Consider the following 115,343-nt stretch of genomic DNA (forward strand, 5'->3'; position numbering starts at 1 on the left):
ATCTACCAACGGATGTTCGTAAAAGGATACCCTTATTCATCTGTTTTCGCCTTCTCTTGGTTTTTGAGCTATTAGCCACTAAAATTTTTTGAGATTGAAAAAGGCCACGATTCTTCTGAAGAACCCCTTCTTCAGAGGACGTGGCCTTTTTCTCGTAGATCAGTCTGGAAGATGGGAATGAGAATTTCTATTTCTATACCTTTGAGAACTCGACCAAATTTATTGAACCTAGGAAAAAGTCCGGCGTGTAAAAACATAGCTATCTAACAATCTTTACAAATTGGTTCTCCCTTGAAGAAGTCATGTCTAAACTAGGCGCTACCCCAGATTTTATCGGATTTCAAAAAGTTTTAATCGGCTTGACACAAATTCTATGTGGGGAGATGCAATTAGCTCAGATATGACAAAAAGAGCTTGCCAAACCTAATTTGAGATTGGTCTTTTGATGGATATGTAACTAACGAAGAAGGGAATCTTTAGAATGGACCGGGCCAAGATGAGAATAGCAGACAAGGCCGCTCTTTAATTACGAACAATACGGATTAGACCCTAAGCTCATGACCGCAAGGGAAGGGGCAACTCCTTCGGTGCTGGTTTCTCTTCCGGCTTTCTGACGAGATCGGGCCGGGCCTTCAGTATCCATGAAACGGCCTGCTCGTTATAGCTTCTCAGCTGGCCGTAAACTATCCATCGCATGCTGTGAACCGTATCAATATAATCATTAAAACGATCCTGCGTGATTTCATTTGGGGCCACTTTCAGTAATGTTGGCAGCAGGCAGCTTTCACAACCGGAAGCTTGCTCCTGAAATGACGGGTACACAAAGTGTTTCGCCAAATCAAGCCGGTGACACAAGATACGGGCCAGTTGGTTGTAATTTCGTTCTTTGTTTTCCTTTCCTGTAATCCCGAGGATCTCTTCTCCATACAGGTAGATTTTTTCCCATGTGATAGCGTATGGCGCTTTTTCTAAGAGCCTGTCGAGTAAATGGCTAGTGCCCCCCAACAGTTGCTCATCAAACGCCGACGTCACGACATGCTTAGCCATTTCCGGACGTTCGCATAAGATATCTGTCATCCAGACAAAACACCTTTCCTGGGTGCTTCGATCAAGATAATCGATAATGGATTCGATCAGCTTAATCTCTTCTCTGGTAACGAGCGATCGATCCCGGAGAATGATGTCTTTGGCTCTGCGGACGCGACTCCTGACAAGTTCAATTTTTGACCCGCCATTCAGCATATACCCGTTATCGTAATCAGCCCGTTTTTCTTCGTGACTGAGCACGGCATAGGCTTCGTTGATTCTGATCATCCTTTCCTTGGCGGCCTGTCGTTCTGATTGTGGGACGACGTCCTCATGATTTTCTTTGACAAACTTCCGCCATGCGCTCTGAACTTCCTTCAGGAGTGCATCTTCAGGAATACCCAGAATTTGGTAATAGTTCAATCCGTCAATCATGTTGTTGTTCTAAGGGTTCATCCTCGATACGGACCATAGTCGCGTAAAAATATACGCGAAGGACAGGGTTCCACACCAGAGATTCTGTTGTCAGATATAGGAAATCAGCCAAAAATTTTCCAAATACTGCAGATGTCATGCTGTTGCGAGCCAGGAGAATTGGTTACCACTTACCTCCTACATCAACCATACATGTTATTTGGTATTCCTCAATCTCATGTCCCAAAGCCTTTAAAAAAATATTTATCCCCAGAATTCACATCGTAAATTCCCTTTTCGCAAAGGGCATTGTGAATTCACAGCAAAATTATCCACCACCGTTCACACCTTTTCCACAAATTGTGACATTGACAGAGATATTTCCCCTCTATATAAGAGGTCGCATTCATAAAAATTTAACTCCCTTACATTCTCTTTACTCTACCCCCATGAATGCACTGCTGGTGATTTTCTCTGGCTTTCCTTCAGTTAGAGTGATTGGTGTATTTCCCTGCCAGTCTTGTTCATCTCAGTGTTTCGTCCTCAATAGAAGTCAAGGCCAATTTTCGACGCTCATCAGCTTATTCATTGGATTTTTTTTATAAGGTTTTTTATTTTTTAAGAGGCCTATCATGGAAAGCCGTCCCATCATCGACCGCGCAATCGTTGCAAAAAATTGGCATGCTCGCGGATTTTCCTGTGGGGTGTGGATTGATCATGCCGGACGTGAATGGAGAGCCGCCACCCAGGATTTGGAAGAAATATTTATGGCAATGTCAGGAGAATTGGAATTAGAAATAGCAGGAGAGCGGATTCAGACATCTGTGGGAAAAGAAGTTCTGATTCCCAGTCGTGCGCCTTACACTATTCGTAATATTGGGGGCACAACCGCTCGTTGGCTCTATGGGCAAAAACGGTCGCCTTCCGCTCCACCCCAACCGGTCGAGTCAAATCGCGATCTCATCCATACCCCACTATAGAGTTTGACCGGATTTGGCCACTTTTACGAGTAGCCTCACCGTCACTTCGCATCTTTGGCACAACGGAATCCTGTGGTCAGGTCCTGAAAATCAACTTCCCCTTTGGAGCGGGCGGTCACCCGCAAGTTTACCGGCTGGTCTTCCCACGATCCCCCGCGCAATACTTTATAATCGCCTTCCGCCGGCCCTTGAGGATTCTTTTTCGGGCTTTCTTCATAATAAAAACGTTCGTACCAATCATTGACCCATTCAGCCGCGTTTCCGGCCATATGGTACAAGCCATAGGCACTTTTTCCACCCTGCTTCAACCCGTGACGAATACTCATGCCCCTGGTCCCACTGGTGACCGGGGAAAGCGTCAATTTATAGCTGACCCACCCAGTCGTCCCCTGATTATAGTTGGCGATATCCACAAATGGCTGCATGTGCCCCCATGGATACCTTCGCCCATCTGTACCCCGAGCGGCTTTCTCCCATTCGGCCTCCGTGGGCAGGCGTTTTTCCACCCACTGACAATACCGATTGGCATCGTTCCAGGAAATACCCACAGCCGGTCGAATCCCTAATTCTCCAGAAGCAACACTGTCATCCCACAGCGGTGGCGGTTCAATGCTGTAATCGGCATCTAATAATTTCTGATATTCCGCCATGGTCACTTCGTACCGATCAATAGAATAGGCATCCAGCCAAACGGTATGTTCCGGTCGTTCGTTTCGAGGGCCGTCATTATCTCCCATGAGAAATTCTCCTTCAGGAATCAGCACCATTGAACCCGGCGGTCCATCATCTTGCACCGGAGCATCCAGCCAGGAATTTCCTGCATTGGATTCTTGAGCCAAAGTCGTCCCGCTCAAACCATTGAAAATGGAGAATACAGCCAGTATGACCATTAACCATATGTGCGTCATAACACCTCGCCAGAAATTTGAATAATTAAATGCTTGTCTGCCATACGCGTCACATTCCACCGCCAAATACCCACTGGAATCGGAATTAATCATCAAACACACTTAGGTATCGGCAATATCTCCGCCCGTCAAATACCATTTGACCGGATTCAATGACGACTCTTGGATGATGCGCATTTACAACAATTATATGACAACCAAAAGAAATGCCTCCCTCAAACAGTAGAGTAAGATTCGACAGGCCGCAAAAAAGTACGCTTGTTATGTTTACCATATCGAACTTAACCGAACGAGTGAAGAGGCCTTAGTCGATTTCCTTTAAAGACCTACTACCTTCTCTGTAATCAATCACAAGTAATGATTAAAAATTAAAAAAAAAGCCGTTGAAGAAACCTTCAACGGCTTAAGCTATGGCGTCCCCAACGGGATTCGAACCCGTGTTGCCGGCTTGAAAGGCCGGCGTCCTAGGCCAGGCTAGACGATGGGGACGCAGTAAATCAGGATGTGTATTAGGCCTTTGTATGATAAACACGGAAGCGATGGACCCGGCATTCTATCAATGGAGAAAACACGAGTCAAACCATGAAGTTATTCTCAACTCTCTGAATACTATCCGCTCACAACGCAGGACGTGGCTCCGACTGTAGCTTTGCCTCCCATTTGTGGGATCTCCCGGAGAACGCCTCGACACCCCGTGAGGAGACCCCCCATAATTGCGGGCATACACAAATCAGTAAAGATGGTGAAGGAGTGGGCCTGTAAGCCGGATTCTGTACTAGATGAAACAAATTTCATCCAGTGGTGACCATTTCTCTGGAACCTAGATTACCCTAGGCTTCAAGCAACCTACCCGAGAACCTCGACCGGGCCGGTCTCTCTCCCAGTTCGGGAAGAAATCGCTTCCTTCGACAAACCGGGGATCGTTCCCCTATTTGGTTTTGCTCCAGGTGACGCTTACCCTGCCACCTGTGTCACCACAGGCGCGGTGGGCTCTTACCCCACCATTTCACCCTTACCTGGCAAAAACAAAGGAATTTGCCATTGGCGGTATATTTTCTGTGGCGCTGGTGTCGGATTGCTCCGCCTGGGCGTTACCCAGCACCTTACCCTTTGGAGTCCGGACTTTCCTCTCACGAAAATTTCCGTGAGCGGCCACCCGGCCCACTCGCACCATCAGTAACTATCGTAGGTTGAGATAATAATGAAAGCAAGAGGCCCGTCACATCGAGAAAAAGCTATTCGGTCGTTTCCTCTTCAAGATGCTGAGCCATATAAAGAATGCGGTGGCAATAGGAACAATCCAATAGTTCGTCACCGCGTTTCACCTCCGCAACCACTTGAGGAGGAAGCTGAAGCTGACATCCCCCACAGGCCCCGTCACGAAGCTGGGCGACGGCATATCCTTTTCTCAAGGTCTTTAAGCGGTTGTATCGAACCAGGAGTGGCTTATCCACCAGGAGAGAAAGTGTTGTTTGCTGACGGTCCAAATCGGCTAATTCATTCGCTAAAGTGGCAAAATGATTCTCCAATCTCGCCTTTTCGCTATCAAAAACTTTTTGGGCTTCCGTGGATTGCTCTTCAAGCTCCTTAAGGGCCTGCTCGTTCTGTTCCACCCGCTCCATGATTTCCAGCACATTCTCCTCGATAGAATCTTTTTTCTTTCGAGCTAACTCTATTTCAAACAGATGCGCCTGGTATTCTTTGTTCGTTTTTAATTCAGAAAGCCGATTTCTGATTTTCTGGAGTTGTTCTTCTTGAGTAGCGAGTTCCCGTTCGGAGCTTCGCCGTTGCTTCACGAGGGATTCACCGGTATTTTTAAGGACTTGCAGCTTGGCCAGAATATCTTGAAGCGGGGTTTCAGCAGACTTGAGAAGCTCTGGAGCTTTTCGCAACTGGTCTTGAATCTGAAAAATTCGAAGATCAAATTTTTGAAGATTAATCAGGTATTGCAACTGCAAATTCACAAAATCCTCAATATCCTATGACATGTTTGCTCACCGGTTACTCAAGTCCGGCCCTGTCTCATGGTGGGCCCACCAGGACTTGAACCTGGGACCAACTGATTATGAGTCAGTCGCTCTAACCAACTGAGCTATGGGCCCGAGATCATAAAGGCGCACACACCCTTTTACCATAAACGGCGCTCAGGAAAAACTCCCCCCCCTGCGAATTTTATTCCTTCGAAGGGGGGAAACTCAGGTGGAAGCCGTTAATAAGGCCTTTTTCTGACGAAGCACATTGGACTCCGCGACCAAAGCATCGACCAGGTCCTGGCGCCCTTCCCGTTGTGCAACCTTAAGTTGCCTAATCACCTCGTCCATGAGGCGTTGGATCTGGTTTTTCTTTAAAACACGGAGACATCCGGCGACATGAATAGATATTTCGTCACAATTGTATTCCCCCACGCTCAACCGGGAAATAACCGGTTCATAAGCCGGATCCTGACTGAATTCCGCATGCAGGGCATCGAGGTTCACATGCCCATCTGCATCCGTATGCTGAAAAGCCTTGCCAAGAATATGGCGATACAGTGGGACAGTAAAGGTACCTTCATCGAGTTGACGAATCTGATTCGGTTCCAGGCGACCTTGGAGTAATAACACAATAAGATCCCGTTCCTCTGGCTTGCCTTGAGGAATAACCAGGTTCGTGGCACCTTGCTCCTTACCCTTTCCCGACGGAGTGACATGCATCGGCCGGGAAATAGTCGGGAGACGTTTACGGAGTAATTCCGGTCGAATACCCAATCGTTCTGAGACCACTTTCAGATATTCTTCTTTTTCTATGGGATTTTTAGTCTTATGAAGAATCGCAAGAATGTCATCCGCCCGCTTGACTCGATCTTGAATAGAATCATTTTTGGCCTTATTCAACACAGACATGATGGCAAAATCCAGTAGCGTGGCGGCTTTCCCCTCCAACTCACGAAACGCCGGCACCCCGTTTTTCCGAATAAATGTGTCAGGATCTTCACCGGCCGGGAGCAGCAGCACTCGGACTTCAATGCCGGAATTCATAAATAAATCAAGCGTCCGTAAGGCCGCGCTGATCCCTGCGGCATCTCCATCAAAGACGAGCATCACCGACGGGGCCAATCGGCGGAGAATCTGGACATGATCGGAGGTTAAGGCCGTTCCCAATGGTGCCACGGCATTTTCAATTCCATTTTGATGGAGAGCAATGACATCAAAATACCCTTCTACCAAATAAAACTTCCCGGAAGAGGTGGCTGACTGCCTGGCCTTGTCCATTCCATAGAGAGACCTTCCCTTAAAGAACAAGTCGGTTTCCGGTGAATTGAGATACTTGGGAGAGGCCCCATCTTTCAGGATCCGACCCCCAAACCCCACCACCTGACCACGTGGGTCGGTAATAGGAAACATCACCCGGTCGCGAAAGCGATCATACGTGGATATTCTGGCGCCATCCTCAGACTCTTTCCGCACGACCAATCCAGCCTGTATAAGTTCTTCCGGCTTGACGGATTGCTGTTCCAGCCATTTGGAAAGGCCATTCCATCCATCCGGAACGAATCCCAACTGGAATGTGTTCCAGGACTTTCTGGTAATTCCCCGCTGATCCAAATAATCCCGGGCAACTTGAGCTTCAGGAATTTCCAGAAGATTGCGGTGATACCAGGATGCGGCCAATTGATACAAATGAAAATACCGTTCACGAGATAATCCTGATGAAGTCTTCCCCGTTGCTTCCCGACGTTCAGGCAGGGGCACCCCTGTCCGTTGGCTTAACTCACGCAGAGCCTCCATGAAATCCATACCTTCTTGTTTCATCAAAAAGGTAAAGGCATCTCCTCCGACACTGCAGCCGAAACAGTAAAACATTTGTCGAACGGGGTTGACCGAAAATGAGGGAGTTTTTTCTGAATGGAAGGGACACAGCCCTTTAAAGTTTTGACCCGCTTTGGAAAGACTCACGTATGTGGAAATGAGATCAATAATATCAATGCGATCTCGAATTTGTTGAAGAATCTCGGGAGGAACCCCTCGTTTTTCGCCTGTCATCTCACTTCTCACCACGGACTGCGTTAGGGACACATCACGAATGCCGTTCCCTTCGGATACCAAATACTCTCGGGACTCTTTATCCCCGGCAAACCGGCTTTACCCTGGAGGCCACGCAAATGTTCGTCCGCCCATAACGTGAAAATGCAAATGAAAGACACTCTGCCCGGCTCCCGGTCCGGTATTCGCCACGACCCGATATCCGCCATCGGCAATTTCCCGCTGCCGGGCCATCTTGGCACAGACGACCATCAGGTGACCCAACAAGGCGGCATCTGTCTCTTTCGTGTCATCCAAAGACACCACGTGCCGCTTGGGAATTACCAACATATGCACCTTCGCCTGGGGATTGATATCATTAAACACGAACGCGTGTTCATCCTCATACAATGTGTCCGCGGGAATAGCTCCCTTGACGATTTGACAAAAAAGACAATCACCCATGAGTCGAGCCTCCTTCGGCCTGTCGAATTCCTGATTTGCCAAATCGCTTGCCAAGCTCTTGATAGACGTCTTCAGGAGGAATGGAAAAATGCCCGAGCATGATGAGGGTATGAAACCACAAATCTGCCATTTCATAAATAATTTCTTCCCGATCGCCATTTTTCCCAGCGAGAAGGACTTCGCCGGCCTCTTCCGCCACCTTTTTCAACATACGATCGAGGCCTCCCTCCATTAATTTGGACACATAGGAATCAGGGCTCGGGTGGGCCTTCCGATCGCCAACCATTTCATATAGGCGCCGGGAAATACCTCCCCAGGCCGTACCGGAGAAGAGAGCGGCTGGCTCTTCAGAAGTCGAAGAAGGTAGAGGAGAAAAAAAACATGAGCGGGTTCCGGTATGACACGTCGGCCCAATGGGCTGGGCTTTCACCAAAATCGTATCCCGATCACAATCCACAAACATTTCCTTCACAAGCAATTCATGCCCGGACGTCTCGCCTTTTTTCCATAACCGTTTTCGAGATCGACTCCAGAAATGAACCCGTTGGGAATCGCACGTCATCTCCCATGCCTGTTGGTTCATGAACCCCACCATCAAGACGGTCCCGTCCAACCAATCCTGCACAACACAGGGGAGCAATCCTTGTTCATCAAACTGCAATGTGGTTATCGAAGAGACTTCGCTCATTGGCCGTTATGCAATTGAGACTGGGACGGTTCCAGGGCGCACAGGGATACCTTGTTGAGCCAAATACGATTTGGCCTGTCCGATGGAATACGTTTGATAATGGAAAATAGATGCCGCCAGCACCGCATCTGCCTTTCCTACATGGAACGCCTCATACAGATGCTGAAGCGTGCCCGCGCCTCCGGAGGCAATGACGGGAATAGAGACGGACCCGGAAATGGCCGCCGTTAAGGCCAAATCATAGCCGTCCTGCTTTCCGTCCTGATCCATACTGGTCAAAAGAATCTCTCCGGCACCATAGTCCTTCATCCGTTTCGCCCACTCCACGGCATCAAGCCCGGTCAGGTTCCGCCCTCCATGGGTAAAGACTTCCCATCCGGCTTCACCCCCTTCACATGTGGGCACCCGTTTCGCATCAATAGCCACGACGATACATTGCGAGCCGAAACGATTGGCTGCGGCTTTTACGAAGTCCGGATGTTCCACAGCAGCGGTATTAATGCTGACCTTGTCCGCTCCAGCCTCTAATAACCGCCGGATATCCTCAATGGTCCGGATCCCTCCACCAACCGTGAGCGGCATAAACACCTGCTCCGCCGTCCGAATCACCACATCTAAAATCGTATCCCGTTTTTCATGTGAAGCGGTAATATCCAAAAAACACAGCTCGTCCGCACCTTCACGATCATACACCTGCGCAATGTGAACCGGATCTCCCGCATCGCGCAAATTCACAAATGAAACCCCTTTCACTACTCGCCCGTCTTTAACATCCAGGCAAGGGATGATTCTCTTCGTCAGCATGATGTTTGAGAGGCTTCTGCCAAGGCCACCATTTCAAGAGCCGCTTTCAAGTCCAAGGTGCCTTCATACAAGGCCTTTCCTATAATAATTCCGGAAATCCTGCTTCCGATGGCCTGAATAGTCTGCACATCCTTCAGGACCGTCACCCCACCAGAAGCAATAACGGGAAACGGCGAGATGTCCACAGCTTCTCGTAGAGATGAAATATTTGGTCCTGCCAACATGCCGTCCCGGGAAATGTCGGTAAAGACCATGCCGCCCAAGGGTAAGTCTTTTACTGATTCAAAGACCTGCCGTGGCGTCAGACTGGACACGGTCTTCCATCCATGCACCGCGACTAACCCCTGCTTGACATCAATTCCGATTAAAATTTTATTCGGAAACTCTGTCGCGGCAGCCGCCAAAAAATGAGCATCCTGTAGGGCCGCTGTCCCAATCACTACCCGGTCCACTCCACAGGACAAGTAGGCGCGAATGGTTGACGTGTTTCGTATGCCCCCACCCACCTGCACGGGAATGGCTAACCGTTTGGTAATGGCTTCAATGTGTGATAGATGCTGAGGTGTTCCGGTCACGGCCCCGTCTAAATCCACCACATGAAGGTAGCGGGCCCCAAGACTTTGCCAGTGTTCCGCCATCGCCGCAGGGTCATCGGAATACCTGGTGACCTGATCCATCTCGCCCTGTCGCAAGCGGACACATTTCCCGTCCTTCAAATCAATTGCAGGAATCAGTAGCATCGGTTAGGGATTCTCCTTCGGGGATGGAGCAGGAAGCGGAGGCCCCTGTTCGCCCAAGCCGACGGGGAAGGCCTTCATCACCTTGTTGACACCCAATTCGGCAAGTGTAGCGGCAGTCACAAACCCTCCACCCTTTTCAAAAAATCCTACCACATCCTGGTTAAGCGGTTTTTGTTCCTCAAAAAACTCCCCGGTCCACAAGACCATTCCATCAGACGGTCTGATGAGGTACACTTCAAACCCTACTGCGGCCGGCTTGGCTCCAAGCTTGCTCCCTTCACGCTCACGATATGTCCGGACGAGTCCCGCTACAACTCCATCCACCTTTAAGTGAGCTCCGACCTTTTGGGCCATGACGGGCAAGGCCATTTCTTTTTCGGAGCTTTCCTCGCCCACCACGGAAAAAGACTCCTCTGGACCAATCACCCGCAAGGAAGGCCGGCCGGACAACACAGAAGCCACTTGCTTCGTAATTCGATGTGCGGCCGTTTCAGGCACCACATAACGAACTTTTTTGAATTCTGTCCCATCCGCCTGATCAGTCCCCGGCAACCGAAATTGTGTACGAATTTCTTCAGGATCCCTTACGCCTCCACGTGAGCTACTCGCCAATTGAGGGGTTTTAATGGTCTGAAAAGGAAGGACAGCGAGACTGGATATACGGGAGGGATCAAATTGCGGAGCGGCCTCAATTTGAACTTTAGGGGGAACACATCCCACTCCGAGACACCACCACCCGATAAGGCTCAAGACCAGGAACCGGGAAGGCAAGGGTCTCGACCGCCCATTGATCGCAAGACACCTTCTCCTCATTGCCAATCACCAAAATTCTTTAAAAGCTGCAACCCGACGGCCTGACTTTTTTCGGGATGCCATTGAGTAGCAAACACATTGTCTTTCCAGACACTACTCGCAAAAGAAATTCCGTAGTCGGTTTGGGTACTGACGAGAGCACCGTCCGTCGGTTCCACATAGTAGGAATGCACGAAATACACATAGGAGTCGGAGGCAATGCCACGTAAAGGCGGAGCAACCGTGTTGATCTGAATCGTATTCCACCCCATATGAGGAATTTTATACGAGGTCCCTGCATCATCAGACGGACGGGGAATCGCTTTCACCTTCCCGGACAGAATCCCTAACCCTTGATGATAGCCAAATTCTTCGCTTTCCGAAAACAGCAATTGATACCCTAAACAAATGCCGAGAAAAGGTTTTCCCGAAGCGATGGAACCGTATATGACATCCATCAACTCAAAGCGAGCCAGATTGTCCATGCAATCCCCAAACGCCCCCACACCCGGCAACACGACATGACTGGCCTGGTCAATCACGAGAGGGGCTCGAGTCACGACCGCTTCATGGCCCACACATTCAAACCCTTTTTGCACGCTCCGAAGATTTCCCATCCCATAATCAATAATGGCAATCATGTCCTGGCTGTTTCCCTCTCTCCTTCCACTGATTCTCACCTTTTAGAGCGACCCCTTGGTGGAGAGCACTCCCTTAATTCGTTCTTCCCGCCTGACCGCTTGGTCCAAGGCCTTCGCAAACGCCTTAAAAATCGCTTCCATGATGTGATGAGGGTTTCTTCCATACAGCACATTCACATGAAGGTTTAACCCTCCCTGGCTCACGAATGCCTGAAAAAAGTCTTCAAACAATCCCAAATCAAACGACTTAATATAGCGTGTGGGTAACACGACATTGTATACGAGGTATGGACGGCCACTCAGATCCACGGTCACCTGGGCCAAGGTTTCATCCAACGGCACCGCCGCCCACCCGAACCGGGTGAGGCCCTCTTTGGTCCCGAGAGCCTGGGTTAAGACCTGTCCCATGACAATCCCCACGTCTTCGATCGTGTGATGGTCATCAATCTCGATATCCCCTTTTGCTTCAACCGTCAGATCAAAAAATCCATGCTTACCGAACAAATTCAACATGTGATCTAAAAACGGGATCGAGGTCTTAATCTGATTATTGCCGCATCCGTCGAGACCCCATTCTACTCGAACGGCCGTTTCCGCGGTTTTCCGTTCTTGGGAAGCCGTTCTGGGAACAAGATGTTGGTTCATGTCCATCGACTCTCCATTGATCGCCCATGTGCATCCAGGCCTTCCAGCTTAGACAGCCGCATCACCGGAGCATGGGCTTTGCGCAATGCGGCCTTTGAATAGGCCACCACATTGCTGGTTTTCATGTACTCATCCACACCCAAACACGAAAAAAATCTGGCACTCCCACCAGTTGGTAACACATGATTGGGCCCTGCCACATAATCCACCACTGCGGGAGGGGTATAGCGTCCAAGAAAAATGGCACCGGCATGACGTATACGTGACACATAATCTCCCGCGCGATCCATATTCAATGATAAATGCTCAGGCGCAATCTGATTGGCTAATTCAAACGCCTCATCAAAGGATCGCACAACAAACGCCATGGCATGATTTTGAATGGATCGGGACGCAATTGCCTGGCGTCCCAACTGTGCGAGTTGGCGGGTCACTTCAGTCACGACCCGTCTGGCAAGAGTCAGAGAAGTCGTCACCAGATACACACAGGCTTCCTCATCATGCTCGGCTTCACAAAGAAGATCAGCTGCCACATGCCGTGGGTTACTGGCGGAGTCGGCAATGACCAGTAACTCACTCGGACCCGCAATCATATCAATGTCGACCCGGCCGTAGACCAGGCGTTTGGCCGAGGCCACATACATATTCCCGGGACCGACAATTTTATCTACGGGCCGGATTGTCGAGGTGCCAAACGCCAAGGCCCCAATGGCTTGGGCTCCACCGACCCGATAGATTTCATCCACTCCAGCGACATCCGACGCCACCAACAACGCGGGGTGGATAATGCCGTTCGGCGTCGGCGTACACATGACGACTCGCTTTACTCCAGCCACTTTCGCGGGGATGGCATTCATGAGCACCGATGACGGATACAGGGCTTTTCCGCCTGGAACATACACACCGACGGCATCTAACGGCGTGATCCGTTGGCCTAATTGAATCCCCTGTTGACGATAGACCCAGGGCTTCCTTCGTTGTCGACGATGAAAGATCCGAATGCGATTCGCCGCATATTTCAGCGCTTGAATATCCGAGGACGGTAGTTCGGCGTATGCACGCTCGACGTCTTTTGCTGTCACACGAAGGCTGTCCGGACTGATCCGGACACGATCGAATTTCCAGGTCAATCGCTGGAGTGCCTGATCGCCCTCTTGCCGAACAGCATCCAATATTGTCTTGACGGCTTTTTCAACCTTGTCGTTCTGGTGAACGGCCCGCTGACAAACACGATCCACCGCTTGCGAAAACTCTTGGTCCTTGTGGGAAACAATTTTCATGCATGAACCTTTTTGGAGCGGGAACGAGAAAGAATTTTTTTCACCCGAGCAATCAGTTCGGTAATCACAGCATGTTTCATTTTTAAGCTTGCCCGATTCACAATCAATCGGGCAGATGACCAGGCGATCACTTCATCCTCGACCAGATTATTGGCTTTCAGAGTGTTTCCTGTCTCCACCAGATCGACAATCCGATCGGCCAATCCGACCAATGGAGCCAACTCGATCGACCCGTAGAGCTTAATCAATTCCACAGGCAACCCCTGCTGGTTAAAATACCGTTCGGTGATCGTGGGATATTTGGTTGCCACCCGAAGCTTGGAAGACATCCGTTGCACAAGCTGTGGCCCGTTCGGCCTGGCGACGACCAGCCGACAGACCCCCAAGTTCAGGTCAACCGGTTCATAGACATCCGGGCTCTGTTCCAACAAGACATCTTTCCCAACCACCCCTAAATCGGCAGCGCCATATTCAACATAGGCCGGCACATCACTTGGGCGTACAATTAAGACCCGATGCCCATGCTCCGGGAATTCCAAAATTAATCGACGGTCGTCCGCTCGAACATGATATCCCGTATAGCCGGCCTGGCGGAACAATTCAAGAGTCGGATCAAGAAGTTTACCCTTGGAAAAGGCAATGGTAATCCTTTCGCTCATGACACCTCGCGAACGCGGACAATCCTCGCACCCAGGTCCTGAAATTTTTCTTCCAGCCGTTCATAGCCGCGGTCTAAATGATAAACTCGGGACACAATCGTTTCGCCATCAGCCGCCAACCCGGCCAATACCAAGCCTGCACTGGCGCGTAAGTCCGAAGCCATGACGGGGGCACCGGTGAGCAAGGGCACACCTTTGACCACGGCATGCGGGCCATCAATCTCAATCGACGCTCCCATCCGGTGAAGTTCCGGGACGTGCAGGAATCGCCCTTCAAAAATGGTTTCGGAAATCACGCTCACGCCTTCTGCCACCGACATCAATGCCATCATTTGGGCTTGGAGATCGGTCGGGAAGCCGGGATAGGGGAGCGTCTTAATTTCCACCGCTTTGAGGGGACCGGAACGGCGGATTCGCACACCGTCATGGCTTTCGGTTAACTCAGCACCCATTTCCTGAACTTTTTTCAGGACGCTGCCCAAATGATCTGTTACGCACCCCTTTACCATCACATCCCCACCGGTAATGGCTCCGGCCATCAAATAGGTGCCGGCTTCAACTCGATCGGGGATCACCCAATGCCCTGCCCCATGAAGCTCCTTCACCCCTTCAATTGTAATGGTGTCCGTTCCCACTCCATGGATTTTTGCACCTCGCTTGGTCAGGAAGGCACACAGGTCTGTGATTTCCGGTTCCCGTGCAACATTATGCAAACTCGTGGTCCCTTGCGCCAGGCAAGCCGCCATGATCAGGTTTTCCGTGCCCGTGACTGTCGGGAAATCCAAGTCAATCCTTGCCCCTTTAAGACGACCCGCTTTCGCATGGATATATCCATGCTCCACTTGAACTTCCGCCCCCATCATCTCCAATCCTTTAAGGTGAAGGTTCACCGGTCTGGTGCCGATCGCACATCCACCCGGCAGAGAAACCTTGGCCTCTCCCAGCCGAGCGAGTAAAGGCCCGAGGGCTAAAATAGACGCTCGCATCGTCTTGACTAAATCATACGGCGCTTCAATCGATTGCACCTGAGCCGCATCCAGCCTGATTCTGGCACCTTCCTCCTGAACCGTCACTCCCAATAAGGCCAGTAATTTCCCCATGGTCATGACATCACGCACGTGTGGAACATGGTCAATGACGCATTCCCCACCCCCTAACAACGTCGCTGCCAAAATCGGCAAGGCGGCATTCTTGGCTCCGCCGATTTCCACGGACCCCTTTAAGGGCAATCCACCTGTGATTCGAATTTGATCCACTGACAATATTCCTTGTCTACACAGGACGCCGTTGCACGCATACTACTCGTGGAATGCCTTGGGAATCCGGCAGGACCTTTACCATTTTAAAGGCATTCGTCAGGGAAGGCTCCCGGCACAGAAGGTCTGCCTGACCAACTCCCACTTCCATCAGGACATATCCTTCAGAGGAAATAACTGGCGGCGATTCATCCAATAACCGCCGGTACACATCGAGTCCATCCGGCCCTCCATCCAACGCCAGTCGTGGTTCAAAGTCTTTGACATCTGGAGAAAGGTGTTCCCATTCCGCATGGGAGATATACGGCAGGTTAGCAATAATGGCGGTCACTTTACCTGCTAAATTTCTGGATAACAAGTGGGAAAGCAGGTCACCAGCCACCCACAGAATTCGTTGCGCAACTCCATGGCGCATGGCATTGACCTGCGCAAGTTGTAGCGCGGAGACCGACTTATCTGATGCGATAATCACCGCTGCAGGAAGGTTGACCGCTAGACTGATCGCCAGACATCCAGAACCCGTCCCGACATCCAGGATCACCGGACGCACGTCAGCCCCTAGAAGCCCAATCGCCTCTTCCACCAGCAATTCGGTCTCAGGTCTTGGAATGAGCACCCCAGGTTGGACGAGAAAATCCAAACCAAAAAATTCTTGATTCCCTAATACATATTGCAGTGGTTCATGTAAGGCACGGCGGTGAAATAAGGCCACAGCCCGCCGACAGACTTCCGCATCAACGGGAGTATCCGGATTCGCATGCAATTGCAATCGCGTAATACCAAGGGCACCCTCAAGAATCCACAGCGCTTCATGGCGGGCATTGGCAATCCCCGCCTGAATCAGCGTCTCAACCGCACCACGATATAACTGTGCATAGGAAGTGAAGGGGGGCATCTGAGCCTCAAAAAGCACGCACACCTTGAACCGTTGCAAGAGAAGGACTGGCGTTACAAGAAAGACATCATTGGGCTTTGAGGGCCGCGATTAACCCGTCAAGGTCGCCTTCCATCACTCGATCCAATTTATGCAACGTCAGCCCGATTCGATGGTCGGTCACGCGATTTTGTGGAAAATTATACGTGCGGATTTTCTCACTCCGTTCCCCTGTCCCGACTTGGGAACGGCGTTGTTGGGCAATAGAGGCTTCCTGTTTTTCGCGCTCGGCATCACCAATTCGTGTTCGAAGAGTTCGCATGGCCTTCGTTCGATTTTTTAGTTGGGACCGCTCGTCCTGACATGTCACGACCACTCCTGTCGGAATATGAGTAATCCGGATCGCAGAATAAGTCGTATTCACACTTTGTCCACCAGCCCCTGATGAACAATAGGTGTCAATCCGTAAATCTTTCGGATCAATGTGGACCTCTACCTCTTCCACCTCAGGCATCACCGCGACCGTAGCCGTGGATGTATGAATTCGTCCATTAGCCTCTGTCGTCGGAACCCGCTGCACCCGGTGAACCCCACTTTCATACTTAAAATTTCCAAAGGCTCCCTTGCCTTCAACCAGCAAAACCGCCTCTTTGACCCCACCAAGACCGGTTTCCTGAAATTCCATTAATTCGACCCGTAATCCCTTAGCCTCGGCAAACTTCGTATACATCCGCAGGAGGTCGCCGGCAAAGAGTGCGGCCTCACTTCCACCCGTCCCCGCACGAATTTCAATGAACGAATTTTTATTATCTCCTTCATCAGCCGGGCAGAGCAATTCAATGACCTGGGCCTCCAGGGCCTCACGTTGACTTTCCAGGCTTTGCAACTCTTCACCGGCCAACCGGCGCATGTCGGGATCTAATTGCAGATCTTCCGTCATCAGGCGAGTCTGGGCAATCTCTTCAACTACCCGTCGGTACCCGCCAAACAACTGCGCAATGGGCTCTATCTCTGATCGTTCTTTCGTGAGGGCAACCAGAAGGGTCGGTTGAGACAAGACGGCAGGATCTGATAACTGATCGTTGAGCGTGTCATATTTATTGGCAATGGCCTCCCATTTGCTGAATAAACCGCCCTCTTTAAGCTCTGTCTTAGTAATTGGTGGCATAGATTCAGTTTAACAGGAAATTAAATGACACAACATATACCCTTATCCCAGCAACAAGCCCACGAGCCTCATACGAAAAGTTTCATAGAAGATGGGATTGACCGGAAGGGGACCGAGACAACACTCAGAGTAGCCGCTGCTGGGAAACCCAGTCTTTTTGACCGCAACTCAAGAAAAGCCACAGCCAGGACTGCTTCACCACCATACACAGATCATCCCCTGGAGGATTGTTTAGGCAGGACAATGGAGAAGAAAGAGAAACAAGTCTTAAGCTTTGGCTTTGGGCTTCGCCGTTTTGGCGTATTTTTTATTGAAACGTTCCACCCGTCCTTCGGCATCCACAATTTTCTGGGTACCCGTGAAAAACGGATGGCAACTGGAACAGATGTCGACCTTTAAGTCTCCCACGGTCGTCCGGGTTTGATAAGTCATTCCGCACGCACAACTCACATTTGCAAATTCATAAGCCGGATGAATGCCCTTTTTCATACTTCCTCCTTCAACGCCATCTCTCGGTTCAGCATCTAAATATGAAAAGCCCCTAACACAAAGCCCCTATTGTGAATTATCGATTCATAGATTGCAAGAACTCATTATTACTCTTGGTTCCGCCAATTTTATCCATGAGAAATTCCATCGCCTCCATGGTCCCGAGAGGGCTGAGCACCTTTCGGAGAATCCACATTTTGTTCAGACGGTCGCGATCAACCAGCAACTCTTCTTTCCTCGTACCGGATTGACTGATATCGATGGCCGGGAAGAGCCGTTTATCCGCCAACCGACGATCCAGGTGCACCTCCATGTTTCCCGTGCCCTTAAACTCTTCAAAAATAACATCGTCCATTCGACTTCCAGTATCCACCAATGCTGTGGCCAGAATCGTCAAACTTCCACCAAATTCGATATTTCTGGCGGCACCAAAAAACCGTTTAGGTCGTTGCAGGGCATTGGAATCCAAACCGCCGGATAACACCTTTCCACTGGGAGGGGAAATCGTATTATAGGCACGCGCCAATCGAGTTACACTGTCTAACAAAATCACCACATCCCGTTTATGTTCGACCAAACGCTTGGCTTTTTCCATGACAATCTCCGCCACTTGGGCATGACGCTGAGGCGGCTCATCAAATGTGGAGCTAATGACTTCGGCGGCTTTGACCTGGCGCTGCCAGTCGGTAACTTCTTCAGGTCGTTCATCAATCAGGAGGACAATCAAGACAATTTCCGGATGATTCGCAATAATGGCCCGCGCCACAGCCTGCAAGAGCATGGTCTTTCCCGTTCTGGGAGCCGCCACGATCAATCCCCGTTGCCCCTTGCCAATGGGCGTCGTGAGTTCCATCACTCTCGTGCAATACTCTTCAGGATCAAATTCAAGGTTGATCCGCTCTTCAGGATACAGCGGAGTGAGGTTATCGAACAGAATTTTATCCCGCTGCACCTCAGGCTCATCATAATTAATTTTTTCGACTTTCAAGAGCGCAAAATACCGCTCTCCGTCCTTCGGCGGACGAATCTGCCCTGACACAATATCACCGGTTCGCAAATTAAATCGTCGAATTTGAGACGGAGAAATATAAATATCATCGGGTCCTGGCAGGTAGTTGGAATCCGGGGCCCGGAGAAATCCAAATCCATCTGACAGAGTCTCCAGGACTCCCTCTCCGAAAATGACTCCGTTCTTGTCGCTCTGCCCTTGAAGAATAGAGAAAATCAGCTCTTGCTTTCGTAAATTTGGCGCGCCATCAATTTTTAGATCACGCGCGATTTCATTTAATTCTCCAATGGACTTTTGCTTCAATTCGGCAAGATACATTAGGTTACTCCATTCATTGGCCGGAAGGGTTTTCTCGTGGGCTTAGCCTGATACGAGGGGTGGAAAGGATACGAACATTTTCATCTGGGTTATGCGCTGAGAATTTCGGCGATCCTCGAAAAAGGAACCGCACCAGACTTTGATAAAGTTAAAAATTTTAGACCGGTATTGTGTGTTTTAGGAAGAATGTTTAGAGAAACTGAAGAACCACACTTGTCAAAACCACCGTGTTGTCCTATCTACGATTTGAAATAATACGTGAAGTCCGAGAAGTTAATTGGCGGAAATGGATTTTGCTATCAAATGGGCAGGTCTTAATTAATTATTTATCTCACTATTGAACAACTTGTCAATAGGCTCCTTTCGGAAGTTGCGACAAGAAACTCAAGTTTTTTCCCCCGACCACTCATCGAAGAGTCACCCCACTCTCTCATGGTTGGCACCCTCAATCGTATTATGTTAAACCATCATGATGGTAATTGAAAGTCAACAAGGAAGGGTTTTCTCCCATGTCTGATTCAGGTTTTCCCTTTTCCAGTGAACGGATTTTCACCCTCTCCGAAGCCAACGGATTAATTCCCGAGCTGGAACAATTTTGGGACAATATTAGGGCAGGACGCCAAATACTTATGGACACCAGGGAAGAAGTCAAAAAAGCCAGCGCCCAAGCCTCATCTGGAGGAGGAACGGTCATGGGCGTCCAATATATCAAAGGGTTACAAGACATCAATGGCAGCCTGCATGCCATTCAAGAACTCGGCGTGGTGATCAAAGATGTTGAAATTGGATTATGTGATTTCCCATTTTTGCTTGATGACCGCCTGGTATTTTTATGTTGGAAATCCGGAGAAAAACAGGTTCGCTGGTGGCACGATATTGACAGCGGATATGCGAACAGACAACCCTTAGAAGACCCGAATCCATAGACCTGCCGCATACTCGCCTATTCATTTTCCAACACACTTTTCAGACAACAGGGGCTCCCAACCAACATGTCCATACGACGGCCTTCTGATATGTTGGAGGAGCCATGTCCATGGCAGAAGAGAGACCATTGATGCAGCCTGGTAAAAGGAACGAGGAAATAGAATGAAATTCGTAATTTTAGGAAAAGATGGTCCTGAAGGCGCACAAAAACGCCCCCTCTATCGGGAAGCCCACCTCAAACGGCTAGAGGCGTGGGCCCAACAAGGCAAAGTTATTTTGGCTGGGCCTCTGACCGATAAAATAGGGAGCTTAATCGTGGTCGAAGCAGAATCACTCGAAGAAGTCCAAGCATTTGCCAACGATGATCCCTATACCCTTCATGGGGTTTTTCAAGAAGTCACTATCCACCCGTTTCTACAGGTGTTTCCCAAAGCGAAGCTTTCACTTTAACCAGGAAGAAATTGGAAAAAGCCTGCCCCCAACGCTTGTGAAAACCCTGATATCCTACTTTGGGGCGGACGAATGCTCTGTATTGTTTTGAACAACATCCAACACCCGTTGCCATTCCTCCGGACGCACTGGTTGAATCGAGAGCCGGGAACCTTTACGAAGCAGTTCCATTTTTTCTAATCCCTTAACGGTCCTCAACTGATCCAAAGGCAAGGGCTGAGAAAACTTTTTAACGAATTGGACATCCACAAGGAACCAACGTGGCGAATCCGGCGAACTACGCGGATCAAAATACCGGCTACTTGAATCGAATGCAAAGGCGTCAGGATAAGCGGCCTTAACTACTTTAACAATTCCAACTATGGCTGGCGGGTCGGTATTACTATGGTAAAAAAATCCCAAATCCCCAACATTCATGGATTTCAGGAAATTTCGAGCCTGGTAATTTCGCACGCCTTCCCAACATGTGGTCTTACGGGGAGAGGCAACCAGATCATCAATGGAAAATGTTGTCGGCTCTGATTTGAACAACCAATACTGCACCATCATGCCTCACTCATTTATTGCCTTTAAAAACCACAAACTCCATTGAGCAATTATAAGGTGTCTATTTTTCGGAGTACAATTGAACCATAGCCTAATGCATCGACCCCATGATTGCATAAAATTTTTGAGGCATCATGACCAACCATGATTGATCAATTAATTCAGTTTGCCGAATCCTGGGTTCCCAGAGAAATCTGGTTCGGCATGATCACCCTTTCCCTGATTGCATTTGTCGGAACCCTTATTGCGATCCCTGCTCTGTTAATTCGCCTGCCACCTGATTACTTCAACAATCACGGCCACCGCAGGTGGTTTGCCAACCATCACCCAATCATTCGCGCCATTGGGTTGATGGTGAAAAACGGCCTGGGACTCATTTTTCTGTTAGCCGGAATTGCCATGCTGGTCTTACCAGGACAAGGAATTCTCACAATGGTTCTGGGAATCTTGTTTCTGGATTTTCCGGGAAAACACCGTGTCGAACAAAAACTCATTCGGCAACCCCAGATTCTCAACGCCATCAACGCCATGCGAGAAAAAGCAGGCAAACTGCCGTTTGTGTTTCACGAAAACACCCCGACCTAAACTCATGTCGGCCTGAACCTTCCTCAGTTAACACCCGTTTACACCCTTTTCTCCCATTGATAGGATGGCCCGCATGTCTGTATGGAACAAGATCGGATGGCTAGGACTCGCCGGACTCTGTGCCGTGGCCTTCGGCCATGTCGTAGGCCTAGTCAATCCTCACGAAAAAGTGAACGGACTCTGGCTCGTGATCGCCGCCGCCTGCTTCTACGTGTTGGCCTACCGGTTCTATGGCCGGTTTTTGGCACAGCGGGTCATGAATCTGGACGATCGACGTCGCACTCCCGCCCACCGGCTGGAGGACGGCACCAATTTCTATCCCGCCAACAAATACATTCTCTTCGGCCATCATTTTGCGGCTATCGCCGGAGCCGGCCCATTACTCGGTCCGATATTGGCGGCACAATTTGGCTTCCTTCCGGGGTTTTTATGGATTGTCATTGGCGCGGTTCTGGCAGGCGCAGTTCAGGATTTTATTATCCTTGTCGCCTCCATGAGGCGAAATGGCCGCTCACTTCCGGAGATCGCCCACGCTGAATTAGGTCCCATCACCGGGATGGCCACAGCGATTGCCGTACTCTTCATCGTGGTGGTGGCACTAGCCGGATTAGGCCTGGCGGTGGTAAATGCGCTTTATCATAATGCCTGGGGCACCTTTACCATCGTCATGACCATTCCCATCGCCTTGCTCATGGGGTTATACCTTCAAAAAATTCGCCAGGGACAAGTCGGAGAAATGACGCTGATCGGCTTAGGACTCCTGATAGGAGCCATTCTCGTCGGCCGGACCGTGGCACAATCAGAATGGGCTGAATGGTTTTTATGGGATCGAACCACGCTCACATGGAGCCTTGCGGCATATGGTTTTCTTGCCTCAGTTCTCCCCGTCTGGATGTTGTTAGTGCCCCGGGATTATCTCTCAACATTTATGAAATTAGGCGTGATCGCCCTTCTGGCCGTGGGCGTCATAGTACTCGCGCCCACCATTGAAATGCCTCGCACCACCATATTTACAGAGGGCAATGGACCGATCATTCCAGGAACGTTGTTTCCGTTTCTTTTTATCACCATTGCCTGTGGGGCCATTTCCGGCTTTCATTCCCTGGTCTCATCAGGAACGACGCCCAAGTTGATTAGTCGGGAATCTCAGGCCATCGTCGGCTACGGTGCCATGCTTCTGGAAAGCTTTGTCGGAGTGGTGGCACTCATCGCCGCCTGCCTTCTCGTTCCCGGCGACTATTTTGCCATCAACACGAGCCTGTCCGCAGACACCCTGCAAACTATGGGATTTCCAACCGCCCGCATTACAGAACTCTCCACGCTTGTTGAGGTAGATGTATCGAGTCGTCCGGGAGGTGCGGTATCCCTGGCCGTTGGCATGGCCTCGATTTTTTCAAGCTTGCCGGGGATGTCCGGGCTCATGGCCTACTGGTATCAATTTGCGCTCTTGTTCGAAGCCCTGTTCATTTTGACCACAATTGATGCCGGGACGCGGGTCGCCCGGTATCTGGTTCAGGAATTAGGGGGACGATTCTATACCCCGCTCAAACAAATTAATTGGTGGCCCGGAGTATTAGGCGCCAGTCTGTTCGTAGTGGGAGGCTGGGGGTATCTCATTGGCACAGGATCCATTGCGACCATCTGGCCGATGTTTGGAGCAGCCAATCAATTACTCGGTATGCTGGCTCTCTGTATTGCCACGACCGTGCTCATCAAGATGAACAAGAAAGCCTATCTGTGGGTGACGGTGATCCCGATGGTATTTGTGGGCGTGATTACCCTGGCGGGATGCTATGAACTCCTGGTGATCTTTATCAATCGGGCTCTCTCAACAGAAGGGTCGCAAAGCCTGACCATGGCTATCAATGCCTCACTCGTCGGCCTGGTGGCCATGCTCGCACTCATTGTCCTCACAGACAGCGCCAGAAAATGGTACGGCTATCTCATACACAAACAGCCACTGAACAGCACCGAAGTGATCGAAGGGGAAGGCATTCAACTTCCCGCAGGACGGTGCTGCTAATCCAGGGGCCTGTCACAACAACTTGAAAGGAGGCTTATGGCAGACAACTATTCCTTCGACGTCATTTCTCGCATCGACATGCAGGAAATGAAAAATGTGGTGGATCAAACCGAAAAAGAAGTCGGACAACGCTTTGATTTCAAAGGATCCAAAACCGAATTGACGCTAAAAGAAAAGGACAAACAATTAGTGGTAATTTCGGATGACGACTACAAACTCAACGCTGTCTTGGATATCCTTAAGGCCAAATGCGTCAAACGAAATGTGTCGTTGAAAGGCCTAACGTATGGCAAAGTAGAAGAGGCCTTAGGCGGCACGGTACGCCAAACCATTACCATTCAGAGCGGGCTTCCGGAAGACAAGGCGAAAGCCATCACGAAATCGATTAAAGAGGCCAAATTCAAGGCCCAGGGACAAATTCAAGGGGAACAAGTCAGGGTGCAAAGCAAAAGCAAAGACGAACTGCAAGCCGTCATGAAACATCTCAAAGGGCAAGACTTCGGACTCGATCTCCAATTTGAAAATTATCGGTAATTTCACCCCGCAGGGTAACAATCGGCCCCGACGTGTTCCAGTGCCTTGTCCAGAGCCTGTTGACCGGTTCTGGCTCTTAATATGTCCCGAGCCTCCATCACGGAAGGGCGATTTTTTCCAATTGGAACATCCAGTTGTTCTAAACTCTCAGATCCCCACCCCTGCGTCCAATAGACCATTTGAAAATCCGATAGACGAAGAATACCTATCTCAGCTATTGCTGAATTTTCAATGACAATTCCGCCCATTTGATTCATCATCGTCGCTTCTCCAATTTTTATGGGGCCGGTATTCTCACGACTTGAGAACACCACAACAATTTCATAAGGGAGGTGGAGGAGTTGGCCTTGGATTTTCAATTCCTGGGAAAAGCTAACGGGATGAGACAACCGTGGAATCGTCACAATGCTCTGAAAGGAACAACGCTGCCGGAGAAACTCTTTGGTGCGCCGAGTAAGCGTTTCAAGATATTCGTTAATGATCACCGGGGCAGCATTCTGCGCCGTGTCATCTGCGTGCACGACCAGACCAATGGTTGGTACCCGAGGCCACTCACCATTCTTGTCAGATAACTCCTGCGATTCAAAGGCCTCTTTTCCGACAAGGTCAATCATCCGGGGTGTGGAGCCTGCCCCACACCCCATAAATATAGCCGTCATAAGACAGGTACACCATATTTTGATAAGGATCATCGGATCAGGAAGTCGCCTGATTCTTCCGCCATAATATTTCAAAATGCATCACCGCCTGGGCAATGGCATCCTGCCCGGAAACCCATCGAAGCGTCTCATACTCCTCACCCTCTGAATTGGGATAAATGGGAGGTTGGGTCTGAGCCCGTCGGACTACGGGATAGACATTAGATTCAATCGGGACAACCAGCCGTTCAAGGGTCGCCCAGGCTTGACCATCCGTGGAGACCATTGGTTGACCTGTCCGGACATCCAGCAACGCGAGTTCCAGACGCGCATAATTTTCCGCACGATACCCTGGCATTCCCCCACCCCGCATACCCGTCGGCTGCTGCAACCCGCCCATTGGAAAACGATCAAAGACCTCATACTCCGTACTGGATAATACCGCCAACAAAAGATAGGGCACGTGCTGCTCCTTCCCCAATTGGATGAATGGGTCCACGGAGCCCTTGGGTTTCAAATTATCCGGATACACGACGGAATGAATTTGAATCGGTAATTGTTTTTGAAGTTCCGTCTTCAGATGTTCCCCCAGATTCTCCAACGTCCCTCGGCGAAGTTCAGGAGCTGATTTTTCAAAATCCGAATCGTTCAGAACGACCAAGACGGCGGTCACTTCTTGGGCTGGAAGCGTTATTGTTGCAACGTTTCCGCCTGACAGACCGGTAGGCTGGGGCAGGTAAGCCGGCAACCGTTTGGGAGTGTTATCCAACGAACAGCCAAGGAATGAAAAAGCAGAGAGGAACCCGACAATCAACCAGATGTGACGCCACATAATGAAGCCTCCATTGGTTAAGGGAAAAAATGGCCGTCTGTATGTTAAATTCTCTTCCCTTTAATCAAGGATCGTCAAGAACCGGAACAATGGTGAAGGTGATATCCGTCAAAAGCTGACAAGCTGAAGGCCGGGATTCATGGTCATTCTCAGGATCATCCATACTACTGCTGGCCAGAACCTTCCTCCCTGGCTCCTCATGGTTTCCAGTATCTTTTCTTCAAAGACTTTTTATTGATGATCCTGGGAACCGAAAATTCGCCTAAGATTCGAAACTGCCGAAGCAAGAGAAAAGTCTCTGGAAAAACACGTGATCCAGTTGCCATCTTTCAGGATCTTGGGGTAGGGTAAGCCGGTGTGCCCACTGCTAAAAAATTTTTTCCATTATGTCATACTTGTGGTTGTCGTTTCCGTTTTTTCCGCCTGCGACAAAATCTCCGTCCCCCGCCTGGCATTCGATGATAAACACGAACCAAGAATCCCTGTCACGATCACTTACGCCTTTGCATCCAATCTTCTGACCTATACTCAGACCGTGGGCGGGTGTGGGTTACCTTATACCATTCCGGTAGGCGAGATCATATCCAAAACATTTCTCCAGGTCGGCCAGGAACGATTCATGGGTGTAAGAGCCGAACCTCCCGTCGGAGAGGCGCAAGGGGTCTCTCCCGATGGCTATCGAATCGTCCTGAGTCTCGAGCAATTTGGATTCGATCCAGTAACCCGGTCGGGGCAAGAAGATCGGTACGACGTCTTTGTGGATCTGAAACTCCATGCCCTTTACGAAGATGCGAACGGGACCTCTCTTGCCCAGAGTCCCCTGACCTACCACCAGAAAGTCAGGCTATGGGTGCCGGAACTCACCAGTCAATCCGTTTCATGCCACACCGATCAAATTGACGGAACGGTAGCAGACGCCGCTGAAACTCTGGCTAAACAGATGACAGGAGTTCTCCCCCAATTGGTTCAACTCAATACCGGTCAGCAACCTGTCGCCCCGCAACCAGGTTCCCCTCCACCAGCGCTGCAAAGTCCGGCTGCAGGCGTGCCGACCACGGCCCCACCCGTTGCAAGCCCATCGGTTCAATTTAGAACCAAATTAATTGATGCCAACCGCAATTTGGTGTTGGAGGGCGGAGAGGCCATTATCCTTTTAATTGAAACGACCAATGCCAGCGAAACAGCCATTCCATCGGCCTATGTGGAGTTACGGGGGACCCCTACCTTGGTTGAGGCTTTTAAACGGGTAGCCCCTCTTCCCGTCCCATTAGGATCTTTTAAGCCGGGGGAAAAGCGGACCGCAGAAATACGGGGACGATTGGGTCAGGTGACCGAACATCTCCAAGGAGAGTTGATCATCGGAATCATCCTCTCTGAAGGCCTGCCGCCTGGAACCCATACCATCCGTGCTGAAATTCAACCAGGACCCAGAAAACCATCTTCCAGGTAGCCAACAATCATTCACCAGAATTTTTTTGAATCCCACATGGTTACCCGTTTGAGGGATACAACCTTTATGCATGGGTGTTGGTAGAACTCATTTTAATCCTGTCCAATCATCAAATGAAAGAAAGACAGGATTGAATTTCCATATGGATGATCAAGAAACATTCCTTGGTCGCTTGTGAGTGCTTCAATCCCCAATACCCCGAAGAGCCCTAAGCAGTTTATTCTTTGAAGTCCCCTGAGACTGCTCTTCCCCCTGATCCTGTATTTCCCTGGCCGTTTTGAACTCGGAATGAAAGGCGATAGGACCAAACAGATTGGCAGCTTTCGAACCCGTCTGAACAGAATCAACCACTAAGGACATACCCTCTAAAATGAGGGGTTCCTCTCCAAAAATGCTGCGATAATCAGCAAGTACATTCCGCTCTTCTGTACCTACCTTCTTATCCGGGAAGGCCCGCTGCGCACGACCACATCATGCACTGACGGATCTTTTGGGCGCACAAAGATTGTCCCCACAGGACGAGCATTGTCTCAAATATATTCAAGAATGGTTTGCCTGCTTGGCGCCTCTCTGGATGAAAACCTCAAGTAAAAAGCGGTACAGTGATCGCCTTGTGAGGATTGTCTGATCGCTTCGGCGGTAGGCAGCGTGAGCACGCTCCACTCCCAGGAGAGGAAAGGATTTGCTGGACTATTTGCCGTCAGCGAACGGGACCAACTCATACATCTCCGCTCAATTTCAAGACGCAAGACTCTACGATGGTCTTCTTGTACCACCTGAACCTGTCCGTTCCCTTCTCCCACTTTCATAGACCACCCATGAGGCAAACTCTCGAAAACGGGAAAATGATGTCCGTTCATACAAAAAGGGGAATTGGTGTAGTGGCGCCGAAAGTCGTCGGTACCAACTCAAAAATAGCACAGCACAAAAAACCCGCTCCTCACAGAAAGAAGATCAAGGAAATTTTATTAGTTGGTATTGCCTTACGAACCTTTCCGAAAAAATCGTGGCGAGAGGTGCTTTTTCACATGCCTAATCAATTCACGCCTAATGCCAGCGAGAAAGAACACTCTATACCCTGGAAATTTTGAAATACTTATAGGGTCTGTTGAAAAAAGCCGCCAGCGGCGTTCTCGCCATTTTTCCGTGCTCACGTACTCAGCGTACGCTCCGCGCGAAAAAACGGCTGCGGCCTTGCTGGACGGACTTTTTTGAACCGACCCGGAGCCGTTGATGAGTAATCTAATCCTGGGCAAATTTGTCCTTGTTAATCTTAATTATTCAACACTCCCTTATAGAAATCAGAGAACCATTCCTCCACGCGATACCGAGATCTTGTGACACAGTAATACCGTTCCACGGATCTGGTGGAGAAACAGAATTTGAGATGAAACAGGCCGTTCAACACACAGGAAGATAAGACCGCCCGGATTTTGACTGCGTGAAGAACGCATTCTTCAAAATGGAATCAAGCCCTTGGAACGTTACTACGCCACATCAAAACCTGGCGGCCCAGAGTGCCGTGATGGTTCATGGATTCATAAAAATAAGAGGCCGTGCGGCCATCCAAATCCTTTCCCGTGTATTGGTAATCCGCATTGGCCGTGCCCCATTAATACCCCACACGCCAACACCAGGCTGATATTTGTGAGCACACTGATCGACGCCGAAACGATCGGGAGGAAATGATGCCTGTGTCGAGCCAAAGCAAAGACCTCAACGGGTCTAGACTTGAAAACTGTCCCCATCCACCTGCAAATCGGCGAACTAGATCCACATTCAAACCAAATGGCAAACTCGGGCTGAGCCTCTCAAGTGAGCATTGCCTGCGTCAGCACGAATAAATGTGGCCGATCTGGGTGACAATGATTTTGGCTCTCTTCCCGAGAGAAAAAGACCCCAACTGCCTTGCCAAAACAAGGCCCTGCCTGGCACCAAGCGAGGGCTAAGAAAAAAAAACGCCCCGGCTGGGAATACCAACCGGGGCGCTCAGGATAACGGGGAGGGTTAAATCCCCTTGTTAACAATGACTCTTAGAAGTTGATCCAAAGTTGGGTGTAGCCCCAGTTTTGATCAGCCGTACCAAACCCGTTCTTCTTCAAGTAATCCCCGGTGAAGAAGTGGCCGTAGCCCACTTGCCATCCCACCTTATTGTTTTGGAAGAACAAAGTATACACCACGTCAATTTCACCACCAAGAGACTTTTCGTTATTGCCTGCAGGAGTGCTAAAGAAGGTGGCTTGAGAAGCCGTGTACCAGTTGTCCCTCTTGTTCGCCAATCGCATGATATGTCCGGCAATTTCGAAATGGCTTTCTGGCGTCGGACGCAGTTGCAAGTTTCCGCCATACGTCAACATATTCTGCCAGGACATCAAGTCCATGTACCCGAAATGAATGTGGTTCGTCGGGTACAATTGGCTGAAGGTATGGCCACCATCCTTATTGCTGCTACCCGTGGCGTAGTTGATTTCCGCACCGATACGGGGCTGCATGGGAACCGGCAAGGTCACACCACCGTCCAGATGTCCAGCCAACGCATTGATACGAGTCTGACTCGCTCCCCCTACAGGACCCAATTCACCAAACTGCCAATAGCCTTCTCCCGTAAGATCGAACATTCCCTCTTTGAACGCGACACGGGCACCGACGGTGCTTCGTTCTTGATTAGATTGCTGTCCACCGGCACCTTGAGCCGGGGCACCGGCTCCCGTGGTTGCACCACCGTCTTCATAGATATAGGTAGGTTCGACTGCGACAGACCCGAACTTCATCGGGAGACGTAAGAACAGAATGTCGCCGTCACCTTTACTGGCTTTCCCTGTTGTGCATCCCCCTGCATTTTGTACACAGTTTCCTTCTGCCACGCGCAACCAGCCCAATTCCACCGGCACGGTAGCATGGTTATATCGCATCGTAATACCATCGAAAGAGAAACCGACGTTGTTCCAGTCAAAGTGACCGAAGATCCGGTGATTTCCCCATACCATAAGTTGTCGACCAGCTTTCAAGGTCAAATTCGGCATTAAGAAATTTCTGACCAACATGAACCCTTGACGTAGGAACAGGTGCGCATCGGTGCTATTGGGATTCCCTGCCCCACTCACATTATTGGGGTTAGGCATCGCACCAAAGTTATTCGAAACCTGAGGTTGGAGAAAAAACACAACATCCGGGGAAAGGTCGTAATTAAATCCCAACCGGATGAGTTGCTGCGTGAAAAAGGAATTGGAATCCCCGTTGTTGCTAAAGTTCCCATTCGTCCGGAACTCTGGCCGAACACGCATGTCGCCGGAAATCGTCAACTTGCTGGGATCAAAGACCCCTTTGGGTGGGTCAAACTGGCCATAGGGCACCAAATCGGGAATAGCCCGTGGCACCGCCGGCACGTTGGTGTTTTTGTCGGTCGCCGGAGTGGTCTTGGCGGCCAACCCTGGTGCTGCAGACATGGCGACAATCAAAGCCGCTGCTGTCAACCTGGTAAAGGATCGGTAAAAAGTCCTCATTGCACTCCTCCTGTTGGTGAATAGCCCTGTGGATTCAAGATCCAACGCCCTGTACCCCATTTACTACCATCCAGAGCTGGTGGTTTCTTTCATCCGCTTCCTTCTTGACTGCGTAATTTTTGCCGTCTCAAGCACTACCATGTTTTCCATAAACCAATGAATCTTTGTTTTACGACTCTTCCGATCTGTTATTGTTTGCCATTTAGATGCCAAGTCACATTCTTTGTCGTAAATCATTAAAAGTAATGTCTTTTTCCTGACTTTCTCGATGATTCTGGTTCATAGCCCTATCGCCTGAATGCTACGATAGTGGCAAAAACCACACGACAGAAGATAACCGTAGACCCGCCCGCAGTGCGCACGATGAACAGTCTGATGACCGTCCGGAAGGATTTCGTGATGACAGATAAATTTTAAAAATCGAAATAAAGCTTGGGTGTCAACGAAACGATCCAGCAGTCAACATCCTCACGGAGTCGCACCTCCCCTAGCTACCCCATTTTGGATCCACCGGACTCGGTGGCTTGTTCTGTCGCCCCTTTGATCTCTGCTTCGGCTTCTTTGATTGATGATTCCAAATCTTGCTCGACCGATTTGAATTCCTGCGTAATCATATTGATTTCCGGCTCAACTGATTGCCGAAGATCTTCCGTTGTTTCTTTAAACCCTTTGACCGCTCTCCCGACCTGCTTGCCGATTTCAGGTAATTCCTTAGGACCAAAGAGCAGGAACGCGATGACGAGGATGATCAAAATTTCCATCGCTCCTAAGCCGAACATCTTCGCACTCCTCTATAGTCTGCCCGCTAAACAGATACCTTGAGCGTTGATCAGGCTTAGGTCCATGCTGCCTGTCCATTCGGTGGGCGGTCTTCACCGTGTCAATCTCACCCGCGAATTATCCCTGTTTGGATTGCGTGGATTCCGTGGGCTGCGACACCCCTTGCGGCGGTGGCGGAGGAGGAACCTCTGCTGTCTGGTGTTGGCTCGCCAATTGTTCCGGTTGGGTCGGTTGGGCCTGGTCGCCTGCGCCTGGCTCATTAGGCGTCACATCCAGCGCATCCGCTTCGGCAACAGACTTTTTAAAGCCCTTTATCGCTTTGCCTAAGCCCTCACCAAGCTGCGGGATTTTCCCTGCACCGAAAATGATGAGCACAATGATGAGGATGAGCATAAGCTCCATCCATCCAAACGATCCAAACACAGCTACCTCGTTTTATTGTGAATGAGTGTTGACGTTCTTTACATTCTTGGAAAAATCCGCCGCAGTATACACAACCCTTTTCAAAAAATCTACCTGATTGCCAATTTCTTGCATTCGGTAAGGACTTTTTTTAGATTGCGGTTTTGCCATTACAGGATCCACTCCTCCGGCGAGAGACTTCCAATGACACAACCATTAATGACCGCGCTCCGCCCTAATCAATGGCACACGACAAAACCCATCACCCAACCGTTAGAATGATTATGAATCCTTCACGGCAAAAAACATGTGAATGTAATCCACCGGCTGCAGGGGAAGCTCCAACATGCCTTTGATGCCTTCTGAATCGTATCCCAATTTTTCCAAATCGGGCATAGCCTTCCAAATTTCCGATTCCGTGAGATAGGCGATGGTATCCGGCACACCCTGTGGCGGTAACGATTGCACCAGATTTTCTAGTCCGGTGCGTTCGTGAGCAGGAGTACTTTCGGAAAGCGGAAATTCGATATGACGTTGGTAGGGACTCCGGTACGTGCGGTTCAATGCCTCCAGGGTTCGAAGGATCAACGCGTCCAATTGCCAGGCCTGGCCTTCCGGCGGCGAAGGATGTGATGCCAGCAGATCCATGAGAGTGATCACATTGGTTGACAAACTCCGTCCCACAAAATCCCGTTGCGATTCAATCACACCCGTGTGAATATTCAAATGCTTGGCTACGTTTTGCATCAACTGAAAGTTCACCATAAAGCTGAATTGGCCACCCTGGACCGTATAACAGGGCTTTTCCGGGTCATTCAGCACCTGCGGATCCACCGTCCCTGCGTCAAAACCGCTAAATCCGATCGCGTTCGGGGCCAATAATCGCTTGGCCTCCTTGAGGCTCTGACACGCGCCCACGTTGTAGGGCACGAGAACTTCTTCGTCGATCTGCTTGAGAAACTCGGCGACCGTGCGGCGAAACGGAAAGTCCTTGGTCTCGATCGGGCGATATTCCCGCTCCCAGACGAGATCTTCGAGAAACGATGGCAACGCGGCGAGAGATTCGATGTCCTGCTGGCCAAAGGCCTCTATAAACTTTGGCCAATCCGGGAAATCCGCCAACCGCTTTTCGTTCAGATTGGGGCGAAGCTGTTCCTCATGAATTTCACCCCCTTTTCGCAGAATGAGCTTGGTTGGCAACTCGCTCCAGAGTTCATTGCAGAAAATCCGATCAATACTCCCATCCGGAAAGTCCGAGAGATCCTCGATAGACACAAGGTCAAACGTAACCCGCTCACGATGCTTAGCCAGATCCGTGTTGGCTTTGGCTTGCTCCAACAAGACCGGCTCGCGCTCTATACAACGATAGGTGACTCTTGGAAATATCCGTTTTTCTTGATCCAACTCCTGAAGACGATCCAAGAAACAAGCCGCGAGATTCCCATTCCCGGCGCCCCATTCCATCACGGTCAATGGTGTGGTCCCTTGATCAGCACCTTGAGTTTTCGCCCGTTGTCCACACCGACGCCAATAGTCCTCCGCCAAGGCAAAGCCTAACCGGAAATCGGCCGCGGCCACCGTTTGGTAATAATCTCGAACACGACTTCCCCTCAATCCGTAAAATAGGCGATTAATGTGGGCTTGCCACATATCGACCGGTTGAAAATCTCCTACGAGTTGCGGCAATGCATCGGGATCCATACTTGGTGAAGCACCCATAGTTCTAACCTATATTCCTTAGAAAGAATGAATGAAAATGCCAGTGGCAACAAAGTAGATGAAAATGCGTAGAACCGGCCGGAATCTTAACAAACACCTCATGGTGCTGCAAGGCAAGGTCGAAAGTCCTTGACTCAATGGCGCCATTGAAGGTAGAGAACGTGGATTCTTAAAAAGAACGGAAAGATTTTTGGAAAAACCGATTTCCGAGTCACCACAACTCTACACAAAAATCTGTATGAACCATCCTTTGCCCGTCATGCCGCGCAACCTCCTGTTTGGCATCTTGATCTGTATCATGCTCTTTACGATGCTCGGCACCGCTTGGGGCGGTGATTCTCCCGTTCAGGCCGACTCCCCTTCCGTATTTCAACCGAAAGACACACAACACGGGTTTTCGCAATATGATACTCCGCCCGATCATTTTTCTGATGTTCCATCCCTCTATGATAGTTACTCGCAATCTCCTCTGATCCCCTCATTGGATAAAAGACCCGGGGGAGTATTTTTGGATTTAGATTTTGCAGAAAGCTTCGAGGTCAAACCGACCACCAGGGGCGGCCATACCCACATACCCGTCAGGCCAACTGAGACATTCCTGCCCAACGTCACATCTGTGTATTTGGTGTTTACCGTCCATGAACATTTATCGTCCTATCAAATCATTGGCCGTCTGTTCTCTGAATCAGAAACCGGAATGAATGCTTCTCAATGGCTCGACGAAGATATCGTTGATCTGGCTACGGAAGACGAGAGTGGGTTTCTGAAATTTTTCCCACCGGACGGAACCTGGCAGCCTGGCCAATACCGCGTCGAAATCTTCGTGGGGTATATCGCCAATGACGTCAATAAATTGGGCACCATGCGATTTACCATTGCTCCGCACCCTGTCGCACCCGCTTTACCCTAAAACACTCTCTTGGGGCTACAGACCCTTTCCGCCGGGTGATTTCTTGACTCAATTCAATGTTTCTTGTAAGGTATTCAGCAGTTTACCCTAAGCATATTTTTGGGCCATTCCAGCCGTCATTTCGTGCAAACTTCTCATACATTCCAGAGATCGCGTACACGCAATTCCCTGATCTCCAACAATGCGCCGGGAGGCAACGGGTGTTAAAAAAGAGTGGAAGCTACTTACTCTTATTTATTTTTATTGGCGGACTGTTAGGCAGTATTTTAGGGGAAATTCTTCAGGTCGTGGCTCCTCAGGGCACCGTGCAAAATATTTTTGTTCAGGCATTAAACTTAGGCTTAGACCCGCCCGTGACCGTCAATTTGGTCTTGATAAAATTCACACTCGGGTTCCTCTTGAAAATGAACCTCCTCACCGTTTTGGGGATGTTCCTCGGTGCCTACGTTTATAAACACATATAGACAAACCCAAACGCTCGGACCGTACCTCTCGAAACACTCTCCTGCCGGCGTGGTCATGCCAGCCAGTCTGTATTGCGAATCTGTGGTGGGTTCGTTGCGGATAGATCACCACTTACTACCATGGGTCTGTTGAAAAAAGCCGCCAGCGGCGTTCTCGCCATTTTTCCGTGCTCACGTACTACGCGCACGCTCCGCGCGTAAAAACGGCTGCGGCCTTGCTGGACGGACTTTTTTGAACCGACCCGGAGCCTTTAATGAGTCATCTCATTCTGGGCAAATTTGCCCTTGAACATCTTTATTATTCAACACTCCCTACCATAGGGAATAACGGAAAGAGGAAAGGAAGCGGGTCACTATCCCGGATCTCAATAAGAGAAAATGAAAGAAGGCGGTGATTCTGATTTAAATTCCAACCTGGATCTGCTTTTGGCGAAGAACACGAATGGTATCGCGCAACTGGGCGGCTCGCTCAAATTCCAAGGCCTTGGCTGCCGCCTTCATCTCTTTTTCCAATGCGGCGATATTCTGTTCTAAATTCTTTTCGCCCCCGTATGCCGCAACCGTTTCTGCCGCCAGAGAAACATCCGCATAATCGGCTTCCGCCAATTGGTACTCCAAATCGTGGATGCGTTTTTTGATCGTCTCCGGCGTGATCCCATGCTCGGCATTGTATGCCAATTGGATGGTTCGTCTGCGGCCGGTTTCGTCCAACGCCCTCCGCATCGAATCCGTAACCACATCGCCATACAAAATCACGGTGCCTTCACGATGACGGGCCGCGCGCCCGGCTGTCTGTACCAGGGCACGATATCCCCGGAGAAACCCTTCCTTATCCGCATCCAGCACCGCCACTAAACTGACTTCCGGCAAATCCAATCCTTCACGCAATAAATTAATGCCGACCAGCACATCAAACACCCCCTTACGCAGATCCCTGATGATGTCCGCGCGCTCGAGCGTTTTAATATCCGAGTGCAAATAGCGCACCTGTAACCCCTGATCGTGATAATACTCGGTAAGATCTTCCGCCATGCGCTTGGTCAGTGTCGTCACCAGCACCCGCTGCCCTTTGGCCACTCGCAGCCGGATTTCCCCGAGCAACTGTTCGACCTGGCCCTTCGCCGGTTTCACATCCATCACCGGATCAATCAGGCCTGTGGGGCGAATGATTTGCTCAACCAGCGCCTTGCCGGCATGCTTCAGTTCATATGGTCCCGGAGTCGCGGAAACATACACCACCTGGTTCATGCACCTTTCAAATTCGGGAAATTTCAGGGGCCGGTTATCCATCGCCGAGGGCAAGCGAAACCCGTACTCGACCAAGGTATTTTTGCGTGAACGGTCTCCTTCGTACATCCCGCCAAACTGCGGCACGGTGGCATGCGATTCATCCACAATCAGCAAAAATTCTGTGGGGAAATAATCCAACAGGGTCGGTGGCGGCTCGCCCGGCGCCCGTCCGCTCAAGTGACGGGAATAGTTCTCGATCCCATGGCAATACCCCATCGTTCGAATCATCTCCAGGTCGAATCTCGTCCGTTGCTCAATACGTTGCGCTTCAAGCAATTGATTGGTCCGGCGAAAGTAGGCAATGCGTTCTTCCAGCTCTGATTCAATGCCGGCAATGGCCTGTTCATAGCGATCGGGCGCAATCACATAGTGGCTCTTGGGATAGATCGCAATTTTCGGCAGCTTTCGCAATGACTGGCCGGTCAACGGATCGATTTCATACAGGGCTTCCACTTCGTCGCCGAACAATTCCACTCGAATCGTATTCGAATCGGACGAAGCGGGATAGATCTCGATGACATCCCCGCGTGCCCGAAACATCCCACGCTGCAACTCGAGATCATTCCGCGAATATTGAATGTCCACCAACTTGGCCAGAATGCGCTCCCGGCGAATCTCCATGCCCGGCTCCAGATACAACAACATGTCGTGATAGACCTCAGGCGATCCCAGGCCATAGATACATGACACGGATGCCACGATAATAATGTCATTGCGTTGCAGGAGCGCCGTGGTGGCCGCATGCCGCATCTGGTCGATGGTGTCGTTGATGGCGGAGTCTTTAGCGATATAGGTATCCGTAGTCGGAATATAGGCTTCCGGCTGATAGTAGTCGTAATAGCTCACAAAATATTCGACCGCATTATCTGGAAAAAATGATTTAAACTCCTGATACAACTGAGCCGCCAACGTCTTATTGTGGACCACAACCAGTGTAGGTTTTTGCACATTGACAATCACATTGGCCATGGTGAACGTCTTCCCAGAACCCGTGACCCCCAACAACACTTGATGCTTAAGCCCCTGCTCTATGCCATCAGTCAACGCGGCAATCGCATTACCTTGATCACCTTTGGGTGTGTAATCAGACTTAAGCGAAAAGCTATTGGTTGCGTGCATCATCCCAATGTATCACAAGGCAAACAGGAGGGGCAGGTATGGATTACACGACGTGATTCAAAAAACTCTCAACTCCCACATTTCGGGCAAGTAAATTGGGGTGAACTCAATTCCCAAAGGAAGGACGGCGAACCAGCGAGAGAAGCTCTTCGTAGACATTTCGACGCTGTCCAATAAAAATCACATCAACAGTCCGCTCGTCGTCATTGAGTCGATAAATTATTCGGTAGGACCGCACACGGTATGATCGATAGCCGAAGAGTTCTTGCTGGAGAGAATGCCCTGTTAAGGGTGCATCCTGCAATGTTCGAATGGCATCCCGGATTTCTTGTTTAACCTCAGGATGCAGTTTGCGGATGCGGCCCCCGGCCTCTGGGGTATACCGAACACGATAGGGCGTCATTCACTCTCGTCGGCAAAGATGGATTCATGTGTTTCCCAACGACCGGATCGAACCTGCCTGAGGGACTTCCGAAGCGGGCGCACGGTCTTCGGATCACTTAGAATGTCCAGGGTTTCCATCAATCCTTCGAAATGCTCCATGCTGAGAAGCACAGCCGTAGGCACTCCGTCCCGTGTAATGCCTACCGTATCCTGACGCTTTTGTAGTTGACGGATCAGTTCAAGGAGTTGCGTCTTCGCTTGCGTCACTGACACATATTGATCCACATGCGGCATCAGAAATCCTCCCCTCCAAATAGTTCGATATCCAACCATTATACTGGTCATCCAAAAACCAGACAAGATGATACGATCCGAAGACAATCGAGCAGTGGAATCCGCTCTTCAGAAAGCAAACATGGTATAAGTTATGAAGGCTTGCGCCGCGATCGAAGAGTAAAACCCTGGATCCTCTTGACGCTCTTATGCCCGCCGGTCCAGGATCATCCCAAAAGGGTCTGTTGAAAAAAGCCGCCAGCGGCGTTCTCGCCATTTTTCGGTGCTCACGTATTAAGCATACGCTCCGCGCGTAAAAACGGCTGCGGCCTTGCTGGACGGACTTTTTTGAACCGACCCGGAGCCTGTGTTGAGTAATCTAATCCTGGGCAAATTTGTCCTTAAAAATCTTAATTATTCAACACTTCCAAAAACACCCGGGACACCCAGCCTATAGGCAAGGAGAACGTATGGGCACAACCACCATTGCAGAGTTTATGGGACAGGATCATGACCGCCTGGATGAAATATTCAACCGATTTCAAGCATTCAAGAAGCAGGATTCTCAAAAAGCCCGATTACTGTTTCAAGAATTGACCACCGGACTGCATCGGCATATCAGGTGGGAAGAGGAGATTCTTTTTCCGGTCTTTGAGGCCCAAGCGGAAATGGTCAGGGACCATGGGCCGACCGGAGTCATGCGACATGAACATCGGCAGATCAAGAACTTTCTGGAACAGATTCAGGCAAAAGTCGCAGAAGGAGACCTTACTACTGAAGAAGCGGAAGAAGGGTTGCTCCAGGTTTTAACGGCTCACAATGTGAAGGAAGAAAAAATCCTCTATCCGTGGATTGACAATTGCGTCAGCGACGAAGAGCGGGCCTCCCTGCTCGCCCGGATGGGAAACTGATCCCCCCGACCGGCTTACCCCCTGGCGCAATGCACCGTCACGTGCGTCTTTCTAAAACAACCCCACAATATTCCCTTTTGCGTCGATGCCGATCGATTGAGCCGCCGGGACGCGCGGAAGTCCGGGCATCGTCATCATATCCCCGGTAATGACCACCACAAACCCTGCGCCCATCGCGAGACGTACCTCTCGCACCGGAAGCGTAAATCCGGTCGGGGCTCCCTTCTGGGCCGGGTCGGTGGAAAAGCTGTATTGCGTCTTCGCCATACAAATGGGGAAATGCCCGAACCCGTTTGTTTCGAGTTCAGCGAAACGGGCATGGACAGCCGGTGGAATCTCCACATCCTCTGCCCGGTAAATCTCCCTGGCGATAATTCGCACTTTTTCTGCCAGCGGCATCGTATCAGGATACAGCACGCGAAAGTCGGCGGGCTCCTTCTCGATGACCTCACAAACGGTTTCGGCCAAACACACGGCACCCGCGCCGCCTTCAGCCCAATGATTCGCCAGAGCCATTTTGACCCCATGATCCGCGCAGGCCTGCTCCACCAGTGCCAGCTCCCGCTTGGTATCACTCGTAAATTGGTTGATGGCCACGACAGTGGGCACCCCGAATTTTTTCACATTCTCCAAATGGCGTAATAAATTCGGCAACCCTTGGCGGAGTGCGTCCAGATTTTCTTGCTCAAGGTCTTTTTCCTTGGCCCCACCATGCAGTTTTAACGCCTTGATCGTCCCCACCACCACGGCGCATGCCGGCGCGAGACCGGATCTTCGACATTTAATGTTAAAAAACTTCTCGGCCCCGAGATCGGCACCAAACCCTCCTTCTGTCACCACATAGTCCGCAAGGGTGAGTGCCGCCCTGGTCGCCACGACGGAACTACAACCATGGGCAATGTTCCCGAACGGACCGCCATGAACCAGGGCCGGATTATGCTCCAGGGTCTGCACAAGATTGGGATTGAGCGCCTCCTTGAGTAACACAATCATGGCTCCCTCCGCCTGGATATCTTTCGCAAAGACCATTTCCTTGTTGACCGTTCTCCCCACTTTGATATGACCTAGACGTTGCTGAAGATCCTGAAGGTCGGTCGCCAGACACAGAATGGCCATGACCTCCGAGGCGGCGGTGATGTCAAACCGGGCTTCTCTGGTAAACCCGTTGGATTTTCCCCCAAGTCCCGTGACCACGGATCGCAGTGAGCGATCATTCACATCCAGCACCCGACCCCACGTCACCCGACGGGGATCAATCTGGGGTTTGTGCCCCCAATACAAATGATTGTCTACCAGGGCCGCCAACATATTGTGCGCAGAGGTGATCGCATGAAAATCTCCCGTGAAATGCAAATTGATGTCGGTCATAGGGACGACCTGGGCATACCCTCCCCCACATCCGCCACCCTTCATTCCGAAACAGGGCCCCAGGCTTGGCTCTCGAACGGCCGCAATTGCCCGTTTCCCGATCTTATTCAATCCATCTACCAGACCGATGAGCGTCGTGGTTTTGCCTTCCCCAGCGGTCGTGGGACTCATGGCGGTCACCAAAATAAGCTTGCTCTCCGGCTTGCTCGGAAATGGCGGGAGGGATGCTAAGGGAATTTTGGCCTTATACCGCCCATACAGTTCGATTTGACTCGCATCCAATTGAAGTTTTTCCCAGGCCACTTCGGCGATAGGTTGCAAGGGGATTCGGTTGGCGATGTCGAGATTAATGGAAGAATGGCTCATCAGGCTGACTCCTCAAAAACGTGTATGGGGTTACGGTCTGGATGTTATATTCATTATCGCATACTCGAAGCGGACGGCGGGCCCTTTCTCCCACCCCGTGGCCTGCCGGCCTGAAGCAACAACCTCATTTCGAGATTCAATCACGCCAATCCAGTGAGATGCAGCAGGGGCTCCAGGACAAAGAAGAACAGCAACAGGTCGATGCCCGATGACCATCATGAGATTTGCCCAACAGACAACAAGAAGGTCGGTAGGTCTCACGGCCTCTTTCCGCATAACAGATACCCCGGGTCCCGCTTGGTATTCGATCCCAAGTTTTGGTAAGTAGAGGACATGCATATACTTTTCTCTACATTCGTCTTTGTCTTCTGCTTCACCATGTGTGGCTGGAGCATCACCTTCGCCCAAAATTTTGAGGTTGGGCAATCGGTGATCCTTGAGGCCACGAAGCCAATCGGAGTACCTCTTCATCGCAACCCCGCCCCGAGCTACCTGAAGCATGTCCCAACCGGCACTTCCGCTACGATTGAGGAGACTGCACAGCATGGACAATGGCTTTTCCTCCGCCTGCCCGATGGGAAAACGGCCTGGGTCCATAAAAAATATCTCAAAGCCGGTTCACTGGATCCGAAACCAACTGCTAAACCCGACCGCCATCTGACCGCTGAGGGAGGGGAGCACGAAGTATGGGCCAGCCGGGATCAGTGCGAGACCGCCGTCAAGCAAGGCAGCCGTATGGCCGCACAATCTTCTTCCAAGATCCGGCTGGCCACATGGAATATCCGATGGTTTCCCATCGGTCAGCCCAAGGACCAACGCGAGGATCATGCCGATCCGACCGACATCGACTGGTTGATCTGTTCGATCCGTTGGATGCAAATTGATATTCTCGCGATCCAGGAAAGTCTGGCGACCCCCGAGGCCACCAAAGCCTGGGACAGGATTATCGCTTCTCTGAATCAACAGACGGGAGACACATGGCAGTGGTATCGCCAACCGTGCGGCCGGTCCGAGGACCATCACGTCGGTTTGTTGTGGAACGACACCCGCGTGTCCTTGTCGCAATTTGAAAGCTTGTGGCAATTTAATACGAAGGCAAAATCGGCCAATAACGCCTGTACCTTCGGATTACGCCCGGGACTCTATGCCTGGGTACAGGCCAGGGAACCCCATGGCGTTGATTTTCATCTGATCGGACTGCATTTAAAATCCGGTCCCACGGTGTTTGCCGTAGAGGACCGGCATCACGCATTAAACCGGATTGATGAAGCGGTAGATCCACTTCTCGCTCGCGATCGGGATGTGATCCTCCTCGGCGACTTTAATACGATGGGCGCCGGCGATTGGCAATCACGAGACGCCGAGCTGAAAAACTTGCGTAGAAAAGTTGCAAAAGAAAAACCCGGGTTTGTTGATCTGACCTTACACCCGCAATGTTCTCACTATTTTCGCGGACGCGGTGGCTGGCTGGATCATGTGCTGGTTCCACAAGAGATGCAAGAAGTGACCGTCACCACAGTCCAGGTCACCGGCTATTGCGCCGTGGCAGGCTGTGAACGTATTCGAGGGAACTATCCCCTCGCGTACCGGCAACTCTCCGATCATTGTCCGGTAGTGTTGGAAATCGAGAACACCGATCAGGATTAAGCATCCTTCCACCCAACCCTCTCTCATTGCTCTCGATTGCCTCGCAATAATATGTTGGAACTCAAACTGATGGAAATTTAACTATTCAACAATTCCATTCTCTATTTCCGACGAAATCTTACCGCTTGCGGGGCTTCGATTTCTTGGGGAGGCTTGCCTCGCCCCAACAGGAGAGAAAAGCCGTGAGAAATTCATGCTCGCTTGAAGCCTCTACGGCCAGCGGGGCCAAGGCTAACCCCACCGCCAGAGCAATATGATAACCGACCGACCGTGTCGCCACCGCCCGTTGATAGGCAGGATGGGCGCGATTCACCCACACCGTTGATTCCACCAATCGCCCGATTTCTTGATCATCTTCCCGGTCTTCAAATTGAATACCGAGCCCAAACCGGGCTGGAGCCCTCCGGCTGCCTCGGTCCGGCAGCAGAAAGTCCGACACCACCGAGGCATCTTCTCCCGGCTCGCGAGGCTCACCTGGGGTCTCTCCACCTGGAAGTTCATTGCCGGGAGGTTGAACGACGAGTTCTGGTTCCGTTTCCTGATCCTGCGAGGCATCTCCGGGAACCATCACCGCGCGCATAGCCTCGTAGGGGCCCGGCGTTCCCAACGGTAACCGTTTTTGCCCACCCTTCCGATGTTCGACCAACGAGCCCAGGAGCGGAAAGAGATCGGAGAGATCTTCCAACACACGCTCAAGATCCCGTTCCAGCGGTCTGATTTGGCGAGGTGGCGTTTCCTCGACCGGACTATCCACCACTCCCCATTCTGAAAGTTGACGCTGAACGGCTTCCTGGATGGCTTTCCGATAGGCCAAATAAGTCGCGCCTCGCGCTCCCACACGAATGAAATCACCCTTATTCAATGTGAGGCTGGCCGCCAGACCAGGCACCTCGATCAGTCCGGAAATGTGTTCCCGTGCCTGCGGGGTAATCCCCAACCAATCCCACCCGGCCTTGATGACTTTGCCAAAGGTGCTAATGGCCAATCCTTGGAGATCGTCGGGCAAAGGATTTCCCGTTCGCACCAGATATCCCACCGCAGAGGGTTTCCGTTTGCGCGCCAAGCGAATTTCCAAAGGCGCATGCAGCGGCGCCTCAAAGCGTTGAGGCGGCAGATCCACCCCATTGATTTCAAACGTCACCCCGTGGGGATAGTGTGCATTCAGGATGGTGGAAAACGTGGGATCCAGCAACGGTTGGAAATGTCTGGAGATGGCCGCCTCAATAAATGCCTGATCCAGGAGTGGAGAGAGAACATTGTGGAGTTTCAGACGGACAGCAGTGCCTTGTTGAATCACCATGCCGATCGGGGGGACCCATTTCCAGGGAGCCCGATGCCGTGACGACAAATGCCACGTGGTAGACACATGCGTGTGTCCTCGCTTGGTTTCCGTCAGGACTTCCTGGCACACCAACAAACCCAGCTTAATACCCACACCGGCAAAGCCAATCCCCTGTCCCCGTCGTTTGGTGCTGGAGGCAATGTCTTGATAGCGGGCTAAGTCTTTCCGTTGCATGCCCGACCCGTTATCTCTCACCATCAACGTGCCCGCGGACGGATTCACTTCCATCACAATCCGACTGGCTCCTGAATCCAGAGCGTTCGCAATGATTTCGGTAAGAATGGTGTCTTCGAGCGCGCCCGGATAGGCATCCCGCAAATCTTCAAGCAGATGAAGCAAATCAACCCGGGTTTCACCCATCGCGATCGTCTATCCCTTTTCTTAGGCCTTAAGCATCCCTTTGGACCTCATCAACGCAAAGACCGTGATGCATTATTCCGGAATTTTGAGGACCCGCCGGGCTTCGGCTTCCACAAAAACCCGTTTCACGAGGGGATGCTTGGCCTTGATGTCCTTATCCAGGGCGGCCACACCCCGCTCGACCTCCTCCGAAGTCACGCCATCCCGAAAATCCACGCTCAGATTCACCAAAATAAAATTCGGTCCCATGTGCATGGTTAACACTTCATTCACATGCTCCACCCCGGAAAGCTGATTGGCCATGTCGCGAATACTCTGGACCACTTCCTTATTGGCGCTTTCGCCAATCAACAATCCCTTGGTTTCGTACGCGAGCCACATGGCGATCCCCGCCAAAATCAATCCGATGATACAGGTTGCAATGCCGTCAATATAGACAATCCCGGTCACCTGTCCCAACCAGATGCCAATAAAGGCCACGGCCAAGCCCAGCACCGCCGCCGAATCCTCAAAGAGGACCATAAAAATGGTCGGATCCTTTCCCCGTTGAACCGCTTGCAAATACGACCACTGTCCCTTGGCACGGGAAAACTCACGGAAAGCCATGTACCAGGCGCCACCCTCAAAGATGAGGGAGAGACTCAAGACGATATAGTTGACCATGGGGTTGATAATTGGCTCAGGATGAAGGATATGCAACACGCCCTCATAGAGGGAAATTCCGGCGCCTAAGGCGAAGACCAGAATGGCCACAGCAAAACTCCAAAAATAGATTTCCTTCCCATACCCGAATGGATACCGGTCATCAGCCGGTCGTTTGGCACGGTGGAGTCCATAGAGCAGCAGACCTTGATTGCCGGTATCCACCAGGGAGTGGATGCCCTCGGCTAACATCACTGAACTGCCGGTGATCGCCGAAGCGGCAAATTTGGTGACCGCAATAAGACTATTGCCGATCAACGCTGCGTAGATAACTTTTTTAGAAGATGACGCCATTAGACCTGAAATTATACGAAACACATTCCCGGCGAGAGAACGCGCAATGTTACCTGATATCCCGGATAAAAGTCCGGTCTCTGATGTCTCACCGGGGACCCATCCCACCCCTCTTTCTGATGACGCGTACGCACAACAACCACACTCCAACAGGTATCCCAATCCACACCAGTTCACTGAGCAACACGCCCATGCCCGCCTGGGATAAAAAGGCGGAGAGCCCAATCGGCGAAACGGCTATCGGCCTCAAGGGAAAGAAATATCTGGTCGAGTCGAACGGCGCAATAAAGGCAATGCCGAGTCCTCCATCGGTCAGGGCATCCAGAAATCCATGGGACAGGGTGACGAGAAAAAAATACACAGCAAACACCCAATACGGTCTGGTCCCCAACGCAAGAGTGGGAATGGCCCACCGGGGCACTACCAAACCCACCAGCATGGCAAACACAATGGAATGCGTGAGTCCACGATGCCCCAACATATGTTCATATGGAATCCCGAGCGCCAATCCCAGCACATCCACATCCGGCAAGAGACAACAGGCCATCGTGAACCACCAAAATCTTGCGGTATGAAATGGAATACTCAGGCTTTTGCCCATGGCATACGCCACCACCACATGTCCAAACGCCGAGGCCATCACCTTCTCCTTCTCTTCACGCTCTTGTTATCATGAAGTTATTATGAATGTCGCAAGAACCTTTTTTCCATTTTGTCGAATGACATCTTCTGATTTAGGAGGATATTCCGGATCATACAGATAAGAGGGCTCCTCGCTCTTTCATGGGAGTCCAGGAAAGACCGTTTCCCATGGTCCGACGCCTGCCGTCTGGTCCAAAGGAGGGACGCTCTCATCCCCTGGCGGGCCTTGTTTGAGCCTTACGAGTTGGGCCGCCCTCCTAGTTGGCATCCCTCCTCTCAAATAAGGCCAAACGGGGCGTCCATGGTTTTGCCTACTTTTGCCAAAACAAAAGTAGGTCGTCTGCCGTGGCGAAACCCGGCCACACAAAACATCACATTAGACACAGGAGTTAGGGACACAAGTGCGATGCGTTCAACAGCAATCGTTTTTTCCGGCAGTTACAAAGTCGATAAATTCCCGATTAACACGGTAATGCTGTAAAACCAAGACCCGTTCACTCCATATGTTCAGACAAATCAATCTCCGTTTCCGACCTGCCAACCGTTTCTCCCATCTCCCTATGCCGAAGCGTTTCTGTGTATGGGCTTTCCTCATGCTTTGGCTGGCCCTCCCTCTTTTCGGAGGTTGTGCGCCCAATAATGTTGAGCATTCTGACCCGGTGGCAGCCAGTCCACCGTCTTCAGCTCGCAGCCCTGGAGAGCAAGACGGCAGGACATTTCACCGTACCTCGCAGTATCTCACGATGCGGGACGGGGTCAAGATTGCGGTGGATGTCTATCTCCCCGCCGGCCTGAAGCCAGGCCACACCATTCCTACCCTCTTACACCAAACCCGGTATTGGCGGGCAATCGACTATCGATGGCTGGTCTCCGCCTTCAAAGATGACGGTCCACGGGGGCTTATCGGGTCTTATGCCAAACGATTCCTTCAACAGGACTATGCGTGGGTCGATGTAGATGTGCGTGGGTCCGGGGCGTCATTCGGGAACAGACCGATCGCCTATTCCCCTGAGGAAATCAAAGACGGCGCAGAAATTGTGGACTGGATCATCGCCCAACCCTGGTCGAACGGAAAGGTCGGGGCCATGGGTATTTCCTACAGTGGCGGGACCGCTGAAATGTTACTCATCAATCAACATCCGGCCGTTAAAGCGATTGCCCCGATGTATTCAGGCTTCGATCTCTACTCCGAAATAATCTTTCCAGGTGGCATCCACCTCAACTGGTTTACCGAAACATGGAGTGCGATTACTCATCGTCTTGACCACAATCGCCTACCCCACGGTGGCGTCATCGCGAATCTCTTTGTTCGTGGCGTACGACCGGTGGATGGCGATAAAAACCTTGACCTCCTATCACTCGCCCTGCGGGACCACGAGACCAATTGGAGCCCATACCGGGAAGCCTCGGACATTGTCTTTCGGGATGACCCTCCACCATCGGGACAGGCCGCCAACATCGACGCGCTCAGCACGCAAACCTATGCCGACGACATTGCCAAATCAGGCGCAGCCATCTACAGCTACAGCGGGTGGTTCGACGGGGGATATCAACTGGCCGCTATCAAACGGTATCTCCACCACCAACAGCCGTCACATCGGCTCATAATCGGGCCATGGGACCACGGAGGCAAACGCCGGATCAGTCCCTACGCGCTTGGACCCGCGCAGTTTGACCATGCGGCGGAATTGCTCAAATTTTTCGATGTCCATCTGAAGGGCGTGACCACCGGCCACCCGCATGATCCACCGATCCGCTACTACACCATGGGCGAAGAACAATGGAAAACATCGACAAGCTGGCCACCTGAATCCACTCCCACTCCCATGTATTTCCAACAAGAAGGCGGGCTCTCCATGAATGCCCCTCCAGCACAAGACCAGCCCGATCGATACCAGGTGGATCTCACCACCGGAACCGGCAAGCATTCCCGGTGGAACACGCTAGTGGGTATTTCTCTGAACGATCCCTACCCCGATCGGAAAGAACGAGACCAAGATTTGTTGGTCTATACGTCTGAACCGCTTTTAGAGGCGCTCGAAGTCACAGGGCATCCCATAGCCACCGTCTACCTCTCTGCCACCACCCAAGACACAAACCTCTTTGTCTATCTGGAAGATGTCACACCGGAAGGGGACGTGCACTACGTCACCGAAGGCGAATTGCGGGCCATCCATCGACGATGGCAACCAAGCGACACCATCTTCACCTCCACAGGTCCACTCCCCGTTCACACGTTTCGCCGTGCCGATGTCGCTCCACTCATTCCAGGTGAAGTAGCGCCACTGCTGGTCGAGTTACTTCCCACGTCCTATCAATTCAACAAAGGGCATCGCATCAGGATTGCTCTGGCGGGAGCCGACAAGGATCATTTTCAACACCTGGATGGCCCGGCACCCATATGGGACGTCTGGCACACCCCCGATCGTCCCTCCCACATTGAACTGCCGGTGATTCGTTGAGAGTTACCAACCCTAACAAGTTGCTGGAAAAGCATATCCGGAAAAAGTTGTCATCTTGAGTGAAACGAAAGATCTGAGCCCAGCCAAACTCGCACTCTCCCCGAAACGGAAGATGCCCGACCCTTTTCCTCATTCCCTTACATGCCTCACCTATCCCTTGTCCCATTGTAGCTTATAAACTACAATAAAGCCTGTGGAAGCCAAACCCAAAGAACTTCGCATTTTTGTTACTGAGGAAGGTCGAGAACCATTCAATGAATGGCTTGCCTCCCTCAATGACCGTAAAGTTCGCGCAAAGATCCGAGTGCGCCTGGATCGAGTCAGCTTGGGAAACTTTGGTGACTGCCACGGAGTGGGCGAAGGGGTGCAGGAACTGCGTATGGATTACGGCTCGGGATATCGCATATATCTGGGGCAAGACGGTTCGACGATCGTGTTGCTGCTCTGTGGAGGTGACAAAAGCACGCAAACCAAAGATATCGAAACCGCCAAACGATATTGGAACGAATACAGGAGGAGGCCATGAAAAGAAGCAAAGCTTATCAACCAGACCTGATTGAAAGTCTGCGTGATGCCGGTGAGGCGGAAGAATACCTGAACGCGGCGTTGGAGGAGGGCGATTCCGAATTGTTCCTGCTGGCATTAAGGAATGTGGCCGAAGCTCAGGGCGGGGTGGCCCAACTCGCCGAAAAGGCCAAGCTCAACCGCGAAAGCTTGTACAAAATACTCTCCGAACGGGGTAATCCTGAACTCAAAAGCCTCGATGCACTTCTTCACGCGTTGGGATTCCGCCTCGCCGTCACGGCAAACCGGTAGGCCTGACGCATAAGAAACGAGAAGGAATCCCATCACCAACGACTAAATTTCTTGATGTGAGGTTGTGAGGCTTGACCCTAAGACGTATACAAATACCATATTAAAAAAAAACCTTCTCAGATAAATGGTCAATTTGGAGGGATTCCAAGGGGGTATGGGTAGCAAATGTACAATGCAGAGTGCGGGCGGATTATTCCAGCAAAAACTTTCACCATCTTATTCATTATTCGCCAAGCTTCACTTGAGTCCCTCACGCTTGGATCGCTTTCATTCATTAATTTGATTAAGAGGCTCTTTATTGGCCTTCGCCTTCACCAGCAACTCACGCAAAGGTAGGTCGGCCACGTCCCCATAACGAGCTACTACTTCTTCGAAGGCCTCGAGGGCCTCCACATGCCGGTTGAGCCTGCCTAGAGCCACCCCTTTGCCATACAGCGCCCGTGCCACTTGCTCCCGCACCGCCGTTCGGCCGCGTCCCCATAACGAGCTACTACTTCTTCATAGGCCCCGAGGGCCTCCGCATGCCGGTTGAGCACACCCAGGGCCACCCCTTTGTTATACAGCGCCCATGCCACTTGCTCCCGCACGCCCGGTTCGGCCGCATCGTTCCACCCGGAAATCACCTGACCAAAGACGGCAATAGCCTCCTCTTGACGGTTAAGCTTTTCAAGTGTGACGCCTTTGCGTACCAGAGATTTAGTAGCATAATTTTTGGTTTTAACCATGTTCCTTCCACTCTTCTCTGTATGAGAATTTTCCAATTTAACTAACAAATCATAACCCAATAACTTCTCAGGAACCTCATCCTCCAGCTCTTCACAAGCCGTCCAGATCGCATCCATCAATTCCCGAATTTCGGAACCTTCCAGATTGGCGTAATCAATTTTCAGCCCTTGTAAAATAGCGTCGCGATATCTGGACTTTCGCATCGCAATTCGTATTTCCTCTAATGGTGACTCTCGTAGTTCTCCAGTTGTTTCTTTTTGTTTAGCTGCTTCAACCCGCTCGATGACGCTGCGGAGAAAGTAAATATCTGTCTCGTCCGCCGGAGCAGGGCCATCCTCAAACAACAAAGAATTTTTCAACAATTTCGCAAAGAAGCCCAAGGGATCGCGGGTCAATTCAGGTGTTTCAAGGGAAAATATCGTATTGAATTTATCGAAAACTTGTTGAGCTGAGAGGACAGGGATACGCATTTCGTCTCCGGCACTAACCAGTAATTCTTCAAGCAAAAGCTGGTTTCCCAACCCCTCCCTAATACCACCAACTCTGTCTTTTTTTAAGAAAGCCTCATTCATTTGACTCTCTTCTTTCGGCGGCGTTACGAGAAATACTTGCATATTAGACTTCAACCACTCCGGCATCAGTTCTGCATCATTTTTTGTATGGCAAAACCAATATAAGTTGTAAGGAAGCGGGCTCTTTAATCGACGTTTTAGAGCCGTCATGAGCACATCTCCTTCCCAACCTCCATAACCAATAATTAAGGGAGAGCGCCGAGAAAGAATCCTGTCCAGAAGCGAAGCCATCCTGGCGCTCGTTTGCGTCGAGACTTCAGAACGGCGCTCAATTTCACTACTCAGGTTACAACAATCGTAAAACCAATATGATCCATGAACATGGACAATCTGAATATCATTAAGTTCAGGATCGATTCGCTCCACGGTAAGTGGGTGATCGCAGACGATATGAGGCACACCAAATAGGGTTAAAGCTCGGGAAATAAAATCATCAAAATTGGTTGTTACCACGAGGCTTGAAATAGTTTTTGAAAGAAGTAAATGGGCAAGTCTAAAATTTGCCGGAGAAATGGGTTTTCTCTCTATTAATTTTCGTAGATATGACTGCCGTTGTTTGGGCTGAGCAAAGGCTTGCTGAAACCAATACGAATATTTTTCCAACGAGGAATTGGTTGTCGGTTCATGTTTTCGTCCGTACTGCCTGGCTTTCTCCTGACAATCTTGAATAATTCGAGGCGTAAGCGGAATAGGAGGATTGGAAATTCCTGCGCCAACTACGAAAAAGAACGGCGATCGACTCTCAAAATTATCGTCACATGCCTGTTTGATATGATCGACTGCTGTTTCCAGGTCTATATATGGCATAAGCGATCCAGCTAACCTTCTATCTATTGTTTACAGCTTCAGCATGAAATGGGATTATAATCCATATTGCTCTACTTGTTACTTCTTACGAAGTCCTGACGCCCAGCACTTCATCTCGTTGCATTGCATGAGCCAAATTGCCGTGCGCGGCATCGATTTGCCAGCGCTGGATCTTCCCAGGGTTCACTTCGTTTTCCAGTCATAAGTCAAAGGCGCAAAAGGCTACAATTCACTTGGATTAATGTCAACTAACCCGATAGGAGAAATGCCAACTCTTTAGCAAACAACTTCATTGAAAAAGAAACACTTCCTGCAGAATCGTTTTCCCTTCAAGAGGGCCGCCTGGTGGATTCTCATATCCACTCCCTAAGGCACACCTTTCAAAGATTTTAGGTCTGCAAGTAGAGGGACCCACCAGTCCTCCCCCTCCATTTTCATCAGGTATAGTAAATCTATGGCGTTGAGGCGCAAAGGACCCACATCCCAACAACCTCACTCACGCACGAGGCGCAAGCGTGGGCTAACATTTACCCTGCTCTGGGGTTTCGCTCGTCAGGGGTGGCGTGTGCTCCGCGCGGTCATGAGGGGGGTGCTGGCCTCCCACCCGATCGTTCGGGTCGTCCTGATTCCGACCCTCCTTTTTCTGCTGTGGCTCGGCGTCAATTGGGCTTTTCATACGTTCCATAAACCCACCGAAATTTTCTTTCCCTTAGATCAATCACTCAACAAGCACCCGGTTCAAACCTGGAAAGAATACGAATCGCTTTTTCGTGAGCATGCGACCGCGGTCATCACTCCGGAGTTTCTGGCTGCGCTGGCGCAGGTCGAGGGTGGAGGAAATCCTGTGGCGCGGACCTACTGGCGGTGGCAACTAACGTGGAATCCTTTAGAGCTGTTTAAACCGGCGTCGAGCGCGGTTGGCATGTACCAGATTACCGACGGGACCTTCAGCGAGGCGAAGCGCTTGTGCATCCACGATCATGAGGTAGTCGAAGACGGCCCGTGGCACGATTGGGAATCGTGCTGGTTCAACAGTCTCTACACCAGGATCCTGCCGAGCCATGCCATCGAGTTGACGGCGGCGCTGCTCGATCGCCAAGTCACCCAGACGTTGGGACCGAAGCGGATCGGCAAGGTGACGCTCCAGCGGAAGCAGGATCTGGCCGCCGTGATTCATCTCTGTGGAGCGGGAGCCGGCCGCGCCTATGCCGCACGTGGGCTTAAGCTGACCCGTCACCAACGGTGCGGCGACCACGACGTCAGCGACTACCTGGCACGCATCAATGAGTTGAAGTTCGAGTTTTCCAAGCCGGCGGCAGGAGACAAAACAATCCGACAGGGGCGTTAAAAACCGTTATAGGAGAAAGATCTACACTCTACTATTCAGACATTGGAGGAAGATATTGGATGGACAGCCGGTCCTCAACTTACAGTCCACAAAAGAGAATCGGTGCCCAGGTCGAAAATCCCACTGCTCTGCGAGATCCTTCGTGGAACTTGTCCTGAGTTTTGCCGAAGGGGTCAGGATGAAAACTTTTCAGACCTTGGTCTATTGTTGGTAACACACACTTGGCACGGCTTTCGTTCCTGACAGACGCCTGCCGGCTGGCCCAAGGGAGGGACGCTTTACTCAGCGGGCGGGCCTTGTTTGAGCCCTGCGAGTTGGACCGCTCTCTTAAGACTGGCGTACGTTCGCTCTCCTAAGGCCAGACGGGGCGTCAATGGTTTTGGGTCCTTTTGCCGAAACAAAAGGGCCTCGCCTGCCGGGGCGAAACCCGGCACTTCGCGAACATTCAAGAAACTCCTGGATGGTGAATTGTGTATACAATCAGGAATGTCCGCTTTGACCACACCGTAAATGCCTTGAACTAAGATTAGAGCGTGGACCGTCTTCATCATTCTGATCTTACCTGCACATCCCTTCGTTCGTTGATTCTGTGATTCGTTTTATTGCCGGCACGCATTAGGTGATCATTCCGAAAATTCTACTCCTGCCAAAGGTTAGGAGGTATTAGACCGGGAGATTGACTTCGTGTTCGCCATTTCCCATTCATATCGCCTCAGGAGTATTCGTGCAGGTGAACCAGCGTTTTTCAGTCTCACTGTTCTCCACTACGATCATATGAGGAACGTCGGTTAAAGAGTCCGGGTGTCGATCCATGTGACGTTTCCGGTTCGTCGTTTCACTTCCGCATACATATGCGCGGTACCGCCTTTTCCATCACCTCCGCCTCCATCCCACAAACAAATGAAGTGCACCTTCTCCACCCCGTACCCTAATGCAGTGTGAAGCAGCCAGAGATTGCACCGTTCATACGGATCGACACCTTCGGGAAGTGGGCCAAGGTGCTCGGGGGCCGAGTGGATTGCGGTCGTGAGCCTGGCTTTGGCGGCCACATACCTATCGCGCCAGACTTCGCCTCTACAGATGACAGACTTTTGAATAAATTCCGGCTCGTGGAACGGTTGCATCCACTTTATGATTACCTTGCGTTGCTGACAGGCCTCCGTGAACAAAAGGTCGCCTCCACAGGCACCTTGCGTAAGTGCAAGATCATCAGGGCCTGCGCCCAGTTGGTCTAAGACCGCGGCGATTTTCTGTGCCGCCACGGCTTCTTTATCCCTTGGAAAACGCGGAGGGTGTCTTCCCGGGGCATCGATCATATGCCCGCTAAAGAGCAAAACGTGCCGGGGCTGCCGCTGATCTTCAGGCTCCACAACCTGGTGTCTTGCGGGGTCAAGATTGGCTTTACCCATGTTTGTCTGATTTCCCTTGTCCTGTGTGATTGCCGCTGTATCGGATTCGCTGAGAAACCTGTCAGTGCGAGAAGCCTTTCTGGGAAATGTTTTATTGTTGGACTTGCTGTTGCGCTTGACCGTGACCTTTTGGGAAGGATTGTGGCTTAATCAAGAATATCCCATCGCGAATGGTCAACAAAACCGCTGAGACCCGCGGCTCGGCATGCACCACTCGGTTCAGTTCTTGAATGGCCGCCGTATTGGTATCCGGAGCAGGATGTGTCAGCACATCTCCATTCCACAGAACATTATCAATGAGAATGACGCCTTGATCCGATATCAACTCTAATGCCTGACGAAAATAATTCACATAGTTGGCTTTGTCGGCATCGATGAAGATCAGGTCAAACCTTCCAGTCACTGTCGCCATCGTTTCCATGGCGGGACCGAGGCGGAGATGAATCTTAGAACCATGAGTGCTCTGAGCCCAATACCGTTTGGCCATAGCCGTCGACTCAGGATCGATATCGCACGTGATCACCATCCCATCAGCCGGAAGACACTCCGCCATGGATAAGGCGCTGTAGCCGGTAAACGTGCCGATTTCCAACACCCGCCTGGCTCCCACACTCAACGCCATGACCTTTAAAAATGCACCTTCCAATGGACCGACCACCATCTGGGGGCAGTCCATCTTTCGATACGTTTCCTCCCGAAGTCGACGGCACACCTCCGATTCCGGAAAGGAGTGCGCTTCGGCATAGGCTTCAATGTCCGGCAGCACCAAGGATTTCATCTTGTACCCCCTTTGCAGTCAACTCATCGCCATACGGTTGGTCTTCAATGACCACATTGTCCTTCCCTTTATCCTCCTGCCGCAAGCCATCCCGTCCATTCTCAAAATTTTCCTCTCTCTTGCCTGGTCCGTCTTTCTGTGTCCGGGCAAATGGTCACAGGCTTCCACGCCCGGCCGCTTCACTCCACTCATCGGCAAATGCTTCTTGCCAATTTCTTAAGAGCTGCCTTACAGTGGTCCGGTTATCCGCTGAACTATTGACCACCCTTTGAGGAAACCGCTCATGTCCGCTGACGCTGTTCTTGATCCCCTGAAACAGACCTTGCGACAGATCCATCACCTGCATGATGCCGCAGCCGTGCTCTCCTGGGATCAGGAAACCTATATGCCTCCGGGAGGAGGAGCGGTTCGCGCGGAGCAACTGGCCACTCTTCAAACGCTGGCCCATGACCAATTTGTTTCGCCTGAGATGGAATCCCTGCTTGGAACGTTTGTGGATCTCTCCACAGGCACTCTTCATTCTCAGCACGCGTCTGCTTTGGACGAACCCTCACAAGCCCTCCTTCGCGAAACCTGGCGGGACTTTTCCCGTGCAAAAAAATTGCCGTCGGCCTTCGTCAACCAGCTTGAGCGGGAATGTTCTTTGGCTCAACAAGTATGGGCGGAGGCCAGAAAGACGAATGACTTCCAACGGTTTCTGCCGAATCTGCAACGGGTTGTGAAACTCAAGCAACAAGAGGCGGACTATTTGGGGTACGCGGATTCTCCCTATAATGCGTTACTCGACACCTACGAACCGGGATCGACCGTGGCCCAATTACGTCCACTCTTTGCCACCTTGCGGACGGAGCTGATTCGTCTGCTGGACCACATTCGACAGTCCCCTGTCCAACCCGACACCCAACTCCTGACGCAATCGTATGGACACACCCCACAAATGGACTTTGGCCGGCTTGTGCTCAAGCACATGGGCTACGATTTTCAACGTGGACGCCTGGATTTGTCGGAGCATCCGTTTACGACGGCGTTTCATCCAACGGATGTGCGGGTGACTACCCGCGTCTTCGAAAGGGATCTCCCCTCCTGTCTCTTTAGCTGTATTCACGAAGGAGGGCATGGCCTGTACGAACAAGGATTACCCGCTAAACAATATGGCACTCCATTAGGTGAAGCCATTTCTTTGGGTATTCATGAAAGCCAATCCCGTTTATGGGAAAATTGCGTGGGACGGTCCCGCGCATTTTGGCAATATTTTTACCCGAAACTTCAGGAGGTGTTTCCGACGCAGTTGGGGCAGGTCAGTGGGGAAGATTTCTACCTGGCGATCAACCGGGTGGCCCCGTCGTTTATTCGGGTCGAAGCCGATGAACTGACGTACAACCTGCATATCATGGTGCGATTTGAAATTGAGCTGGATATCATTGAAGGCCGCGTGCACGTGGATGATCTGCCGGAAATCTGGAACGCCAAAATTCAGGACTATCTGGGGATCGTTCCACCCTCCGATGCAGAAGGTGTGCTGCAGGACGTACACTGGTCCTTTGGGGCCTTTGGCTATTTTCCCACGTACACGCTCGGGAATCTGTATGCGGCCATGCTATTTCGGCAGGCACACCAGGATCTTCCAGACCTGGACCAGGCCATCAGTCAAGGTAACTTGCTTCCGTTGAAAGGCTGGCTGAATGATAAGGTGCATCGTTGGGGACGACAGTACACGCCAGCCGATTTAATCACACGCGTGACCGGGCAGGCCCTGACTCCTGAACCATTTATTCAAGACCTCAAACAGAAATTCGGCACCTTGTATCAATTTCCGACAACCGGTACACCGCCTTCACCTCAGTAAATTTTCACATTTATTGGGCTTTTGACATTCCCAAGATACCACCTTCGACAGATTGCTCTTCAATCCTTCTGCTCCCTAGCCTCACTCATTCATTCGTGGCCTTCTTCCCGTGAAGGGAAAGAACGGCAACGACACGTTTCAACCATTTTGAAAGGAGTGTGTGCCGTGAGGCTTCATTTACAACCAGTTTCGGTCTTCATGTTTGCTCTGGTTCTGTCGGTTGGCCTGTTGTTCCCCGTGTCCTGGGCGGAAGCGACCGTGAACAAGATTGACATTAACACTGCCAGTCTTGAACAACTCGAAGCCGTCAAAGGCGTGGGACGGGATATCGCCCACAACATCCTCGCCTACAAAAAGGATCATGGCGCCTTTAAATCGTTTGATGATCTGGGGAAAGTCAAAGGCGTGGGGAAAGTCAGACTGGAGGCGCTACGGGAAACCTTTACCGTTGGCTCAACCGCTTCGCCTGAAGAAGCCTCGCCTACCAAGTAACCACAGCATTTGCAATTCACAAGCCCGAGGTCGAACCCATGTTCGGCCTCGGGCCTCTCATGGTCTCCTTACCTTCAATAATTGCAGAGCAAGAATACGCCGTCATCCGGATGTCGTTGGGGCCCTAATACCCCATCGCCGTATTTAAGGATTTTACCTGTGCGGGTGCAAGCGTGATGGCTTCAGCCGCTTCAATCCGGGAGGGCACCAGCATAATGGTGTGGAAGGAAATATCCCGGATGGCAAGTTTTTGCTCCGGATTATCAGCGGGACCTAATTCCACCGCCTCCACGGCACTCATGATGGCGCTGGTATCCATAGGCCCGTATTTCTCAACCACCGTGTGAATAATTTCCATGACCTGTTGATTGGCTTCGGGTTCCTTCATGATCTTCTCAACCAAGCCCACAACCCCCTGAGCCGGTTCCGTCACATCAAAATTCTCTATCCGTTCCTTTTTACGCAAGAAGAGCAAATCATTATCCACATCTTTGCTAAAGGCCCCATAGGGAAACCGTACAAATTCAAAATGCAACCCTTTCAATCCTTTCCCCAACATTTGCAATTCACAAAGAAATAATAATTGTTGAAGTTTCACGTCACTCATCAGGCCCATGGATTCGGTCAAATGCAACGTATAAATTAGTAAAGCGCGGTCACCGGTCACTTCTGAGGGTTTTCTCATAGGTTCTCCCTAAATTTCTCCACCAAGACCAAAACAGACAAAATAATTCTTGATTACCCAGGATGATTGGGGTTTAATATATTCCTTCTTCATCTTACGAAAGATTCCACCATGTCTAAACCGGTCAAAGAACTCGAAACACTCAAGCATCATCTCCAAAAAAACAGCCTCAAACTGACTCGTCAACGCGAGTTAATTCTGACGACCTTCCTTAAAATGGAGCATGTCACTGCCGAGCAGTTATATCATATCCTTGCCAAAAAAGACCCGCATATTGGGCTGGCCACCATCTATCGCACGCTCAAATTATTCTGTGAAACCGACCTGGCACAGGAACGCCATTTCGGCTCGCAAACGCAATTCGATAATGTGTCGCATAAGGGTCATCATGATCACCTCATTTGCACTTCCTGCGGAAAAATAGTCGAATTTCAAAATTGCCAAATCGAAAATTTACAAGAAGAGGTGGCGAGAAAAAACGGCTTTACCATTCAAACCCATAAACTGGAACTGTACGGTCTCTGCAATACCTGCCAAAAGGCCTGATGAGACTGGTTGCCTCTTTCCCTTCGTCCACAGCTTTTTCCTTTTGATAACGAATACTTCTTACATTGACTGTGGTTCGACTCCTTATCGAACCACAAACGACATCATCCACGCACTCATCCGCCTTCCTTGCAACCCCGAACAGGGCCTCATGTTCAACGGGGTTGTGTAACCTCTTGAATTTTTGTAATAAGATAGAGGCTCACGTGCTACATTTTCCGCATTCCAGTGTATAATAAGAAATAGTTCAGGGAACTCACAGATCATTATGACTTGTCCCCTCATTTTTTCTTTCACCATAGCGTTTTTCTCTTCGCGAAAGGAGGCTGTTCACATGACCATTACAGGCAAAACGACCCACACACGCATGATTCCACTTTGGTCCGGTGTCTTGTCCTTAATTCTGGGATTCCCTGCCATGGGTCTGGCCACGGGATATGCAGGAGATGCCCACCACCCATCCGGGTACAGCACGTCCCCCCACGGTGCAGGGACCTATGGCCATGGCCAGGTTCATCACGGCACGGGCATGTCGGGTGGCTATGGCACAGGAGGAAGCTCCTACAAATCCGGACATGGACCTCATCAAAGTGCCTCTGAGTTCATCGAACACATTTTGAAATTCAAAGAAGGCATGGCCCTTACCGAGGATCAGGTCACCAAACTTCAAACGATTAAAACCGATTTTGAAAAGAATAAAATTAAAATGAAAGCTGACATGCAACTCACCAGCTTGGATTTGCACGAGTTGTTGCGAAATGACCAAGGTGACCTGGGCGCTGTTGAATCGAAGCTGAAAAGTCTTTATGAGATTCGTGCAGGCCTTTACCTGGCATCCGTAAAAGCCGGGCGGGACGCCAAGGCCGTATTAACGGACGAGCAACGCTCTCGCATGAAAGCGGTCCATGATCGGATCAATGCCCATCAAGAGGGCGGAATGACGAAAGGCCATCCGGGCGGGTATTCCCCCCATTCCAAGGACAAAAAAAGCTAAGCAGCTTACTATACCCCAAAAAAGGAGGCTTCATGCCTCCTTTTTTTTTAATTGAGGTTGAAGGTTTTGTTACGGCCCGAGGCTTAAGCGACCCTTCAGACCCGATGAGACAAACACGGTTCCTTCTTGATCGACAATCACCCCTTCAACATCCGGCAAAGACTCGATGAGAGCCATGCCTTTGTCAGGACCCATGACAAAAATTCCGGTGTCCAACCCATCGGCCATCACACCATCTTTGGCTATGACCGTGACACTTTGACATCCTCGAGCCGGATGAAGGGTCTTGGGATCGAGGATGTGGTGAAAGCGAACCCCGTCTTTTATAAAATACCGTTGATAATCTCCCGCAGTAGAGACCGCTTCATCTTCCAACTCAATCCGCCCTAAGACTTCGCCCTGCTCCTTTCGGGGATGCTGGATACCAAAAACAAAACGTTGGGTATCCGGCATACGTCCGAACGTTTTAATATCCCCCGATAACGCAACCACGCCTGCGGTCGCTCCTGTCGTGCGCATTACCTTGGCAGCGAGGTCGGCGGCATACCCTTTCCCGATTCCCCCTACATCAATAGACATCCCAGGACGCCGCAACCACACACTTCGCGTTATTTCATCCAATTGCAGGTTTGATAACTCTATTTGCGGGCGAAGCGCTTCCAGATCTTCCTGACGTGGAACCTGCCCTTCCCCGCTGACATTCCATGCATTCACCGCTGGGCCAAGGGCGATATTGAACCCTCCCTGCGTAAGTTTTGCCACCTCCAGCGACTGCGTGAGGACTTCAAAGGTTTCCTGACTCACCTGTATGGATTCCCGTCCCGCCGCAGCATTCACCTGTGATAATTCACTGGATGAAATCCAGGTGCTCAGCAACTCCTCTAATCGCCTGATTTCATCAAGCCCCGCTTTGACCGCCCTCTGCGCAATCCTCTCATCTGCCCCAACGGCCGTGACAAACACCACGGTTCCCATCAGCATCTGACTGCGTTTTACCAAATGCGGCGTGCCCTGGCAGCCCGCCAGGAAGAGAATCAAAAAGCAGAGTCCAAGTATATTCTGCATTCGCCCCATGATAAATCTCCTATCTTTGACAATAACGTTGGCTTCCGAACAGCCGGAGGGCCGCTTGAAAGAATTTATGTGGAATTATGGCGATTGAAGTATCGGAATCTGGGGTAGGGTGTGACTTCAAACAATCGTGCCCGTAATAACGGAGGTTCCGCCAGGGAGGACAGGACCACATTGGAAGAAAGAGATGGATAACGAACCGTCATTTCCACGATGGCTTTTACTGATTCCGAGACAATGGTTACTTCTAACTCTCTTGTATAATTCGGAGGATCAACCTGGAATCGCCAACCGCCAAGATACACTACACCCTGGTCTGGAACCTCAAAGGTTAGCGGAACTTCCGCACTGGATCGAAACCCGCCTTCCACAATAAATACCCGGGTCACTTGATACTGCCCTGGCTTCAAGGACAGAAAAAAATAGGAGGAAGCTGCCTCAATTTCCACACGATACCGCCTTTGACCATCCTTGGAGCTGAATTCAAGTGAAGCTAATTCCGGGAGGTAAATTCTTCCTGACGGCTCTTCCTGCCACACGTGAATGTGTCCGAACACCAGGGGCTCTGTGAGGTCTTCTTGGGAGGGATAAGACGGGAGCTGATGCGCGCATCCCATACTCATTCCAACAAGAATCCCTAAAAACACTAGTCGGCAAGCAAGAACGTTCAGCATGGCCATCCCGTCATAATACTGTCTTTAACTTCCGCAAACTCCCACACATAAAAATATCCGAAAAAAATGGGACCTTCTTGACAGACCCCAAACTCATGCGGTATTTAAGGGCCTTGTTAATAACGGTTATCAATTTCAAAATTAACAATAATTACATTCAACATCAAGATGACTCAAGGAACCGAAATAGCTTCTCCATGCAGCACCACCTCAGAGGCACGCTGCCATTGCGGGCAACTGATGGCCATCTTAAAAAAAGATGGGGTGGAATTGAAATGCAAACGCTGCAAGCGTCTTGTATTCATTCCCTTTACCCTATTGAGCGACTAATGCAGGGGTTGCCCCTTCGATTGAATACGCTCCTGAATATGCGTAGCGTTCCGATTCCCGGTTTATCATGAGTTCCTATCATTGAGGACCCTGAGTCCCCTACCCCTTTACTGAGGACCTCCGCGTCCCAATCCTATATTAGGAGGTTTTCATTCATGAAGAAGTTCACCATCGGGGTCCTTATGGCCCTCTGTGTGTTTCCAACTTTTCCGGCCTTCTCCGCCTCCGGTGAAGAGGGACTGACGCCGGCTCAGCAGGAAGCGGTTCGCCAAGCGGTCCAAGACTATCTGAAAGGGCAAGGGACCCCAGAGACAGCCAGGCCACCGATGACCCAACCAGGAACCGCCCAGGACCCACCAGATTCTGGTAAAAACCTTCAGGACCTTGGCACGTTTCAAGGGAAGCGGCAAAAAGCCGATTCCTCCATGCAAGGGTCAGGAGGTCTGATCTATGCCCGCCCCTTCGTCTCTTCTCCCAAGGCCATCGTCGGCGGTTACATGGACATCGAATACTTTAACCGGGCCAATCAAGGAAACAGCTACTTTGATCAACACCGGTTGGTGCCCTTCATCTATGGGGACATCAGCGAGCGCGTGAAATTCGCGGCGGAAATTGAATTCGAGCATGGAACCAACGACATTACGGTTGAATTTGCCACCATCGATTATCTCATTCAAGAACCCCTTAACTTGCGGGCGGGCATCATCCTGGTTCCTCTTGGAAAATTCAATCTCCTGCATGACGCCCCACTCCGCGATCTCACCGAACGCCCACTCATTAACCAACGGATTATTCCAACAACGCTTCACCAACCTGGTGTTGGAGCCTACGGCACATTCTATCCCACGTCTCTCTCAAAGCTGGATTACGAATTCTACGTCACAAATGGATTCACCAATGCTTTTGGAGGAGACGGAAATCCTAATAATACGTCCAATATCAACCAAACAAACGGAATCCGCTCTGCCCGCTCAAGCAACACCGAGTTTGACAATAATAACGGCAAATCCATCATGGGACGTGTCGCGTTCAGCCCCATTTTGGGAGTGGAAGTCGGTGGTTCGGGATTTTACGGAAATTATGGCACGAATAAGGATGATAAATTGGCCATTTGGGCGCTGGATTGGACCTTCCAACGAGGCGCATTTGAACTTATCGGAGAAAGTGCCTGGGCTTACATCAAGGACAATAATATTAATCAAGACGGAACCCGAAACGGCAATCCACGCAGAATGCAAGGGTATTACTTACAGGGGAATTACCATTTCCTTCCAGAATGGCTAACCAGAATGGCCCCCACCTTCTTTAAGCAGGAAGTCTCTACATTCACTGCTGTTGTCCGGTGGGAACAAATGAACCTTGGGCAGGATTTAAGTGGGGAAGCCGGGAAACTGGGGGAATGGCAACGTTGGACATTTGGCCTGAACTTCCGTCCCACAGAAGATACGGTGTTCAAAACCGATTTCCAATATACGCCAGTCGGTCGAAATGGAAATGAGCGGATTCATGATACGGCTTTTGTCGCATCCTGGGCCACATATTTCTAAGAATTCCCTTTGAACAGGAAAACAGAGAGAAACGGCCTTGCCGTTTCTCTCTGTTATTAGCTTCAAACAGTATCGAAATATAGGACTACATCAGCATATTTTAAAGAACATACCGGTTGACCCCTTGAACATCGGATGATACAATTCGTTCTCATTTTTCATAATGAGAATCAAATTCAAATAAATCGAAAATCATTCTCGTTTTTTATTTTATGACTTTATCTCCTGCTTCCCTCCTTCGAGGAATCTTCATTTTGGCATTCACCGCTTATACTCTTGGCTGCTCCTTCCTTTCCGGTCAAGACTTAGTTGTCGATCGATACATGGCCTGTCCAATTGATTCCGTATGGAATTCTTCCCTGGAAACCCTCAGGTCCTATCCCGTGAATAAGAAAGACAAGTCCAACGGAGTAATCGAAACGGGGTGGAAGGTGGAATATGTGGAAGGCGCCAAGTATGGCCTTTTCCAACGGGAAGGCATGGGGGACAAAGAACGATCGCAATTGACCCTGACCATGAAGCCACTCGATTCCAATGCCGTGCGCCTCCAAATTGCGGAACGGCGACAACATTGGGGATTCCGCGGCGGGGCCAGACTTTATGATTGGTATCCCGTCGAACCATCACAACAAGCTGTGAATCACATTTTAAACAACTTAACCGAAAAACTTGAGGCTGAAGGATGTTTCGTCGAATCCTGATTATCCTCCTTCTCAACACACTCCTCTTTCTTGGTCTGACTTCGGGAGGCCAGGCCCAAGACGAGCAAATTTGGGATCAGGAATTGAACCGATACCTCACGCCCCAGGAAATGGGTCAAGAGGATGTCTATCTGACTCCAGAAGAAGCTGCAAAATTTACATTTCCTGAATCCGATTCCATCCGCTTTGTGGTCATCAATCTCACCCCAGACCAGAAACGACTCATTGAGGAACGAATTGGATGGCAATTTCCGGAATCGACCTTTGAATGCTTCATTGCAGAAACCCGTGGAAAAATCGATGGATGGGCCTTTATCCAACATACAATCGGCAAGCATAAGGCAATGACCTACATGGTAGGCGTTGACCCCGATGGAGAAGTCACCAACGTTGAAGTATTGGTCTACCGAGAATCACGGGGAAGCGAAGTGGGGAAAAAACGCTTCAATTACCAATACCAAGGGAAAAAACGCCGAAGACCCCATCCGGATCAACCGTGACATCATCAATATTTCCGGCGCCACCATGTCCGTGCGTTCCATGAGTGCCGGCGTTAAACGCGCCCTGGTCCTGGCCCATGAACTTTACCTGCAAACCCAGAGCCAACCCCTTCCATCAATACGGCCAGTCGAACGACAAAAATTTTTGGAGTCCCTGCTGGGATTCTAGAGCCTCCTGCAATAATGGGATGCGAAACTTTAATGCCCGCTTTCGGCTCCGTGATACCGACCGCCACATTCGCTTAGTCTATACCTGGTTTCTCCTGCTGATGCTCGCAGGATTCATTTTCACCTTTTTTTGGGCTCATAGCATGACGGAGCTAAGCCTTAAAGGCCTTGCCGAGCATTATCGAGGATCGGATGCAACTTTTGGTGAACCAATGCCGTTTGGTCAACTGGCCGAGACCACACATTTTCATCTGTTTACCATGCCGGTCACATTCATGATTTTGGTCCATGTGCTTTATCTCACAATGGTCAGCCCCACACTAAAAGTGGTTACGACATGGATGGCCTTTTTTGGGGTCACCCTGGATCTCGTTTCACCTTGGCTGATTGCCTATGTATCCCCAATCTTTACTATTACCATGTTGACCGGAGACATCCTGATGGTTGTGGGATTTCTCATCATGTTCGTCATACCCATGCATGAAATGTGGTGGAAAAAATCCGCCTTTATGATGCCGGAGTCGGATGACTGACTTATGCCCTTTCCCCGATTGGAGGAACATTCTTTACCCCAACCCATGCTAGGCACAGGTCACTTCAACTCCCAGTTCGCTCAAAACGGCTACTGGATCTGTAGGATGGAAGGCGACAAGAGTTTTCTCACTCAATCGAATTAGACAGCCATACTTTCATGAGAGAGGAACAGATTTTTCTCCCACATCCTACATCGGCCTGGTCAAGGGTTCCTTGTTACCATGGCTTCGGGACGTGGATAGGCATCAGCCTCTTTTCGGTATTTCTTTCTTCCTGCGCCCCAGATTTGTATTGGGCAAAACCAGACGCAGGCGAGGGTGAATTCGAACAGGATCTTCGCTCGTGTCGTGAAATCCTGATCAATGACGTACATTCCGAGACTTCATTGAATCCATTCAGCAAAGGAATAACTGATGATGTCTTGGCACAATGCATGAATAGCAAGGGCTGGTTTTTGGCTGAAAAGCCATAAATTCTCACCTTTGTATTGACTCCATTCCCGGATGTTTCCCGAATGTGCCTTAACATGTTGCCTGATGATCTTCGAATAAACAGCAGACTTTTTTGATGTTCGCCTTACCCCATAAATGAAATGCGGTGTCAAATAGGGGCATTAATAATGCCAGAGTCTGACGACTAAGTACGTTTAACCAAATTCCTAAGGCCCGAGACTTTTAGAGTCCAGAGCCCATGAGCTGCCAGTGTATGCTCATGGGCTTTTTTTGTGAACAAGGAATGTCATGCCCTGATTCTTCATATATCCCGAGGATGAATACCCTTACATTCATCCTCATGTAGGCGAGGGGGTGGGCCTCCTCCTGTCCCCCTCGCCTCGCTCCGCCTCAACACCTGAGTTGTGAGATTACGTTCATCATTAATTCATAAGGGATCAAAGAGGATTTCTCCGACCATTCATTCATTTTAAAGCGAGGTGCCCCCGTGAACGTCAAAAAATCTATTCTTTTCTCTTTCGCTCAGGTCTTTTGTATGGCAGTACTCACCTTAACTCTATCCTTTTTCGTCAATACACCTCTGGTGTTCGCTCAGCAAGCCGAAGAAGTTGATCCTCCGGAAGTCACCAACGGTGAGCGTTTGTTTCTGGAAACCCGATTTGCTCAATTGTTTAAAATCTTTCTGGATGAAGGGGGAGATGTGAATGATCCCTTGCCCCAAGGCGATCCCGCTCTCAACAAAGTGACGAATTGGCAACTCCCACCCGATCAATATGCCAATGGCCCGTTTGCCGGTCAATCGATGAATTGCCGGAGTTGCCATTTTGTCGATGAACTCCTCGATGTTCAGAACTACGGAATGAATACCTATTCGGATTTTGCACGACGGAGCCCTATTCCAGCCCGTGAAGATGGAAAACATACTTCAGTCCGAAACGCGCCACCGCTCGTCAATTCCGCTCTTCCTCGACAAATGTTTTTTCTACATGCCGATGCCGAATTCCCGACAATGGTGGATTTGGTCACAGGTACACTCACCGGACGGAACTATGGATGGCTTTCCGACGAACAGGAAGCCGCCATTTCACATATCGCCAGAATTATTCGAGAAGACTCGGGAACCGGCGATCTGGCGCAGGAGTTTGGCGGGCTGTCCTATCGTGTCCTGTTCACCGGAACCGATCCATCTATTCCTCAGGAATTCCTGATCCCTGAGGATTTTCGGGTAGAGGTTTCTCAAGCCACCGACCGACAACTTGTCCAGGCCGTTTCACAACTTATCGCCGCGTATACGGACCAACTCCTTTTCTCTCAGGATGACGAGGGAAGCTTCAATCTTTCTCCTTATGATGTCTTTCTTGAAATGAACAGTTTGCCCCGTCGACCCGATAAGTGGGAGTCTCCCAATACATATGCTCGTCGATTGCTTCAACAGATTAAATTTCTCGAATCATACGATTCGCAAAATTATTCCCGATGGCCTTCACCCCCTTCTCACGATACCCCGACCATTCAGTTTGTTGAGAAAAACCCCCATACGGCTGATGGCAAGTTTCAGTTCCATGACCAACCCTTCACCTTTGGACCTGAGGAATTACAAGGCTTGAAAATCTTTTTCACCCAACAGGGTCGACACCAGCATCGTCATAAAGGCCATCACATTCGGCCCAGTGATCAAGCTCAGGGAGGAATTGGGAATTGCATTGCCTGTCATACGCCACCAAATTTCACCGACTTTCGTTTTCACAACACGGGAATTGCCCAAACGGAGTATGAACGCATTCACGGCCCCGAATCGTTTTCCCTGCTGGAAATACCCGGATTGCAGCATCGAAATAGAAATATCGATGCCTACCTGCCTGCCACAGCAAAGCATCCTCATGCTCATGAACCATTCCGCGCCATTCCCTCGCCAGACAACCCCCAATGGACCGATCTGGGCATTTGGAACATTTTCTGGAATCCTGATTTTCCCGAATCTCAACTGCCCATTTGGTCAATCCTCTGCGAGGACGCCCTCAATGAACATTTTGGGGTATTTCGTGGCTTCCAAGCCTGTCGGCCAGATCGACTCCTCCCGAGAACTATTGGTGCTTTCAAAACTCCCGGGCTCCGGGATTTGAGCCATTCGGCTCCCTATAGTCATGCCGGTATCGCCGATACGCTTAACGATGTGATTCAGGGGTATATTACAAATTCGGATTTAGCGCGAAAGGGCTTGCTTCGCAATGGTGCTTCCGAACTGAAAAACATTGCCTTAATTCAAGACGACATTCCGGCCTTAACGGCCTTTCTGCGATCCTTAAACGAAGACTACGAGTAAACGACGAACATATCGCCTCAAACAACACCTTCCACACGGAACTCTACCACCTGGAAGAAACTGAATCTCCTTAAGCCCACGGTGAGTCATTCACCGTGGGCATTTTTTTACTACTTCATATTGGAGGAAGCTTCTATCACGCCCACTACTCGAACAGTGGAGAATTAAACAATCGCCTAAAGACCTACATCGGCAGGAACGTTCTTTGAAAATTGGTTCGTCCTGGCACGCAAAAAACCCCAACTGGAGTATCGCCCTCACAGGATTCCTAGCCTGTTGCCGGCTGGCTGTTGTGAGGCGCTTTCCTCGGCAGTCTGTACATCTAAACTGGCATGGCCCATTCGACCCGTAGGTTTTGGAAGAGGGAACCAAAGCAGGTTCTCGATGATATCCGGCCATGGATCCGCTCATGTTGCAGCGATTGAACAAACCCGCGCCTTGAGCAGGGACGGTGGAATCTGCTCACGCTCATGGGTTATTCCTCCCGGTTGCCGATCCCTTTGTCTCACGTGGACTTAATGAGGAGATGGTAGTCGAGATGTTGCGGTACAGTTGGGTGACCATCGTGCGATCTCTGGAGATTGATCTCATCGCCAAGGTGATTCCGACTGGAGGCGGGGTCATTCTGAAATTTAGGCCTTCCGTCCTGTCGCCCTAAAAATTTTTCATGCCTGAACCCGGCATCAATGGGCCATACCGATTCCCGCTATCTACCCATGCCATAAGCCTTACAGCTCCCCTCGACCAACTATCCGGACAAATCACCTGCTCAAATCCCTCAGCACCAAATGGGCTACCCGTATGGCCGGTATATCAGCGTCAAATGCCTTACTATTTTTGTGATTTGAGACTTCGATTCCTCGCCATCAGGAGGATTGGGAATGTTCAAGAGGGGAAATTTTTCTGACTGAAAAAGAATCCCTCCATTTAGTTTTTCGACTACAAACATGACTGTTCCCGTTTGTTGAATATAGCCAAAATATTTATTTCCGGCTAATATTGAAATTATAAATGATTTTCATTATCATTACATGAAAGATAATTTGTATCAAACTGGTGTAGAACAATGGAAGAAAAGAATTCCAAATTATCGAATCCTCAACAACCTGAAGATTGGCGATGCCACTGTGGCAGGCTTAATACAAAAGCTACCCTCAATGATCCTTCCCTCTTTCTGAGGTCTGGGGTGAAGTACCCCTTGCAAGTCGTTCAGACTGTTATAGGTGAATCCTTCCGTTTCTACCTTAAAACACTTCAAATAAAACGCGGTAAAGAATTTTACAAGAAGGACAGATCAACCTCATGGCAATTGCAACCGCCCTTGGGTTTAGTAATCAATTTACCTTTAGCTAAATTTTTTAAAAATTCGGTAGGCTTTTCCTCCTCATGTTTACGGAAATGGTTTGAGGATATACCTAAATCCAGCCCGGACAAAACGCCAATGAACGGAAACAACTATACATACGAACAAAATTCCAGGGCGAGCGAGTTACCCCGCATGCTCGCACAAAGGTTGGGTCTCTTTTCCTCCTCCGGGACGCTCAACCATTCTTTTTAGTCGGAGGACGCAAACAATGGAGGCTATCCCCATGAACATAGGACATTCCACTCTGCCACACATGAGAATTCCCGCACTGCTAAGAGGAAATATGATCGAATTGGATCTAGCGAGCCTGGAGGGACAATGGGGCATATTGTGTTGCCTTCCCAAACTTGAATTTTGCGATGCAGTGTTTCTCAATCAGTTTCGCAGAACCGTCCAAAAACAAGGCGCCCTCTTATTGGGTATGCAACACCCCGCTCACTTGCTTCACGGATCGCATTTTCCCACAACCAAAATCCTTTCCATCCCTTTATTGACTGACTCTACACACCGTTTAGGTCGAGCTCTGGGCTTATGGAGTCAACCTCGCTTTAACCAATGCCAGACCATCATCTTCGACCCAATGGGAGTGATCAGAAACAAACGGATCCATTCCTTCAACTGGCATGGCATGACCCTCCTATTGGGCATGTTAAAGCAATGTCAGGACTTTTCGCCTCAGCCACCTCAAGAACATATCGACAGTCCTGCCACAGCCAATTACATATTTGCTGGACAGAGTCTGAAAGCAACCCTCTGTTGATATTTTATTCACAAATCAACCTCATACCGCTCAGGAGACACCTATGCCACCAAGTCAACAACTCAAGCTGAACGTCTGTGACTGTAGTCGTATCCATCTCACCTATGGGTCGACCACCCTTCATTTCGAAAAAGAAGAGTTCCTCGCCTATGCAATGCAATTGACCAGAATGGCGGCTTACGTATCAAATACCGCTGGGCTTCCAAAAGGACAAGGCCTCACCGACGCCAAATCCACGACTTGTCATTGAGGAAAACATTTGTCATCCATCAAATGCGTTCAAGGAAAACGTGCTTGATGACCCTTAATCTGGTGAAGGAATTCAAGGAACATCTCATGAAACGAGATTCATTTATCATCGAAGGGGAAAAGCCCGTGTTCATTAGTTTGTCGGTATCCTTGGGATTCGTTTTTCTCAGCATCATTGGCCTTTGGGCATTGCCCGGAATCATGCTGCTCTTAAGCCAATAGGATCATTTGGAATGGATTAAAGAATGGGAAAAAGTTGGCTGCAGGCTTTTTGAATTCATTTGACCGGTTTTGGTTGCCAAAGCCAAATCATGGTTAAGATACAAACGGAATGTCCAATTCATGCCATGCTTTGCGATCTCCTTCCCAAGGATTTTATGGCCCTTGCCCATGACCATACGAAAAAGGGTATTCCTGATAATTTTTTTCCTGCACCTTATTACGTGGTCGTAAGGGGCAGTACAAGGAATCGGGGAAATTGAACGCCAGCCCAGCATGGATGAGCAATGGGTTTTCACCATAGGGGTATGACGAGGATCAAGACGTCTCATTTGCCCAGCCGAATCCTGCCGTGGTTGATAGTCCTCTTACACAAACAGTCCAATGGATGGATCAAAAGGTGCGTCCCACTAACATGCAAGTATCGCAACATCTCAAGTCGACAGCTCGAAAGCCTGCTCTTGGCTTTTTTCCATTGGCAGTCCAGACAACATCACAAGCCATTTTTTTAATCAAAAGATCCACAATAAAGAGGAGGCTTTTCATGCAATCAGGTCCTCACCAGCCAGTGAATAAACCCCGGGGGCCTTTTCCCGGCCTACCCCAGGGTCCTAGGTAAGGTTTTTCATGAAACCATTTGCTCGGTATCCGAAAGGGTCTCATTTTTTTAACTTTAGTCCCTCTCAATCCTCAAGATAGAGCGCACAGGACTGAACCAGCCATTCCAGGCATCCGGTCATCGCACTACGAGGGGATTAATATGGGAGCGCAATGATGATTGGTTATTTTACAACCCGCTGATAATGAAACCTCTGCCCAGAAGTCCACCACTCCATATCTCAGTTCAGGAATGCAGCCTTCAAGAAAACCAGCTTTTGACTCCTTAATCATGAAATCGGAGGCCTAACGTTGAAGAAGGGCCACTTACCTTTTCCTTCTTCCTTATTTGGACGAGGGAAAAATGACCTGTCAAAAGATGGAATATGCCCCAAGCAGAAAGCAACCAAGGTCTCGCACAAAAGATACCGTAACCCGACAATTATATTTGCGAAAATGGAGATAAAAAATACGGGAGGGTATATGGTGACTTGTTGAATGGAGAACAACAACTACTACAACTTGTTTTTAACAAACCTGTCTGCAGAGGGGGTCTTATTTATAGATCTCCTTCAAAGCAGCGCCACATCTAATAGCCCGATTGTCTATATTCATCCAGTTATTCATTCACTCCATAAATAAGAAGGCGAAATCTCTAGTCCACCATGCCTTACTCCTGATTCTTCAATTTTCCCCTCTCGTGTTTTCTCCCTGAAATTTATTTTTTTCAAATGAATAGGACCAAAATTGACAACCCATTCTCTTTTTGGGTATCTTTAATGAAATTGATAATAGGTTTCAAAATCATAAAATTGACGAAAATATATTAGGCATTCCAACCAAATGCTCACACATAAGCGTCCGGACACAACATTGCAATGCCTGATTTGTTGGGACCCAGAAGGTTTTTACTGATTACGAAGGAGGAAACAGCATGAAGATCGGAACACGCGCACCAATGTGGAAAACCCCATGCTTGGTAAATGGCAAATGGCAGTATCTTCCCCTAACGGCGTTTGGAGGAACACAGTTTGTGCTCTGTTGCTTACCTGCCTTTACTGAAACCGCTGCATGGTTGCTTGACCAAGAGGTCAACCGGTTTCATGCAGGAGGAATCGTACTCGCGGTCTTAGTACCTGACAGTGCCTTTCTTGAGAATTCCTGGTGTCGCCATCCTCAACACTTTGGCCTTCCATTTCTGACTGATCCTCTCAATCGTTTGGGACGTTCCCTACACCTCTCAGCCTCCTTACCGCCCCATCGATGCGAAACATTATTTTTTGACCATCGCTGCTGCCTACAATTTCGCCTGTTCCATGACCTCAACCTCCGAGGTATCACCACAGTGGCGGAGGTTGCAGAAAGTGATTTCTGTCGGAACTCTGCTCAAGCCAGTCTTGAGTCCAGGCTTCCCTTCGACCAACTTTTGCCACACTGCTCATCATTTGAGGCTCCAACAGGCTGAAACTCCTCCCCCATCAATGGAATTCTGTAGCAACCCTTGAAGGAGAAACTTTATGATGCTTACGCCAGCCTCTGCGTTATCCCCAGTTTCAAAAACCCCATTTCTTTCCATTCACCAATGGCTGTACCTCTTCTTGTGCCTAATGGTGGGAATGTATGCTGGTTTTGGCCAAACAACCTCTCAGTGGACCGATGCCCTTCCAGACATGGTTGTCGGGGGCTTCGCAGGCTTGTTGGTCGGCTTCCTGGCTCTGTGGTTAGAACGACATCTGACGGCATGCCACCGCTCTACCTTGATTGGTGGGAGTCTTGGCCTCATCGTTGCCCTGACGGCGATCGGTTTTGTTGTGATCATGGGAATGGGGACAGGGCTGCTCCAACTGTCTTCTCTTACCCCGTGGATCAGGCTGCCTATCTTTCTTCTCTTTCCCTACCTCGGGCTGATGGTCGGTATTCACATCTCCAACATACTGCTGCCGGCCCCACAAGCGGAACAAGCAAAAGATTCCCCTCCTCGCGCCTCGCTACCCCCATCGAACACCCTTCAAAAATTGCTGGATTCTAGCGCCATAATCGATGGCCGAATACTCCCTCTCTGCACCACAGGTTTTTTGGAAGGTCCTTTCCTGGTTCCCAAAAGTATTCTGCATGAACTCCAAACCTTAGCCGACTCCGCTCACCCATCTAAACGAATTAAGGGGAAGCGTGGCTTGGATATCTTATCCCAACTTCAGCAACTGCCGAATATGGAGGTGGTGATCATCGAGGATTGGGACCCCGACATATCAGCGGTGGACCATCAACTCATCGCCATAGCCAAAAACCGTGAAGCCAAGATCGTGACCAACGATTGGAATTTGGCAAAAGTCGCATCAGTTCAAGGTGTGCTCTCCCTCAACGTCAACGAACTTACCTACCAATTACGCCCTTTAGTTTTGCCTGGCGAAACCATTCGAGTCTTCATTCACAAAGAGGGTCAGGGGCAAGAGCAGGGAATTGCCCATCTCGATGATGGCACGATGGTCGTCGTCGACCACGGTGCCCCTTTAGTCGGTCAAGCGGTTGAGGTGGTAGTGACCCGGTTCATGCAAACCAACACGGGACGGATGATTTTTTCAACTCCCCAGTCCAAAACCTCTCCATTGTTTGTCAATCTCCAACCACTTCTCAGGGATTCAGAGGTGGTTTCGGGATACTCTCGCAGCCTCGTGGAAGATCATAGATGATGATGGATAAGGAAGGACAGATGCCACTACCACCCAAACACGTTTTTATGATGCGACATCAATATTTATTGATCTGGAGGTTTCCACTAACCGAACTGTCAGTCTATCCCGGAGAGGGCTCTTCCCCTCTTCAAGCTAGTGGGGGGCCCATTCGCACTCCTGGGTCCCCTGCTTTCTTTGATGCTGACCTTCGACACGAATCACCTTAAGAAAGGAATCAACCATGTCATTTCAACGTTGTCCTCAATGCCAGAAAAGTACACTTGCACCAACCGGAGCCTTTTGGTGCTGTACGAATTGCGGATCTGCAATTACTTCTCAGGCCCTAACCGCCATAAGGGAATCAGTCAAAACCAGAGGCCATCGGCACACCCACCTCATCCATGAAATTCCCTAATGCTCTATTGAAAGACTAGGTTAGTCTTCAAAGATGCTGAGTTCATTACATCCTGTGAGCCATGGCGAACACGTGGCACCCATACAGAATTACCCAATACCTGGAGACGACCGGCCTCGTCTTTTGCCCATGGCGCCACGAAAGCACTCGTGGAAAACCAACCGATCGGGATCAAAGCCAAGCTTCCATCTTCTGATCGATATCTTGAATGAGAAGCATTCTTTTCCCAGAATGACCTATCTGTTATGCTAGTGACCATGAGTGATTTCCTCACACACTACTTCCCCCGTCAAGAAATACTTTTTGCATTGATACTCCTTTCCATTGGCTGCACAACTCAACTGTATTGGGCTAAATCAGATGCCCAACCAGGTGAATTTGAGGAGGATGTCAGGCAATGCCGCCAATCATTAATTTCCAACCCTGACGAGAAGGGGATTTCCGAAACCCTCTCCCGTGTATTTAAACTTTCTGAAGATGCCGTAGGACAATGCCTAATGGCCAAAGGCTGGTTTTTGGCTGAAAAACCCTAATCCAAATGCCCTCTTCGATTACTCACCAGGCCAGCAAATGGTGCGTATACGCAGGATCGCCCTAAATTATTCATCCAGAAATTGATCAACCGCCGCATGAAGAGTATGTTGAATTTCCTCACAGTCCTTACCGGACAGGATTTTTTCTCCCTGAGAATTGGTCACATAAAAGACATCGGCCACCTGATCTAACCTGGTCCCGATTCTGGCCATATGAATTGACAGACCCAATTGAACCAGCGTTTTGGCGATCACAAAGAGCAACCCTTGCTTGTCATCGGCAAAGACGTCAATCACCGTAAAGGCATCTGAGAGCCCTTGATCAATATGGACCTCCGTGGGATGCCGGCCAGTAGGAAATAGACGACCAAAAGCCATGCGCCGTCGTCGTTCAACCATTTGGTGAACTAATTGTCTTCCCTCCACGACCTCTTGAATTTCCTTCGCCACTTCCTCCAGGCGCCAGGCAGATGGCGGCCCTTCATAGTCTGAATCATGGACCGAAAACACATCCCACACCGTGCCATCCTTTAGTGTCATAATCTGCGCTTCCAATACCTGCAAACCCATGGCGGCTAACACTCCGGCCACTTGCATAAAAATACCTGGTTTGGTCTGTTCACGGGTGATCAGAACATACTCCGAAACTCCTGATGCCTGATTGAATCTGGCTTCTACATGAGTCGGCTTGACAGGTAAAGAACGAATGGCTAGGAGATACGCCGCCATTTGGTCAACCGGTGTCGACTGAACGTACCGGCTGGGAAGTTGTTGAAGTTTGGCGTTCACCCATTCCGACCAGTCAGGTTCAGGAGAATGTCCCTCGCTTCGATCGGCCTTTAAAATCTTAATAAGTTTGTCTCGAGTTTCTGGGGAAATATTCTTACTTCCATCACCGGAATTTGATGAACCTGCATCCCCGGCAAGCTCTGCGTAGGTCAGGGAATACAGTTCCCCTAATAAGGACTCTTTCCATTTCGTCATCACCTCAGGTCCCACCGCTGATATATCTGCAATAGTCAGAATAAACAGTTTTTGAAGCATCCCGACTGTTTTTACCAATCGGGCAAATGTGACAATGGTTTTAGGATCGTTAAGATCTCGACGAAAAGCCGTATGCGACATCTGCAAGTGATGGCGAACCAGGAATGCGAGAGTCTGCCGTTCCTTCTCAGATAAATCCAACCGATCAGCTGTTAAATGGGCAATTTCCTGACCGACTTCACTATGATCCCCAGGACGCCCTTTGCCTAAATCATGCAGCAACAGCGCCAGATGCAAAATGTCTTTATCAGGGATGTTTCGGTATACCTCTCCGATGATCCCTTGATGATTTTGAAGCCGTTCCGCTTCCCTCACTGCGAGCAGACTGTGCTCATCGACCGTGTATTTATGATATTGATTGAACTGCATGAGGCCACGTACTCGAGAGAATGCCGGCACGAGCTTTTCCAGCAGACTAGCCTGATGCATGGCCTCAAGAATTTGAGCTATCCGACCGGGGCTTGACAGAATTTGCCGAAAAAGCCCACTCACCGGCTTGGTATGAAACCCCTCATTGGGTAGGGTTCCCATGTGCTGAGACAATTCATTGAGAATGCGCGAATCAATAGGGACTGCTTGACGATGAGATGTCACAAATAACCTCAGGAGCAACATGGGGCTTTCCATCACCTCGAGGAGTTTATCCGTCTGAATTGTCAGCCGGTTTTCCAGAATACGGAAGTGCCCCTCAATTAATGGGGGAGGCCACCATTGGCGAACCCGGTCCAGCCAGGATTCCTCTCTGGCTTGATCAAGAAACCGCCGCCCACGATCAAACAACCCGGTCGTATGACGGAAATACACTTGCATAAATTGCTCAACGGCCAATAAATGAGGATGATCCACAAATCCCCAAAGTGCAGAAAGCCGAACCTGATCGTCGAAGGTGAGGATATCTTGAGCCCGTCCCGCTTCAAAATGCAAAAAACACCGAACTCGCCAAAGAAATTCCTGTGCTTCCTGCAGAACCTGATAATCCTGAATAGCAATTATTCCCCGATTCGAGAGCTCTTGAATCGTCCCCGCTCCATATCGAGCCAGGCCAACCCATTGCAGCAAATGCAGATCACGAAGCCCCCCCTTACTTTTTTTAATATTCGGTTCCAGCATAAAGACCGTCTCACCAAACTTGGCATACTCCTTCTCACGCTCTTGAATTTTATCCAGCACAAACCGTTGCGCCCGTTTCTTGATGCTCCGACGTTCGAATTTTCTTTGAAACTCCTGAAACACTGAAGCACTGCCGATCAGAAATCTGGATTCCATCAGTGAGGTACAGGCAGCTAGATCGGCCTCTGCAATCGTTAGACATTCGGCGAGGGTACGCACACTATGCCCAACTTGAAACCCAAGATCCCAAAGTCGGTGAAAGACTCCCGCAGACAGTGCCTCAGCGACCTCCCCTTGATTGCCCTGAGTGAGAATCATTACATCGATGTCGGAATAGGGAGCTAACTCCCGACGCCCATACCCCCCCATGGCCACTAAACAACACTGCTGCCATCCAGCTCGCACACCGGCATTGCCTTGCTGAATGACCTCCCGAAACCGCGCGATCAGTAAAGCATCCATGAAATCCGAAAAAGCCTGGGTAATCTCACTGCCGGTCGCTCCTTCAATTAAGCGTTGTCGAAGAACCTCCCGCTGGGACTGGAGAACATCTAGCCCCAGAGAGGCTTCCTTGTGTCCCGTCAAACCGTTAGGTGGCACAGACATCCCTTCACTCATCGATGGCAACTCCCGCCAACACTAAACCTGTCACACATTCAGATTAAGCTCCCGAACAATATCGATTCGTAATCGGCATGCGCCGATCCTTTCCTAAGGCTCTCGAGGTAATTTTAATGCCCACCGGCGCTTGTCGACGCTTGTATTCGCTCCGATCCACCATTCCCATGATAGTTCGCACAACATGAGAATCGTAGCCCATCTTCACAATCCTGCCCATTGACTCATTGTCCTCAACATAGGCTTGCAGAATGGCATCTAACACAGGATAGGGAGGGAGGGTATCCTGATCCGTCTGATCGTGCCTCAACTCAGCAGAAGGAGCACGCACCTGAATTCTTTCAGGGATAATCACTCGATCAAAATCAGAGTCCCAATACTCACTTCGCCATCGAGAAAGCTGATACACCTTCGTTTTGGGAATATCTTTGATCACGGCAAACCCACCAGCCATATCGCCGTACAGCGTGGCATACCCCACACTCATTTCGCTTTTATTTCCTGTAGTCAGGACTAAATACCCGAACTTATTGGAAAGAGCCATCAGCAGTGTTCCTCGGATGCGAGCTTGCAGATTTTCTTCCGTCGTATCAGCCTGAAAACCCTGAAAAGACTTGCCCAGCACCCCAAGCAAAACCTTGAACGCCCTCGTGATCGAAAGGTGCTGCATCTCGATTCCCAATCTTTCTCCTAGCCGACGTGCATCCTCACGACTTTCCTTAGAGGTATAGGGGGATGGCATCATTACACCCATCACATTGGACGCACCTAAGGCATCCCGAGCAATCAATGCCGTCAATGCCGAATCAATCCCTCCGCTGATACCGACAAGAACCCTTGAGAAGGCATTCTTCCTCACATAATCCTGCACTCCTAGCACAAGTGCCCGGTATATCTCCTCTAACTCACCGATTACCGGTGTGAGCCTTCTCACACCTGGAACGCCGGATTTTGGCCACCTCGGCGTCCACCCCGTGCGGATCATCGGAACCCGAACATCTTCGCCATCAACTTTAGATGCGTTTCCAGGCCCCTTCGATTTCCTCTTTCGTGTTACAGGAATCTGCAAATCGGTCAGCAGGAAATCTTCTTTGAAGGCTTTTGCTCGCGCAAGGACCACACCGGTGGAATCCATGACGAGACTATTCCCATCAAAGACCAATTCATCCTGTCCTCCAACCATATTGGTGTAACTGACCATGACATTGTTGGCTTTCGCCCGAATAGCTAACATGCGTTCACGATTTTGGGTTTTTCCGACGTGATAAGGTGAGGCATTAATGTTGAGAACCAGATGAGCGCCCCCATATGCTGCCTGCCAGCTGGTCGGACCATCAGCGAACCATATGTCTTCACAAATATTAATGCCAATTCGCAACGGGCCGAGGCCGTAGACCGGACTGGTTCGTCCCGGTTGAAAATACCGTTCTTCGTCAAACACCCCATAGTTGGGGAGCTTGCATTTGGCATACGATCTTTTCACCTGACCATTGACCAGAACCCATGCTGCATTCAATGGCTTCCTTCGATCCTTCCCGTGATCCCCGAGCCGTTGTTGAGCCGAACGATCAGATTCAATCACGCTTCCCACTACCGCCATAATTCCGGTCGTGACTTTGGTAATACGGTCCCGCATCCGACTAATATCAAATAGAAACTTCGGCATAAGAAGCAGATCTTCTGGAGGATATCCACACACAGCCAACTCTGGAAAGACAACCACATCGGCTTTAGCTTTCCTCGCCTCTCGAATCCATCCGCAAATAGTGCGGGTATTCCCCTCAAGATCCCCAACCACCGCATTCATCTGCACCATCGCTAATCGAATCATCATGATAAAAAAAACGTCCTCTGTCCCATTGGAACCGAGGACGCCATTGTCCTTTGCGCTAACATATATATACGGGAAAACGTCGTTGTCATCCCTCAGGGCATTATACAAGCAATGAAGAATCCGTTCAAAGAATCTCTCCTCAAATTCCTATTTCAAGGATAAATCGTCCTGGAAATGATTATTGAGTCGCCCGTTGAAGTTCCTCCGCGAGAATAATCGCATCGGCAATTTCCCTCATGGATTTTCGAAGATTCATGCTTTGGCGTTGCATAAGACGAAATGCTTCAGGCTCTGACAATCCCCTGGAGGCCATTAAAAACCCTTTAGCACGCTCTACCAATTTTCGCACTTCCAGAGCCTCCTGCATCTCAAACGATTTTTCCATAAGCCGGGTGTGCTCAATGGCGACAGCAGATTGATTCGCAATGGCCTGAAGCGTGGTAACCTCTTCGTCTGAAAACGCATGATAACTGGAAGTATATACATTAATAACCCCAATCGGATTTTCCTTCATGAGCATGGGAATGGACAATAACGAATGCAATCCTTCCTGTTTCGCCAAATCCCGATAAAAATACCCGTCTTCTGCCTTCACATCCGCGACATACACCGGATGCTGATCCTGCACCGCCCGACCGCTCATGCTCTGACCGACCTTCAACGGTGGCTTTCGCCGGTACGCATCACTCAGGCTTTGGGTGGCGGCAATACGAAGTTCCCCCGAAGCCTGGTCGACAAGCATGATCGAGCAAATTTTTGAATTCATCAGCTGAGCCGTCATGGTGACAATTAATTGAAGGACATCCTCTATCAATCGATTAGAAGCCACCGTTTCCGAGACTTGGGAAAGGATTTCAAGTCGACGCGCTTTTTGCCGCATATCATCATACAATCTGGCATTGGCAATGGCGCCGCCGACCTGATTGGCAATGGTCAGTAGGAGCGCTAGCGTTTCCTCAGCATACCGCTTTGACCGCTTATGCTGAACATTAATGACACCGACCATTTTCCCCTTGCTCGTAATGGGGACTGACACAAACGCCTGATACCGGTCTTCCGGCAGACGATGAAAAAACTTAAATCTGGCGTCATCACTTGCATTGCGAGGAATTACCACGGGAATTTTTTCTCGTGCCACCCACCCGGTAATGCCTTCTCCCAAACCGATGGATATGCGCCCGATAAGACGGGGATGCGGATTTTTCGATGCACGCAATATAAGCTCGTCTGTTGTTTCAGAAATCAAATACAACAAGCAGGCATCCCCCTTCGTCACTTCCACAACCACTTCCACGATTTGCTTCAATACCGTTTCCAGCTCCAATGTACTACTAATAGATTCGCTGATTCGGTGAAGAATCTGCACCTCACGGGTCCGTTCCCGAACAAGGTGCTTAAGGTCTTCTATCGTCGAAGGACGGGTTGCAGCCATGTTATTTTTTCTTGGATAGATGTGGACGGCTCACGGCCTGAGGAAGAAGATCCAATCCTTTCCCACGAGAGGACTGACTGGCAGTAAACCATTGGCGAATACGTTGTCGAACCAGGGGAACGACCTTGACCTTCCCGATTGTGGTAGGTAAAACGCAATTGATTTGACCATTTACGACCTTTTTGTCGTGTTGAATGGCCCCCCAGAGCTCCATAAACGTCATGGAAGGCATGACAATGGGCAACCCAACATCCTGAATCAAGTCGCGTTGCCGCTCAACCAGCTCCTTCGTACACAACCCTAAAAAATGTGCCATTGTGGCCTCCTGCACCATGCCAATTCCTACCGCCTCTCCATGAATCCATGTTCGATAACGGCCCCAGGTTTCCAGTGCGTGGCCTACGGTGTGGCCATAATTCAAAATTCGCCTGCGTCCCGATTCCCGTTCATCTCCACCCACAACTTCAGCTTTAATTTCACAACACCGCCGAATCACTGTTGGGATGACATCCTCTGCTTGTTCCCGTAAGTCTTCAACGTGTTGTTCTAAATATTCAAAAAATTTCAGATCCGCAATCATGCCGTACTTAATCACCTCGGCTAACCCTGCTACCCATTCACGTTTTGGAAGAGATTGCAATGCCTGCGGGTCAACAACAACGACACGTGGCTGGTAAAACGCTCCGATCAAATTTTTCCCTATTGGATGGTTGACCCCTGTTTTCCCACCCACGCTTGAATCTACTTGAGCCACCAATGTCGTCGGCACTTGGACAAATGAAACTCCGCGCAGATAAACGGAGGCCGCAAACCCCGCCACATCGCCCACGACCCCTCCCCCTAAGGCTAACACCACTTCCTGCCGTTCAAGTCGTTGGGTGACCAGTTCATCCAGTATTTTTGACAACCAATACATGGATTTGGCTTTTTCTCCATCAGGTATCACCACAAGAAATGGAGAAAATCCACACCGCTTTAGGGAACGGAAAACTACCCGTCCGTAAATTTCATTGACAACTGGATTGGTCACAATAGCAACTCGCCCTGCCAATCCTACATCCTGAAGCACACGACCTATTTGAGGCAGAATATGCGGTTGAATAAGGACTTGATAACTCCGATCTCCCAAAGAAACCGGAACGTGATTCGAACTTTCAGAGGTCTTCATCTAGCGGAAGTCACCACAAAGCAGTTGTATTCCAAGAAACGATAGAAACCTGCCACGAGTGGAGCTCAGGGCAGGAGGATCAAAACGTGCGGACATATTCTTGATACGCTTCAAAATTTCTTTTCATTTCATCCAAGGTATCTCCACCAAATTTTTCAATCAGGGCATTGGCCATTTCATAGGCAATCACCGCTTCGCCCACGACGCCGGCAGCTGGAACAGTACAAATATCTGAACGCTCTACCGTGGCCTCAAACGGTTCTTTAGTTTCGATGTCCACACTGTCTTTGGGGGTATAGAGAGTCGCAATGGGTTTCATGGCCACTCGCAGAACGATCGGTTGCCCATTCGTAATACCGCCTTCCAACCCACCGGCATTGTTCGATTTTCTAATAAATTGCCCTGTGGCTTTGTCGAAATAAATGTCATCATGCACTTCAGATCCAAAACGGCGGGCCGACTCAAATCCCATGCCAATCTCTACCCCCTTCATCGCTTGAATACTCATGGCAGCAAATGCCAAGCGAGCACTTAGGCGCCGATCCCATTGAGCATAGGTCCCCAGCCCGATTGGGACGTTCGTGACCACAACCTCAAAAATTCCGCCTAAGGAATCCCCTTTATGCTTAGCTGCCCGAATCTGTTCAACCATTTTTTTTGCCGTCTCAGGGTCATGACATCGCACCTCAGATTGTTCTGCATGTTCATACGCTATCAACGGATCCTTCGGACTGGGAGCTGCGACCCCTCCAATGTTCATTGTGTAACTGACCACCCGCATATCAAACTCAGCCAGCAACGATTTCGCCACACCACCAATGGCAACCCTAATTGCTGTTTCCCTGGCACTGGCCTTTTCTAGCACATTGCGGATATCGCTGTGACCATATTTGATAGCTCCAACCAAATCTGCATGTCCCGGCCGTGGACGAGTCACCACTCGTTCAGTGGAAGGGGGACCAGGTTCGGACGCCATGATGTCCTTCCAGTTTTCCCAATCTTTATTCCAAATCAAGAGTCCTAGTGGATTTCCCAAAGTTTTCCCTTTTCGAACTCCACAAATAAACTCAATCCGGTCTTTTTCAATTCGCATCCGACCGCCACGCCCATATCCGCCCTGGCGGCGAATCAAATCCGCATTAATCCCTTCGGCCGTGACCGGCAATCCAGACGGAACCCCTTCGACCACAGCCATTAGACCTCTTCCATGAGATTCTCCCGCATTTAAATATCGCAACATGGCATTCCTTTTTGGCTCATGCCGGTAGCATGTTCCCTCTTAAGATTTTCCCATCCTGAATGACTATGACAGTCGATCCAAGTCTGTAGCTGCAGCCTTGGGATACGGATAATGATCAATCACCAAGTCCCATTGCGGAACGAGTCAAAGAACTCTCCACCGGACTGCCGGGGTACAGATTATGAAGGTTTTTTCAGCCTTTCTCAACCAGAATATTCATAATGATTATTGGATGGTGGGAAAGGAAAGAATGAAGGTTCTTGGCGAGGAAGCGCCATTCAATGAGGCGCCCGAGGAGAGGTACTCAAGGAGCACCTCTTTCTCACTGATGGTCTTAATCGTCCATCCTGAGCGATCGAGTTGAGATCCCGTTTGCACCAGAACTCGCTTCGATGGAGAGACTTGAATGATCGCCTGGTGCCCATCTCGGCCATGAATCACGCCAAGCAGTCTCCAATGCGGATTATCCAGCAAGGGAACTTTTTTCGAGTCCTTATCCGGTGGTGTCGTAACTTTAGGATTTGCTAGACGCGGCTGAGGTATCCGCTTGAAAGGGTCTCGACGACCCCCGTCATTTCGGCGGGAATTGTCCTCAACCAGACTGGATCTAATTAACCTGTTGTGGGAAGCAGTCGATGACGAGGTGCTTTCCGCAGCCACCACACCCATCTCCCCCCCCAAATTTAGCACACCCCAAACACAGACCGAGTAGCACACGAACCCTCTCAGATAGGCAGACATTGTGGTGACCCGGCTTCGAATGTCTATGCCTCCAGAATATCGCAATCCCGCCTGAGATTGATCGGTTTGCTTATGTTTTAAGCAGCTGCTGAACATGTTCAATCCCTAGGGGAGTTAACCCGTGCATCACCAGATTTGTGCTGACGAGAGGTGAATGTTCGTTGTCTGGCTTTCCGGCCAGAGTAATGGAAGGGATTTGTTCAACCCATGCAAGCTGCCGCAAATCATCCAAAAATTGAACGGTCCCTTGGAAATTCCCTTCTACTCTGAGGACAATGGGTATCGAAAATTCAGAATGCTGAAGCTGGGTTAAAGGAGGTTCAGGTTTCCATACCCGAACGGTCAAATTCCTTCGCTTTGCAATTTCGATGACATCCCTTCGAAAGATTTTTGATTCTATATTTTCAGGAAATTGTTGAACTCGAGCGGCTAAATTATCACGCAAGCTGTTGACTTCCTGCTCTATGATTTTTAGTGATTCTGTTTTTTGAGTAAGCCCTCGACTCTCCTGGTCTAGGCGAGAAACTTCCTCTTGCAATTGCTTAATCGAGTCATTCATTGTATCCCACATCAGGAAGTGAATACCCAACAGACAGACGAGCATCACTCCAAACAGGAAACTGAATCGACAACAAAGGGATAATGACTTCCACTCTACCATCATGTGGTCACCTGTTGATCCCATACAAAACGAATCATAAATGAAAAGACATCTGATTCTCCTCCCGGGTCATCAAGAATCTCCACTACAGGTAAACTCACAATAATTCCATCATTCTCCAACCCCTCCATAAATTTACCAATATCTTCTAGTGCCAATGATTGTCCCCGCAATTCCACCACCCGTGATTCAAGTTGTACTCGCTCCAACCAGATATCAAGCTTTTCAACATTTCGACTGACTCCATCGAGCATTTTGACCGGCCAAGCCTTTTCTCTCTCCTGATCATTGAGCTGCTTGATGGAGGTCATAAAGAGGACTTTTTGTTCATGAAAACCCTGCAATTTCTCGAAGCTTTTCTTTAAGTGAGCCAGATCCTGTATTTTGACTATCTTTTCCTGGACCAATGCATCAACCTGTTCTTGCAAAGATTGCGTCCACCACCAACTCGCCACACCAAAACCCATGAATACCACTATCCCCACTAGCCAACAAAACAGCCTCGAATACTCATGTGTATTAACTGGCCGCTGAAGTGAACGAGCTAAATTAATTTCAATCATGAGGAATTGCCCCACGCAATGCCGCTCCAACCGCAACACCAAATATCGGCAAAGCTTTCTGAAAGCGAGAATCCTGTTGCATCTCCTGAGGAACGTTGATTCTTTTAAACGGGTTAACCCTGGTGACAGAGAGGCCCAATGAATCAGCGAGCCTCGATTGAAGTCCCTCCAGCATCGAATAGCCCCCAGACAGGAACACGCCCTGCACCTTTCCCGTGCCAGTTCCTTCTGTAGCATGCTTGATAGTTTCAGCGATCTGCTTAATCGTTTCGTTGTAAAATTGTTCAAGGAGTAGAGTTTCCGAGGCGCCTAACTTAAAGCCATCATCCGCCGATGCCAAAGCCGGTTGCACCCCGTCAAGCAAGTCTCCATACCACTCGACCTCGTAGGATACTTGATGCGTATGCACCAGACTCCCTTCTTCCATCATCACCGAAAGAATGCCGGTTGGCCCGAGATGAATAATCATCCACGTTCCTTCATGGCCATAGTTGTAGGCAACCACATTCACCAGTGAAAAGGCATCCACGTCGACAAAACGCACGTGCATCCCTTGTCCTTCAAATTGTCGCATTTGCCCCTCTATAAATTCTTTTTTTGCTACAACGAGAACAGCTTGAACTTTTTCGTTGTCCAGGGCATCAGATTCTTTGTGTTGATACACGTCCCATACCGCACCTAGAGCATCAAGAGGAATATACCGGTCAAGCTCCAAAGCTAGGTGTTCTCGAAGATCCTTTTCCGACATATAGGGAAGCGCCAGTCTCTTTAACAAGACGTGAGGACTCGAAACCGTAATTCCCACCGCACGGGTAAAAGGTGATAACTGGGTTCGAAGAAATCGGACCAGATTTGGGTCATTCTCCAGATCAGTTTGAGAATTTTGATTACGTGTAAAGGGAAGCGATTCAAGCACAAAACCCTTTAGGATAGGGGATGTATGGCCAGGCTGTAGAGTCACCGCCTTCAACAATCGAGACCCCACATCCACGCCTGTTACATTCTGACTTTTCCACGAAAATCCTCTGACCCTCCCTACAATGCCTTCCCAAACTGTGTTCATCTTTTTTCAGTCCAACAATAATCGGCAAAGGGCCCTTGACCTCAATTGGGTTTTATCGGGATTCTTCCCATAAGTGCCATCCCCCAATATGATGTCATGCTTTTACCTAGATTTGTTGATGGTTTTACCTGGAGGCACTCACAACATCTGAGCAAGACGCCGCGAGTCGCATTCCCCCTATATTAGGGATGGCTCAATGATTCAAGACTGCTTAATGAGGGGTCAGAATCTTTGTTTCAGAAAAAAGACTACGGAAAAAATAGCAATTAAATACAAAAAATTCTGAAATTGTAGAATCTGATTCTGTCGAAAAGTCTACTCAAGGAAGAAGGGAAACTACCCTGGTGTAGCCTCTTTTGAAATTTCTCGATGGTGAATCGTGACGTCATAACCTAATGTCTTCAAAGTATCTTTCATGCATAGGACGATCGCCACCGAACGATGTCGTCCGCCCGTACACCCGAAAGCAACCGTAACATAACTTCGTTGTTCCCTTTCGAACAATGGCAACAAAAAAGTAAATAATTCCTTCAAGTGCTCGAGAAAGACCTTAGCTTCCCTTGTGTCTAAGACAAAGCGTTGAATATCGGCATGTTCCCCCGTTAATGGCTGAAGGTCGGGCACAAAATGAGGATTGCGAAGGAATCGAACATCAAAAACCATGTCCACATCGAAGGGCACCCCGAATTTATAGCCAAAACTCATGAGACTAATTTTTAGGGCTTGTCCCTCACCCCGCTCTCGATAATGTTTAATTATCCAGGCTTTAAGGTCGTGGACAGAAAATTCTGACGTATCCAGCACGCGATGGGCTCTAGCCCTGAGGCTTTGTAGCCGTTCACGCTCTAATTGTATGCCCTCAATTATGGGCCGATGCGGGAGTAATGGATGTGGACGCCGTGATTCAGAAAAACGCCTGACTAATATATCATCCTGTGCCTCTAAAAAGAGCAATTCAACTTGACAGCCATCACTCTGCAAGGCCTCAAGATTGCTTAACAAATCTTCAAAAAAAGCCCGCTCACGAATATCAATCCCCAAGGCCACCTTTTTCACATCTTTGTCTGGTTGGATACACAATTCAGTGAATTTTTGAAATAAGGCTGGCGGAAGATTATCTACACAGAAAAAGCCTAAATCTTCCAAACACTTCAAAGCTTGGGTCTTGCCAGATCCCGATGTCCCCGTCACCATCATCAATTGAAGAGGCAACGGATCGTGTTTCAAAGACGATTCAGGTATTTCCTGCGGCATCATGACGCCTTTACAATCATCGGGCATGAACCTACTCATTGACCATCCAGGTTAGCAGGAACCGGAAACTCAATGAGAACAATTATCTGAAATATTCACATTTGGGGCTAAGACCTGAAGCCCGCTGCATACAACTATGTGGGAATTCGCTTGCGTTGGCTAGCAGAAGCAATATGTAATTCAGCTCGATATTTCGCTACAGTTCGACGAGCAATCAAGATATTTTTATGACGGAGTCTGGAGACGATCTCCTGATCTTTCAACGGGTTGGCTGCATCTTCTTGTGCCACCATCTCCCGAATCATCTCACGAACAGTGACAGAGGACATATCCTCTCCACGGTTGTCAGCCCGTTGAATCCCTGCATTAAAAAAGAATTTCAGTTCAAGAATGCCCTGAGGGCAATGCAAATATTTATTGGTCGTCACCCGGCTTATTGTGGACTCGTGCATACCCACATCTTCGGCCACCTGCTTCAAGACCAATGGCCGAAGATACTGAACCCCTTTTTCTAAAAACGCTTCTTGAAACTTCACCAGGCTTTTGACGACTTTCACAATAGTTTTGTTGCGTTGATCAATGCTCCGAATAATCCACTGTGCGCCTTTCAATTTTTCCTCAAGATAGTTTTTCGTGTTCCCAGCATCTTCCCCTGAATGGGAAAGGAGTCTCCGATAATATGGACTGATTCTCAATCGAGGGAGCCCATCATCATTCAACAGCACGACCCACTCCCCTTCATACTTGACGACGTAGACATCCGGAATAATAATCGAATTACTATCCGAAAAATAAGGGCGTCCTGGCTTCGGCTCTAAACTCTCTATCACCCGGACAGCTTCATAGACTTCATCCAGAGTCACGTTCAATGTTTTGGCCACGGACTGATATCGTTTTTTCTGAAGATCAACTAAATGATCTTTCAGAATAGTCGCCACCACATTCATCGGTACCGCAGTATGCAGATGAGAGGTGAAATCAGTCTCATCATGTTGTAGATGATCTAGTTGGATCAATAGACATTCTGCTAAATCCCGTGCCGCCACTCCTGGTGGATCAAATTGCTGAATCTGGCGGAGTACCTCTTCAACATGTTCAACAGAGCATTTAGCGTCTTCAGCTAATTCGGGAAGAGGCACGCGCATATACCCGTCTTCATCCAAATTGCCAATGATCATTCTGCCAATATCCCGGTCTTCCCCTGCGAGAGATGAGAGACGGAGCTGCCAATCTAGATGCTCTTCAAGAGAAGTCGGTTTGGTAAGCGTTTGCTCATATGAAGGAAATTCTTCATCTCCCGAGTAAGCTTCATCCCGCTGAGCGGGCCGCCAGTCATTCCCTAAAATATTGTCCCACTCTTCGGAGGACAATGGTTCACCTTCCTTGACGGTTGGTTGAATTTCGGCGCCATCACCGGAAGCTTCGCTTTCGCCATCAGACTCTTTCGCCGGCTCCGAGTGCTCCTCTCCCACCGAAGCTTCTTCATCCAGGGATTCCAATGCCAAATCTTCTAAGAGGGGATTTTCCACTAAGTGTTGAGCCAGAACCTGCTGAAGCTCTAAACGAGAGAGTTGCAACAGCTTAATCGCTTGTTGCAGTTGGGGGGTCATCACCAACTTTTGAGATAACCGAAGGTCTAACCGAAGATCCATTGCAGAAACCCACTTCCTCGTTATTGGAACATTTTGAAACGCTCGCCCAGATAGACAGCCCTGGCTTTTGGACTATTTACAATGACATCAGGTGGACCACTTTCTAAAATGGTTCCTTCGCTTATTATATAGGCTCGGTCGGTAATGGAAAGCGTGTCCTGGACATTGTGGTCTGTAATCAGAATGCCGATATTTTTCTTTTTTAAATTGGTCAAAATATCTTGGATATCTCCCACCGCAATTGGATCAATCCCGGCAAACGGCTCATCTAGGAGTAAAAATTTTGGGTTTGTAGCTAGGGCCCTGGTAATCTCCAATCGTCGACGTTCTCCTCCCGAGAGGGTAAAGGAACCATGCGTACGAAGCCGAGTCAGATCCAATTCCTCTAACAATTCATCTAATCTGGTTTTTCGGGTAGAGGTGGAAAGATCTAATGTCTCCAAGACAGCTAACACATTGTCCTCAACAGAAAGCCGTCGAAAAATTGAAGCTTCTTGGGGCAAGTAACCAATTCCCTGCCTCGCTCGCTTGTACATGGGCAGGGCAGTTATTTCATGGTTGTTGAGAAATATTTCCCCATGATCTGGTTGACAGAGCCCTACGACCATATCAAAAATTGTAGTCTTACCAGCACCATTGGGTCCAAGAAGGCCAACAACTTCTCCTCCCAACAATTCCAAACTGACGCCTCTAACGACTTGACGACCCTTAAAACTCTTTTTTAAATCTTTGGCCGAAATTTTGTGAAGAGACTTCGCCACTGCTTCAGACATTGGAGTTCCTTGATTCAATCGTGCAGCTACTGATCATAGCGAATCCTGGTGCTCAACTTGATGATCGACTACCAGGCATCCTATCTGTTCGATTACACCTTGAATACTTTTTGTGAGCACATTGAAATACTTTGAACGACCCAGTAAATCTAATTTGACACTCCTGCAATTTTTAATTTTGCTCGGATTCTTCAATAATTACTTGGGTTCCACCTTCCACCACGCTACGGTTTTCTTTTAAAAACATGGTCATCTTTGGACCACTAATCCTAGTCCCTGCTTGCCAGGCTACCGGAGATCCCGTCAAAATAACCTTTTCCTCTGCTTTGTAATACAAAGCATATTGACTAGTAGCCCGACTTTCCCCTTTTTCGATTCTAACCTTACCCTTCGCTTCAATATAACTAATTTCTTTTCCCGATTCTGATTTGGCTCCTGAAGGTGTGGACGAAGGGAGATCTGAGCCTGACTTTTCTTTAAAATACACAATCATTACATCAGAATGTACTACCAGTTCACCTTGAACCATTTTGACCGACCCCTTAAAAATAGCTTGGTTTTTTTCGCTACTGGCTGTCATTGTATTGGAAGTAATGACCGTAGAGGTTTTCGGCCCTTCTGCTTTTGCTACGATGGGACCAAGAACCAAAATTAGCCAGAATATCAACCACCCAAGTGAGATCGGCGACGAAACTCTTATGGCGACACCACCTCAGCACGAACATTCTTGAGCAAATGGAATTCATTTTTATCCACGTCTCCCTCTAATCCTGTTCCAGTAATGATTAACCCATCTCCCTTGATGGTGACTTGATCCGTGGTGTAAATCTGCCGTGATTGTTCGTTCCAGGTCAGTTTATCTGAAAATACTTGAAAACCAGACTCAAATGTAATTACGGTTTTCTCGTTTTTGCTCACTAGTTCAAAATCATTATTGGAAGTATTCATGACACCTTCTTCAGAGGTGATTCGCAATTGTTCTTTCTGAAATGCACTATCGAAAAGCCGCACAAGAACCGTCTCCAGCTTAGCTACATGCTCTTTTTCAAACACCTTCGCCTGATTCGCATTTACAATCCATTTTGTGGATCCGGATTGAGTTTGGCGGTAGGTAAACCCATGAATCCAAGCATCCGCGCCCTGCTGTTCCTCTAAAGTTACAGAAGTGGTTTCCTGGCTTCGCGTTTGCATGTGATTTATCACACGATATCCAATAAATCCTGCCATACCTAAAACAAGCAAAGTTAAAATGGCCCTCGTACCATAAAATTGCATTAATACTTGCTTGGTCGAAAGACCACCCTTAGGGTAAAAAACCCATAAAAAAGAATAGCACAGGGTCCAGGCCAAGTAAATAAAAGACCTTAACCCTGTGAAGTATCGAAAGCGGAGAGAAGAAACTATGTTGAAGAAACGGAAGCAGTGAAAAATTAAATTTTAAAAGGCGTAGTCCTGTTCATTCCTAACTGGACGGAGAAGAAGCAACCACTTTCTCGGGTTCATTCCCTTTTTCGACCAATTCAATAGCTACCAGTTTTGCAGCATCACCTGGTCGTTGGCGAGTTTTAATGATCCTTGTATACCCACCGTTTCGTTCAGGAAAGCGCTTGGCAACATCATCAAAAAGTTTTTGAACAGTTTGCTTGGTCCGTAACACACGCAAGGCCCCACGCCTGGCTTGAAGAGTTCCCTGCTTCCCAAGCGTAATCAACCTATCAGTGATACCACGTAGCTCTTTCGCTTTGGCCTCCGTGGTTTCAATTCGCTCATGTTCCATGAGCGATGTCACCATATTCCTGAATAATGCCAACCGATGCTTGCTATTTCGTCCTAATTGTCTTCCGCGTTTTCGATGACGCACAATACACGTCCTTTGAAAAAAGTTAGGTATGGGATTCTGTTACTTCGCTCACTTTGGTTCCTAAGGCCAACCCCATTTCTGCTAGGACCTCTTTAATTTCATTTAAGGATTTTTTACCAAAGTTTTTGGTCTTCAACATTTCATTTTCGCTTTTTTGTACTAAATCACCTATAGATTTAATATTAGCATTTTTCAGGCAATTTGCAGCGCGAACCGAAAGCTCCAATTCATTCACACTTCGAAATAGATGTTGATTGATCAACAACTTGCTCTCATCTCCGCCTTCTTCTGGAGCCGGCTCACCCCTCTCCTCAGAGGGGAGGCAAATATCCAAATGGTCGCGAAGAATTCCTGCTGCTGAAGTGACAGCTTCCTGTGGAGATATGCTTCCGTCCGTCCAGACTTCAAGAATCAGTTTATCGTAATCCGTAATCCGACCAACTCGAGCACTTTCTACGCTGAAATTCACCCGTTTAATGGGAGAGAAAACAGAGTCTACCGGAATGACACCAATTGGCAACCCCTCTTCTTTATTTCGTTCTGCGGGGACATACCCACGTCCTGGCTTCACAATAAGTTCAATATCTAACATCCCATCTTTATCTAAAGTAGCAATATGAAAATCCGGATTCAAGATCACCACGTCCGGGTCTACGGAAAAATCTGCGGCGAACACCTCGCCGGGGCCCTTCTTTTTCAAACGGATGGCCTTAGCCTTATCAGAATGTAAACGCAACCGCAATGCTTTAATGTTCAAAATGAGAATAGTGACATCCTCAGTCACCCCTGGTATGGTCGAAAACTCATGATACACTCCTTCAATTTTTACGGAGGTGACAGCCGCCCCAGGAAGCGAAGAGAGTAAAACCCGCCTGAGGGAATTCCCCATTGTAGTTCCAAAACCTCGTTCAAATGGCTCAGCCGTAAACCTGCCATAAGTAGGTGAAGCAGTGTCCTTTTCCAATTCCAGCTTCGTTGGTATTTGGAAATCCTTCATGCTATTTATCATAAGGATCGCGTCTCCCTTTCTTGGTCCCAAGGCCATGTAAGTGATCAATTCGCAACATCCGCTCTATCTCCGGCATTACAATTACCGTGAGTACAGCTCCACTACAATTTGTTCATTGACCAATACATCAATGTCCTGCTTAGTGGGAATGGCTTGGACGGTACCCTTTAAGATATTTCGCTCCATCTCTAACCAATTGGGCACTCCTCGGCCACTAGTAATTTCTAAAGCGGCTTGGACCGGTACAAGCTGACGACTCTTTTCCTTGATTTCGATAATATCCCCAATGTTCACAGTCACCGAAGCAATTGTGACCTTTCTGCCATTCAACATCACATGACCGTGATTGACCAACTGTCTGGCTTGGCCACGTGATGAGGCAAATCCTAGTCGATAGACAACGTTATCAAGTCTGCGTTCAAGCAGGCTCAACAAATGCTCGCCTGTTATTCCCTTCCGGCGAACCGCTCGGTGGTAGGTATTGAGGAATTGCCGTTCCTGCATACCATACACGCGTCGAAGCTTTTGTTTTTCCCTTAGCTGAGTACCGTATTCCGTCGCACGCCCTCGGCGCGACTGCCCATGCTGCCCAGGTGGATAACTTCTGCGCTCAATGGCGCATTTCTCCGTCATACACCTGGTCCCTTTCAAAAACAGCTTTACTCCTTCACGCCGACATAACCGACAAACCGGACCAGTATACTTGGCCATGGACTTTCTCCCCCTATCTCCAGTTCACGAGAAAACGATAATTTAAAAAGATCCCTCGAAAAAATTAGACTCGTCTTCGTTTTGGAGGCCGACACCCATTATGGGGAATCGGTGTCACATCACGAATAAGATTGACCCGCAAGCCAGCTGATTGAAGTGCCCTTACTGCGGCTTCACGTCCAGATCCAGGGCCATTGACATAGACATCCACTTGTCGTAAGCCAAACTCCATGGCCTTTTTGGCAGCGACTTCACCGGCACGCGTAGCAGCAAAAGGGGTACTCTTCCTGGATCCCTTAAATCCCTGGCTACCTGCACTAGCCCAGGTTACAGCCCCACCGGTCATGTCCGTGATCGTTACAATAGTATTATTGAAAGAGGCCATGATATGCACGATCCCAACTTGTAAAACTTTTCTTTCCTTCTTTTTTCCCTTTTTAACACTCATGAGAGTTCCCTTTCAGCAGCTTATTTCCTGACTTTTCCGCCGATCGCTCCACGTCGACCTTTTCTCGTTCGTGAGTTTGTTTTCGTCCTTTGGCCTCTCACAGGTAAACCCTTCCGATGTCGTAACCCTCGATAAGTGCCAATATCCATCAAACGCTTGATACTCATCGTGATCTCTTTTCTTAGGTCACCCTCTACGTCGTAATCCTTATCAATTGTCTCACGCAATCGGACAACCTCATCTTCATGGAGATCCTTCACCCTTGTTTCAGGAGCCACTCCTGTCTTTCGTAATATATCTCGCGAACTGGCCGGACCAATCCCAAAAATATAAGTTAATCCAACGTCAATCCGTTTTCCTACCGGCAACTCTACGCCTGCGATTCGAGCCATTGCTTACTTTCCTCTCTTCTTTGGGGATTAAGGTAATCAATCCCTACCGAACATCAACGCATCTTAGCCTTGCCGCTGCTTGTGTTTGGGGTTTGTACAGAGCACCCTTACAACCCCTTTGCGGCGAATGACCTTACATTTAACACAAATAGGTTTTACTGATGATTTGACTTTCACGATAACAACCTCTATTTAAACCGATAGGTAATCCGTCCACGAGTCAGGTCATATGGAGATAGTTCCACTGTCACCTTATCTCCTGGCAAAATTCTTATAAAATGCATTCGCATCTTCCCGGAAATATGAGCTAAAATCTTATGCCCGTTTTCCAACTGAACCCGAAACATCGCATTCGGCAAAGTTTCCGTAACCGACCCTTGAACTTCAATAATGTCTTCTTTCCCCATGAGGAAATTTACTTGGCCTCCAACCTAGGACCATCCTGTTAAAATGCGAGGTGGACCATTCGCTTCGATTGTGATGGTGTGCTCAAAGTGAGCCGAGAGTGAACTATCGCAAGTCACTGCCGTCCATCCGTCTTTAAGCACTCTTACTGCAGATCCTCCTAGGTTTACCATGGGTTCTATGGCCAGAGCCATCCCAGTCTTTAGACGCGGGCCCTGCCCTGGTCTCCCATAATTTGGAACTTGCGGTTCTTCGTGCAACTGACGCCCAATACCATGGCCAACAAAATCACGGACAACGGAATACCCATGCCTTTCTACATGCGTTTGAATTGCAAATGAAATGTCAGAAAGGCGATTACCCACAACAGCCTGCTCAATTCCTTTACGTAAAGCTTCTCGAGTGACTGCAATTAAAGATTGCGTATTCTCTGGCACCTCCCCAACTGCAACCGTCACCGCTCCATCTCCATAAAACCCATCCACAATGGCACCTACATCCAACCCGATGATGTCCCCGTCCTTTAATTCACGCTTTGAGGGTATTCCATGCACGACCTGTTCATTAATGGATGCACAGAGGCTACTGGGATAGTTCCTATACCCTTTAAATGCAGGAATTCCTCCCATATCAAGAATACATTCCTCTGTAAGTTTATCCAATTCCAGTGTCGTGATACCGGGCTTTACTTCTTGAACCAGCAATTGATGACATTGAGTAACAATTTTACCGGCACGAGCAATGAGTTCAATTTCTTCAGCCGTTTTTATGATGATCATTCTATCCGGGTTGTGTTAGGAGAGCTACCAATCGCTCCCGAACTGCAGAAACTACCCCTGATCCATCCAATTCAGAAAGAATTCCCCTGTCCTTATAATATTGGATTAAGGGCTCAGTTTGTTTTTGATATACCACCAATCTGGATTGAATGGTTTCCGGCTTATCATCATTTCGCTGTGTAAGGGGTATTTCACACACATTGCACACCCCCTCTTTTTTGGGTGGGATGGATCTAAGATGATATACGGCCTTACAGTTGGGACAACTTCGTCTCCCGCTAATTCGGTCGATTATATCCGCTTGGGGAAGGGAAAAATACACCACCCGATCAATGGCCTCCCCATTCTTTTCTAAAAACGACGACAATTTATTGGCTTGAGCCACCGTCCGCGGAAATCCATCTAACAGAAAACCATTTCGACATTCAGGAGAGCCTAATTTTTCTTCAACTAACCCAATCACAACATCATCAGGAACTAATTCACCACGTTCCATAAAAAGCTTTGCTTCAGTTCCAAGTTTAGTTCGCCGTTCAACGCTCTCTCTCAGCAAATCTCCTGTGGAAAGTTTTTGAATGGAGAACTTCTTGGCGATAAAATCTGCCTGGGTTCCCTTTCCAACTCCAGGAGGGCCTAGAAAAATAACCCTCATTCCATTACCCACTTCTACCCTTTAAGGAACCTTTTCCAAGAAACCCTTCATAATTCCGCATGAGCATATGATTTTCAATTTGTTGTGCGGTATCCAACCCCACCCCTATGACAATCAAAAGAGAGGTACCTCCAAAATAAAAAGGCATATTTAGTCGGTAAATTAATAATTCCGGAATAACGCACACGATAGCTAAATAAATAGCTCCAGCAAATGTAATTCTGGTTAATACCTTATAAATAAAGTCTGCGGTCTTTTGCCCGGGTCGTATCCCTGGGATAAATCCACCATATTTCTTCATGTTGTCAGCCATATCGACAGGATTTAGGACTACAGCTGTATAGAAGAAACAGAAAAAAATAATCATTCCAACATATAACATTGTATACAGTAAGGACCCTGGCGCTAACTGGGACCCGATGCTTTGTACCCACGGAACTTGTATAAAACTGGCTATCGTGGCTGGAAACGCAATAATTGAGGAGGCAAAAATGGGCGGAATAACACCAGCCGTATTTATTTTCAAAGGAATATGGGTGTTTTGTCCACCGTATACCCGTCTCCCAACTATTCGTTTGGCATATTGCACCGCAATTTTTCTTCGCCCGCTTTCCAAAAAAACAATAGCCCCCATTACTGCCAGCATAACGACACCAAGAACCAATAGTAAAAGGAGACTGATTTGTCCAACCTGGTATAGATCAAATGTTTGAACCACTGCACTTGGAAGGCTGGCAACTATCCCTGAAAAAATTATAAGAGAAATACCATTTCCAACGCCCCGTTCAGTTATTTGCTCTCCTAACCACATAAGGAAGGCTGTTCCAGCTACCAAAGTAATCACTGTCATCAATCGAAAAGACCAACCAGGATCAAGAACGAATGCTCCATCATTCATTCCTTCCAAGCCGAGAGCAATACCAAATCCTTGAATTAAGGCAATCAGGATAGTTCCATACCTGGTGTATTGAATGATGGTTTTTCTTCCTCGTTCTCCTTCCTTTGCTAATTTGGAAAGATGCGGAACAACAACCGTAAGAAGTTGTAATATAATCGAAGCGCTGATATAGGGCATAATGCCCAATGCGAAAATCGTGAGCCTCGATAAAGCCCCTCCCGAAAAAATATCAAGGAAGCCCATGAGGGCCCCACCCCTTTCGGTGAGAAACTTGAAAAGCTCTTCATTATTGATTCCGGGCGTGGGAACATGAGCCCCAATCCGATAAACTGCAAGCATAGACAAGGTAAATATTACCCGGCTACGCAACTCCGGAATTTTGAAGATATTTTGAAGGCTCGTGATTAGCCGCTCAAGCACGGCCGATCACCTTTACTTGCCCGCCGGCACTCTCAATTTTTTGTCTGGCCGTATCACTAAACTTATGTGCTTCAACAACAATCGCGCGATCAATTTCCCCATCGCCAAGTATTTTAACCTGTGGATTTCGCCCTTTAGTTAACCCAATTTCATTGAAAACTGTTGGGTTAAAATTCATGGTTTTTTCGTGAGAAACAAGGTCTTTAAGATTTATTACCGCATATTCTACCCGGAAAATATTTGTAAACCCACGCTTGGGCAATCTGCGGGCAAGTGGCATTTGTCCACCTTCAAAACCGGCTTGATTAGCCCGTCCAGAACGGGCTAATAACCCTTTATGGCCTTTTCCGGCCGTCTTACCTAACCCTGACCCAGGCCCACGGCCAAGGCGTTTTTTCTTGGTTTTTGAACCTGGAGACGGATGTAAATCGTGTAGTTTCATGAAACAGCAACCTCAATAAGATGCCTGACCTTATAAATTAATCCACGTACCTGTTTTGTATCAGGACGACTGACAGTCTGTCCGATTTTCCTAAGTCCGAGCCCCAATAAAACCAAACGCATCTTATCTGGATGGCCTATTGTGCTTCGCTTTAATGTGATTGAGAGATTGGTTGGTGTCACCATGATTTCCAGGGTTCCCCACTGATTATTTGAATATCTATTAATCTTCCATTCCGACGGCAGTTCGCCGCATTTCTCGTACCTCATAGGGATCACGCAACTGGCTCAAGCCTTCAATAGTTGCCCTCACCGCATTAAACGGATTACCACGACCTAGGGTTTTCGCAACGATATTCTGTGCACCAGCCACCTCCAATAGGGAACGGACGGCTCCTCCGGCGATGATACCCGTACCCTGTTTGGCCGGTTTTAGGACAATGTGCTCTCCACCAAAATACCCATGCACCTCATGGGGGATAGTATTAGATTTGAGAGGAATCCTGATAAGATTTTTTTTTGCATGTGCCACGGCCTTAGCTATGGCAGATGGAACTTCGGTCGCTTTTCCTTTTCCTACACCAACCCAACCATCGCCATCGCCCACAACCACCAGGGCGGAAAAGGAAAACCGTTTTCCCCCTTTCACCACTTTGGCCACACGGTTAATTACCACCGGCTTATCTTTTAGATTGAGCTCTTCAACATTAACCCTCACAGAAGTGAATCCTTCCCTTTAGCTAAATTTGAGGCAGGAGCCAGATTAGAATTTCAACCCACCTGCACGAGCGGCATCAGCCAATGCCTTTACCCGGCCATGATACAATCTGCCACCGCGATCAAAAACCACTAGTTCAATAGGTATAGCCTTTGCCCGTTCCGCAATTGCCTGTCCCACCATCTTCGCTGCCTCAACATTCCCACCAGATCTTAATTTATCTTTTAATCCAGGGTCACAGGATGATGCCGAAACCAAGGTACGACCATCTGCATCATCAATAATTTGAGCATAAATATGAGAATTACTTCTAAAAACACTTAATCGTGGACGAGAAGATAATCCTACAATGCGCAACCGCACCCGCCGACTCCGCTTATCCAATCTTTTTTGTTTTTCCAGTATATTCACAAGTTCAACCTACTTTTTTCCGGCTTTGCCAGCTTTTTTACGAAGGACTTCACCAACATATTTTATACCTTTTTGCTTATACACATCCGGAACTTTCATACTTCTGATTTGAGCTGCCACAAGACTGACCATTCGTTTATCAATTCCCTTAAGGGAAATTGATGTTTGCTTGTCAACAGAGGCCTCTACTCCTTTTGGCAATTTTATTGACACCGGATGAGCATACCCGACAGAAAAGCTTAATTCATTCCCTTGAATTTGCGCTCTGTATCCAACACCCATCACTTCAAGGTTTTCCTTGAAACCATCCTTGACCCCCTTTAACTGATTAGCGAGTTCTGCCCTGGTCAGTCCATGTAGCGCCTTTAGTTTTGCTGAATCATCGTTTCTTGACAACGAAACTTCTTCCTTTTCTACACTAGCTTCTATCCCTGGGCTCAGATCCCACTGGAGTTGGCCAAGCGGACCCTTTACAAAAACGTTCCGGTCGATGACCTGCACTTCGACACCTTTGGGAATTGATATCGGCTTTCGTCCAATCCTCGACATGTTTAACCTATTAAGTAAGAATTCAAGTAAATAAGGTATCCAGCATCACCACACATGACATAAAACTTCACCGCCGACTTGAGACCTCCGACATTGTTCATCAGTCAATAAACCTCGGTCAGTAGTCAGAATTGCCATACCCAATCCCCGCATCACCCGTGGAAGGTCTTCCTTCCCGGCATATACTCTACAACCAGGCTTACTGATCCTTTTTATACCAGTTATAAATGATTTTTTTTGGCGACCAGGAGAATATCGAAGGGAAACTTCAATAACTGGGTGCCCATTGGTACCCGTAGCCGCTTTGTAGTCACGAATGAATCCCTCTTCCTTAAAAATTCGGAGGATATCTTTTTTCACACGAGAAGATGGGATTTTAACCAGATCGTGGCCTCGGCGTCCCGCATTTTGGATTCGCACGAATAAATCTGCGAGAGGATCAGTCATCGACATGCTAAAAACCTCATATTTAATTATTTGCCAATTTACTAACCAAAACTGCTTACCACCAATACGCTACCAACTGGATTTGGTTACGCCAGGAATATCACCACGCAAACTTAGAAAACGAAAACATATCCGACACATAAGGAAGCGACGCAAAAATCCTCTCACCCGCCCACAAAGGGGACAACGATTATAGTGGCGACATGTGAATTTAGGCTTTCGCTTAGCCTTATTTTTTAGTGCTAACCTTGACACGTTCGCTCCTTTCCCTCCTTAGGGTTTCCTAAAAGGCATTCCCAAGTGGGCCAATAAAGATTTGGCTTCATCATTCCGTTGAGCGGTGGTAACAAACGTAATATCCATCCCATGGATTGATGCAACATCATCATATTTTATTTCAGGAAACGCCAGCTGTTCTTTTAAGCCGAGCGTATAGTTCCCTCGTCCATCGAAAGCTTTTGAGGAGATCCCACGAAAATCACGGATTCTTGGCAAAGCAACAGATACCAACCGGTCTAAAAACTCATGCATCCTTGCGCCCCTTAAGGTGACCTTCGCTCCTATTGGAATTCCTTCACGCAATTTAAATCCCGCGATGGCTTTTTTTGACCTAGTCAACACAGGCTTTTGTCCGGTTATTTGCTCAAGCTCGGCTGCGGCACTTTCCAATAATTTTACATTTTGAACCGCTTCCCCCATACCAATATTTAAGACAATTCTTTCCACTCGAGGTACCTGCATTGGATTTTTATACCCAAATTCTTTCATCATGGCAGGGATAACTTTTTCATGGTACATCGCCTTTAACCGTGGAACATAATCCTTCGGTTTAACTGCGGTTGAACCCACCGGTTTTTCTTTTGCCTTGACTGCTTCTTTGGCTACAGATTTTGATTTCATCAGCTTTTATCCAGAACTTCAGTTTGAGCTTTTTGATAAACACGGACTTTCCGTCCATCCTCAAAAGTTTTCATTTTAATTCTTGAAGGTTTTTTAACAGATTCACAAAATGCCATGACATTGGAAATGGACATAAAGCCCTCTCGTTCAAGGATTCCCCCTTGCTTATTTTTAGCGTTTGGCTTTGTATGCCGCTTTATAATATTGAGCTTTTCAACTGTGACTCTGGCATCTTTTGTTTGAACCTGGAGAACTTTCCCCGTCTTACCACGCTCCCTGCCAGCGATCACCATCACCGTATCGCCCTTTTTAATTCTAAATTTTTCAGCCATACAATCTACCCTAAATAACTTCTGGAGCCAGAGATATAATTTTCATATACTTTTTCTTCCTTAATTCTCTTGCAACGGGCCCAAAGATACGAGTCCCAACAGGATCACCCTGAGCATTCACTAAAACACACGCATTCCGGTCAAATTTAATATGGGAACCATCTTCCCTTCGGCGGCCTTTTTTAGTACGAACGATAACGGCCTTCATGACGTCACCTTTTTTAACCGATGCCTTTGGGATTGCCTCTTTTACGGCCACAACAATGATATCCCCTAAGGATCCATATCGACGCTTCGTTCCCCCAAGGACATGAAAACACATTACATTTTTTGCACCTGAATTATCGGCCACATCAAGATAAGTATAATTTTGTATCATCAGGTATCTCTAATTCTTTTTAACAGAAGAAATATTTAAAACACATAATCCTGGAAACTACGAGGCCACGCGTTTATTTAAAACCTCAGAAACTCGCCAGTGCTTGGTCTTACTTAAAGGTCGCGCATAGACGATATGAACCTGATCTCCTATCTGGCATTGATTCACTTCATCATGAGCCTTCAACCTTGTTTTCCTTCTCAACACTTTTCCATACAAAGAATGCCGTTCTATGCGAACAACTTCAACCACGACGGTTTTTTGCATTTTATTACTAACTACTTTTCCCGTAAGTGATCGAGGCAGAGCCCTGGTCTGTGTCATAATTAAATAACTTTCCTTCAAAGTCCTGGTTAACTAATTAGCCTTTTGGCGAAGAACAGTTTTAACCCTGGCGATATCTTTTCTTGTCTCACGTATTCTCATAGGATTTTCCATTCGTCCCAATGCCAATTGACTTCTAAAATGAAACAACTCCTGTTTCAACTTATTTATTTTCTCAAACAATTCACTTTTTTCTAAATTTTTCAATTCGTCCATTTCCATATCCAATACCTACAAAACGGGTATTTCCCCACGAATAACAAATTTTGTGGCCACCGGTAATTTATGCCCTGCCAAACGCAAGGCCTCTTCCGCAACGGTTTGCGAAACATCATCCATTTCAAACAAAATTCTTCCTGATTTTACCGGAGCAACCCAATATTCAGGGTTTCCCTTTCCTTTTCCCATTCGAACTTCGGCTGGCTTCTTGGTAATAGGCTTATCGGGGAATATTCTGGTCCAAATTCGCCCACCCCTTTTGACGTGTCTGGTCATCGCGATACGAGCAGCCTCGATTTGTCTGGCCGTTATCCTTCCGGGCTCCATGGCTTTCAGGCCGAAAACTCCATACGCGATTTCCCCCCCACGGTAGGCCTTTCCACGCATACGGCCCTTTTGGACCTTTCTGAATTTAACCCTTTTCGGAGCTAACATCTTTCAAATACTCCAATCACTTAGATCATTACCATCTTTTATAGAAAACCCAATGAAGGCTCTGACTTTTCCAAAGAAGGAATTTGAGCATCTCCTTTAAATATCCACGCCTTAACTCCAATTTGGCCCATGGCCGTTTTGGCTTCCGCAAATCCATATTCAACATCCGCCCTGAGAGTATGAAGGGGCACTCGACCCTCTCGATACCACTCAGTTCTGGCGATTTCATGTCCTCCCAGCCGACCTGCGCAATACACCTTAATCCCCAAAGCACCAAGTCTCAAAGCAGAAGCAACGCTTCGCTTCAACGCACGACGAAAAGAGACCCGCTTCTCCAATTGGGTGGCAATATTCTCCGCAACTAGCTGAGCATCCAATTCTGGCTTCTTAATTTCCTTCACGGTAACGAAAACTTCATTGCCATATTCTTTTTCAAGAGTGGCTTTCAATTTATCAACCTCAGCACCCTTTCTACCTATGATAATCCCGGGACGGGCAGTGTGTATGATTAATTTAAGTTGGTTACCAGATCGTTCTATTTCCACGCTGGATATGCCAGCATGATACAATCGCTTTTTAACAACGTCCCTAATCGACAAATCCTGGTGAAGCAATTTTGCAAAATCTTTTTTTGCATACCATCTCGAATGCCATGTTCTGGTATAGCCCAGTCTAAAACCATACGGGTGCGTCTTTTGACCCATCTATTCTTTCTCCCCCCTTGACTCCCAAGTTTTGAAAAATAGGCTCTTAACCAGCCGGACTCACAACAATGGTTATATGACTCGTTCTTTTATGAATAGGGTTAGCCCTTCCCATTGATCGAGGGCGAAAGCGCTTGTATGTGGGACCACCGTCTACAAACGCCCTAGCGATTCTAAGATTTTCAGGATCACCCAAATCTTTCTGACCTGCGTTAGAAATTGCTGAAAAGAGTAATTGCTCAACCACTCTAGCTGCTGACCTTGGTGTATACTTCAATACGGCTAATGCTTCAGCCGCATTTCTCCCCCTAACCATATCAACAATCAACCTTGCTTTACGTGGGGCCAATCTTACGTGTCGAAGAATTGCTTTAGCTTCCGCCATATTTGCTCTACCTTGCTCAAATACCTTTGACTTATTAGAACCGATTTTTTTTACTTTAACGCAACGGCCTTTTCACTCCTTGCATGACCATGCCCTTTAAAGAATCTGGTTGGAGCGAATTCACCTAATTTATGACCCACCATATTGTCCGTAACAAAAACCGGGATAAATTTTTTCCCGTTATGAACCGCAAAAGTCAAACCGATCATATCTGGAATAATAGTCGACCGCCTGGACCAGGTTTTTATAACCTTAGATTCTTTTCCCTCCCTGGCTTTATCAACTTTTTTTGCAATATGGTCATCAACAAATGGCCCTTTATGAACTGACCTTGGCATCGATTCCCCCTTAAATTAACGGGACTTTTTCTTTCTACCTGCAATTATAAAACGCGAACTTTGATTTCTGGGCTTCCGTGTTTTAAACCCCTTTGTAGGCTGACCCCATGGTGATACAGGATGCGGATTCCCCTGACCGGATTTACCTTCACCACCCCCATGAGGATGGTCGACCGGATTCATAACAACTCCCCGTTGATGTGGCTTACGCCCCAACCATCGAGACCTACCAGCTTTCCCAATGGTGACGTTATTATGATCAGCATTCCCGACCTGCCCGATCGTGGCCATACAGGTTCCAAGAATTTTTCTCATTTCACCAGACGTTAACCGAATCTGAACATACCCCTCGTCTCGGCCCATGACCTGAGCCGAGGCCCCAGCACTTCTGACTAATTGAGCCCCCTTACCAGGCTTTAACTCCACATTGTGAACCACTATACCAAGGGGCATTTCCATAAGGGGCAAAGCATTTCCCACCCTCACGTCTACCCCTGCACCAGCTTGAACGGAATCCCCGACCTTTAAGCCCAACGGAGCCAAGATATAGCGCTTTTCTCCATCCGTATAATGCAAAAGTGCAATTCGGGCCGATCGATTAGGGTCGTATTCAATCCCCGAAACTTTGCCGACGATATTAAGTTTATCCCTTTTAAAATCAATCTTCCTGTAGAGGCGCTTATGGCCACCGCCTTTAAATCGGGAAGTAATCCTCCCAGAATTATTCCTCCCACCAGACTTGGATTTATAGCTGGTAAGGGCTTTTTCCGGTCTTTTACGCGATAACCCTTCACCGGTGACAGCTGACATTCCCCTTCTGCCTGGTGACGTTGGATTATATTCTTTTATTGGCATAAGCTAGCTCTCTTTATTCCAGAATTTGAAGAAAATTAAAATCAACTAAGCACTTTCATACAATTCTATTTTTTCCCCATCTTTTAATGTAATAAATGCTTTCCGCCAATCAGATCTCTTTCCGGTAAAACGACCTTGCCGCTTTTTTTTCCCTCTAACATTCATAACATTCACCGCAGCCACCTTAACGCTAAACACTTTCTCCACAGCTCTGCGAATATCAATCCGGGTCGCCTGACGATGCACGGAGAACGCAACACCATTCTTTATCTCGCGTATTGAGGTAATTTTTTCTGTTAACAAAGGTCTTATTAAAACATCATGTGGATTCACGTTACACCCAAATTTCTTGAATTCGTTCAAGCTCTGCTTTGGTTACAACCAATTTTTCACACCAAAGCACATCATATACATTAAGATCCTTACCATGAAGAATTTTTAGGTTCTTTACATTTTTACCGACACGAATTATTTCATCCAATCCTTCCTGAATGACTAAAAGAACCTTCCCACTCGCCCCGACATTGGATAAGGCTTTAACCAATGCTCGAGTTTTCAATTCAGGAAGTACCAAGTCGTCCAACACCACCAATCCATCTCCAGCTTTAGCTGCCAGAACCCCTCTTAAGGCTGCTCTATACATTTTCTTTGGCAGGGTGGATGAATAGGATCTAGGCTTCGGCCCGAAAACCGTACCCCCGCCCCTCCAAATCGGTGAACGACTCGATCCTGATCTTGCCCGCCCCGTATGCTTTTGCTTCCATGGCTTTTTTCCACCTCCGCTCACTTCTCCACGACCTAGCGTAGACGCTGTACCCTGCCTGGCACTGGCCCGCTGCATAACAACAGCCCGGTGGACCAATGATGGATTAACCGACGAACTAAAGACACCATCAGTCAAATCAACTTTATCTACAGGCCGAGAGTCTTGGCCGAATACTGGAAAAGTATCAATAGATTGCATCAGGTGACCTTTCTTACGATGACGACCCCCCCAACCGGACCAGGGACAGAGCCTGTCACTAAGAGGATGTTTTCCTCGGCCTTTATTCCGAAGACCGTCAAACCTCTTACAGTGATTTGCTTATTACCCATGTGACCGGGGAGTTTTTTATTCTTTAACACTCTTGAAGGAAAAGAGCTCGACCCGATTGACCCAGGGGCCCGATGAAACATCGATCCATGTGAGGCTGGACCTCCGGCATAATTATGCCGCTTCATAACACCCTGAAAACCCTTTCCTTTAGAAACCCCCTGAACATTGATTGATTCACCCTCGGAAAATAAATTTACGTCAACCTGGGCACCCACTTGCGCTTCACCAACCGATTTAAACTCTTTTAAATGGCGCCAAATCTTATTTCCAGCTTTTTTCAAGTGACCTAACTGAGGCTTCGTCTGTTTTCCTTCCGGCACTTCATCGAACCCAATCTGCACGGCATCATAACCATCTGTGCCCTTCTTCTTAACCTGAACAATTCCGCAGGGGCCAGCTTCAATGACGGTCACAGGAATAAGGCGTCTTTCCTTATCAAAAACCTGAATCATACCTAATTTTTTACCTATCAACCCTTTAACCATAATAAAAAAATTACCTAAATTAAGTTGACTGTAATTAAGTGAAGCCTTGATCGGAAACCTATAACTTAATCTCTACATCCACCCCGGCCGCTAAGTTAAGTTTCATCAGGGCGTCCATAGTCTCGGGAGTTGGCTCCATAATGTCCAGCAATCGCTTATGAGTACGAATTTCAAACTGCTCCCGTGATTTTTTGTCTACGTGCGTCGATCTCTGGACCGTCCATTTCTCAATTCGCGTAGGCAGAGGCACAGGACCAGCAATGCGCGCCCCACTCCGACGAACGGTGTCCACAATCTCACGAAGAGATTGATCCAACACCCTATAATCAAAACCTTTTAATCGAATTCGTATTCTGCGGTCTCGATCCACAAAAACCTACCCTTTCCACTTCACCAGTATTTTTTCTTACGCGACGATTTCCGTGACCACCCCGGCTCCAACCGTTCGGCCCCCTTCTCGCACTGCAAATCGCACCCCTTGCTCCATTGCAATCGGGGAGATCAACTCCCCTTCAAACGACACATTATCCCCCGGCATCACCATCTCCACCCCCGGGTTTAATTGCACCACGCCCGTGACATCCGTCGTCCGGAAGTAAAACTGCGGTCTATAGCCATTAAAAAACGGCGTATGCCGCCCGCCCTCTTCCTTCGTCAAAATATACACTTCCGCCTTGAATTTCGTATGCGGCGTTATACTCTTCGGCTTGGCTAACACCATGCCCCGCTCCACATCCTCTTTCTTCGTGCCCCGCAACAGCGCCCCAATATTGTCACCCGCCTGCCCCTCATCCAACACCTTCCGGAACATTTCCACACCCGTGACAATCGTCGTCTGCGTCGGCTTCAGCCCTACAATCTCAATTTCATCGCCCACCTTGACTACGCCGCGCTCCACCCGGCCCGTCACCACCGTCCCCCGCCCGCTGATCGTAAAGACATCTTCAATCGGCATCAAAAACGGCTTCTCAATGGCTCGCTGCGGAGTCGGGATGTAACTATCGATCGCCTCCAATAACCGCATAATCGACGGCACGCCCACCTCACTCTGATCCCCTTCAATGGCCTTGATCGCTGACCCGATGACCACCGGCACATCATCGCCCGGAAAACCATACTTCGTGAGCAACTCCCGCACCTCCAACTCCACCAACTCCAGCAATTCCTTGTCTTCCACCTTATCCGCTTTATTCAAAAAGACCACGATAAACGGGACCCCCACCTGCCGGGCCAACAAAATATGCTCCCGCGTTTGCGGCATCGGCCCATCGGCGGCACTGACCACCAAAATCGCACCGTCCATTTGCGCCGCCCCCGTAATCATGTTCTTCACATAATCCGCATGCCCCGGGCAGTCGACGTGCGCATAATGTCGATTGTCCGTCTCATATTCCACATGGGAGATCGCAATGGTGAGAATTTTGGTCGGATCCCGTCGCCCCTGACTCTCACTCGCCTTGGCGACTTCATCATAGGGAACAAACTTCGCCTTCCCCGTATCACCCATCACTTTCGTCAAGGCCGACGTCAGGGTCGTCTTCCCATGGTCAACGTGCCCGATCGTCCCCACATTGACATGCGGCTTCTTCCGCTCAAATTTCGCCTTCGCCATGCCCTACCTCCTCTTAAAATCCTTGTCTTACCGAATTGAAAAATATAACAGAGGGAAACTATTCCCCTTGATTCTTTTTTATAATTTGCTGAGCCATGAGCTTTGGCACCACCTCATAAGACTCAAATTCCATGCTATAAGTAGCACGCCCCTGGGTCTTTGATCGCAAATCCGTAGAGTATCCAAACATTTCACTCAACGGGACCGCAGCATCAACAACCTGAGAAGCTCCCCTTGCTCGCATACCGTGAATTTTCCCACGCCGGCTATTCAAATCCCCGATCACATCACCCATAAAATCCTGGGGAACAAGCACTTCAACCTTCATTACCGGCTCCAACAAAACCAAATCAGCTTTTTGACAGGCACTTACTAGCGCCATAGACCCTGCAATCTTAAAAGCCATCTCACTCGAGTCCACTTCATGGAAAGAACCGTCAAACAAAGTGACCCGAAGATCACGCAATGGGTACCCAGCAAGAATCCCGCTCTCCATTCGCTCTCGAACCCCTTTTTCCACGGGCGCAATATATTCCCTGGGAACCGCCCCCCCAACTATCTTATTTACAAACTCTAAACCCACCCCAGACTCAGCCGGCTCCACCCTTAGCCATACATGGCCGTACTGACCTCGACCACCCGTCTGCTTGACGTATTTTCCCTCAGCTTCGGCCTTCCCTTTGATAGTTTCACGATAGGCGACCTGAGGTTTCCCCACATTCGCTTGCACTTTAAATTCACGAAGAAGACGATCAACAATGATTTCAAGATGCAATTCACCCATACCTGAAATAATCGTCTGCCCGGTTTCCTCATCTGATTTGACCTGAAAGGAAGGATCCTCCTGAGCAAGTTTTTCCAAAGAATATCCCAACTTATCCATATCCTGCTTGGTCTTTGGCTCAACAGCCAAAGAAATAACAGGCTCAGGGAACTTTATAACTTCCAGCAAAATTTGATGCTTTTCATCACAAAGAGTGTCACCCGTTCGAGTATCCTTGAGACCCACAGCTGCCGCAATATCACCAGCAGAGACCTCATCGATCTCTTCTCGTTTATTAGCATGCATTTTCAATAAACGACCTATACGCTCCTTTTTCCCCTTTGCGACGTTATACACATAGGATCCAGCGGACAATTTCCCTGAATACACCCTAAAATATGTCAATTGACCTGAAAAAGGATCGGACATTATCTTAAAAGCCAACGCAGCGAATGGTTCACTATCTTCTGGCTTTCTGGTTATCTCTCCTTCGGAATGAGGATCAACACCAACAACGGGAGGAAGGTCAACTGGAGAAGGAAGATAATCAACCACTCCATCAAGCAACGGCTGGACACCTTTGTTTTTAAATGCCGATCCGCAAAAAACCGGGTTGATTTTCAATCCTATAGTACCCGCCCGTATTGCCCGCTTTACCTCATCTACAGCCAGAACTTCCCCAGCCAAATACCGCTCCATCACCACTTCGTCAAACTCAACAACAGAATCCAACAATTTCTCGCGATATTCTTTTGCCAACTCCAAATAGTCTTCGGGAATTTCCTGGACCGAATAAGCCGCCCCAAGAGTCTCATCATCAAAAACCAACGCTTTCATAATCAGAAGGTCAATTACCCCTCGCAAACCATCCTCTTTTCCAAATGGCAATTGCACGGGAATCGGTTTCGCCCCCAGTCGGTCGATTAAAGACTTAACGCTTGCAAAAAAGTCAGCGCCCAGTCGATCCATTTTATTCATAAATACAATTCGAGGAACTTGATACTTATCCGCTTGCCGCCACACCGTCTCCGATTGGGGCTCCACCCCCTGAACCGAATCAAAGACAGCTATAGCTCCATCAAGCACTCGAAGGGACCGCTCTACTTCAATAGTGAAATCCACATGACCCGGAGTATCAATAATATTAATCCGATGATCCTTCCAGAAACAGGTTGTGGCGGCGGAAGTTATCGTGATCCCTCGCTCCCGCTCCTGCTCCATCCAATCCATCGTCGCGGCCCCCTCATGGACTTCGCCAATTTTATGGGAAACCCCCGTATAGAATAGGACACGCTCGGTAGTCGTAGTCTTTCCGGCATCAATATGGGCCATAATGCCAATATTCCGAGTTCGACTTAAAATAAAATCCGTGGACACAAATTCCTCACACAAAAATGCCGTCAAGGGCAACGATCATTCTCGATAAACAGAGAAAAACAACTCCATCTAGAAAATGACTTGATCCCCGCAGCACTAATATTCAAAAAAAACTACCACCGATAATGAGCGAAAGCCCTATTAGCCTCAGCCATTCGGTGCGTTTCATCCCGCTTCTTTACCGCCGAACCGTTATTATTAGCAGCATCCATAAGTTCCGCCGCTAATTTCTCCCTCATACTCTTCCCGCTTCGGGCCAACGCACTTTGCTTAATCCACCTCAACGCCAAAGCCACCTGGCGCACAGGACGAATTTCCACAGGCACCTGATAAGACGCTCCGCCAACCCTTCTTGACTTTACCTCAACCATTGGCTTGACGTTTCCCAATGCAGCATGGAAGACCTTAAGCGGCTCCTCACCCGTCTTATCCCTGACAATATCAAATGCCCCGTAACAGACCCTTTCAGCCGTACTTTTCTTGCCGTCCTGTAGAAGAATATTTAAAAACCTACCAACAACCTGATCCTTGTACCTGGCATCATGGACAACCTTTTGACGAAGAACGAGTGGCCTACGTGGCATTTTTTCACCTAAAGAATAAACGAATTTTAAATTAAAAAAGCGAAGGTTAAAGCGCGGGACCTACTACTTGGGGCGCTTTGCACCATACTTTGATCGCCCCTGCTTCCTGTTAGCAACCCCAACGGCATCCAATGCCCCACGAATCATATGATATCTGACACCAGGAAGGTCCTTCACCCTACCGCCACGAACCAATACAATAGAATGCTCCTGCAGATTATGACCCATACCTGGTATATACGCGGTTACCTCAAGCCCCGTCGTCAATCGGACCCTTGCTACCTTTCTCAATGCAGAGTTTGGCTTCTTAGGAGTCGTAGTATACACCCTAAGACAGACCCCTCTTCGCTGAGGGCACCGATTTAAAGCCGAACTCTTACTTTTTGCTTTAATCGCCTTACGTCCGACACGCACCAACTGGTTTACTGTAGGCATATAATTTCCATTTACAATTTCTTTTCATTAAATTACAAAATTCATTCAGGCGAACCGGGTGATCTTATAGATTCATTTTCATTATGTCAAGATGCTGCTCCTCTTAAGCGCAGCATTTTAAATTATTTTTCAATTGAAGAATGAACTTTATTTAAACTTGACTGATCATCGGAAGAAAGTACCACATCTTCCTCTGTCCGCTTTGGCACAAAGGTTTCCCGATACTCCCCCCATCCTGTCCCAGCCGGGATCAACCTGCCGACGATCACATTCTCTTTCAATCCACGTAAATCATCCGTACGTCCATTAATAGCAGCCTCCGTAAGAACTCGGGTCGTCTCTTGGAAGGAAGCTCCAGAGATAAAGCTGTCAGTACTCAGAGAGGCCTTTGTGATTCCTAATAAGACAGGCTTCCCTAGCGCTGGCTGCCCACCCTCTGAAATGACCCTCTCATTCTCATCATCAAAAACAGCCTTATTGACCTGAGTACCAGGCAAGAACGAGCTATCGCCAGCATCTTCGATTCTCACCTTTTTCAGCATTTGGCGGGTGATAACCTCAATGTGCTTATCGTTAATCACAACTCCCTGCAGACGGTAAACCTCTTGCACTTCATCAACCAAATATTTCTGCAACTCCCGCGGCCCCAAGACGCTCAAAATATCATGCGGATTCGCGGACCCATCCATTAATGGCTCACCAGCCCTTACCCAATCACCTTCATGAACATTTACGTGCCGGCCACGCGGGATAAAATATTCCTTTACATCACCGATCTTGTTATCCACGACAACCTTACGTAACCCTTTCACAAAACCACCAAAAGACACTTCTCCATCAATTTCTGTGACAACCGCATGTTCCTTTGGCTTTCTCGCCTCAAACAATTCTGCTACCCGAGGCAAGCCTCCCGTAATATCCTTTGTCTTTGTGGTTTCTCTAGGTATTTTTGCCAGCACATCTCCAGGATATACAGTCGATCCTTTTTCCACAAAAATATGAGCTCCTACTGGCAGGAGATATCGTGCGGGAGATCCAGAGGAAAGCTTTGCGGTTTTCCCCGATTCGTCCTTAACGGACAACCGCGGACGCAAATTGGTCCCCGCCTGCTCAATGACCACCCTGCGGGATAAACCAGTCACTTCATCCACCTCTTCTTTCATGGTGACTCCTTCGGCAATATCACCAAAAGCCACCTTCCCCCCTACTTCAGTCAAGATGGTGAGTGAATACGGATCCCACTCCACAAACTTCTGTCCTACTTCGACCCTTCCTCCATCCGGGACTTTTATTTTTCCTCCATACACCACCGGATATTTTTCTCGCTCACGGCCAGTCTCATCAATTACCGCAACTTTCCCATTGCGTACCATTACAACCCAATCCCCTTGTCGGGTCTTTACGGCCATATTGGGATTATAAAAATCCGCATTTTTCTTTGCGTCAAAACTTAAGAATTTAATCGTTCCATCATGCTTGGATGCCAGAACCGTTTGCTCCACAACCTTACTGGCCGTGCCTCCAATATGGAATGTCCGCATGGTCAACTGGGTCCCTGGCTCACCGATAGACTGCGCCGCAATGACCCCAACAGGCTCCCCCTTTTCTACAAGGCGGCCGCGTGCTAAATCTCTGCCGTAGCATTTGGCACATACCCCCCATCTAGATTGGCATGTGAGAACTGAACGAATTTTCACGTGGTCGATTCCCGCCTCAACAATTGTCTTACAAAGCTCTTCCTCTAATTCCTCATGAGCTTTAACAATGACTTCCTGCGTGACAGGATCAAGCACATCCTCTGCTGTTAACCGCCCAAGAATGCGTTCATCCAGGGGTTGAATGACTTCTCCACCCTCGACTAACGCAGAAACAATAATCCCGTCCGTTGTGAAACAATCAGGCTCACTGATAATCACATCCTGGGCCGCATCTACAAGGCGCCTCGTGAGATATCCTGAATTTGCCGTCTTGAGTGCTGTATCAGCCAACCCCTTCCTTGCTCCATGAGTCGAGATAAAATACTGTAAAACCGTGAGACCCTCACGGAAATTAGCAGTAATTGGAGTTTCAATAATTTCTCCTGAAGGCTTAGCCATGAGACCGCGCATTCCTCCCAATTGCCGAATCTGCTGCGAACTCCCCCTTGCCCCTGAATCCGCCATCATAAAGATAGGATTGAGACCTTCTGCTGCGCCGCGCCCGCCTCCCTCTTTTATTTCCTTCATCATTTCAATGGCAACTTCTTCGCCAACATGGGCCCAAATATCGATAACCTTGTTGTATCGCTCCCCATTAGTAATCAAGCCTTCACTGTATTGTTCCTGAACTTGGGAAACATCCCCTTTGGCGCGCTCGATCAATTCCTTTTTTCGAGACGGAATATGCATGTTATCGATACAAATGGAAACGCCGGCTTTGGTTGCATAGGAGAACCCTAAATCTTTTAATTGATCAAGCATGACGACTACTTCATGCAGACCGGCCTGACGATACACACGATCAATCAGTTTCGTCAGTTCCTTTTTCGTCATAAGCTGATTCACGTGCGAAAAAGGCATGCTTCCTGGCAAAACCTCAGAAAGAATCACTCGTCCGACCGTCGTATCAATCATATCTCCATCAATGCGTACTTTTATCCTCGCCTGCTCTTCCACTTCCTGAGAATCATAGGCAATTCGAACCTCATCTGTAGAGGAAAAGATCTTTCCCTCCCCACGAGCACCGTCACGATCCTTGGTCAACCAATAACATCCTAAAACCATATCCTGAGATGGGATAGATAGGGGTCGGCCATTAGCCGGCGAAAGAACATTATTGGCCGCCATCATTAATACTCGAGCCTCAATTTGGGCTTCCACTGAAAGCGGAACATGCACAGCCATTTGATCCCCATCAAAGTCAGCATTAAACGCCGCACAGACTAAGGGATGGAGACGAATAGCCTTCCCTTCTACCAATATAGGATCAAAAGCCTGAATGCCCAGACGATGAAGAGTTGGAGCACGATTCAACATAACTGGATGCTCTCGAATCACTTCATCAAGAACATCCCAGACTTCTGGGCGCTCCTTCTCAACCAAACGCTTAGCGCTTTTGATTGTCGTTGCTGCTCCACGCTCTTCCAGTTTATGAAAGATAAACGGCTTAAATAATTCCAAAGCCATTTTCTTGGGTAATCCACATTGGTTAAGCCGTAATTCTGGACCGACCACAATCACCGACCGCCCAGAGTAATCGACCCGTTTTCCGAGGAGATTCTGCCTAAATCGTCCCTGCTTTCCTTTTAGCATATCGCTCAAAGACTTGAGAGGACGCTTATTGGCGCCACGAATGACCCGTCCACGACGCCCATTATCAAACAACGCATCGACCGCCTCCTGCAGCATTCGCATTTCATTGCGGATAATGACACCGGGAGCCTTCAATTCCACCAATCGCTTGAGACGGTTATTGCGATTAATCACTCGACGATAAAGATCATTAAGGTCCGAAGTAGCGAACCGTCCGCCATCCAAAGGCACCAGTGGGCGGAGCTCAGGTGGCAACACTGGAATGGCATCCATAATCATCCACTCTGGATTATTTCCTGATTTATGGAACGCCTCAATGACCTTCAATCGCTTCGTAAGTTTTTTCCCCACCGCCGCGGACGTCGTACTCTTAATCTTGACATGCCGTTCATCCCACAAAGCATTAATATCTACTTTGCGCAATAATTCGCGAATAGCTTCGGCACCAATTCCCACTTTAAAAGAATTGGCCCCATACTCCTCGACGCATTCACGATATCTTTCCTCGGTCAAGAGCTCTCTTTCTTTCAAATTCGTATTGCCGGTATCCAAGACCACATACGCCTCAAAGTACAGGATCTTCTCCAACTGCTTTAAACTCATATCCAAAAGAATGCCAATCCGGCTGGGCACACCCTTGAGAAACCAGATGTGAGCAACAGGAGCTGCCAATTCGATATGCCCCATTCTCTCGCGTCGAACTTTTGACTGGATGACTTCCACGCCACACTTATCACACACAATCCCACGGTGCTTCATCCGCTTGTATTTACCGCAATTACATTCCCAATCTTTGGTTGGCCCGAATATCTTTGCGCAAAACAGCCCATCCCGTTCAGGCTTAAAGGACCGATAGTTGATCGTCTCTGGCTTTTTTACCTCGCCATACGACCACGAGCGAATCTTCTCAGGCGAAGCGATACGAATTCGCATGGCATCAAATGAAACCGCATCACGAGGTTTTTCAAAAAGCGAATAGATACTATCCAAGTTCGTTCCTCCGATTATGTTGAATGATGGGACCGGACAACCACGCCAATTCTCTAATCAGCAGATTTGATCAACTCCACATCCAACCCTAAACTTTGCAATTCCTTCACTAAGACATTAAAGGACTCCGGAAGACCGGGTTCCAGAAAGTTCTCACCTTTTACGATTGCTTCATACATTCGAGACCGTCCAGGCACATCATCTGATTTCACGGTCAAAAATTCCTGCAAAGTGGAAGCCGCGCCATATGCCTGCAGAGCCCACACCTCCATCTCTCCGAGACGCTGACCGCCAAATTGAGCCTTTCCTCCAAGCGGTTGCTGCGTTACCAAAGAA

At 48.9% G+C, this 115,343-nt stretch carries 126 protein-coding genes, 2 tRNA genes and 1 other RNA gene (2 of these 129 running past the window's edge); 34 read left to right on the plus strand and 95 right to left on the minus strand.

All coding sequences use genetic code 11. The features are described 5' to 3' along the window. On the plus strand, positions 1–22 hold the final stretch of the coding sequence (locus H6750_03070; protein MCB9773294.1) for a vitamin B12-dependent ribonucleotide reductase. Its footprint begins 3,512 nt before the window's first position; only the last 22 of its 3,534 coding nucleotides appear in the window; the start codon falls outside the window, past its left edge; its stop codon occupies positions 20–22. A gap of 533 nt (positions 23–555) precedes the next feature. On the opposite strand, the gene H6750_03075 is transcribed toward H6750_03070, so the two are convergent. Then, complete coding sequence (locus tag H6750_03075; protein MCB9773295.1) at positions 556–1,461, minus strand: DnaJ domain-containing protein; 906 nt, start codon at positions 1,459–1,461, stop codon at positions 556–558. Positions 1,462–2,072: 611 nt separating this feature from the next. On the opposite strand from H6750_03075, the gene H6750_03080 reads away from it, so the two are divergent. Further along, entirely contained in the window at positions 2,073–2,420 is a 348-nt protein-coding gene (locus H6750_03080) for a cupin domain-containing protein (protein MCB9773296.1), read from the plus strand. 41 nt (positions 2,421–2,461) lie between these two features. Here H6750_03080 and H6750_03085 read toward each other — a convergent pair whose 3' ends face one another. The 20 genes from H6750_03085 to rho form a co-directional block, all read right to left on the minus strand. After that, positions 2,462–3,328 carry an SUMF1/EgtB/PvdO family nonheme iron enzyme gene (locus H6750_03085; protein ID MCB9773297.1) on the minus strand — a complete coding sequence of 289 codons (867 nt, stop codon included), beginning with the start codon at positions 3,326–3,328 and terminating at the stop codon, positions 2,462–2,464. 411 nt (positions 3,329–3,739) lie between these two features. After that, positions 3,740–3,817 (minus strand) — tRNA-Glu (locus tag H6750_03090). 254 nt (positions 3,818–4,071) lie between these two features. After that, positions 4,072–4,496, minus strand: an RNA gene (gene rnpB, locus H6750_03095) — RNase P RNA component class A. Positions 4,497–4,563: 67 nt separating this feature from the next. After that, positions 4,564–5,292 carry a hypothetical protein gene (locus H6750_03100; GenBank protein MCB9773298.1) on the minus strand — a complete coding sequence of 243 codons (729 nt, stop codon included), beginning with the start codon at positions 5,290–5,292 and terminating at the stop codon, positions 4,564–4,566. A gap of 61 nt (positions 5,293–5,353) precedes the next feature. Then, positions 5,354–5,430, minus strand: a tRNA-Ile gene (locus H6750_03105). A 93-nt stretch (positions 5,431–5,523) separates the two neighbouring features. Continuing rightward, positions 5,524–7,350, minus strand: coding sequence for a DNA primase (locus H6750_03110; protein ID MCB9773299.1), 1,827 nt, complete (start codon positions 7,348–7,350; stop codon positions 5,524–5,526). Positions 7,351–7,449: 99 nt separating this feature from the next. Further along, positions 7,450–7,794 carry a histidine triad nucleotide-binding protein gene (locus tag H6750_03115; GenBank protein MCB9773300.1) on the minus strand — a complete coding sequence of 115 codons (345 nt, stop codon included), beginning with the start codon at positions 7,792–7,794 and terminating at the stop codon, positions 7,450–7,452. After that, positions 7,787–8,455, minus strand: a complete 669-nt coding sequence (locus tag H6750_03120; protein MCB9773301.1) for a bifunctional phosphoribosyl-AMP cyclohydrolase/phosphoribosyl-ATP diphosphatase HisIE — start codon at positions 8,453–8,455, stop codon at positions 7,787–7,789. Before H6750_03120 ends, H6750_03115 begins: the two co-directional genes overlap by 8 nt. 33 nt (positions 8,456–8,488) lie before the next feature. Then, positions 8,489–9,286 carry an imidazole glycerol phosphate synthase subunit HisF gene (gene hisF / locus H6750_03125; protein ID MCB9773302.1) on the minus strand — a complete coding sequence of 266 codons (798 nt, stop codon included), beginning with the start codon at positions 9,284–9,286 and terminating at the stop codon, positions 8,489–8,491. Next, entirely contained in the window at positions 9,280–10,026 is a 747-nt protein-coding gene (gene hisA / locus H6750_03130) for a 1-(5-phosphoribosyl)-5-[(5-phosphoribosylamino)methylideneamino]imidazole-4-carboxamide isomerase (GenBank protein MCB9773303.1), read from the minus strand. The genes hisF and hisA overlap by 7 nt, the downstream gene beginning before the upstream one ends. A gap of 3 nt (positions 10,027–10,029) precedes the next feature. After that, positions 10,030–10,839 (minus strand): hypothetical protein, encoded by an 810-nt coding sequence (locus H6750_03135; GenBank protein ID MCB9773304.1) that lies wholly within the window; start codon positions 10,837–10,839, stop codon positions 10,030–10,032. Further along, positions 10,836–11,459 (minus strand): imidazole glycerol phosphate synthase subunit HisH, encoded by a 624-nt coding sequence (hisH, locus tag H6750_03140; GenBank protein MCB9773305.1) that lies wholly within the window; start codon positions 11,457–11,459, stop codon positions 10,836–10,838. Before hisH ends, H6750_03135 begins: the two co-directional genes overlap by 4 nt. A gap of 42 nt (positions 11,460–11,501) precedes the next feature. Further along, positions 11,502–12,104: an imidazoleglycerol-phosphate dehydratase HisB gene (hisB, locus tag H6750_03145; GenBank protein MCB9773306.1), complete on the minus strand. Its 603-nt coding sequence runs from the start codon at positions 12,102–12,104 to the stop codon at positions 11,502–11,504. Then, complete coding sequence (gene hisD / locus H6750_03150) at positions 12,101–13,384, minus strand: histidinol dehydrogenase (protein MCB9773307.1); 1,284 nt, start codon at positions 13,382–13,384, stop codon at positions 12,101–12,103. The genes hisB and hisD overlap by 4 nt, the downstream gene beginning before the upstream one ends. After that, positions 13,381–14,043, minus strand: a complete 663-nt coding sequence (locus tag H6750_03155) for an ATP phosphoribosyltransferase (protein MCB9773308.1) — start codon at positions 14,041–14,043, stop codon at positions 13,381–13,383. The genes hisD and H6750_03155 overlap by 4 nt, the downstream gene beginning before the upstream one ends. After that, positions 14,040–15,299, minus strand: coding sequence for a UDP-N-acetylglucosamine 1-carboxyvinyltransferase (gene murA / locus H6750_03160; protein MCB9773309.1), 1,260 nt, complete (start codon positions 15,297–15,299; stop codon positions 14,040–14,042). Before murA ends, H6750_03155 begins: the two co-directional genes overlap by 4 nt. A gap of 16 nt (positions 15,300–15,315) precedes the next feature. Further along, on the minus strand, positions 15,316–16,194 hold the full coding sequence (gene prmC / locus H6750_03165) for a peptide chain release factor N(5)-glutamine methyltransferase (protein ID MCB9773310.1): 879 nt from the start codon (positions 16,192–16,194) through the stop codon (positions 15,316–15,318). Between the two features lie 67 nt (positions 16,195–16,261). After that, positions 16,262–17,341, minus strand: coding sequence for a peptide chain release factor 1 (prfA, locus tag H6750_03170; GenBank protein MCB9773311.1), 1,080 nt, complete (start codon positions 17,339–17,341; stop codon positions 16,262–16,264). Between the two features lie 267 nt (positions 17,342–17,608). Beyond that, on the minus strand, positions 17,609–17,830 hold the full coding sequence (gene rpmE / locus H6750_03175; GenBank protein MCB9773312.1) for a 50S ribosomal protein L31: 222 nt from the start codon (positions 17,828–17,830) through the stop codon (positions 17,609–17,611). Positions 17,831–17,906: 76 nt separating this feature from the next. Continuing rightward, on the minus strand, positions 17,907–19,157 hold the full coding sequence (rho, locus tag H6750_03180) for a transcription termination factor Rho (GenBank protein ID MCB9773313.1): 1,251 nt from the start codon (positions 19,155–19,157) through the stop codon (positions 17,907–17,909). 509 nt (positions 19,158–19,666) lie between these two features. Here rho and H6750_03185 point away from each other — a divergent pair. Together H6750_03185 and H6750_03190 are read left to right on the plus strand one after the other, a co-directional pair. After that, positions 19,667–20,083, plus strand: a complete 417-nt coding sequence (locus tag H6750_03185; protein MCB9773314.1) for a DUF2203 domain-containing protein — start codon at positions 19,667–19,669, stop codon at positions 20,081–20,083. A 163-nt stretch (positions 20,084–20,246) separates the two neighbouring features. Next, positions 20,247–20,534, plus strand: a complete 288-nt coding sequence (locus H6750_03190) for a YciI family protein (GenBank protein ID MCB9773315.1) — start codon at positions 20,247–20,249, stop codon at positions 20,532–20,534. A 54-nt stretch (positions 20,535–20,588) separates the two neighbouring features. On the opposite strand, the gene H6750_03195 is transcribed toward H6750_03190, so the two are convergent. Further along, a complete protein-coding gene (locus H6750_03195) occupies positions 20,589–21,077 on the minus strand; it encodes an EVE domain-containing protein (GenBank protein MCB9773316.1) in 489 nt (162 codons plus the stop codon). A gap of 147 nt (positions 21,078–21,224) precedes the next feature. Between H6750_03195 and H6750_03200 the strand changes: the two genes are divergently transcribed. From H6750_03200 to H6750_03210, 3 genes are all read left to right on the plus strand, one after another. Continuing rightward, entirely contained in the window at positions 21,225–21,665 is a 441-nt protein-coding gene (locus H6750_03200) for a hypothetical protein (GenBank protein MCB9773317.1), read from the plus strand. 73 nt (positions 21,666–21,738) lie between these two features. Beyond that, entirely contained in the window at positions 21,739–23,688 is a 1,950-nt protein-coding gene (locus H6750_03205; GenBank protein ID MCB9773318.1) for a carbon starvation protein A, read from the plus strand. Between the two features lie 36 nt (positions 23,689–23,724). Then, positions 23,725–24,222 (plus strand): YajQ family cyclic di-GMP-binding protein, encoded by a 498-nt coding sequence (locus H6750_03210; protein MCB9773319.1) that lies wholly within the window; start codon positions 23,725–23,727, stop codon positions 24,220–24,222. Between the two features lie 2 nt (positions 24,223–24,224). Here the strand turns inward: H6750_03210 and H6750_03215 are convergent, their stop codons facing one another. After that, on the minus strand, positions 24,225–24,881 hold the full coding sequence (locus H6750_03215) for a hypothetical protein (GenBank protein ID MCB9773320.1): 657 nt from the start codon (positions 24,879–24,881) through the stop codon (positions 24,225–24,227). A 37-nt stretch (positions 24,882–24,918) separates the two neighbouring features. Further along, positions 24,919–25,692, minus strand: coding sequence for a hypothetical protein (locus tag H6750_03220; protein MCB9773321.1), 774 nt, complete (start codon positions 25,690–25,692; stop codon positions 24,919–24,921). A gap of 355 nt (positions 25,693–26,047) precedes the next feature. On the opposite strand from H6750_03220, the gene H6750_03225 reads away from it, so the two are divergent. After that, positions 26,048–27,142 (plus strand): hypothetical protein, encoded by a 1,095-nt coding sequence (locus tag H6750_03225; GenBank protein ID MCB9773322.1) that lies wholly within the window; start codon positions 26,048–26,050, stop codon positions 27,140–27,142. Positions 27,143–27,325: 183 nt separating this feature from the next. Here H6750_03225 and H6750_03230 read toward each other — a convergent pair whose 3' ends face one another. The 6 genes from H6750_03230 to H6750_03255 form a co-directional block, all read right to left on the minus strand. Further along, positions 27,326–27,535 (minus strand): hypothetical protein, encoded by a 210-nt coding sequence (locus H6750_03230; protein ID MCB9773323.1) that lies wholly within the window; start codon positions 27,533–27,535, stop codon positions 27,326–27,328. 137 nt (positions 27,536–27,672) lie between these two features. Further along, entirely contained in the window at positions 27,673–27,951 is a 279-nt protein-coding gene (locus tag H6750_03235) for a DUF3047 domain-containing protein (GenBank protein MCB9773324.1), read from the minus strand. A 1,224-nt stretch (positions 27,952–29,175) separates the two neighbouring features. Then, on the minus strand, positions 29,176–30,645 hold the full coding sequence (locus H6750_03240) for an alginate export family protein (protein ID MCB9773325.1): 1,470 nt from the start codon (positions 30,643–30,645) through the stop codon (positions 29,176–29,178). Between the two features lie 491 nt (positions 30,646–31,136). Then, positions 31,137–31,424, minus strand: a complete 288-nt coding sequence (locus H6750_03245; protein ID MCB9773326.1) for a twin-arginine translocase TatA/TatE family subunit — start codon at positions 31,422–31,424, stop codon at positions 31,137–31,139. Between the two features lie 118 nt (positions 31,425–31,542). Further along, positions 31,543–31,848: a twin-arginine translocase TatA/TatE family subunit gene (tatA, locus tag H6750_03250; protein ID MCB9773327.1), complete on the minus strand. Its 306-nt coding sequence runs from the start codon at positions 31,846–31,848 to the stop codon at positions 31,543–31,545. A gap of 261 nt (positions 31,849–32,109) precedes the next feature. Next, positions 32,110–33,546, minus strand: coding sequence for an SAM-dependent methyltransferase (locus tag H6750_03255; GenBank protein ID MCB9773328.1), 1,437 nt, complete (start codon positions 33,544–33,546; stop codon positions 32,110–32,112). A gap of 238 nt (positions 33,547–33,784) precedes the next feature. Between H6750_03255 and H6750_03260 the strand changes: the two genes are divergently transcribed. Together H6750_03260 and H6750_03265 are read left to right on the plus strand one after the other, a co-directional pair. Further along, positions 33,785–34,456, plus strand: a complete 672-nt coding sequence (locus H6750_03260) for a hypothetical protein (protein ID MCB9773329.1) — start codon at positions 33,785–33,787, stop codon at positions 34,454–34,456. Between the two features lie 56 nt (positions 34,457–34,512). Further along, positions 34,513–34,920: a DUF4321 domain-containing protein gene (locus H6750_03265; GenBank protein MCB9773330.1), complete on the plus strand. Its 408-nt coding sequence runs from the start codon at positions 34,513–34,515 to the stop codon at positions 34,918–34,920. A gap of 402 nt (positions 34,921–35,322) precedes the next feature. Here the strand turns inward: H6750_03265 and uvrB are convergent, their stop codons facing one another. The 3 genes from uvrB to H6750_03280 all read right to left on the minus strand — a co-directional run bounded on the left by uvrB (position 35,323) and on the right by H6750_03280 (position 38,007). Then, a complete protein-coding gene (gene uvrB / locus H6750_03270; GenBank protein MCB9773331.1) occupies positions 35,323–37,329 on the minus strand; it encodes an excinuclease ABC subunit UvrB in 2,007 nt (668 codons plus the stop codon). A 106-nt stretch (positions 37,330–37,435) separates the two neighbouring features. After that, positions 37,436–37,732, minus strand: a complete 297-nt coding sequence (locus H6750_03275) for a type II toxin-antitoxin system RelE/ParE family toxin (GenBank protein ID MCB9773332.1) — start codon at positions 37,730–37,732, stop codon at positions 37,436–37,438. After that, entirely contained in the window at positions 37,729–38,007 is a 279-nt protein-coding gene (locus H6750_03280; GenBank protein MCB9773333.1) for a type II toxin-antitoxin system Phd/YefM family antitoxin, read from the minus strand. The genes H6750_03275 and H6750_03280 overlap by 4 nt, the downstream gene beginning before the upstream one ends. A gap of 449 nt (positions 38,008–38,456) precedes the next feature. Between H6750_03280 and H6750_03285 the strand changes: the two genes are divergently transcribed. Beyond that, on the plus strand, positions 38,457–38,897 hold the full coding sequence (locus H6750_03285; protein ID MCB9773334.1) for a hemerythrin domain-containing protein: 441 nt from the start codon (positions 38,457–38,459) through the stop codon (positions 38,895–38,897). Positions 38,898–38,948: 51 nt separating this feature from the next. On the opposite strand, the gene H6750_03290 is transcribed toward H6750_03285, so the two are convergent. Beyond that, positions 38,949–40,631 carry a formate--tetrahydrofolate ligase gene (locus tag H6750_03290; GenBank protein MCB9773335.1) on the minus strand — a complete coding sequence of 561 codons (1,683 nt, stop codon included), beginning with the start codon at positions 40,629–40,631 and terminating at the stop codon, positions 38,949–38,951. A gap of 41 nt (positions 40,632–40,672) precedes the next feature. Here H6750_03290 and H6750_03295 point away from each other — a divergent pair, with 41 nt between their 5' ends. Both H6750_03295 and H6750_03300 read left to right on the plus strand, forming a co-directional pair. Beyond that, complete coding sequence (locus tag H6750_03295) at positions 40,673–40,843, plus strand: hypothetical protein (GenBank protein MCB9773336.1); 171 nt, start codon at positions 40,673–40,675, stop codon at positions 40,841–40,843. 121 nt (positions 40,844–40,964) lie between these two features. After that, on the plus strand, positions 40,965–42,278 hold the full coding sequence (locus tag H6750_03300) for an endonuclease/exonuclease/phosphatase family protein (GenBank protein MCB9773337.1): 1,314 nt from the start codon (positions 40,965–40,967) through the stop codon (positions 42,276–42,278). A 118-nt stretch (positions 42,279–42,396) separates the two neighbouring features. Here H6750_03300 and H6750_03305 read toward each other — a convergent pair whose 3' ends face one another. From H6750_03305 to H6750_03315, 3 genes are all read right to left on the minus strand, one after another. After that, positions 42,397–43,980, minus strand: a complete 1,584-nt coding sequence (locus H6750_03305) for an ATP-binding protein (protein MCB9773338.1) — start codon at positions 43,978–43,980, stop codon at positions 42,397–42,399. Positions 43,981–44,052: 72 nt separating this feature from the next. Next, positions 44,053–44,976 carry a cation transporter gene (locus H6750_03310; protein ID MCB9773339.1) on the minus strand — a complete coding sequence of 308 codons (924 nt, stop codon included), beginning with the start codon at positions 44,974–44,976 and terminating at the stop codon, positions 44,053–44,055. 88 nt (positions 44,977–45,064) lie between these two features. Continuing rightward, a complete protein-coding gene (locus tag H6750_03315) occupies positions 45,065–45,616 on the minus strand; it encodes a metal-dependent hydrolase (GenBank protein ID MCB9773340.1) in 552 nt (183 codons plus the stop codon). A 745-nt stretch (positions 45,617–46,361) separates the two neighbouring features. Between H6750_03315 and H6750_03320 the strand changes: the two genes are divergently transcribed. The 3 genes from H6750_03320 to H6750_03330 all read left to right on the plus strand — a co-directional run bounded on the left by H6750_03320 (position 46,362) and on the right by H6750_03330 (position 48,896). Beyond that, entirely contained in the window at positions 46,362–48,080 is a 1,719-nt protein-coding gene (locus H6750_03320) for a CocE/NonD family hydrolase (protein MCB9773341.1), read from the plus strand. A gap of 193 nt (positions 48,081–48,273) precedes the next feature. Continuing rightward, positions 48,274–48,606 (plus strand): type II toxin-antitoxin system RelE/ParE family toxin, encoded by a 333-nt coding sequence (locus H6750_03325; protein MCB9773342.1) that lies wholly within the window; start codon positions 48,274–48,276, stop codon positions 48,604–48,606. Further along, positions 48,603–48,896 carry a putative addiction module antidote protein gene (locus tag H6750_03330; GenBank protein MCB9773343.1) on the plus strand — a complete coding sequence of 98 codons (294 nt, stop codon included), beginning with the start codon at positions 48,603–48,605 and terminating at the stop codon, positions 48,894–48,896. The genes H6750_03325 and H6750_03330 overlap by 4 nt, the downstream gene beginning before the upstream one ends. A gap of 410 nt (positions 48,897–49,306) precedes the next feature. Here the strand turns inward: H6750_03330 and H6750_03335 are convergent, their stop codons facing one another. Beyond that, entirely contained in the window at positions 49,307–50,797 is a 1,491-nt protein-coding gene (locus tag H6750_03335; protein MCB9773344.1) for an SIR2 family protein, read from the minus strand. 784 nt (positions 50,798–51,581) lie between these two features. On the opposite strand from H6750_03335, the gene H6750_03340 reads away from it, so the two are divergent. Then, positions 51,582–52,349 carry a transglycosylase SLT domain-containing protein gene (locus tag H6750_03340; GenBank protein MCB9773345.1) on the plus strand — a complete coding sequence of 256 codons (768 nt, stop codon included), beginning with the start codon at positions 51,582–51,584 and terminating at the stop codon, positions 52,347–52,349. 278 nt (positions 52,350–52,627) lie between these two features. Here the strand turns inward: H6750_03340 and H6750_03345 are convergent, their stop codons facing one another. The 3 genes from H6750_03345 to H6750_03355 form a co-directional block, all read right to left on the minus strand. Then, positions 52,628–52,900, minus strand: a complete 273-nt coding sequence (locus tag H6750_03345; protein MCB9773346.1) for a hypothetical protein — start codon at positions 52,898–52,900, stop codon at positions 52,628–52,630. A 237-nt stretch (positions 52,901–53,137) separates the two neighbouring features. Continuing rightward, positions 53,138–53,665, minus strand: a complete 528-nt coding sequence (locus tag H6750_03350; GenBank protein MCB9773347.1) for a hypothetical protein — start codon at positions 53,663–53,665, stop codon at positions 53,138–53,140. 184 nt (positions 53,666–53,849) lie between these two features. Beyond that, positions 53,850–54,536, minus strand: coding sequence for a class I SAM-dependent methyltransferase (locus tag H6750_03355; GenBank protein MCB9773348.1), 687 nt, complete (start codon positions 54,534–54,536; stop codon positions 53,850–53,852). A 283-nt stretch (positions 54,537–54,819) separates the two neighbouring features. Here H6750_03355 and H6750_03360 point away from each other — a divergent pair, with 283 nt between their 5' ends. Continuing rightward, positions 54,820–56,382 (plus strand): carboxypeptidase M32, encoded by a 1,563-nt coding sequence (locus tag H6750_03360; GenBank protein ID MCB9773349.1) that lies wholly within the window; start codon positions 54,820–54,822, stop codon positions 56,380–56,382. A gap of 198 nt (positions 56,383–56,580) precedes the next feature. After that, entirely contained in the window at positions 56,581–56,874 is a 294-nt protein-coding gene (locus tag H6750_03365; GenBank protein ID MCB9773350.1) for a helix-hairpin-helix domain-containing protein, read from the plus strand. Positions 56,875–56,998: 124 nt separating this feature from the next. Here H6750_03365 and H6750_03370 read toward each other — a convergent pair whose 3' ends face one another. Beyond that, positions 56,999–57,559 (minus strand): hypothetical protein, encoded by a 561-nt coding sequence (locus H6750_03370; GenBank protein MCB9773351.1) that lies wholly within the window; start codon positions 57,557–57,559, stop codon positions 56,999–57,001. Positions 57,560–57,670: 111 nt separating this feature from the next. On the opposite strand from H6750_03370, the gene H6750_03375 reads away from it, so the two are divergent. Continuing rightward, positions 57,671–58,105: a transcriptional repressor gene (locus H6750_03375; GenBank protein MCB9773352.1), complete on the plus strand. Its 435-nt coding sequence runs from the start codon at positions 57,671–57,673 to the stop codon at positions 58,103–58,105. A gap of 334 nt (positions 58,106–58,439) precedes the next feature. Then, positions 58,440–59,099 carry a Spy/CpxP family protein refolding chaperone gene (locus tag H6750_03380; GenBank protein ID MCB9773353.1) on the plus strand — a complete coding sequence of 220 codons (660 nt, stop codon included), beginning with the start codon at positions 58,440–58,442 and terminating at the stop codon, positions 59,097–59,099. Between the two features lie 69 nt (positions 59,100–59,168). On the opposite strand, the gene H6750_03385 is transcribed toward H6750_03380, so the two are convergent. Further along, positions 59,169–60,173, minus strand: a complete 1,005-nt coding sequence (locus tag H6750_03385) for an FAD:protein FMN transferase (GenBank protein MCB9773354.1) — start codon at positions 60,171–60,173, stop codon at positions 59,169–59,171. Between the two features lie 65 nt (positions 60,174–60,238). Further along, positions 60,239–60,844 (minus strand): hypothetical protein, encoded by a 606-nt coding sequence (locus H6750_03390; protein MCB9773355.1) that lies wholly within the window; start codon positions 60,842–60,844, stop codon positions 60,239–60,241. Positions 60,845–61,329: 485 nt separating this feature from the next. Here H6750_03390 and H6750_03395 point away from each other — a divergent pair, with 485 nt between their 5' ends. From H6750_03395 to H6750_03455, 13 genes are all read left to right on the plus strand, one after another. Next, entirely contained in the window at positions 61,330–62,721 is a 1,392-nt protein-coding gene (locus H6750_03395) for a hypothetical protein (protein MCB9773356.1), read from the plus strand. A 254-nt stretch (positions 62,722–62,975) separates the two neighbouring features. Next, positions 62,976–63,422: a DUF3576 domain-containing protein gene (locus tag H6750_03400; GenBank protein ID MCB9773357.1), complete on the plus strand. Its 447-nt coding sequence runs from the start codon at positions 62,976–62,978 to the stop codon at positions 63,420–63,422. After that, positions 63,404–63,922 (plus strand): FMN-binding protein, encoded by a 519-nt coding sequence (locus H6750_03405; protein MCB9773358.1) that lies wholly within the window; start codon positions 63,404–63,406, stop codon positions 63,920–63,922. Before H6750_03400 ends, H6750_03405 begins: the two co-directional genes overlap by 19 nt. After that, positions 63,813–64,091 carry an FMN-binding protein gene (locus tag H6750_03410; protein ID MCB9773359.1) on the plus strand — a complete coding sequence of 93 codons (279 nt, stop codon included), beginning with the start codon at positions 63,813–63,815 and terminating at the stop codon, positions 64,089–64,091. Before H6750_03405 ends, H6750_03410 begins: the two co-directional genes overlap by 110 nt. A gap of 19 nt (positions 64,092–64,110) precedes the next feature. Then, positions 64,111–64,623 carry a hypothetical protein gene (locus H6750_03415; GenBank protein MCB9773360.1) on the plus strand — a complete coding sequence of 171 codons (513 nt, stop codon included), beginning with the start codon at positions 64,111–64,113 and terminating at the stop codon, positions 64,621–64,623. Between the two features lie 988 nt (positions 64,624–65,611). Next, the gene (locus H6750_03420; protein ID MCB9773361.1) at positions 65,612–67,399 is read left to right on the plus strand and encodes a hypothetical protein; all 1,788 of its coding nucleotides are present in this window, start codon (positions 65,612–65,614) and stop codon (positions 67,397–67,399) included. Positions 67,400–67,850: 451 nt separating this feature from the next. Then, entirely contained in the window at positions 67,851–68,057 is a 207-nt protein-coding gene (locus H6750_03425; protein ID MCB9773362.1) for a hypothetical protein, read from the plus strand. Between the two features lie 931 nt (positions 68,058–68,988). Next, positions 68,989–69,525 carry a hypothetical protein gene (locus H6750_03430; protein ID MCB9773363.1) on the plus strand — a complete coding sequence of 179 codons (537 nt, stop codon included), beginning with the start codon at positions 68,989–68,991 and terminating at the stop codon, positions 69,523–69,525. A 43-nt stretch (positions 69,526–69,568) separates the two neighbouring features. Next, positions 69,569–69,775 (plus strand): hypothetical protein, encoded by a 207-nt coding sequence (locus H6750_03435; GenBank protein ID MCB9773364.1) that lies wholly within the window; start codon positions 69,569–69,571, stop codon positions 69,773–69,775. Positions 69,776–69,822: 47 nt separating this feature from the next. Next, complete coding sequence (locus H6750_03440) at positions 69,823–69,996, plus strand: hypothetical protein (GenBank protein ID MCB9773365.1); 174 nt, start codon at positions 69,823–69,825, stop codon at positions 69,994–69,996. Positions 69,997–71,524: 1,528 nt separating this feature from the next. Next, positions 71,525–72,055 (plus strand): hypothetical protein, encoded by a 531-nt coding sequence (locus H6750_03445; protein ID MCB9773366.1) that lies wholly within the window; start codon positions 71,525–71,527, stop codon positions 72,053–72,055. Positions 72,056–72,107: 52 nt separating this feature from the next. After that, on the plus strand, positions 72,108–73,280 hold the full coding sequence (locus H6750_03450) for a TRAM domain-containing protein (protein MCB9773367.1): 1,173 nt from the start codon (positions 72,108–72,110) through the stop codon (positions 73,278–73,280). A 642-nt stretch (positions 73,281–73,922) separates the two neighbouring features. Continuing rightward, positions 73,923–74,210, plus strand: coding sequence for a hypothetical protein (locus tag H6750_03455; protein MCB9773368.1), 288 nt, complete (start codon positions 73,923–73,925; stop codon positions 74,208–74,210). Between the two features lie 66 nt (positions 74,211–74,276). Here the strand turns inward: H6750_03455 and glnD are convergent, their stop codons facing one another. The 51 genes from glnD to rpoB form a co-directional block, all read right to left on the minus strand. Next, the gene (gene glnD, locus H6750_03460; protein MCB9773369.1) at positions 74,277–76,970 is read right to left on the minus strand and encodes a [protein-PII] uridylyltransferase; all 2,694 of its coding nucleotides are present in this window, start codon (positions 76,968–76,970) and stop codon (positions 74,277–74,279) included. A gap of 55 nt (positions 76,971–77,025) precedes the next feature. Beyond that, positions 77,026–78,819, minus strand: coding sequence for an NAD+ synthase (locus tag H6750_03465; GenBank protein ID MCB9773370.1), 1,794 nt, complete (start codon positions 78,817–78,819; stop codon positions 77,026–77,028). A 175-nt stretch (positions 78,820–78,994) separates the two neighbouring features. Next, entirely contained in the window at positions 78,995–80,248 is a 1,254-nt protein-coding gene (locus tag H6750_03470) for a GAF domain-containing protein (protein ID MCB9773371.1), read from the minus strand. Position 80,249: 1 nt separating this feature from the next. Next, positions 80,250–81,416, minus strand: coding sequence for a 3-dehydroquinate synthase (locus H6750_03475; protein ID MCB9773372.1), 1,167 nt, complete (start codon positions 81,414–81,416; stop codon positions 80,250–80,252). Between the two features lie 79 nt (positions 81,417–81,495). Next, positions 81,496–82,656, minus strand: coding sequence for a chorismate synthase (aroC, locus tag H6750_03480; GenBank protein ID MCB9773373.1), 1,161 nt, complete (start codon positions 82,654–82,656; stop codon positions 81,496–81,498). 225 nt (positions 82,657–82,881) lie between these two features. Continuing rightward, the gene (locus H6750_03485) at positions 82,882–83,493 is read right to left on the minus strand and encodes a hypothetical protein (GenBank protein MCB9773374.1); all 612 of its coding nucleotides are present in this window, start codon (positions 83,491–83,493) and stop codon (positions 82,882–82,884) included. Continuing rightward, positions 83,468–84,061, minus strand: a complete 594-nt coding sequence (pilO, locus tag H6750_03490; protein ID MCB9773375.1) for a type 4a pilus biogenesis protein PilO — start codon at positions 84,059–84,061, stop codon at positions 83,468–83,470. The genes H6750_03485 and pilO overlap by 26 nt, the downstream gene beginning before the upstream one ends. After that, on the minus strand, positions 84,058–84,525 hold the full coding sequence (locus tag H6750_03495) for a PilN domain-containing protein (GenBank protein MCB9773376.1): 468 nt from the start codon (positions 84,523–84,525) through the stop codon (positions 84,058–84,060). The genes pilO and H6750_03495 overlap by 4 nt, the downstream gene beginning before the upstream one ends. 88 nt (positions 84,526–84,613) lie before the next feature. Further along, positions 84,614–85,684 (minus strand): pilus assembly protein PilM, encoded by a 1,071-nt coding sequence (pilM, locus tag H6750_03500; GenBank protein MCB9773377.1) that lies wholly within the window; start codon positions 85,682–85,684, stop codon positions 84,614–84,616. 336 nt (positions 85,685–86,020) lie between these two features. Then, a complete protein-coding gene (gene rapZ, locus H6750_03505) occupies positions 86,021–86,938 on the minus strand; it encodes an RNase adapter RapZ (GenBank protein ID MCB9773378.1) in 918 nt (305 codons plus the stop codon). Between the two features lie 134 nt (positions 86,939–87,072). Further along, the gene (gene rpoN, locus H6750_03510) at positions 87,073–88,590 is read right to left on the minus strand and encodes an RNA polymerase factor sigma-54 (GenBank protein MCB9773379.1); all 1,518 of its coding nucleotides are present in this window, start codon (positions 88,588–88,590) and stop codon (positions 87,073–87,075) included. 20 nt (positions 88,591–88,610) lie between these two features. Further along, the gene (gene lptB / locus H6750_03515; GenBank protein MCB9773380.1) at positions 88,611–89,363 is read right to left on the minus strand and encodes an LPS export ABC transporter ATP-binding protein; all 753 of its coding nucleotides are present in this window, start codon (positions 89,361–89,363) and stop codon (positions 88,611–88,613) included. Positions 89,364–89,535: 172 nt separating this feature from the next. Continuing rightward, positions 89,536–90,012: a hypothetical protein gene (locus H6750_03520; GenBank protein MCB9773381.1), complete on the minus strand. Its 477-nt coding sequence runs from the start codon at positions 90,010–90,012 to the stop codon at positions 89,536–89,538. A gap of 47 nt (positions 90,013–90,059) precedes the next feature. After that, a complete protein-coding gene (gene lptC, locus H6750_03525; protein MCB9773382.1) occupies positions 90,060–90,713 on the minus strand; it encodes an LPS export ABC transporter periplasmic protein LptC in 654 nt (217 codons plus the stop codon). 112 nt (positions 90,714–90,825) lie between these two features. Further along, positions 90,826–91,224, minus strand: a complete 399-nt coding sequence (gene rplQ / locus H6750_03530) for a 50S ribosomal protein L17 (GenBank protein ID MCB9773383.1) — start codon at positions 91,222–91,224, stop codon at positions 90,826–90,828. A 22-nt stretch (positions 91,225–91,246) separates the two neighbouring features. Beyond that, entirely contained in the window at positions 91,247–92,221 is a 975-nt protein-coding gene (locus tag H6750_03535) for a DNA-directed RNA polymerase subunit alpha (GenBank protein ID MCB9773384.1), read from the minus strand. Between the two features lie 93 nt (positions 92,222–92,314). Beyond that, positions 92,315–92,944, minus strand: coding sequence for a 30S ribosomal protein S4 (gene rpsD / locus H6750_03540; GenBank protein ID MCB9773385.1), 630 nt, complete (start codon positions 92,942–92,944; stop codon positions 92,315–92,317). 64 nt (positions 92,945–93,008) lie between these two features. Continuing rightward, positions 93,009–93,392 carry a 30S ribosomal protein S11 gene (rpsK, locus tag H6750_03545; GenBank protein MCB9773386.1) on the minus strand — a complete coding sequence of 128 codons (384 nt, stop codon included), beginning with the start codon at positions 93,390–93,392 and terminating at the stop codon, positions 93,009–93,011. Between the two features lie 20 nt (positions 93,393–93,412). Continuing rightward, positions 93,413–93,784, minus strand: coding sequence for a 30S ribosomal protein S13 (gene rpsM / locus H6750_03550; GenBank protein ID MCB9773387.1), 372 nt, complete (start codon positions 93,782–93,784; stop codon positions 93,413–93,415). A gap of 63 nt (positions 93,785–93,847) precedes the next feature. Continuing rightward, on the minus strand, positions 93,848–93,961 hold the full coding sequence (rpmJ, locus tag H6750_03555) for a 50S ribosomal protein L36 (GenBank protein ID MCB9773388.1): 114 nt from the start codon (positions 93,959–93,961) through the stop codon (positions 93,848–93,850). An 11-nt stretch (positions 93,962–93,972) separates the two neighbouring features. Further along, complete coding sequence (infA, locus tag H6750_03560; GenBank protein MCB9773389.1) at positions 93,973–94,191, minus strand: translation initiation factor IF-1; 219 nt, start codon at positions 94,189–94,191, stop codon at positions 93,973–93,975. A gap of 24 nt (positions 94,192–94,215) precedes the next feature. Then, complete coding sequence (gene map, locus H6750_03565; protein ID MCB9773390.1) at positions 94,216–94,968, minus strand: type I methionyl aminopeptidase; 753 nt, start codon at positions 94,966–94,968, stop codon at positions 94,216–94,218. A gap of 1 nt (position 94,969) precedes the next feature. Next, positions 94,970–95,620, minus strand: a complete 651-nt coding sequence (locus tag H6750_03570; protein MCB9773391.1) for an adenylate kinase — start codon at positions 95,618–95,620, stop codon at positions 94,970–94,972. Positions 95,621–95,624: 4 nt separating this feature from the next. Then, positions 95,625–96,938 (minus strand): preprotein translocase subunit SecY, encoded by a 1,314-nt coding sequence (gene secY, locus H6750_03575; GenBank protein MCB9773392.1) that lies wholly within the window; start codon positions 96,936–96,938, stop codon positions 95,625–95,627. Then, complete coding sequence (gene rplO / locus H6750_03580; GenBank protein ID MCB9773393.1) at positions 96,931–97,380, minus strand: 50S ribosomal protein L15; 450 nt, start codon at positions 97,378–97,380, stop codon at positions 96,931–96,933. The genes secY and rplO overlap by 8 nt, the downstream gene beginning before the upstream one ends. After that, entirely contained in the window at positions 97,377–97,565 is a 189-nt protein-coding gene (rpmD, locus tag H6750_03585) for a 50S ribosomal protein L30 (protein MCB9773394.1), read from the minus strand. Before rpmD ends, rplO begins: the two co-directional genes overlap by 4 nt. A gap of 37 nt (positions 97,566–97,602) precedes the next feature. After that, positions 97,603–98,097 carry a 30S ribosomal protein S5 gene (gene rpsE, locus H6750_03590; GenBank protein ID MCB9773395.1) on the minus strand — a complete coding sequence of 165 codons (495 nt, stop codon included), beginning with the start codon at positions 98,095–98,097 and terminating at the stop codon, positions 97,603–97,605. Positions 98,098–98,142: 45 nt separating this feature from the next. Beyond that, positions 98,143–98,502: a 50S ribosomal protein L18 gene (locus H6750_03595; protein ID MCB9773396.1), complete on the minus strand. Its 360-nt coding sequence runs from the start codon at positions 98,500–98,502 to the stop codon at positions 98,143–98,145. A 15-nt stretch (positions 98,503–98,517) separates the two neighbouring features. Then, a complete protein-coding gene (gene rplF, locus H6750_03600; protein ID MCB9773397.1) occupies positions 98,518–99,057 on the minus strand; it encodes a 50S ribosomal protein L6 in 540 nt (179 codons plus the stop codon). Between the two features lie 45 nt (positions 99,058–99,102). Further along, the gene (gene rpsH / locus H6750_03605) at positions 99,103–99,510 is read right to left on the minus strand and encodes a 30S ribosomal protein S8 (GenBank protein MCB9773398.1); all 408 of its coding nucleotides are present in this window, start codon (positions 99,508–99,510) and stop codon (positions 99,103–99,105) included. Between the two features lie 63 nt (positions 99,511–99,573). Next, entirely contained in the window at positions 99,574–99,759 is a 186-nt protein-coding gene (locus tag H6750_03610) for a type Z 30S ribosomal protein S14 (GenBank protein ID MCB9773399.1), read from the minus strand. Positions 99,760–99,777: 18 nt separating this feature from the next. Further along, positions 99,778–100,404 carry a 50S ribosomal protein L5 gene (gene rplE, locus H6750_03615; protein MCB9773400.1) on the minus strand — a complete coding sequence of 209 codons (627 nt, stop codon included), beginning with the start codon at positions 100,402–100,404 and terminating at the stop codon, positions 99,778–99,780. Then, complete coding sequence (locus H6750_03620; protein ID MCB9773401.1) at positions 100,404–100,736, minus strand: 50S ribosomal protein L24; 333 nt, start codon at positions 100,734–100,736, stop codon at positions 100,404–100,406. The genes rplE and H6750_03620 overlap by 1 nt, the downstream gene beginning before the upstream one ends. A 10-nt stretch (positions 100,737–100,746) precedes the next feature. Beyond that, a complete protein-coding gene (gene rplN / locus H6750_03625; GenBank protein MCB9773402.1) occupies positions 100,747–101,115 on the minus strand; it encodes a 50S ribosomal protein L14 in 369 nt (122 codons plus the stop codon). A 57-nt stretch (positions 101,116–101,172) separates the two neighbouring features. Continuing rightward, on the minus strand, positions 101,173–101,439 hold the full coding sequence (gene rpsQ, locus H6750_03630; GenBank protein MCB9773403.1) for a 30S ribosomal protein S17: 267 nt from the start codon (positions 101,437–101,439) through the stop codon (positions 101,173–101,175). A 33-nt stretch (positions 101,440–101,472) separates the two neighbouring features. Next, positions 101,473–101,661, minus strand: a complete 189-nt coding sequence (rpmC, locus tag H6750_03635) for a 50S ribosomal protein L29 (GenBank protein MCB9773404.1) — start codon at positions 101,659–101,661, stop codon at positions 101,473–101,475. Between the two features lie 9 nt (positions 101,662–101,670). Further along, on the minus strand, positions 101,671–102,093 hold the full coding sequence (gene rplP, locus H6750_03640; GenBank protein ID MCB9773405.1) for a 50S ribosomal protein L16: 423 nt from the start codon (positions 102,091–102,093) through the stop codon (positions 101,671–101,673). A gap of 38 nt (positions 102,094–102,131) precedes the next feature. Then, positions 102,132–102,797 (minus strand): 30S ribosomal protein S3, encoded by a 666-nt coding sequence (gene rpsC / locus H6750_03645; protein ID MCB9773406.1) that lies wholly within the window; start codon positions 102,795–102,797, stop codon positions 102,132–102,134. Between the two features lie 46 nt (positions 102,798–102,843). Continuing rightward, positions 102,844–103,182 (minus strand): 50S ribosomal protein L22, encoded by a 339-nt coding sequence (rplV, locus tag H6750_03650; protein MCB9773407.1) that lies wholly within the window; start codon positions 103,180–103,182, stop codon positions 102,844–102,846. 50 nt (positions 103,183–103,232) lie between these two features. After that, positions 103,233–103,520 carry a 30S ribosomal protein S19 gene (gene rpsS / locus H6750_03655; protein MCB9773408.1) on the minus strand — a complete coding sequence of 96 codons (288 nt, stop codon included), beginning with the start codon at positions 103,518–103,520 and terminating at the stop codon, positions 103,233–103,235. Between the two features lie 15 nt (positions 103,521–103,535). Next, complete coding sequence (rplB, locus tag H6750_03660; protein ID MCB9773409.1) at positions 103,536–104,375, minus strand: 50S ribosomal protein L2; 840 nt, start codon at positions 104,373–104,375, stop codon at positions 103,536–103,538. A gap of 45 nt (positions 104,376–104,420) precedes the next feature. Next, a complete protein-coding gene (locus H6750_03665; protein ID MCB9773410.1) occupies positions 104,421–104,708 on the minus strand; it encodes a 50S ribosomal protein L23 in 288 nt (95 codons plus the stop codon). A gap of 1 nt (position 104,709) precedes the next feature. Further along, the gene (gene rplD / locus H6750_03670) at positions 104,710–105,339 is read right to left on the minus strand and encodes a 50S ribosomal protein L4 (GenBank protein MCB9773411.1); all 630 of its coding nucleotides are present in this window, start codon (positions 105,337–105,339) and stop codon (positions 104,710–104,712) included. After that, positions 105,339–105,956 (minus strand): 50S ribosomal protein L3, encoded by a 618-nt coding sequence (gene rplC / locus H6750_03675; protein MCB9773412.1) that lies wholly within the window; start codon positions 105,954–105,956, stop codon positions 105,339–105,341. Before rplC ends, rplD begins: the two co-directional genes overlap by 1 nt. Before the next feature lie 58 nt (positions 105,957–106,014). Then, entirely contained in the window at positions 106,015–106,326 is a 312-nt protein-coding gene (gene rpsJ, locus H6750_03680) for a 30S ribosomal protein S10 (protein ID MCB9773413.1), read from the minus strand. Between the two features lie 36 nt (positions 106,327–106,362). Next, positions 106,363–107,568, minus strand: coding sequence for an elongation factor Tu (gene tuf / locus H6750_03685; protein ID MCB9773414.1), 1,206 nt, complete (start codon positions 107,566–107,568; stop codon positions 106,363–106,365). Positions 107,569–107,626: 58 nt separating this feature from the next. Continuing rightward, positions 107,627–109,708 (minus strand): elongation factor G, encoded by a 2,082-nt coding sequence (gene fusA, locus H6750_03690; protein ID MCB9773415.1) that lies wholly within the window; start codon positions 109,706–109,708, stop codon positions 107,627–107,629. 113 nt (positions 109,709–109,821) lie between these two features. Next, on the minus strand, positions 109,822–110,292 hold the full coding sequence (rpsG, locus tag H6750_03695) for a 30S ribosomal protein S7 (GenBank protein ID MCB9773416.1): 471 nt from the start codon (positions 110,290–110,292) through the stop codon (positions 109,822–109,824). A gap of 63 nt (positions 110,293–110,355) precedes the next feature. Beyond that, the gene (locus H6750_03700; GenBank protein MCB9773417.1) at positions 110,356–110,727 is read right to left on the minus strand and encodes a 30S ribosomal protein S12; all 372 of its coding nucleotides are present in this window, start codon (positions 110,725–110,727) and stop codon (positions 110,356–110,358) included. 122 nt (positions 110,728–110,849) lie between these two features. Continuing rightward, positions 110,850–115,007, minus strand: a complete 4,158-nt coding sequence (gene rpoC, locus H6750_03705; protein ID MCB9773418.1) for a DNA-directed RNA polymerase subunit beta' — start codon at positions 115,005–115,007, stop codon at positions 110,850–110,852. A 53-nt stretch (positions 115,008–115,060) separates the two neighbouring features. After that, positions 115,061–115,343, minus strand: the 3' end of a protein-coding gene (rpoB, locus tag H6750_03710; protein MCB9773419.1) for a DNA-directed RNA polymerase subunit beta. The gene runs 3,683 nt beyond the window's last position; 283 of the gene's 3,966 nt are visible here — the last part of the coding sequence; its start codon lies beyond the right edge, outside the window — the gene reads right to left on this strand; its stop codon occupies positions 115,061–115,063.

The organism is Nitrospiraceae bacterium (assembly GCA_020632595.1).
Lineage (GTDB): Bacteria > Nitrospirota > Nitrospiria > Nitrospirales > UBA8639 > Nitrospira_E.

What these genes read in the sequence shown, in the direction of transcription:
- H6750_03370 (MCB9773351.1), bottom strand. Translation starts at nt 57,559, where the DNA reads ATGAGAAAACCCTCAGAAGTGACCGGTGACCGCGCTTTACTAATTTAT.
- rplC (MCB9773412.1), bottom strand. Translation starts at nt 105,956, where the DNA reads ATGGTTAAAGGGTTGATAGGTAAAAAATTAGGTATGATTCAGGTTTTT.
- H6750_03415 (MCB9773360.1), top strand. Translation starts at nt 64,111, where the DNA reads ATGCGAAACTTTAATGCCCGCTTTCGGCTCCGTGATACCGACCGCCAC.
- H6750_03345 (MCB9773346.1), bottom strand. Translation starts at nt 52,900, where the DNA reads ATGATGAAGACGGTCCACGCTCTAATCTTAGTTCAAGGCATTTACGGT.
- rpmE (MCB9773312.1), bottom strand. Translation starts at nt 17,830, where the DNA reads ATGAAAAAGGGCATTCATCCGGCTTATGAATTTGCAAATGTGAGTTGT.
- rpoN (MCB9773379.1), bottom strand. Translation starts at nt 88,590, where the DNA reads ATGGATCTTCGGTTAGACCTTCGGTTATCTCAAAAGTTGGTGATGACC.
- hisH (MCB9773305.1), bottom strand. Translation starts at nt 11,459, where the DNA reads ATGATTGCCATTATTGATTATGGGATGGGAAATCTTCGGAGCGTGCAA.
- H6750_03085 (MCB9773297.1), bottom strand. Translation starts at nt 3,328, where the DNA reads ATGACGCACATATGGTTAATGGTCATACTGGCTGTATTCTCCATTTTC.
- H6750_03485 (MCB9773374.1), bottom strand. Translation starts at nt 83,493, where the DNA reads ATGTTCAGCAGCTGCTTAAAACATAAGCAAACCGATCAATCTCAGGCG.
- rpsQ (MCB9773403.1), bottom strand. Translation starts at nt 101,439, where the DNA reads ATGACACAGACCAGGGCTCTGCCTCGATCACTTACGGGAAAAGTAGTT.
- H6750_03535 (MCB9773384.1), bottom strand. Translation starts at nt 92,221, where the DNA reads ATGAAGGATTTCCAAATACCAACGAAGCTGGAATTGGAAAAGGACACT.
- H6750_03405 (MCB9773358.1), top strand. Translation starts at nt 63,404, where the DNA reads ATGTTTCGTCGAATCCTGATTATCCTCCTTCTCAACACACTCCTCTTT.
- hisB (MCB9773306.1), bottom strand. Translation starts at nt 12,104, where the DNA reads ATGAACCAACATCTTGTTCCCAGAACGGCTTCCCAAGAACGGAAAACC.
- H6750_03365 (MCB9773350.1), top strand. Translation starts at nt 56,581, where the DNA reads ATGTTTGCTCTGGTTCTGTCGGTTGGCCTGTTGTTCCCCGTGTCCTGG.
- H6750_03265 (MCB9773330.1), top strand. Translation starts at nt 34,513, where the DNA reads ATGTTTCTTGTAAGGTATTCAGCAGTTTACCCTAAGCATATTTTTGGG.
- rpsS (MCB9773408.1), bottom strand. Translation starts at nt 103,520, where the DNA reads ATGCCAAGGTCAGTTCATAAAGGGCCATTTGTTGATGACCATATTGCA.
- rplB (MCB9773409.1), bottom strand. Translation starts at nt 104,375, where the DNA reads ATGCCAATAAAAGAATATAATCCAACGTCACCAGGCAGAAGGGGAATG.
- H6750_03380 (MCB9773353.1), top strand. Translation starts at nt 58,440, where the DNA reads ATGACCATTACAGGCAAAACGACCCACACACGCATGATTCCACTTTGG.
- rpmC (MCB9773404.1), bottom strand. Translation starts at nt 101,661, where the DNA reads ATGGAAATGGACGAATTGAAAAATTTAGAAAAAAGTGAATTGTTTGAG.
- H6750_03290 (MCB9773335.1), bottom strand. Translation starts at nt 40,631, where the DNA reads ATGAGCCATTCTTCCATTAATCTCGACATCGCCAACCGAATCCCCTTG.
- rplV (MCB9773407.1), bottom strand. Translation starts at nt 103,182, where the DNA reads ATGGCGGAAGCTAAAGCAATTCTTCGACACGTAAGATTGGCCCCACGT.
- H6750_03570 (MCB9773391.1), bottom strand. Translation starts at nt 95,620, where the DNA reads ATGAGGGTTATTTTTCTAGGCCCTCCTGGAGTTGGAAAGGGAACCCAG.
- H6750_03470 (MCB9773371.1), bottom strand. Translation starts at nt 80,248, where the DNA reads ATGGCTGCAACCCGTCCTTCGACGATAGAAGACCTTAAGCACCTTGTT.
- H6750_03285 (MCB9773334.1), top strand. Translation starts at nt 38,457, where the DNA reads ATGGGCACAACCACCATTGCAGAGTTTATGGGACAGGATCATGACCGC.
- H6750_03475 (MCB9773372.1), bottom strand. Translation starts at nt 81,416, where the DNA reads ATGAAGACCTCTGAAAGTTCGAATCACGTTCCGGTTTCTTTGGGAGAT.
- rho (MCB9773313.1), bottom strand. Translation starts at nt 19,157, where the DNA reads ATGTATCTTGCCGAATTGAAGCAAAAGTCCATTGGAGAATTAAATGAA.
- lptB (MCB9773380.1), bottom strand. Translation starts at nt 89,363, where the DNA reads ATGTCTGAAGCAGTGGCGAAGTCTCTTCACAAAATTTCGGCCAAAGAT.
- rapZ (MCB9773378.1), bottom strand. Translation starts at nt 86,938, where the DNA reads ATGCCGCAGGAAATACCTGAATCGTCTTTGAAACACGATCCGTTGCCT.
- aroC (MCB9773373.1), bottom strand. Translation starts at nt 82,656, where the DNA reads ATGTTGCGATATTTAAATGCGGGAGAATCTCATGGAAGAGGTCTAATG.
- H6750_03300 (MCB9773337.1), top strand. Translation starts at nt 40,965, where the DNA reads ATGCATATACTTTTCTCTACATTCGTCTTTGTCTTCTGCTTCACCATG.
- H6750_03430 (MCB9773363.1), top strand. Translation starts at nt 68,989, where the DNA reads ATGAACATAGGACATTCCACTCTGCCACACATGAGAATTCCCGCACTG.
- H6750_03200 (MCB9773317.1), top strand. Translation starts at nt 21,225, where the DNA reads ATGATTGATCAATTAATTCAGTTTGCCGAATCCTGGGTTCCCAGAGAA.
- H6750_03320 (MCB9773341.1), top strand. Translation starts at nt 46,362, where the DNA reads ATGCGGGACGGGGTCAAGATTGCGGTGGATGTCTATCTCCCCGCCGGC.
- H6750_03280 (MCB9773333.1), bottom strand. Translation starts at nt 38,007, where the DNA reads ATGCCGCATGTGGATCAATATGTGTCAGTGACGCAAGCGAAGACGCAA.
- H6750_03375 (MCB9773352.1), top strand. Translation starts at nt 57,671, where the DNA reads ATGTCTAAACCGGTCAAAGAACTCGAAACACTCAAGCATCATCTCCAA.
- H6750_03260 (MCB9773329.1), top strand. Translation starts at nt 33,785, where the DNA reads ATGAACCATCCTTTGCCCGTCATGCCGCGCAACCTCCTGTTTGGCATC.
- H6750_03420 (MCB9773361.1), top strand. Translation starts at nt 65,612, where the DNA reads ATGGCAGTACTCACCTTAACTCTATCCTTTTTCGTCAATACACCTCTG.
- rplN (MCB9773402.1), bottom strand. Translation starts at nt 101,115, where the DNA reads ATGATACAAAATTATACTTATCTTGATGTGGCCGATAATTCAGGTGCA.
- H6750_03385 (MCB9773354.1), bottom strand. Translation starts at nt 60,173, where the DNA reads ATGGGGCGAATGCAGAATATACTTGGACTCTGCTTTTTGATTCTCTTC.
- rplD (MCB9773411.1), bottom strand. Translation starts at nt 105,339, where the DNA reads ATGCAATCTATTGATACTTTTCCAGTATTCGGCCAAGACTCTCGGCCT.
- H6750_03305 (MCB9773338.1), bottom strand. Translation starts at nt 43,980, where the DNA reads ATGGGTGAAACCCGGGTTGATTTGCTTCATCTGCTTGAAGATTTGCGG.
- H6750_03155 (MCB9773308.1), bottom strand. Translation starts at nt 14,043, where the DNA reads ATGAGCGAAAGGATTACCATTGCCTTTTCCAAGGGTAAACTTCTTGAT.
- hisF (MCB9773302.1), bottom strand. Translation starts at nt 9,286, where the DNA reads ATGCTGACGAAGAGAATCATCCCTTGCCTGGATGTTAAAGACGGGCGA.
- H6750_03455 (MCB9773368.1), top strand. Translation starts at nt 73,923, where the DNA reads ATGCTAGTGACCATGAGTGATTTCCTCACACACTACTTCCCCCGTCAA.
- H6750_03395 (MCB9773356.1), top strand. Translation starts at nt 61,330, where the DNA reads ATGAAGAAGTTCACCATCGGGGTCCTTATGGCCCTCTGTGTGTTTCCA.
- rpsG (MCB9773416.1), bottom strand. Translation starts at nt 110,292, where the DNA reads ATGCCACGTAGGCCACTCGTTCTTCGTCAAAAGGTTGTCCATGATGCC.
- H6750_03210 (MCB9773319.1), top strand. Translation starts at nt 23,725, where the DNA reads ATGGCAGACAACTATTCCTTCGACGTCATTTCTCGCATCGACATGCAG.
- H6750_03075 (MCB9773295.1), bottom strand. Translation starts at nt 1,461, where the DNA reads ATGATTGACGGATTGAACTATTACCAAATTCTGGGTATTCCTGAAGAT.
- rpsK (MCB9773386.1), bottom strand. Translation starts at nt 93,392, where the DNA reads ATGAGTGTTAAAAAGGGAAAAAAGAAGGAAAGAAAAGTTTTACAAGTT.
- H6750_03190 (MCB9773315.1), top strand. Translation starts at nt 20,247, where the DNA reads ATGAAATTCGTAATTTTAGGAAAAGATGGTCCTGAAGGCGCACAAAAA.
- hisA (MCB9773303.1), bottom strand. Translation starts at nt 10,026, where the DNA reads ATGCTACTGATTCCTGCAATTGATTTGAAGGACGGGAAATGTGTCCGC.
- rpsC (MCB9773406.1), bottom strand. Translation starts at nt 102,797, where the DNA reads ATGGGTCAAAAGACGCACCCGTATGGTTTTAGACTGGGCTATACCAGA.
- H6750_03135 (MCB9773304.1), bottom strand. Translation starts at nt 10,839, where the DNA reads ATGAGGAGAAGGTGTCTTGCGATCAATGGGCGGTCGAGACCCTTGCCT.
- pilO (MCB9773375.1), bottom strand. Translation starts at nt 84,061, where the DNA reads ATGATGGTAGAGTGGAAGTCATTATCCCTTTGTTGTCGATTCAGTTTC.
- H6750_03080 (MCB9773296.1), top strand. Translation starts at nt 2,073, where the DNA reads ATGGAAAGCCGTCCCATCATCGACCGCGCAATCGTTGCAAAAAATTGG.
- rpsM (MCB9773387.1), bottom strand. Translation starts at nt 93,784, where the DNA reads ATGGCTCGAATCGCAGGCGTAGAGTTGCCGGTAGGAAAACGGATTGAC.
- H6750_03245 (MCB9773326.1), bottom strand. Translation starts at nt 31,424, where the DNA reads ATGTTCGGCTTAGGAGCGATGGAAATTTTGATCATCCTCGTCATCGCG.
- H6750_03350 (MCB9773347.1), bottom strand. Translation starts at nt 53,665, where the DNA reads ATGATCGATGCCCCGGGAAGACACCCTCCGCGTTTTCCAAGGGATAAA.
- H6750_03355 (MCB9773348.1), bottom strand. Translation starts at nt 54,536, where the DNA reads ATGAAATCCTTGGTGCTGCCGGACATTGAAGCCTATGCCGAAGCGCAC.
- pilM (MCB9773377.1), bottom strand. Translation starts at nt 85,684, where the DNA reads ATGAACACAGTTTGGGAAGGCATTGTAGGGAGGGTCAGAGGATTTTCG.
- H6750_03255 (MCB9773328.1), bottom strand. Translation starts at nt 33,546, where the DNA reads ATGGGTGCTTCACCAAGTATGGATCCCGATGCATTGCCGCAACTCGTA.
- H6750_03445 (MCB9773366.1), top strand. Translation starts at nt 71,525, where the DNA reads ATGAAGATCGGAACACGCGCACCAATGTGGAAAACCCCATGCTTGGTA.
- H6750_03450 (MCB9773367.1), top strand. Translation starts at nt 72,108, where the DNA reads ATGATGCTTACGCCAGCCTCTGCGTTATCCCCAGTTTCAAAAACCCCA.
- H6750_03340 (MCB9773345.1), top strand. Translation starts at nt 51,582, where the DNA reads ATGAGGGGGGTGCTGGCCTCCCACCCGATCGTTCGGGTCGTCCTGATT.
- H6750_03220 (MCB9773321.1), bottom strand. Translation starts at nt 25,692, where the DNA reads ATGTGGCGTCACATCTGGTTGATTGTCGGGTTCCTCTCTGCTTTTTCA.
- H6750_03205 (MCB9773318.1), top strand. Translation starts at nt 21,739, where the DNA reads ATGTCTGTATGGAACAAGATCGGATGGCTAGGACTCGCCGGACTCTGT.
- H6750_03330 (MCB9773343.1), top strand. Translation starts at nt 48,603, where the DNA reads ATGAAAAGAAGCAAAGCTTATCAACCAGACCTGATTGAAAGTCTGCGT.
- H6750_03700 (MCB9773417.1), bottom strand. Translation starts at nt 110,727, where the DNA reads ATGCCTACAGTAAACCAGTTGGTGCGTGTCGGACGTAAGGCGATTAAA.
- rplE (MCB9773400.1), bottom strand. Translation starts at nt 100,404, where the DNA reads ATGAAATCAAAATCTGTAGCCAAAGAAGCAGTCAAGGCAAAAGAAAAA.
- rpsH (MCB9773398.1), bottom strand. Translation starts at nt 99,510, where the DNA reads ATGTCGATGACTGATCCTCTCGCAGATTTATTCGTGCGAATCCAAAAT.
- rpmD (MCB9773394.1), bottom strand. Translation starts at nt 97,565, where the DNA reads ATGGTGACACCAACCAATCTCTCAATCACATTAAAGCGAAGCACAATA.
- H6750_03360 (MCB9773349.1), top strand. Translation starts at nt 54,820, where the DNA reads ATGTCCGCTGACGCTGTTCTTGATCCCCTGAAACAGACCTTGCGACAG.
- H6750_03315 (MCB9773340.1), bottom strand. Translation starts at nt 45,616, where the DNA reads ATGGCCTCGGCGTTTGGACATGTGGTGGTGGCGTATGCCATGGGCAAA.
- glnD (MCB9773369.1), bottom strand. Translation starts at nt 76,970, where the DNA reads ATGTCTGTGCCACCTAACGGTTTGACGGGACACAAGGAAGCCTCTCTG.
- hisD (MCB9773307.1), bottom strand. Translation starts at nt 13,384, where the DNA reads ATGAAAATTGTTTCCCACAAGGACCAAGAGTTTTCGCAAGCGGTGGAT.
- H6750_03215 (MCB9773320.1), bottom strand. Translation starts at nt 24,881, where the DNA reads ATGACGGCTATATTTATGGGGTGTGGGGCAGGCTCCACACCCCGGATG.
- infA (MCB9773389.1), bottom strand. Translation starts at nt 94,191, where the DNA reads ATGGGGAAAGAAGACATTATTGAAGTTCAAGGGTCGGTTACGGAAACT.
- H6750_03495 (MCB9773376.1), bottom strand. Translation starts at nt 84,525, where the DNA reads ATGGGTTTTGGTGTGGCGAGTTGGTGGTGGACGCAATCTTTGCAAGAA.
- H6750_03110 (MCB9773299.1), bottom strand. Translation starts at nt 7,350, where the DNA reads ATGACAGGCGAAAAACGAGGGGTTCCTCCCGAGATTCTTCAACAAATT.
- tuf (MCB9773414.1), bottom strand. Translation starts at nt 107,568, where the DNA reads ATGGCGAAGGCGAAATTTGAGCGGAAGAAGCCGCATGTCAATGTGGGG.
- H6750_03435 (MCB9773364.1), top strand. Translation starts at nt 69,569, where the DNA reads ATGCCACCAAGTCAACAACTCAAGCTGAACGTCTGTGACTGTAGTCGT.
- H6750_03390 (MCB9773355.1), bottom strand. Translation starts at nt 60,844, where the DNA reads ATGCTGAACGTTCTTGCTTGCCGACTAGTGTTTTTAGGGATTCTTGTT.
- rplO (MCB9773393.1), bottom strand. Translation starts at nt 97,380, where the DNA reads ATGAAACTACACGATTTACATCCGTCTCCAGGTTCAAAAACCAAGAAA.
- H6750_03310 (MCB9773339.1), bottom strand. Translation starts at nt 44,976, where the DNA reads ATGGCGTCATCTTCTAAAAAAGTTATCTACGCAGCGTTGATCGGCAAT.
- H6750_03620 (MCB9773401.1), bottom strand. Translation starts at nt 100,736, where the DNA reads ATGGCTGAAAAATTTAGAATTAAAAAGGGCGATACGGTGATGGTGATC.
- uvrB (MCB9773331.1), bottom strand. Translation starts at nt 37,329, where the DNA reads ATGCACGCAACCAATAGCTTTTCGCTTAAGTCTGATTACACACCCAAA.
- H6750_03185 (MCB9773314.1), top strand. Translation starts at nt 19,667, where the DNA reads ATGTCTGATTCAGGTTTTCCCTTTTCCAGTGAACGGATTTTCACCCTC.
- map (MCB9773390.1), bottom strand. Translation starts at nt 94,968, where the DNA reads ATGATCATCATAAAAACGGCTGAAGAAATTGAACTCATTGCTCGTGCC.
- rplF (MCB9773397.1), bottom strand. Translation starts at nt 99,057, where the DNA reads ATGTCGAGGATTGGACGAAAGCCGATATCAATTCCCAAAGGTGTCGAA.
- H6750_03440 (MCB9773365.1), top strand. Translation starts at nt 69,823, where the DNA reads ATGACCCTTAATCTGGTGAAGGAATTCAAGGAACATCTCATGAAACGA.
- prmC (MCB9773310.1), bottom strand. Translation starts at nt 16,194, where the DNA reads ATGCCCCCCTTCACTTCCTATGCACAGTTATATCGTGGTGCGGTTGAG.
- H6750_03295 (MCB9773336.1), top strand. Translation starts at nt 40,673, where the DNA reads ATGTTATATTCATTATCGCATACTCGAAGCGGACGGCGGGCCCTTTCT.
- rplP (MCB9773405.1), bottom strand. Translation starts at nt 102,093, where the DNA reads ATGTTAGCTCCGAAAAGGGTTAAATTCAGAAAGGTCCAAAAGGGCCGT.
- prfA (MCB9773311.1), bottom strand. Translation starts at nt 17,341, where the DNA reads ATGCCACCAATTACTAAGACAGAGCTTAAAGAGGGCGGTTTATTCAGC.
- rpsD (MCB9773385.1), bottom strand. Translation starts at nt 92,944, where the DNA reads ATGGCCAAGTATACTGGTCCGGTTTGTCGGTTATGTCGGCGTGAAGGA.
- H6750_03235 (MCB9773324.1), bottom strand. Translation starts at nt 27,951, where the DNA reads ATGAAAGTGGGAGAAGGGAACGGACAGGTTCAGGTGGTACAAGAAGAC.
- H6750_03240 (MCB9773325.1), bottom strand. Translation starts at nt 30,645, where the DNA reads ATGAGGACTTTTTACCGATCCTTTACCAGGTTGACAGCAGCGGCTTTG.
- H6750_03115 (MCB9773300.1), bottom strand. Translation starts at nt 7,794, where the DNA reads ATGGGTGATTGTCTTTTTTGTCAAATCGTCAAGGGAGCTATTCCCGCG.
- H6750_03275 (MCB9773332.1), bottom strand. Translation starts at nt 37,732, where the DNA reads ATGACGCCCTATCGTGTTCGGTATACCCCAGAGGCCGGGGGCCGCATC.